This is a genomic window from Winogradskyella ouciana, from assembly GCF_965284585.1.
Taxonomy (GTDB): domain Bacteria; phylum Bacteroidota; class Bacteroidia; order Flavobacteriales; family Flavobacteriaceae; genus Winogradskyella; species Winogradskyella ouciana.
This window is the reverse complement of record NZ_OZ260095.1, coordinates 2,191,515-2,306,857: the sequence shown is the minus strand read 5'-3', so window position 1 is coordinate 2,306,857 and position 115,343 is coordinate 2,191,515. Positions and strand designations below refer to the sequence as shown.

Sequence of the window (115,343 nt, the reverse complement as noted above, 5' to 3'; positions counted from 1 at the left end):
TAGCTGCTTTTTCAAAATTTTGCAAAATCAAACTTCTTATATCCAAGGCCTGGGAGACAGTTTTCATTGGCATACTATTGGATTCAATAGTTTTATTGCCAAAAAAATTGGTTTTTGTTCCTGTTGCGAGGACGAGATAGTCATAACTTAGGTTTCCTATGTCCGTAACAATTTCATTTCGCTCTGGCACAACCTCTTTAACTTCAGCAAGTCTAAAAAAAGAAGTCTTATGTTTTTTAATGATTTTTCTCAGAGGATATGCAATGGAATCGGGTTCCAATCCCGAACTCGATACCTGATATAACAAAGGCTGAAATGTGTGATAGTTATGTTTATCTATTAATACAACTTGTACATTTTTGTTTGCCAGTTTTTTAGATAAATTAACACCAGCAAAACCACCACCAATGATAACTATTCTTGGTAGGTTTGACTTAGGAATATTCATGAGAAGCAATTAATTTCTCTTACAAAGATAAGGATTAGCAAATCCAAAATTTTATTTTTGAACAATATTGTAACAATACTTTAGTTACGACTACAAATAGATAACTAACCAATTTCATCAATTGAACAAAGAACTCGAACATAGTTTTGTTGAACAGTTGCAAAAGCATCAAAACATTGTACATAAGGTGTGTCGTTTATACACCAACAATAAGGATGCCCATAACGATTTGTTTCAGGAGATAACCATTCAGTTATGGAGGGCATATCCTAAGTTTAGAGGAGATTCTAAATTTAGCACCTGGATGTATCGTGTAGGATTGAACACAGCTATTACCCTGTATAGAAAATCGAAACGAAGGATTAACACCCAAGAGTTTGATAGTGTACAGTTTAAAATAAAAGCAGAAGAGTATGATGATACTGAAGAGCAGCAATTGAAGCTTTTATACAACGCAGTGCATCAATTAAACGATATTGAAAAAGCCCTTGTTTTTCTGTACTTAGAAGATAAGGACTATAGAGAAATAAGTCAGACTTTAGGTATAACTGAAGTTAACGCACGAGTAAAAATGAATCGTGTAAAAAAGAAATTAAGAACAATTTTAAATCCGTAATACTATGGATGAGTTAGAATTATTAAAGAAGGATTGGAACAAGGATAAATCCGATTACAAAAACTATTCGGATACGGACATCTATCCTATGCTGCATAAAAAATCGTCTTCTATTGTAAAGACCTTGTTTTATATAAGCATTGCAGAATTTGCATTTTGGATATTGGTAAATATACTTCCTTATCTACTTTCTGAAAAATACAGAGAACGTTTAGAAACAAGTTATGAAAACCCATTGTTTGTCGGTCTGTCTATTCTTAGTTTGGTTGTTATTGTACTGTTTATTTATTTACTTTTCAAATCATACAAAGCCATTTCCATTACCGATAGTGCAAAAAAATTAATGGAGAGTATTCTTAGAACCAGAAAAGTGATTAAGTACTATGTGATTTTTAATCTGGTGATGATTTTTATCTCTATACCTCTATCTCTTTATTTTGAATTTAATGAAAATATAGAATTTCACGACCAAGTTGAAGCCATGAACTCTACACAAACCATGGTGCTTTACGCTGTTACTATTTTAGTTACTGGTGTATTCTTATTGGTGTTTTGGCTATTCTACAAACTGCTTTATGGTATCTTATTAAAACGCCTCAACAGAAATTATGATGAGCTTAAGAAGCTGGAAGTGTAATTTTGGTTGAGTTGTTGAGTCAAATTCGGAAATTATTCAGAACAAAATAAAACTATTGGCAAGAACAAAGAAAATCAAGGGGCTTACCAATCCCTCAACTCTTTATTAAGTCGTTCTTTTTCCTCTAATTCTTCTTGCGGAATTACTTTTAAAAATGAAGGATGTTGCTCAATGGCATATTCAATTTTTTCAACGATATCAGCAATAGATTCGTTTTCGTAATCAATTTGCAAAGGCTCTTTAATTTCAAAAGTCTGAAATATATTCTTCTTTTTAATTCTTAGTCCTTTTTTATCAAAGGAGCGTCTAAATCCATCAATTACAATGGGCACCACTATGGGTTGGTAATGTTTTATGATATGCGCTGTTCCCTTTCTAATGGGCTTAAATGGTGTTGTTGTCCCTTGTGGAAACGTCACTACCCAACCATCGTCCAAGGCTTTTTTAATGTTGCTGATATCGCTCATCTTTACTTGTCGATTCACATTCTGGCCCTTAGAACGCCACGTACGTTCAATACTAATAGAACCTGTATAGGCAAATATCTTCGGAATCAATCCCGATTTCATGGTTTCCTTAGCAGCAACATAATACATATTTAGCTTCGGATTCCAGAGATAGCCTACATTTTTAATGTTATCGAGACGACCACTTAAGCTCGCATTAAACACATGAAACATGGCAATGACATCAGCAAAATAGGTCTGGTGATTAGAAATAAACAACACATTGGTATCTGGTAGATTCTTTATGATTTCCGAGCCTTCAATCTGTAATTCATTAAAACCTCTAAAGCGTCTATGCGTTAAAAGACCAAGAATTCTAATGAGCCATTTTTTTACCCAAAGTATATGTCCGAAAGGATTTTTTTTGAATAATCCCATAAATTAGTTTCAGTTTTAGTCGACTACAAAAATAACAAATAAGACAAGCTATAGAACTTGTTTTAACAAGTCTTTTATTTCACCAAGCATCATGGCGGTTGCTCCCCAAACAATATGGCCGTTTAATTTAAACGCTGGCACATCCACTTCAACATTAAAAGAAGTTGGCACTCTTGTAGTTATAACATTAGCATCATCTAGAAAACTTTCTACATTCACTTCGATAATATCCTCTACCTCTTCGTCTTGTTTTATAAAATCTAATTTTACTTCAGACACAGCCACATGAGGATACACCATAAAATTACTAGGAGGAATATATAAAGGAGACATGGGTTTAAGCACCTGTACAGCAGAAACAGGCACACCTACTTCTTCTTCCGTTTCGCGTAGCGCTGTATCCATTATATCCCTATCAACTTCTTCATACTTTCCGCCAGGAAACCCAACTTGTGCAGAATGCACGCCTTTATACGTTTTACGCAAAATGAGCACCAAATAGGTTTCGTCCTCTGTATTAGGATAAAACAATGCCATAACACCAGCTGTTTTAGCGTTTTTGTGCTTGGCTTTCATTTTCTCAGCTAGTTCCAAACGGTATGGTGGAGACATTTTTGCGTGCGATTGTTCGCCCAAAAGTTGAAGATGTTTTATTTTTACTACGGATTTTAAAAACGTATCAAAGCGCATTTATGAGATTTCGATTGGTTGTAATTATAACTTTATTTTTTTTGAATTGTGAAGATAAACAAACTTCAAAACAAACAAACACCTCTAAACAAAAAGATACTATAGTCGAAAAACACAAAGAAATCCCTAAAAAGAAAACTGAACCAGAATTCCCAAAACTTACCGACAACAATGCTATGGAGTTCTTTTTAGAATATGAAAAAGAACACAAAGAAAACAAAGTGCGGATATTTACGGATTTTGGTAACATAGACATATTACTTTACGACAAAACTAAATTTCACAGAGCAAATTTCATTTATCTTACCAAGCGCAATTATTTTGATGGTACACAGTTCTACAGAGTGGTGCCAAATTTTGTGATACAAGGCGGAAGTAGTGATGCTTTAGACTTGTACAAAAAGCGACGCAAAATAGGAAAATACCTTCTACCACCAGACACCAAACGTGGCTATACACATAAGCGTGGTGCGGTTTCCATGCCAAGTAGCGAAATTGAAAATGCTTACAAATTGGCATCTCCATTTCAGTTTTTTATTATCAATCGTATTGGTGGTGCTAGTTATCTCGATAAAGATTACACCGTTTTCGGTGAAGTCATAAACGGTATGGACGTGGTAGACAAAATCAATGCCGTTGAGACCGATGATGGAGATTGGCCAATAGACAATGTATATATCAGAAAAGTGGAAATTATAAAATAATTAAGACTTCCTTTTTTTAGTTTTTAGTAACTTGTTTACCTAATTGTTTGAATCAGCAAAATTTTATTATTTGTCATGCTGAACTCGTTTCAGCATCTAAATTTTCGAACTGAATAAGACTCTGAATTCCTGTCTACCGACAGGCAGGTAATTTAGAATGACAATATTAGCTTTTGAATAACAACCATAAACTAACTACAATGATCACTAAATCAATCAAAATTGCCGCACTTGGTAGTATTATTCTCTTTGCAAGCTGTAAAGACGAACCAAAAACCGAAGACAAATTAATGACTGACAATATACTTCTACAAGAATGGGAAGGCCCTTACCAAGGTGTTCCTGCTTTTGATAAAATGAACGTAGCAGATGTAAAGGAAGCTGTTGAAAAAGGTATGGAAATGCAACTAAAAGAAGTTGAGGCCATTGCCAATAACAAAGAAGAACCAACTTTTGAAAATACCATCGTCGCTATGGAAAGTGCTGGCAAGGAATTGCAAAGGGTCTTTGCGTATTACGGTATAATGAGCAGTAACATGTCTTCTCCTGAGTTTAGGGAAGTACAGGCAGAACTAGCACCAAAATTATCCGAATTTCAATCTAAGATTTCCCAAAACGAAAAGCTTTTCCAACGTATTAAAGCGGTTTATGAGGCATCTCAAAAAAATCCGTTAGAACCTCAAGAGCAACGTGTTGTGGATTTAATCTATAAAAGGTTTGAAATGAACGGAGCAAATCTCAATGCCGAAAAGAAAAAGCGCTATGCCGAAATCAATAAGGAGCTGTCTAAACTCTATACCAAATTTGCAAATAACGTATTGCACGATGAAGAAAACTATGTCACCTATCTAACCGAAGATCAATTGGGTGGTTTGTCAGAAAGCTTTATAAAATCTGCTGCTAAAATTGCAACTGACAAGGGTAAAGAAGGCATGTATGCCATTACCAACACGCGCTCATCCATGGATCCGTTTCTCACCTACTCTACAGAACGTGAGTTACGTAAGAAGGTATGGGAGAATTATTACTCCAGAGGAGATAATGCTGATGAATATGATAATAATAAAATCATTGCAGAGATTTTAAGACTTCGTAAAGAACGTGTTGGGCTAATGGGTTACGATAATTATGCGGAATGGCGTTTACAAGACCGCATGGCAAAAAATCCAGAAAATGCCATGGATTTAATGTTAAAGGTCTGGCCAGCAGCCACAGCTCGAGTAAAAGAAGAAGTTGCAGATATGCAAGCGGTTGCCAATGAACTGGGTGACAATATTACCATTGAGCCATGGGATTATCGCTATTATGCCGAAAAAGTTAGACAAAAGAAATACGATTTAGATAGTGACGAAGTCAAACAATATTTACAATTAGATAAACTGACAGATGCTATGTTCTTCGTCGCTGGAGAATTATTCAATTATAAATTCACACCTGTTGAAGAAGGTTCCGTTCCTGTATTTCATGAAGATGTAAACGTTTGGGAAGTGACGGACAAAGATTCTGGTAAACATATCGGACTTTGGTATTTAGATCCTTACGCTCGTGAAGGGAAACGTTCTGGTGCTTGGGCAACTACATATAGAAGTTCAACCACTTTTGAAGGTGAGACCAATGTTTTGGCATCTAACAATTCAAACTTTGTAAAACCCGCTCCAGGTGAAGCTGTTCTTGTCTCTTGGGATGATGCAACGACGTTTTTTCATGAATTTGGACACGCATTGCACTTCTTTGCTGCAGATGTTAAGTATCCGACACTACAAGGTGGTGTAAGGGATTATACAGAGTTCCAGTCACAGTTATTGGAGCGTTGGCTATCCACAGATAAGGTGATTAATCAGTTTTTGGTGCATCATGAAACTGGAGAGCCAATTCCTGCGGAGTTGGTTGAAAAAATCAAAAAAGCATCAACTTTTAATCAAGGGTTTGGCACTACGGAGTATTTAGCTTCAGCATTAATCGACATGAAGTTACATTTAGCAGATCCAACAAACATTGACATTGATAAATTTGAACGTGAAACCTTGGACGAGCTCGGTATGCCAAAGGAATTACCGATGCGTCATAGAACACCACATTTTGGTCATGTGTTTTCTGGTGAAGGTTATGCCACAGCTTATTATGGCTATATGTGGGCAGATGTCTTAACGAGTGATGCCTCTGAAGCTTTTAGAGAAGCTGAAGGTGGTTTTTATGATAGTGAAGTCGCAGACCGTTTGGTGAAATATCTATTTGCACCACGTAATGCTATGGATCCTGCAGAAGCCTATAGAAAGTTTAGAGGACGTGATGCCAAGATTGAAGCCTTGATGCGTGATCGTGGGTTTCCTGTACCTAAAAGCTAACAACACTTTTAACACTAACTAATCAAAACTATATAATCATGAAAATTTTAAAGTACATCGCCATTATCATAGCCGTTTTAATCATTGGCTTTTTATTGTTGGGTTTATTAAAACCAGAAGTTTCCTACGACAGTGAAATTGTAGCAGACAAACCCTTGCCAGAAGCTTGGGCTGTCGCTCAAGATGAAGCCAAAATGGCTGAATGGTTACCAGGATTTCAGAAAGTAGAACGTGTTAGCGGCACACCTGGTACTGTAGGAGCCGTATCTGATGTCTATTTTATTACCGATGGAGAGGAGATGGTGATTAGAGAAACCATTACCAAGATTGTACCTAACGAGACCATTGAAATGACCTTCACTTCGGATTTTATGGATATGGATTATAAGCTTAGCATGGCTCCAATGGATGGCAAAACAAAAATCACGTCCAATACCACCACTGTAGGAAATGGCATATTAGCTAAATCCATGATGGCATTGGCAGGAAGTTCCATTAAGGCACAAGAAGAAACCAATCTTGAGAATCTTAAAAAAGCTATTGAACAAAATACTAAGGATTATTTTCCTGTTGAACAAACTATGAAAGAGGATGAAATGACCACTGAAAATGAAGAAACTAATTAACATAGTAATTATAGCGTTGACCATCTACTCGTGTCAATCGCAAACCAAAGACGAAACCACTAAAATTGTTGGAGGGCGATGTGAAGGTTGTGAAGCTCTACTTGAATATGGTGACAAAAAATTGTCTAACATTGATACCTTACCAAAATTCGAAGTCTCTGAGCCAAAGCTAAAAATTACGGGAACGGTTTATCAAAAAGATGGTAAAACACCAGCTTCAAATATTATACTTTACATATACCACACCAATGAAAATGGGATATATGAAACCAAAGGTGATGAAAAAGGTTGGGCAAAGCGCCATGGCTATATTCGTGGTTGGGTAAAAACCAACTCTGATGGCAGTTACACGTTTTACACCTTTAGACCAAGCTCCTACCCTAATACTTCAGCACCTCAACATATACACATGACGGTAAAAGAATCGAATACAAACGCCTATTATGTAGATGACATTATGTTTGAAGATGATAAATTCCTAACGAATGAATTTAAGGAGCGTTTGGGACAACGTGCAGGTTCTGGTGTAGTACTTCCAAAAATGGAGAATGGGATTTTGCACGTAAAACGTGATGTGGTTTTAGGTCGTAATATTCCTGATTATGACTAAGTAAATTAGAGCAACTTTTTAAATACATGAAACTAAATCTCACGTTTATTCTTCTTATACTTTTTTTTGGTTGTAAAAATCAAGAAGACATCAATTTAAGTATTGAGAGTTTACCACCAAAAACCATTGATGCCCAACGTGAAATAGTTTCTGTTCTTACCGGAAACAAAAAATTAAGTACAGATTATACCATAAATAGCAGAACAACTCCAAAGGAACGTTTAATGACCAGACGATATTTATCTGAGGCTTTAAACCAATTGAATTTAAAAACACTAGAACACGATTATAGAGAACCAAACTCAAATGTTTTTATTGACTTATTAGTCAATCCGTTTAAAGGGACTAACTTATATACAATCATTCCTTCGACCATTGAATCTGATGAATACGTGGTATTAGGAGCGCATTACGATACAGCAAGAAATTGTCCTGGCGCCAATGACAATGCATCCGCTATGGCTCTTCTCTATGGAGTTGCCAAAAAATTATTAAATGTTTCGGTAAGACAAAAAAATGTGATGATTGTGTTTTTTGATCAAGAGGAAGAAGATTTAGTTGGTAGTAGAGCTTTTGCCAAATATCTTAAGAAGAATGATTATAAGATTCACTCCGTTCACACGTTTGACCAAATTGGGTGGGATAAAGATTTAGATAAAGCCGTGGAAATTGAGCTGGCAGCTAAGGAACTTGAAGAAATTTATAGAGAGAAAGCCTCAGAGCTTCAAATTCCTATCCACACGACCAAAGTGAACTCCACAGACCATCAATCATTTAGAGAATTGGGATATAACGCTTTGGGAATTACAGAAGAGTTTGCTAATGGTGATACAACACCGTTTAAGGACACTCCAAAAGATACATTTGATACTGTTGATTTTGAGTATTTAGAATCAACGACCAATTTGGTTTTTGAAGTCATAAACCACATCATAACCCATAATTGACATGACTAATAAATCTAGTACTCTTTATACTGTAATTCTCGTATTGTCATTATTTCTATTTTTGATAAAAGGTATTCAATATGCTGTATTGGGAAGTTATATACCTCTTGTTTTAGCCTTAGTAATATGTATGCTCTTTTATCTCAACCGAAAAAAGAAAAAAGCTTTGAATATACTTATTAAGATTTGGGCTCTTCTAATAATTATTTGGTCATTATTAAGGTTATTAATCGGTACTGCAGATCGATTTGGTAAAGAATTAATGGAGAATCATCTACAGGAAAACCTTGGAGTTACAGGCTCACTGATAAGTCTATTATTTTTAGTTGTTGGTTTTTATCTTTTCAATAAGAAAAGAAGACAACAATGGCTCAATTAGTCTTCTTTTTTATACAAACTCGGCAAACTAATTTTAAACTTAACAGCAAGAAGCCTAACGGTAATCACCACTAAGCCAGCTATAATAAACAAATAGTTTCTTTCTTCTAAAAATTGTAGCAGCAAGAAATACGTTAAGCCTCCCAAAATACAAGCTGTTGCATAAATTTCCTTTCTAAATATTACAGGAATCTCATTGCACAACATATCTCGAATGACTCCACCAAAGCAAGCCGTCATAGTTCCTAAAGCAATACATATAATGGGATGTAAACCTGCGACCAATCCCGTTTCGATACCCACTACAGTGTAGAGTGCAATACCAATGGTATCAAATAAAAATAAAGAGGTTCGCAAATATGAAATCCGCTTTCTAAAGATTACAGCAAATACTGCCGAAGCTGTTATCACATAGACAAAGGTCATATTCCGCATCCACGATACTGGCTCTAGACCTATCATTACGTCGCGTAAGGTTCCGCCACCAACAGCAGTAACAAATGCAATAATAAGAACACCAAAGGCATCCATGCGCTTATTCATGGCTACAAGTGCTCCAGAAATGGCAAAAGCTATGGTTCCTAGTATGTCTATTATTTGGAAAAACATGATTATTATTTTAAACTACAACTGTCACACTGAGCGCAGTCGAAGTGCTAATGAAATACTATACTTATTTATCCCAAAGCTATTTTGGGATAAGCGATATTCTTAATTCTGCTAAGATCCCGAAACTGCGTTCGGGATAAGCGATATTCTCAATTTTGAATGCTAAGACCCTTCGACAAGCTCAGGGTAAGTGATTCACAAGCTTTTTCCAAAAGAAAAAGCGGTTCTCTGCTTACATGTTTTGAGTATAGTAGTTATAGTCTTTAAGAATGGTGTCAATAAACTTAACGTCATATAACTTCGTCTCTATACCAAGCGTATCACAGATTTTATTTTTTAATAAAGTCAAAGTCTTAAAATCATTGTTCTTTTTAGAGATTGTAAAGGCTTCTTTTATAATTCTTACATCCTTATCTGTTAGTTGTGTAACATTACTAAACACAGGTACGTAGTCGTCATTGATATCTTCAAGAATTGTGCTTGTTATTCTATGCTTTTTCTTTACACTAATTACAACAGTGCCAGCCGCTGCATCACCAACACGTTGTTTTTTATCAGAGAGAAGAATACTTAAAATTCCTATAGATGAAAAGAACAACCAAATGTCTATGATTCTCAACATCCAACGTACCATAAAATTGTACCATTGCGTTGGTGTACCATCAAAACGAACCACTTTAATTTTCATAATCATTTTCCCGACTGTCTGTCCTCCGAAAATGATATGGCACAACACAGAATAAAAAAATGCAGGCAAGGTAAACAGACCCAAAAAACCACGCTTGGTCCAACCGTCTGCATCAAAAATTTCAGACAAGTTTACCAAGTTCTCCATAATGGTGATATAAGTGATTAAAATAATACCATCAATTAAGAAAGCCACCATGCGCTCACCCAAACCAATTAACTTGTAATCTAGGTTGACATTTTGTGCGGTGTTAATTGCTAATTTGCCCATGGAAATGTATATTCGTTTTTAAATTGAAATGATTTATGCGCGAGGCGTCTTTCGTGAAGCAAAATAAGGAAAAATGGATTGGTTTTGAAAACGCATTGGATAATAATGCTAAAATAAATCCAGACGACTTAGCTTCATACTATATTCAACTTACAAACGATTTATCTTATGCCCAAACCTACTATCCTGGCAGCAAGACGTTATTGTATTTAAATTCCTTGGCATCTCAAGCACATCAGAAAATTTATATTACCAAAAAAGAATCAAAAAACAAGATTATTTCGTTTTGGCGCGATGAGTTTCCACTGTTTTTTTACCAGTACCACAAAACCTTGTTGTATTCATTTTTAATATTCATGTCGGCTGTGATAATAGGCGTCATTTCAACATTAAACGATGATACCTTTATTAGACTTATCTTGGGTGATGCATATGTGAATATGACTATTGAAAATATTGAGAATGGTGAACCCATGGCTGTATATAAAAGTGGTAGTAATATTGGAACCTTCTTAGGAATCACGATTAACAACATAAGAGTAGCCATTTTTGCCTTTGCGCTCGGAGTATTTTTTAGTGTTGGAACGGTTTGGATTCTTTTTAGTAATGGGATTATGTTAGGGTCTTTCATCACTTTCTTCTACAACTATGGTATTCTCGAAAAAACCTCCACAGTTTGGCTGCATGGTACCATTGAGATTTCTGTTATTGTAATTGCAGGTTGTGCTGGTCTGGTAATGGGCAATAGTTTTTTATTTCCAAAAACATTTTCCAGACGAATTGCATTTATGAAAGGAGCCAAGGATGGACTTAAAATTGTAGTAAGTACCATTCCGTTTTTTATAATTGCTGGCTTTATTGAAGGCTTTATAACACGCTATGGTGAACAGATGCCTTGGTTTTTGGCTTATGGCATTATTTTTATTTCGCTTTTTGTCATTATTTATTATTACATCATATATCCTATTTTATTACATAAAGCTTCGACTATTGGGCGCTCTGAAGCTCAATCTAATTTAATCCCCAAACCAGAATTAACGTGAACGAGAAATATATCGAATTAAGAACCCGAAGTACGTTTGGAGATATCATCAATACTTACTTTTTATTTCTAAAACATAATTTTAAAGCCTATACCAATTTGTATTTAAGGTATAACGCTATCAGTATTATCCTAACATTGATTTGCTCTTATCTACTGGTGACTGGCTTTATGGGACTGGTAAGTCGTGATTTTAGATTCGGAATGGGCAATAATGTAGCTACCGACAATTATTTTATTGCTGGTGCCATCATTCTCTTTTTAGTTGTCTTTATCACGTCCTTAATCAACTATAGTTTTTCAAGCGCTTATCTCGCTGAATACGTGAAAAATGATGGTGAGATTGTTTCAAAAAATATTTGGAAAAGCATTTTAAGAAATATAGGTACTATCATACTTTTTATTCTCATTGGAGGACTTTTGTACATCGTATATATAATTATTTCTATGGTAGTATCTTTTATTCCATTATTGGGAATGATTATTCAGTATGGTTTAAGTTTTACGATGACTGCTATTTTTGGGCTAACCTTTATGTCTATCTTTTCAACAAAAAAAGGATTTGGTGAAGCTATTTCAGAAGGTTTTGATTTAACCTTTTCTAATTTTTGGCGTGTAATTTTGTTCGGGTTGGTTATTGGGATATTAAATCTTATGATTACAGCTTTAATTATTTCTGTACCTAGTTTTATTATTGGTATTTATGCCTATTTTTCTGTTGATAGTAATGTTGATATTACTTCAAGTACTTTTGCAACCCTATTATTTACTTTTGGTTTCGCTGCTTTTTTATTGTCTTTTATTTATACTCAAGCCCTGTCGCAAATATCCTATGGTATTCTGTATTACAACCTCTACGAAGTGAAGCACAATGTCTTTCTTCAAAAGAAAATAGATCAAATAGGTGCTAATGAGTAAATCAAAGCTCAAACATATAAGCACATCTATTGTGGCATCATTTTACGCTTCTATTTTGTGGGCTCAAGATAATGTGGTGAAACGCGATTCATCAAATCTAGATGTGACGTACTTTAAAGACAATTTTAAGGATAATTACTCAGGAAACGATTTTAATTATTCCATCAACGATACTGGTGGCATCAATTTAATACAACGTATCCTCAGATCCTTTTTTACATGGCTGGGAGATACGTTTGGGTTTGATATCGATTGGCTGGATTACCAAACCTTGGAATATATTGTGTATGGTTTATTAGGAGTAATAGTACTTTATCTGCTCATTAAATTTCTGTTGCAAAGTCCAATAGCTTCTGTATTTAAAAATGAAGACAAGGCTATAGAAGGTTTTACCTATGTTGAAGAAAACATAGAACAAGTTGATTTTGACAAGCTTATTAAAAAAGCAATAAAGCAAAACAACTTTAGATTAGCTACACGATATATGTATCTAAAAACGCTTAAGGTTTTGGCTAGTAAACAAACTATTGAATGGCACTATGACAAAACCAATTCAGATTATCTTAATGAGATAAAAGATTCTAAATTAAAAAGCTTATTTAAACGTGTGTCTTACATATACGATTACGTTTGGTATGGTGAATTCCCTATAGACGAAGTAAGCTTCAATAAAAATAAAGACGATTTCAATCAACTTATAAAAACGACTAAGCATGGATAAGCGTTCTAAAATAGCGCTCTATATTATTGGTGCTGTCATCGTTTTTATGATGATTGCAGAAGTCACCAAACCCAAACCTCTTAATTGGAGAGACTCTTACTCAGCTTCCGATAAAATTCCGTTGGGTTGTTACATTCTTTTTAATGAATTGGAAACATTTTCTGAAGGTGAGATATTGACCTCAGAACGGACAATTTATGAATACCTAAAACGTGTTGATACTACAACTCCAAAATCATTGGTGTTTATCAACAACTACCTCAGTTTTGATAAAGAGGAGTCGTTGGCATTAATGGATTTTGCTGAAAAAGGCAATACGGTTTTTATGAGTGGAAATTACTTTTATGGCAATACCATAGACTCATTAAACGTAGCTGTAGAAAGGCAATATAGTAATCTATACAAAAAAGAATCTGACCATAAATTTACTAGCCCAAGCTTACAAAAGAACAATCGCTTGTTTAAGGATGTTATAGAAAATAGTCATTTTAGCTCTATAGATACTTTAACCACTACAATTTTAGGCACTGTAACCACTAAAGACGAGGATGATTTTGATGAAACCAATCCAAATTTTATTAAAGTAAATGTTGGTGAAAATGGTGGGCAGTTTATATTGCACACCAACCCTTTTGCTTTTACCAATTACCACCTTATGGCAGATAAAGCAGATTATGCTGCAACCGTTTTATCTTATTTACCAAAACAGCAAATTATCTGGGACAACAATTACAAAAGTGGGCGTAAGGTAATCACCAGCCCTCTCCGTTTTATACTGAACAACCCAGCTCTAAAATGGGCGTTTTATATCAGCTTGTTTGGCCTAATATTGTTTGTGATTTTTAGAGGAAAACGCACCCAACGTATTATACCTGTAATCAACAAACTGGAAAATGCCACAGTGGATTTTACCAGAACCATTGGAGAGTTATACTACCAACATGGAGATTTTTCGAATATCATTGAAAAGAAGATTAATTATTTTCTAGAGTTTGTTAGATCGCATTATTATTTGGACACCAATCAGCTCAATCAAAATTTTATTGAAAAATTAGCCGTTAAATCTAGCAATACAAAAGAAGACGCTAAAGCTTTAGTGGATTACTTAGTCTTTTTAAAATCGAAAACAAATCACAGTGAGCAAGAGCTCATAGAACTGAATAAAAAAATAGAACACTTTACAAAACATAAGTTATAATGGAAGATCAGAACATGCCATCACCAGAACATTTAGATGATACCAACCTCAATGAGGCAAATACCAGTAATGAACCTGTTGAACAGGCTTCAGAAGACTTTAAAAGTAGAATTGACCTCAAGCCTCTGCAAGATAGTGTTGAGCAAATAAAGCAAGAGATTGCAAAATTCATAGTTGGGCAAAATGAAATGATTGAACTGTTGATTATTTCTATACTCACTAATGGCCATTCGTTAATCGAAGGTGTTCCTGGTGTAGCTAAAACTGTAACGGCAAAGCTATTGGCAAAAACCATGGATGTAGATTTTAGCAGAATTCAATTTACACCAGATTTAATGCCGAGTGATATTCTGGGAACTTCAATTTTCAATGTAAAAAATAGTGAGTTCGAGTATAAAAAAGGCCCTATTTTTTCTAACATTGTTTTAATTGACGAGATTAACAGAGCGCCTGCAAAAACACAAGCAGCTTTATTTGAGGTTATGGCAGAACGCCAAATCACTATGGATGGTATTCGCTATGACATGGCACCTCCGTTTTTAGTATTTGCCACACAAAACCCAATTGAGCAAGAAGGTACTTATCGCTTACCAGAAGCGCAATTAGACCGTTTTCTTTTTAAAATTGAAGTGGATTATCCGTCACTTGAGGATGAAGTTCAAATTTTGGTAGATAATCACAAAAGGCAAGACACTATGGATTTTAATACCATAACTTCTGTGTTATCTGCTGATTCCATTAAAAACTATCAAGATTTAATTAAGCATATCGTAGTAGAAGACAACCTTCTTAACTACATCGCTTCTATCGTAAACAATACACGTAATAATGCCAATTTGTATTTAGGTGCTTCACCAAGAGCATCCATTGCCATTTTAAATGCTGCTAAGGCTAATGCTGCCATTAACGGTAGGGATTTTGTAACTCCAGATGATATTAAACGTTGTACCAAAGCTGTTCTTAAACATCGATTGGTGTTAACACCAGAGCGCGAAATGGAAGCCTTTACGGTTGATAAAGTTGTGGATCAAATATTAGAAACTATTGAGATTCCGAGATAGTGAAGCGCTTATTTAAACATACCTATTTAACCTTTCGGTTTTTTATAATCGCTATCGCTTTTGTGGTGCTTTTTATTCTGGCATATCTATATCCAGGATTATTAGAAATTGCATCACTTTTATTCTTTGTGGCTGTTGGGTTAGTTCTTATTGATCTTATATTATTATTCAAACAAAAAGGGATTTCGGCCTCTAGAATTCTTCCGGAAAAATTGAGTAATGGAGACGATAATCCTATTGAAATAACACTTCAGAATAACTATAACTTTAAAACTGATCTATTATTAATCGACGAAATGCCGTTTCAATATCAGAAACGCGATTTTGAAATTAAAACACAGCTCAACAAACACGATAAAAAGAAAATCACCTATAAATTAAGACCGTTAGAACGCGGTGAATATTACTTCGGTAATCTAAATGTGTATGTAAATTCACCCATAGGTTTAGTGACCAGACGTTTTCAGTTCGCCAAAGATGCCATGGTACCAAACTACCCATCCTTTTTACAGTTACGCAAATACATGCTATTGGCATTTTCCAATAAGCTATTTGAGTACGGCCTAAAGAAAATTAGGCGTATAGGGCACACCATGGAGTTTGAGCAGATAAAGGATTATGTAACTGGTGATGACATAAGAAACATTAATTGGAAAGCGACAGCCAAGCGTAATCAGTTAATGGTAAATCAGTTTCAGGATGAACGGTCGCAACCTATATACAGCGTCATAGACAAAGGCAGAGCCATGAAAATGCCTTTTGAAGGTTTGAGTTTATTGGACTATGCCATAAATGCCACTTTGGTTATTAGCAATGTAGCATTAAAAAAGCAAGATAAAGCAGGTATGTTTACCTTTTCGCGCAAAGTTGAAAATAAGGTGGTCGCTGAGCGCAGACCGTCTCAGATGAATAAAATTCTGGAAACCTTATACAACGTCAACACAGATTTTTCAGAATCAGATTTTTCGAGATTATATATAGACATAAAACGAAGTCTTACCCAACGCGGCCTACTTCTACTCTATACCAATTTTGAAACTTTAGATGCATTACATCGTCAGTTACCTTATTTGCAAGCCATTGCTAAAAATCATCTTTTGGTAGTTATCTTTTTTGAAAATACAGAGTTACATAAACTCACAAATCTTGAAGCTCATAACACCTTTGACATTTTTCAAAAGATCATTGCAGAAAAATTTATGTATGAGAAGAAACTGATTGTTAATGAACTCCAGAAGCATGGTATTCAATCTATTTTAACAGCGCCAGAGCATCTAACCATTAATACGATTAACAAGTATTTAGAAATAAAAGCCAGAGGATTAATTTAGAAATAGCTAATGGCTAAATTAACAACTCATCACCTTAAAACTACAATTGAGTAATTACAATTATAGCAAAGAGAATGTTTGTCGGATATTTGAATCATCAATCAAAAAACAAATAACCATTAAACACAATTATTATGAAGAATTTTATTTTATCAATCGCACTAGTATTAGCCACAGCTATTGGATTTTCACAGGAAGAAGACAATGGTATTACAGTCACAGTTACAATAGACAATGTAACTAATGACAACGGAAAAGTATTAATGTCTCTACACACATCTGAAACCTTTATGAAAGGGAAAGGAATCCAAGATGCAGAATCTGCAATTAAGGATGGGAAAATTACAATTACATTTGAGAATGTTCTACCAGGTGATTATGCCATCTTAGCTTTGCACGATGAAAATAGCAATGGAAGAATGGATTTTCAAGACAATGGTATGCCAAAAGAATCCTTCGGTATGTCTAACAACGTTATGCTAATGGGACCGCCACAATATGATGATGCTAAATTTAAAGTTGAAGACAAAGATTTAGAGTTAAATATTAGATTTTAATATGACATATTCCAAGTAAAAAATTAAGGTCGTTAGCAATGTTGCTAACGACCTTTTTTATGATCTGCGATTAATCATTTTTAACAGTACTTTATGATATATTTAATATCTGAAAAATGAGATTTTTCGCACCTTTGAACTTTCGCTAAAATTAAAATTCTTGTGTCAGGATTAGTGAGATAAGCCCTGAATTTTTTTAAGAAAAAGTTCTTGGACACAAGATAATAAAATTGAGGAAAAATCGTAAAAACCTTTGGATTAATTTCTAAGGGTTTTTCTCTTTTAATTAAACAGTTTCACCCAACCAAGCCTTCATCATCCATACTGTTTTTTCTTGCTCGGTGATAAAATCACTCATCATGGCGTTAGTACCTTCGTCATTGGCCTCATCAGAAGATTCTAAAATAGAGCGTTCAATTTTAAGTAGTTCAGTGAGAGAATCCACAATAAGCTCAACTGCCTTATTATCTTGAGAAATGTTTTTCCCTACCGGAACTTTTGCTGCTTTGGTGTAATCATCAAACGTATGCAACGGTGTTGCTCCTAAAGTTAAAATACGTTCTGCAATTTCATCTACCTTTAGATTTGCATCTGTATACAACTCTTCAAACTTTACATGAAGATCGAAGAAAGCTCTTCCTTTAATATTCCAATGTATGCCTCTTAAGTTTTGGTAATACAACTGAAAATTTGCCAACAATTGATTTAACTCATCTGCTAATTCTTTTGTTTTTTCGGTATCTAAACCTATACTATTTAATGTCATAATCTTTTCTATTTTTTGGTAAAACAAATTTAGTTCACAACTAAAGCTTTTAAACTATAGTTTTTATAAATAGTTTTTATATTTTTATAGCCTAAATGAATACTTATGACAATCACACAACTTAAATATGCATTAGCCATAGCAGAACATAAAAATTTTACAAAAGCAGCAGAAAAATGTTTTGTTACTCAACCCACATTAAGCACACAGATCCAAAAACTTGAAGATGAATTAGATGTAACCATTTTTGACAGAGGTAAAAAACCCATTGAGCTCACAGATGTTGGTAGGAAAATTGTATTTCAGGCTCGGAACATTGTTAATGAAGCGGAACGTATTCAAGATATTGTAGATCAACAAAAAGGGTTTATTGGTGGTGAGTTTAGATTGGGTATTATCCCAACTGTAATGCCAACCCTTTTACCAATGTTCTTAAATAATTTCATTAAAAAATACCCGAAAGTAAAATTAAAAATAGAAGAGCTTACCACTGAAGAAATCATAACTCGTATCAGCGATGGTCACTTAGACGCTGCTATTGCCGCGACACCTTTAGAGAGCGACAATATAAAAGAGCGTCCTTTGTATTACGAGCCCTTTGTTGCTTATGTACCTACCAACCATAGACTACGTGACAAGAAAACCCTCGAAGTTTCTGATCTTGAAATTGACGATATGTTGCTATTAGAGGATGGACACTGTTTTAGAGATGGTGTCATTAACTTATGTAAAGCCTTTAAAAATCAGATAGATGATCATTTTCAGTTAGAAAGCGGCAGTATTGAAACACTTATAAAACTTTCTAACGAAGGCATGGGCATGACGCTCCTTCCCTACTTACACACTTTAGATATTAAAGAAAAATTGAATCCAAACCTTAGACACTTTGCCGAGCCTTCTCCAGCAAGAGAAGTAAGTTTAATATATCATAAAAGTGAACTTAAGATGCAAATTATTGATGCATTACACAGTTCAATTTCTGGTATTATTCGTGGAGCTATAGCTTTTAGTAATGTTGAGATTGTTAGTCCTTTGGCTAAATCAAACTAAAAATCAAAAAGCCTAAAAACAAAGTTTTTAGGCTTTAATTAAGGATTGAATAAGTGCTATTAATCTACCTTATTTTAAAATAACTTTTTGGGTAGACACGTGTTTACCGTTGGTCATTCTTACTACATAAACTCCTGATGACACATTGGTAACGTCTAACTTATTATCACCAGATACAAGTGTTCCTTGTTTAACAATGCCTCCAACTACGTTGTACATTACATAGTCTAGTTCTGGTGTTGCCGAGTTTAATTTAATATGAAGTTCTCCGCTAGAAACAGGGTTAGGGTAAATAGAAGGTGCAGTACTATCATCCAACTCAACCTCATCTACACCCAAAGTACTATTGTTAATACTTACTTCCCACAGTCCTCTTCCATAAGTACCAGCAATCAATTTATCAACCGTATAATTAATTTCCAAGTCATTGATAATAACATTAGGCAAATCTTGTCCCAATGGTAACCAATTATCCGTACTAACTTTGTAATACACACCCAACTCTGTACCTAAGAACAAAATTTCTTCACTTTGGTTTTGTTTTAGCACAACTTGTTTGGCTAAGATATTTGGTAAACCTGCCGAAATATTAGTCCAAGTTAAACCACCATCCGTTGACTTAAAAACTTTTGAACCATCTACATAACCTCTTACAGTAGTATATACCGTGTTAGGATTTGTTTGATTGAAACTTACAGAATTCATTCTTGCTAAAGCTTCAGGCTCCGTAAGTGCTGACCATGAAGTCCCATCATTAGTTGATTTTCTACCTCCATTAGCACCTATAACAAACAAATTGTTACCAAAGGTCTCAATATACTCTATTTGTCCTGCACCAGAATTAAGGTTGGACCACGTGTCTCCTTTATTTGTGGTTTTATAAACTTCCGCAAAACCACCATACAATGTAGTTGGTGTGGTTGAATTCATCTTTAAAGTCCAAACAAAAGGCGCTCCGGTTGAAGGTGTGTTAACATCTACATCTCCATCGTAATTATTTGCAAACCCCGAATCTGTTCTTATAAGCGCCCCATTTTGAGCACCTAGATACCTAATGCTAGGATTAGTGTAATCGATTGCTGTACTGGTTCCATCACCAGCTAAAGCAGCTACCCATTTAAGTGTACCATCCTTCATCTCCAAACTATAACCATCATTATCTTGGTTACCCATAATTTTGTGGTCTTCGCTCTGTGGCGAAATAGCTACTGAATACAATTGTGTTATCAATACGCTATTAGAAATATAATCTACCTGAGGTTTTTCCTCTGATTTGGTTGGGTAAGTAACATATATTAAACCTCCATCATTTACAGCCCAAAACGAGTAACCCGAATCTAGATAACCCATCTCGTGTATATCAGCATGGCCATAAGAGCCTGCTGAGCTATTATCTACCCATGCATTATTTAATGTAGTGTACCATACCGATCCATTGTCTTCTGAGTTTATAGCATCAACGCCTCCGCTAATTATTAATCCATCTTTAACAACTAAGGCCATATTATACGCACCTTGTGGGTTATAATTAGTAGTTGGGTCACCTAAAGTGGTCAATGATGGTGACATAGCACCAGGATTATAAGTAGAGATTTGCCCAGACTTTGCTTGTACATAAAAAATACCAGTGGCAGCATCAGCAGTAACTGAATGACGTTCAAAACTATTACCTTCAGGTTTTATAACTGACCAAGTGGTACCATTATCTGAAGAAAACATTAATCCTCCCCAACTATCGGCACACATAATATTAGTGCCGTGACTATGGAATTTCCCTATCTGCGCATCATTGTAAGGATGCGTATAAACATTGGTCCAGGTAGCACCTCCATCTGTTGTTTTTTTAATATGTTGGTTAGTACCTACTACAACGGTATTGTCGTTAATTACGATTAAATTGGAAGTAGATTCCCTATCTGCAAGGCTAAAGGTTAATCCTGTTGACTGATAAGTTTCACCAAAGTCCGTTGACTTTAAAACACCAATGGATTTAATATGGTCTGCATCGTAATCTCCAGTTGAGACGTATATTGTACCAGGATTGTTTGCATCACTAGAAGCACTTCGCATATCCGTTACTCCAATACCAGCAATAAAGTCTAGTTTTGGCGCCCAAGTATCACCATTGTCTGTTGATTTCCATATACCACCATTAGGTGCACTAACAAAAAGAACATTGTCAGAAGCAGGTACTTTTGTAAACCTCATAAAGTTAGTCAAACGTCCCATTTGCGGAAAGTTAGGGTAACCATTGGCATCTGGTACGGTTTGTGGCCCAACATTCATCCATTGTTGTTGACTCTGACTCGATCTCGCCTCCATGTTTTGAAGGTTTAAAGAGCCATCAGCATTTATTAGACCTGCATTATAATAACCTAATAGCTCATTAGGAAAATTACCATCAGCGTCAACTCTATCTTTCCAATAATATGCCCAGCGCTCAAATTGCTTTTCTGCCTTAATATCGGCTTTTGTAAAGTCAGTAGTGCTTTTCTTTAATGTAATCTCGTTTCTTACTTCATTGACTATATCGAAGTAATTGCTCCCTTCTTTAGTGGAAGCTTTTTTGTAGTCCAAAGTTTGTGCAAAAACTACTGAACTGCATAGACATAAAATTAAAATGTAAAATTTTTTCATAGTGAAATTGGTTTAAGTTATAAATAGCTATTACAAATATCTTTAACCAACTGAGAAAAAGGCATATAAACTATTACGCAATAACTACGCAGTCTATAAAACAATAGGTGATTTTAACATTTTGAACCTGTAGAAAAGAAATATGACAAAAAAACTAAGAAAAGTGTTTAAATGTATCTAACAAATACTCAACAAGGCTAAGTCCTTTATCTTTAATTTTAAGTTTTTTACCGATACGGTATCGCTTGCTTTCTATTGATCTTAGGGAAGTATTTAAAAATGCTGCGATCTCCTTGTTCTTGAAACCAGTAAACAAATAATAACAAATGATTATCTCTGATTCATTTAATTGAGGATGCCTTTTAGATAGCTCATTGAAAAAATCTACATTGAGTTCATTTATAAGATTGAGGTGATCCGTACCATTACCGACAAGCGTAGAAGAATGCAAATGTATATTTCTGTATAAAGTCTTAATTTGTTCTTTTTGTTCTTTGGCATCGTTGATGTTAGAAATTCTTTTTATTTCCTTTTTAGATTCCTCAATAAACTTTTCAAACCCTTGTACCTTAACTTTTAACTTCTCATGGTTCTTCTTCAAATAACTATATTCATTGAGTTTATCCATAAAATCATTGATAGCACTTTTTAGCTTTTTGTGCCTTATAGCAAAAAAAGTTACCGCTGATAAAAGCAACAACAGCAATAATATCCACAAGGTTTTATTTATCTGCTTCTTTTTTGACTCGGTTTCTAATTTTTCCTCAGTATTTACCAATACCTTATTAGAGTTATAATTTGCAACAATCGTCTCTTTCAACAACCCTTTTTGAAACCTATTTAATGAATCGATATAAGCATTTGCTTTCTCTGTGTCTCCTATACTTGTATAAGCCTCTATGTATGTTTTAAAATATGTTTCCACATCAGAATTGTCCATTATATTACGTGCTGCAGCGGCACGCTGCAAATAATAAAATGTTGAATCCTGTGCATTGTTCTTTAAATGAATCTCGGCCAGATTACAATTGAGCGTAACAGTATGGATGTTATATAACCAATCTGTTAACGTGGTATCATTTTTTAAGGTCTTTATTTCGTTAAAGTATTTATGCGCGTTACCCAAATCATCTAAATACATGTAATTTGATGATAATAGAAACAGTGCATATAATTGATAAAATGCATCATCGTCAATCGCCTTATAGTAATCTAAATCATTTATTATCAATTGATTACTTGCTTCATAATTTTTATTATAGAATTCAGCATAGGCGTACATCTGCTTTACATCGGCAAGCCCGTGTTTATCGTCAATTAATTCAAAATAATGGTTTGATTTTTTAAGATAATCAAATGCAGACGAATCTTTTTTAATGATGAATACATTGTAAAACAACTCTAAATTTGCTCTACCTGCGATTTCATATTTCTCTTCTAGTTCTGCATATTTTAAAGTGAGTAAAAGATTTTGGTAAATATCAGATTGATTATCTAATCTATTATCCAATGTGGCTTTGACATCGTAGTATTCGGCTAAATGACCTTCTACATAATCTTCAACTGGTTTAGGTATGGAGTCTAGATATCGCAGACTCGCTTTGGGATTGGTCTGAATATTGTATTCTGCAGAGTCAATATATCTTAAATACAGTTCACTAGAATCCTTTTGAGCAAAACACAAAAAAGAATGCGAAAGCGCAATCAGAAATAAAATAAAAGTTTTGGTTACCGTAATCCTGAAATTCATCATATAAAAATATGAACTACGAAACTAAACATTTTAAAGAAAAGTAAACGAATTCGTACATTAAAAAAGTTAAGTCTAATAAATGTTTAAAATAAAAAAGCGACTCGTAAGTCGCTTCTTTTTTATGCTTTTAAATATATTAGACATTGATTTAATTCTGGGTTTTGATTGATTAGGGACTGAATAAAAATTCTTAATTCCTCGAGTTCGTGAGGCAGTAAACGTTTTACTGCTTTTTGCACTTCCTTACAGAATAATGTCACATCAAAACTAACCTTGCTGAGTACGGTTTTAGTGTACTCGTACATTGCTCTCGCCATAGGTAATTTTAAGTTTTAGGTTCTACAAAAGTAATTTTTCTCTATAGGCTATTGTTTCAATTAACGACTTCAAGTTATAAAAAATTTGAAAGAATTTAATAAGTTTAACAGCTTATTATGTTAAAAGTATAATTACGACGTTGAGTACAAATAATTATAAAAGAGAATTCTTACATTTTAAGTCATTGATTTACAAAAGCTTAATGCTAAAACCTATTATCACCATCTAACAAATCGCCTAAACCGCCAAGAATACTACCTTCACCTTTAGACTTTCCTCCGCCTTTTGCTGCAGACGCTAAAACACGTCCTGCCAATCTACTAAATGGTAAGGATTGTATATAAACTTTTCCTGGTCCGCGTAGTCTAGCAAAAAATAAACCTTCACCTCCAAAGATGGAGTTTTTAATGCCTCCTACAAATTCAACATCGTAGTCCACACCTTGCGTGAAACCAACAAGACAACCAGTATCTACACGTAAGGTTTCACCTGCTTGCAAAGTCTTTTCTGCCATCGTACCGCCAGCATGTACAAACGCCATACCATCACCTTCTAACTTTTGCATAATAAAACCTTCACCTCCAAAAAGACCTCTTCCTAATTTTTTTGAAAACTCTATACCAACACTTACACCTTTGGCTGCACAAAGAAAGGCGTCTTTTTGGCAGATAAACTTTCCTCCAAATACATTTAAGTCTATCGGAATTATTTTTCCTGGATATGGAGAGGCAAACGATACATTTCGCTTTCCCGCAAGGTCATTATAAAACGCTGTCATAAACAAACTTTCGCCTGTAAGGATACGTTTACCTGCTCCTAGAATTTTACCTAAAAAGCCTTTATCTTTTTGTGAGCCATCGCCAAAGATGGTGTCCATTTTAATGCCATCGTCCATCATCATAAAACTTCCCGATTCTGCGATAACTGCTTCTTGTGGATCGAGTTCTATTTCTACATATTGCATTTCTTCACCATAAATTCGGTAATCTATTTCGTGGGCATTTCTGTCTGTAAAGTCTGGTAATTTTTCCATGATATTTTTTCGTTTTTAGTTGATTCAATTATATGTTGTGGAAAATTGGTTTTTGTTACATATAAAATTATTGCAAGAATTAATGAGATTGCCACGCTTTGCTCGCAATGACATTAACTTTTAACTTTTTACTTCTAACTTTTCACTTTCAAAGTCCATTCAAAATTAAAAGAAGACACCTCCACTCCATCATTATTAACACCATTTGAATTTAGCCAAACGGTTTGTCCTTCTCCAGTTTCAATCGCTTTTGCAATAGCCTCATCTATTTTATGGCCTTCTTCGCATTTAAAGGTGATTCTTCCTGTTGCTTTTTTGGTAAAAGAAGCATTATTATTGGCCACCAACATAGAAATCTTTTTACCGCTTTCCCTTATTTTTTTCATCACCAATGCACCAGTCGTTAACTCAGCCGCCATACCTTGCACAGCCCAAAACATAGAGTTGAATGGATTTTGATTAATCCAGCGATGTTTTACAAAAACCACGCAAGTTGTATCATCTATATGCTTAGTTCTTACTCCTGTAAAGTAGGCTGCTGGTAGTTTAAATAATAAGTATTTATTAAGTTTAGAAGGTGTTATATTCATGTTGAGGGTTTAAAATTTCCACTAAAATAATTGAAATATCCCAACACTACTAATGTTAAAAAAATGTTAATTTTTAGTACTATGTGTAACATAATACCTTTTTAAAGACATATATTTGTATAAGAAACTATTATATACTTTTAAAAAATGATAGACAACCACCATAAAAATTTAGCGACATTTATTCATTTGTCCACCTTTTCGAGATTTATTATTCCGTTTGGAAATTTTATAGGTCCAATAGTGTTATGGGCAGCGAATAAGGAAAAGTCAGAATTTATAGATCAACATGGTAAGCAGGCCATTAATTTTCAGATTAGTGTTTTGTTGTATGCCATTATTATAGGTACCATAAGTGTTCCGTTTTTCATCTTTAAACTTTTTAGAGGCTTAGATTTTATCGATTTTCATGGATTTCATGATTTTCATATCAACGTAGGTGAACCCTCTCCTCTATTATATATAGGAGGTGGATTAGGTGCCTTAGCTATAATAGCATTTATCATAGAATTAGCACTGATCGTAAGAGCAAGTTTAGCAGCAAGGGATGGAAATAACTATAAGTATCCGCTGACCATTAATTTTTTAAAATAATTTAAACTGATTTATCACGCTAAAATTAATCAAAGTGTTATTTCAGTATTTCATCAATAATCAATCAAAAAATGAACAGTTTAATTGAATTAAAGAACCATATCAAATGACACGAGCGCAATCCGCAATCAATAATTTTAAATGAAACAATATGCTGCGTGCGCGAACTGCATGTGACTTTAATAAAAAATAGAAAACACACATGAAAATAGAAAACACAAAAGCACAAATGCGTAAAGGTGTTCTGGAGTATTGCATCTTATCCATCTTAAAAGATGAAGATGCCTATGTTGCAGAGATTCTGGGCACATTAAAAGACGCAAAAATGCTTGTTGTAGAAGGAACTATTTATCCGCTATTAACAAGATTAAAGAATGCTGGACTGCTCAGTTACCGCTGGGAAGAATCCACATCTGGACCGCCTAGAAAATATTATGGTCTTACGGAAACAGGAAAACTGTTTCTAAACGAATTAAACTCCACTTGGAGCGATTTACAAAATGCAGTTAACCTAGTAACCAGTACAAAAACAACGAAAAAATGAATAAAACAGTCAATATAAATTTAGCAGGTATATTCTTCCATATAGACGAAGATGCATATCTTAAATTACAACGCTATCTTGAGGCTATAAAACGTTCATTTACAGACTCTCAAGGACGTTCGGAAATCATTTCGGACATTGAAGCACGCATCGCAGAACTGTTCTCGGAGCGTATAGAAAACGACAAGCAAGTTGTTGGTATTAAATTAGTAGATGAAGTCATTGCTATTATGGGACAACCAGAAGATTATTTGGTTGATGACGAAATCTTTGAAGACGAACCACGCGCAAAACAATCGTATGACCGAAGACCAACAAAAAAGCTTTTTAGAGACACGGACAACTCATATATAGGAGGTGTTGCCGCAGGTTTAGGTCATTATTTTGCAATCGATTCTATGTGGATGCGATTGATATGGTTATTATTAGCCATAGGATCTGGTGGTACGTTCATCTTTATCTATCTTATCTTCTGGGCCTTAGTGCCAGAAGCAAAGACCACAGCCGAAAAACTGACCATGACTGGTGATCCTGTGAACATCAGTAACATTGAAAAAAAAATTAAGGACGGCATTGATTCGGTTGCAGAAACTGTAAAGAATGCTAATTTAAAAGAGAAAGGGAATACGATATTAGAAGAACTCGACAATGTTACTGAAAGCATTTCGGATACAGTAAAAAATGTGGATTACAAAAAACAAGGTAATCGTATAAAGTCTAGTTCCCAAACGTTTTTTGACACTATAGGAAACATCTTAATGTTCTTCCTTAAAGTTATTGCAAAGTTTATAGGTGTCATCTTAATTATAGTTGGTATTAGCACCTTGATAGCTCTAATTGTTGCCCTATTTTCTATCGGAATTACGGATGCCGTTCACTTTCCAGGAATGGACTTTATAGATGTGGCCAATGCCGCTAATATTCCAATTTGGTTAGTCTCAATGCTTTTATTCTTTGCTATAGGTATACCATTCTTCTTTATATTCTATTTAGGATTAAAGATATTGGTCAACAACCTAAAATCTATTGGTAATGTGGCTAAATTCACCTTATTAGGATTGTGGTTAATGTCCATTATAGGTCTCGTGATAATTGGAATAAAGCAAGCTTCAGAACATGCGTTTGATGCTAAAGTAACGACTAAAACCGAGTTGAATATAAAAGCCGGAGACACTATAAATTTAAGTATGACTGGCTTGGATAATTACAACAGTTATTACTATGACCATAGCAGCGGATTTAAAATTATTGAAGATGATAATGGTCGAAACCTTGTCTCTTCCGATGTTCGGTTTATTGTAAGATCAACAGCAGATTCTGTAGCCTCAATAATCGTAGAAAAAGAAGCCACTGGAAGCAATTATAACACAGCAAAAAAACGCGCAGAAAATATTAATTACAATTATGCATTATCTGGTAATGAACTGAAACTTGATGCTTATTTAACTACAGATGTTAACAATAAGTTCAGTGAACAAGAAGTAAGGTTAATTCTTTATATACCAGAAGGAACCATACTTTATACCGATAAAAATGTAAGACGATATCAACGCTACTCTATTGGGTATAACAATAATATTCTTAGAGATGCTAAAAGTGGCAAATACTTTAAAGTTATAAAGGATGATGTAGAGTGTCTTAATTGTGAGGAGGACGACGTTATAGAAATAGAAGGTGATTCACCATTTTACGAAAACACTCCTGAACCATCTTCGTCCAACGAAGAAAGGTCTGAAGTTAACGTTCAAATCAATGAAGATGGTGTTGATATTATAGTTAATGACAATTGAGGATAAAGATTCAACAGTTCGTCAGTTTTAAATTGAAAACCATAATTAAATCATACAAATTTGTATCATCAATCAATCAAAAAATGAACCAATCAATCAAATCACTTTTGCTGTGCAGTATCGGATTCCTAATGGCTTCCGATATTGCAACAGTTTAGGTGAAACAATCATCATTATCAATCAGAAAAAAATAGAAATCATGAGTACATTAGTAAGAGTAGTAGTAACAAGTATTTTAAGCATATTGTTGCTGTCCTGTGACTTTTCCATGAATTTTGGAGAAGGAGTAGATGGCAATCGAAATGTTGTAACCCAAGAAAGAACCATTTCAAATGACTTCGAGTCCATAAAAGTGAGCCAAGGTTTAGATCTTTACATTACACAAAGTAATGATGTATCACTAAATGTAGAAGCAGATGAAAATCTTCACGATCTTATTATGACCGAGACAGAAAACGGTGTATTGAGAATCTACACTACAGAAAACATAAGAAGAGCGGCTTCTAGAAGAATTAATCTTAATATAGTTGACATTTCAGCCATAAAGGCAACTAGCGGAAGTGACGTCTATTCAACCAACACCATAGATGTTGATGAGTTAGAACTTAACTGTACAAGTGGTGCGGACATAAGGTTAGATGTTAATACAACAACCTTAAATTGCCATTCTACCAGTGGTAGTGATATAAAACTTACCGGAACAACAAAAACGTTAATTGCCGAAGCTACAAGTGGTAGCGATATTGAAGCTTCGGGCTTAAATGCTGAAACCTCAAAAGTAAAAGCCACCAGTGGTGCAGATATTTCAGTTAATACTTCAAAAGAGCTAACGGCAAGAGCAACAAGTGGTGCTGATATCAGATATTCTGGCAGCCCAGAAAAAGTAGATAAATCCGATAGTTCTTCTGGCAGTGTACGAGGAAACTAAACGCTAAAAAAAACACAAAAATAGAATTTTAATATTTTTGTAATTACTTAGCAATCAATCAATTAAAAACCGTTTTAAATTCTATATAGAGTTTGGGGCGGTTTTTGTATATATTTGTTTAATAGCTTTAAAAGTGACATTATCCTTGATTTGTGTCATATTTATAGTTTAATAAACATTATACATGAAAAAATTATTACTTATTCTGATTGCAACAATGGTGACAGCTCCAACCGTTTTTGCACAAGAAAAGATTAAAGGAGACAGAAATGTTACCATTAAACAAACGTACATAGATGATTTTCATACGATTGTAGTCAATGGTGATTTTTCTATTGAAATTGTATATAATAGTAAGCCTTCCGTAAATGTAGAAGCAGATGATAACCTACATGATGTCATACAATTTGATGTTGCAGATGGTGTACTCACTTTTGTAGAAACCATGCGAATTACATCAAAAAAGAAACTCCTTATAACCGTTAATTATGGTGATGCCCTACAGCATATTGAAACAAGAGGTGATGGCGAAATTAGATCATTAACATCTATGGAACTAGGTGATGCATCTTTAACTACATCAGATAATTCTAGAGCCTACTTAAACATTAGAGCCAAGAATTTTGTTTACAAAAGTACTGGTAAATCAAAAACACGATTAAATTTAACGGCAGATTCAACCAAAGTAGAACTTAGCGATAATAGCAAATTAGATGCACTTATTAATAGTAAAGTAGCTGATTTTGATTTATATCTGCGTTCTGATGCTGTTATTGAAGGCTCAGCAAACAGCTCTGTGATAAGACTGGATAACTCAACAAACTTCAATAGCCCAAAATTTGATGTTAAAACCGTAGATGCTACTTTAGAAGATAATAGTGACTTAACCATTTCAGCTTCGGATAGTATTACAATAGCATCTTCTGGTGATAGCGAAATTTATTTGTATGGTAGTCCAACCATTACAATCACCAAGTTTGAAGATACCTCTAAGCTTCAAAAGAAGAAATTATAGACCATAACTAATTACAAATAAGAAAGCCGTAGTTTATCACTTCGGCTTTTTTTATATTCTATAGCAAATTTTTAATTATAGGTTGAAGTAGATACCTCAAAATCAGATTCTTTAGCTGCTAAATAACGTTCTGCATCTAGAGCCGCCATACATCCAGTACCAGCAGCTGTAACAGCTTGTCTATAAACATGGTCCGCAGCATCACCACTTACAAAAACACCTTCAACATTAGTCTTACTTGTACCAGGTACTGCATTAATAATGTAACCTGTTTCATCTAAATCTAAATAATCCTTGAAGATATCAGTGTTTGGCTTATGACCTATTGCAACAAAAAATCCGGTTGCAGGTATATCAAACTTTTCATTTGTTTGGTTATTGAAAACCCTAACTCCAGTAACAACTTGGCCGTCACCTAAAACCTCTTCAGTTTCGGTATTATATAATATCTCAATGTTTTCAGTGTTCTTAACACGGTTAGCCATAATTTTTGAGGCTCTAAACTCATCGCGTCTTACCAACATCGTCACTTTTTTACAAAGTTTAGACAAGTAATGAGCTTCTTCACAAGCACTATCTCCTGCTCCAACAATAACAACTTCTTGATTTCTGTAGAAGAAACCGTCACAGACAGCACATGCTGAGACTCCGCCACCCAGCTGTAAATATTTCTGCTCAGAAGGTAATCCTAAATATTTGGCAGAAGCACCTGTAGAGATAATAACAGTTGAGGCATGAATTTCCTTTTCATCATTTACCCAAACTTTATGAACATCGCCAGAAAAATCGACCTTCGTTACCCAACCATGTCGCACATCAGTACCAAAGCGCTCGGCTTGTTTTTGCAGTTCAATCATCATTTCTGGCCCAGTAATACCATCTGGGTATCCTGGAAAGTTCTCAACATCATTAGTCGTCGTTAACTGACCACCAGGTTGCTCACCTTGGTATAACACAGGAGCCATATTCGCTCTAGACGCATAAATGGCTGCTGTATAGCCTGCAGGTCCAGAACCTATTATCAAACATTTTATTTTTTCAATTGTATCAGACATATCTTGTATTTTATTACAGGACAAAAGTAGGATTTTTGATTAAATCCTTACATAGAAGTTATCAACACTAACAATGGTGTTATAAATATTATAAATCGCTTCACTTTGTCCTTTAAATTTCGTAATTTTTAAGTGTTAAATAGCAAAATCTAACAAATCATGACATCTAAATTCCTAATCTTTAGCCTCGCTCTGGCTCTTGCATTCTCTTGCAAGGAAGCTCCAGAAAATGACAACTCTACGGAAGTAGAAACAGAACAACAAGACAAACTTAATAGCCTTAAGGGCACATGGGAACTTACAGGCTTTTATAACTACAAAGACAATGTGGTTGTAGATTCTTTTGAGATGAATCCAGAATTTAGGCAACTAAAAATGTATTCTGATACTAAGGTAATGTGGTGCAAACACAGACCTGCAGATTCTTCGGAATGGTTTGGTTATGGCACTTACGATTACGATGGCGAACGACTGACAGAAGTCCTGGATTTTGGTTCAGCGGTTATGGATCAGGTAATTGCAGAGAAAAAGGAATTTATTTTTGAATTGGATTTACAGACGAATAAATTTCAACAAATCGAACTGGACGAAGATGGCAATAGGATATACTCTGAAAATTATGTGAGGGTGGAATGACTACAAAGAAAAGACCTCGGGTTTTAAGCCGAGGTCTTTTTTTTGTCAATAAACTAGATTGTTTTCTTTTTTAATCTACCGTGTCTTCTACATCGTCAACGACATCTTCTACATCATCTGCTACATCGTTTTTCGTTTCTCTACAACTTGTTAACGCTGTTGACATTGTAAATAATAATACAAATGCTAAAATTAATTTTTTCATAATGAATGGTTTTTAGTGTTAAAGTGGAATTTTATTCTTTTAAATATAATTAATTACTTTTTAAGTAAGCCTTTAAATAATGAGGCTATAAAAAGTACTAAGAATATGAAGAAGATTACCTTAGCTATTCCTGCTGCCGCACCTGCTATTCCTCCAAATCCTAATATCGCTGCAATTAATGCAATTACTACAAATGTGATTGTCCAACGTAACATAATTTTATGATTTTAATGTTTAAAATTCAAAACTTGACTATCAAATTTCTTACTATAAAGTTAACTTAATCAATAGCTTATGATTAACTTATTCAAATTAAAAACTATCTTAAATCATATAAAAAAAGAAGGGCACTTATGACAAATGCCCTCCTTCGATCTAACCTACTAACTAAATTATTAATGGATATCTTCTAACGCATTAATTTTTGTTAGACCTTCATTAATAATATTTTTTTGTGATTGCAATATGGATTTAGTGCTCAGAGGCAGACTTGTTTCCTTTAATATCTCTTCATATTCATTTACTGCTGCTTTTTCGCCTCTTATTGCTTCTTCTAACATGGATTCTTCATCATCACTAGAAAATAGACTTTTTAAATCCATCCATGCTCTATGCACTGTCCCTGTTAGACTTCCCCCTTTATCCACATCTTGGTTAAAACTTCTAATCTCTCTCTTTAGTTCATGACCAAAGTTATAACGTTCTTGTGCTTTGTTTTCAAAGTAAGCTTTTAAAGAAGGGTTATCAACATTCTCGGCGGCCTTTTTAAATCCTTTCTCTGCGTCATAGGTTTTTTCCAACAACGCGTTTAGTTTATTTCCGACTTCTTCTGTGTATGTGCTCATAACTTTTTTTATTTGATTATAGATAATTTACTTTTGGGATGTCTACCATTTATTAGTCTAGGTTTATTAGTCTAGGTGTATCCCTCTTTCTTTTCTACCATAAAATTAAACAACAGCTTTAGTTAATCTTAATGCAAATGCTACAGAAATTGACACTAATGATTTAATTCATAATGTTGGTTTGTAATTGTTTATAAGCTTAAGCATTGAAGTCTCTGTTTCTGTTAATCCATCGATACTTTTACTTTTTTGTTAGGAGAAATAAGGCTTAATTGTTCCATCGAGATAACTTTCGGTAATTTTTGGGTGCACATAATATTTTCTAACAACATTTCTTTTATTTCCCAAAGCTTTTACTGCGTTATCTACAGCTGTTAATACTTTCTTATTTGCTTGGTCTTTGTCTAGTTCGATTCCTAGCTTCATTAAGATTTTAAAACATATTTTACTTGCACCCCAAGTCCTAAAACCCTTAGCCGTAAAGAGCTCACCGGAAATGTCTTGTAAATATTCATTGACCATCGACGAGCTATCCACGCAATGTTTTGCACCATCTTCATCGTAATACTTAAAATAATTCCCATCCAGGAATTTCCTCTCATTAATGTATTAATTTTATAAGTTTTTTATTCTTAATCGTTACGCGGTACGTTTTACCTCGCTTTTTTTTCCGTTGCATATTTTAAATCAAAACTGTCAAAGAATTTTTCAGGCTTGGAATATAATCGCTTAGCGAACCCAATTGATTGTTTTATTTTTCATAGCACATTATCACAGAACTATCTATGATCCTTCATGTAGTTATTGTACTTATTGGCTAAGTCTTTCTTTTGCTTTTCACTAAGAACTTTACCTGATAATTGAAAGAACGCGTGTTCCTCATCGTCTAAATGGTGCTCAACTTTTTCTTTCAAATTTTTGGCGATTTTTAACCATGCAGAAGAATCCATTTCGGTATCTTCTAGCTGTTCAATCAACTCGTCTATTTCATGATGCTCTGCAATACCGTGTCTAGCATGCTCTTGCATCATATCTGTTGGGATAAGAGGTTTGTAAAAATGTCGTTCTTCAGCATTTGCATGTATTGTTAATTCTTTTCTAAGTGCTTTAAAAAGTTCTTTTCTTTTAGCAGTGTCTCCGGAAGTATCCACCAATTTATCCAATAGATTTCTTTGAATATCATGATCTCTTCTTATCGCTTCGTAAATTGTCATAGTTTGTATAGTTATATTTTGTTGCTTATAAAATTAATAGGACTCTAAACCGAAGATGTGCTCATTTAAATTAAAATGTATCCCTTTTAGATGCAAATAGTAGTAAATTAGTTATATTAGCCGAACTTTGTCATAAATTTTTTAATCATAAAATTATGCTTATTTGCATCCCTGATATTAGTGGTTTTACAAAATTTATGAGTGAGACAGACTATGAGCTAAATTCCAAGGTCGTACCGTCGTTATTAAACGAAATTATCTATTCTAATGAGATCGGACTAAAGGTGTCCGAAATTGAAGGTGATGCTGTGCTTTTTTTTAAAAGAGGTGAGTTGCCTCCATTAAAAGATTTAATAGCCCAATGTGAATTCTTTTATACCCAATTTTACAAACAGTTAAGGGCATTACATGATGATTTCAAAGATGTTAAAGATGGTAAAAAAATATCTCAAACCTTAGGTCTTAAAATAGTACTCCATTTTGCAAAAGGTGTAGATTCAGTACAGATAGGAAAACACATTAAACTTGTGGGAGAAGATGTAATTGTAGCTCACCGCTTGCTAAAAAATAAAATAGATTGTGAAGAATATATATTGCTTTCTAACGAATTACTAAAACAATATACCTTTAATGAAGCCGATACAAACACATTTTTGGATCAGCTGAAAAAAGGCAAAGATTATTATGAACATATAGGAGAAATCGAGTATTCCTACATTGATTTTAAACCTTTAATATAGAGCTAACTTATTTATGAAAGAAGTATTAATCAGTGCTAAAGACACTCGAGAGATTATTGAGCAACTCCAACAAAGTATAGGTGGAGAAATTATTGATTCTTGGGGAAAGTCTAGGTTAGATGTTAATAATAATACCGCAAAAGGAAACATAAGAGTAGTTACTTTTGATTGGGGAGTTAATGTTATGATATTTAACATTATATTTCATGAAGATGTTACGTTAAAGATAGAAGCTACTGAGTTTAATCCGGTTCGTTTCATCTACAATTTAAACGGTGAATTTTACCATAGGTTTGGTATTAATAGCCGTGAAGAATTAGTAGAACAATTCCAAACATTGATAACTACGAATAAAACAGATGGATTTGATTACTTTAAGTTTAAGAAAGATACCGAACTAGATATAAATTTCATTCAGATCATAAGAAAAGATTTTCTTAAAAAAAGAACTACAAAAGTATCTTCTCTAAATAGTAAGCTGCAAAATGTTTTTGTTGACACCGACCACGAAAATAGATTTTCGCATTACGGAGCTTTAAATCTTAAAATGGCAGACCATGTCAAAAAACTGCATAACGTGAAGCAAAAAGGCATGGTGAAAATCTTAAAAATGGAAGCTCAAATTTACCAAATATTATCGTTACATATTCAACATTACAATAGACAGTCACAAGGCGTACCTTTGCCGACGTCTCTGGTAAAAAGTGAGTTAAAGAAAATAAGAAAGCTTGGTAACAAAATTCTTAAGGAGCCTTCACTAGACTATAATCTAGACGACCTCTCGGCAGAATGTGGGTTGTCACAAGCAAAACTTCAAGATGGTTTTAAATTTCTTTTCTCCAGAACTGTTACCGAATATATAAGACATGTAAGGTTAGAATCTGCAAGAGAATTAATGAGAACAACAGATTTAAATATATCACAAATTGTGTACACCATAGGCTTTACCAGTAGAAGCTATTTTTCTAAAATATTTAAAGAAAAATACGGAGTTACACCCAACCAATTTAGGAAACAAATGGTGAGTAAGATTACAGTTGGCGCTGTATAAAATTACTTAAATATCCACTTGCGTATTAAAGCTATAAGCCCATATTTTCCGGTAAGTTTTAAAGCTGAACTTACCCAGTTTAATGGCTTTAGGTCTTCTTTATACTCATTTTTCATAAGTTTAAGTTCTTCCCAAGCAATATCGCGCTCTAACCTTAAGCGTTTAAGGTTGTTCTCAATATCTTTAAATGATGAATATACTTTCATATCAATCGAAAAATTTTAAACTAAATGTTTTAATAATAAACCTGTTGATCTTTGCCCGGAGACTATAGATTATAAGTGCCACCGCCAAAAATATGATCCCAACAGATAGGTAACCCAATACCAAACTCTCGAAAACATTACCCAACTCAATAGCCAGTGCCACGGCCAAGAAAATAATACCTATAAAAGCTATGCCACCAATTAACAATATCTTGGCGAGCAAACTCATTGTCAGTGTGAGTTGTTGGAAGACCTTTAACTTAAAATATTGGTGAGACGTTTTTAAGTAACGCTCACCAATTTCTGACGCTTTATCGGTTGTATTATTAATATCGTTAAATACACTCATTGACTAGGCTGTTTTTGCTGTCTTTGTTGATTTACTGTTTTTCTGAAGATTTTTATTTCTTTCCTTTAAGTCTTTCAACTTTGCTTCTAAGGTAGTAATGACATCTTCCGCCTTGTAACTTGCGTTAGACACTATAGATTCAACTTGACTATCTAAATTACCCTTTTGTGTTGAAATAGAATTTCCAATAGAATCTTTTAATTCTGTAGCCTTTTCTGCAAGTTGATTTCTTCTCGCCTCAGCCTCTTCGGCGATTCGTCGTCTTGTTTCACTTCCTTTATCTGGCGCAAACAAGATTCCTAATGCTGCACCTGCTGCTGCACCTACTAAAATTCCTAAAACTGTATTTCCGTTATTACTCATATTATTTTGTGTTTAATTGTTATTGTTATTTGTCGTTGACGCTAATATATAATCAATATACGGCCAACCTTAACTCTTTTGATATGGATTTTTGCTATTATGCCAAATACTTTTAGCGTTAAACATTTTTGTATTAGAATTAAGATAAAATCTCCAATAAATTTAAATTTGAACTAACAAACAAAACTATGAGCGACACCATAAATACATATAATCCTTACAACGGGGAACACATTAAAACCTACAAGCTAGATTCGAAAGTTCTTTTGGATAAAAAATTAGAGTTGGCAAATGCCACCTTTAAATCTTGGAAATTGCTCGAAATAAGTGAGCGTGCTAAACTGTTACAAAAACTTGCTGATGAGTTGCTAGCAGATAAAGACTCGCTGAGCAAGCTCATAACTTTAGAAATGGGCAAACCCATAACAGAAAGCAAGGCCGAGATTGAGAAATGTGCTTTTTTGATTCAATTCTATGCACATAACGCAGACCAATTTTTAGCTGATGCCATCATAGAAACAGACGCACATGAAAGTTATATCAGTTACGATCCGCTAGGTTGTATTTTGGCGGTTATGCCTTGGAATTACCCTTTTTGGCAAGTGTTTAGATTTGCCATCCCAACACTCATAGCTGGTAATGTGGCTTTATTAAAACACGCCTCTAATGTCACTGGGTGCGCGACAGCGATTGAAAAGCTATTCAATAAGTCAGGTTTTCCAGAGGGTTGCTTTCAAACTTTATTGGCCGACCACGATACCATAGAAGAGATTATTGGCAATGACATTGTAAAAGCAGTAACTTTAACCGGAAGTGAAAAGGCTGGTAAAAGTATTGCCCGGACCGCTGGTAAACATCTTAAAAAAACAGTATTAGAGCTAGGTGGCAACAATGCTTGTATAATTTTAAAGGATGCCGATTTAGATAAGCATCTAGATACCATTGTTAAAGCTAGAATGCAGAATTCAGGTCAAAGTTGCATTGCTGCAAAACGTTTTTTGGTAGAAGAAGAAATCTATGATGAATTCCTTGAGCAGTTCACCAAAAAAGTGAAAGCGCTAAATTATGATGACCCTCTTAAGGAAGATACCAATATGTCCTGCTTGGCAAGACCAGATTTAGCTGATATTTTAGAAGAGCAAGTTTCTAAATCTGTTGAAAAGGGAGCTAAAGTACATTATGGTAACACAAGAGATGATGCCTATTATCAACCAACCATATTGACAAATGTTACTGAAGACATGCCAGTGTTTAAAGAAGAGACCTTTGGGCCAGTTGCACCTATTATTAAAGTTAAGAATTTAGATGAGGCCATTGCAATGGCATCTAATTCTAGATTTGGTCTTGGGACTATGATATTTACCAAGGATTATAAAAAGGCTTCTAAAAAGGTTTTAGCTATTGAAGATGGAGCATACTTTATCAACGAAATGGTAAAATCAGATCCAAGGTTACCTTTTGGTGGAACAAAAGCTTCTGGATACGGGAGGGAATTATCTAAAGAAGGTATTTTGGAATTTGTAAATAAAAAGACGATATTTATTAATAAGTAAAAATATAAATTATGAAATTTGTAAAAGAAGAAGACGAAGAAAGAGATGATTATATTCTGCAGAAAGATGCGAAAACCAAATTTGGAGCAACTTTTATCATCATAACATTAATTATACTGATAATAGCCGTAGCAATTTCAGGTATATTTTTTGAATGGTATTGACCACTTGGAAAGAACCATGGGAGCTTGATGATAAGCGCAGATTTTGCTGGTTCCTTATTGATGAAATAGATATGGCACTTTAAGTGCCATATTACCGATTAACCGAAATGTTAGATTTTAGCTCTGAAGTTACAGTTAAAACTATAGCAAAGAAGAAATAGCTAACACATGTATCAGGGCTTCATTTCAACAAAATGAATCAAGTAAGAGTAAAAATTCTATATATTCCGAAAATTACATGAGAATTTAATAAAAATTGAATTCTTTACGTAGTTTTGGCGTAATTATTCTAAGACGACAGTTTCTTAGTTTATCATATATTCTTTTTAGACTTTGAAATGAAATCCAATTTCCGTGATTATTTAATTTTTTGACCTTTTGAAAGGACATCCAGATATTTTCACCATTTCCAACATTATAGATTCCTGCAGAAAAAGGAAATCTATTTAATTTAATACTAGAGTTTAGTATGGTTAACTGATGGTTAAAATATAAATTTATTTTGCCCTTGTCAAAAAAGTGACCTATCAACTCAGGTTTAACAATGATAGAACTGCCACAGAGATAATTGAATTTTTTCGTCATTACTAAAAAATTTCGCCAATTGAAATCTATATAACCTTTTTCTAAATACCACCCAGACAAATCATTTTCTCTATTATTTATAAAAGCCGCAACCCTATTACTTATAAAATCGTCCGAATCTACCAACATAACATAATCTGTGTTGAATTTTTTATCAGCATACCCAACACCAAGCTTAATTTTATCTCCTTTATCAATTCTTTGACTAATTAAGTATTCCTTTCGACTGATTTTCTCTTTGGCAGGAGGTGAAAAAATCGGATGAATAAAATGTAAGCTTTTATGTTTAAACTCAATTTTGGGAATTTCATGACAAATTATTACAACTTTAAAATTAGAATCTGTCTGGTTACATACCGACCTTAAAGTTCTTTCAAACATTTGACAAAATTGTGCCCAATTTGTAGCAACCGACTTACTTTTAACAGGTATAACAAACGTTAGCATAGATAACAGTTAACAACTCTAATATAAAAAAAATTATTAATTACAAGTGTTACAGATCTACGCTCAGCAAAAGTTTTATAAGCAAAAAATCCAACCATTTTAATGATTGGATTTTATTTGTCGGGGTGGCAGGATTCGAACCTGCGACCTCCGCGTCCCAAACGCGGCGCGATAACCGGGCTACGCTACACCCCGAAATGGTTATCTTATCTTTTCAAAACGCATCCATAGTAATTGCAAAATCACAGCTACAATAGAAAACGGGTGCAAATATAATTTATTTCTTAAATGTAAAAGACCTTTTTATCATAAAAAAATACATTTATTTAAATCTTTAAATTGGAAATAAAAAAGAGTAATTTCGCCTTAGGCCCTTTATATTATTCCTTATCCTTTATGGCAAAAGTCTTTCAAATTCTAATCTTCTCTTTATTATTTACATTTAGTTCTTTTGCGCAAAACTTCAATGGGAAAATTTTAGATAAGACTAACGGTATTGCGTTAGAAAACACCTTAATAATTAACCTAAAGACTTTAGATACTACATTTTCTGATGGTAATGGGAATTTCAAAATTAAAGAAAGTGGTAGGTTTAAAGTAAAACGCATTGGTTACAATGAGGAAATTGTTGGCATAGAGCTTTCAACTTTCAAAATCATTGAATTGACTTCTGACCCTTCGCAATTAAATGAAGTTATTATAACAGCAAATCATTTACCTAAATCTTTAAAAAAGTCCACCGCATCCATTGAAGTGATTAATCAATCTCAAATACAACGATACAATAATGCCGATTTTTCTCCAATATTAAATTCTACACCAGGTATTTTTATGCAAAGTGGAGCGCTCAACACTAATCGCATCACCATAAGAGGTATTGGAGCAAGAAATCTGTTTGGTACATCAAAAATCAGAGCTTACTTTAAGGACATTCCTTTAACAAATGGAAGTGGCGAAACGACAATTGAGGATTTTGAATTGGGCTCATTATCTGAAATTGAAATTATAAAAGGAGCGACATCCAGCAGTTTTGGTGCCGGATTGGGAGGAACCATTCTACTCAAACCCAAATATAATTTTGGTAATTCAACAAAGGTATCATCCGAGTTTACCGTTGGTTCATTCGGGCTTATTAAAGAACTAACAAACCTCAACATTGGTCTAAATAAGAATGCCATTAATTTCACGCATAGTATTACAGCGAGTGATGGTTATCGTGATAACAATGACTACAACCGAAATACGTTCACATTATCATCAAAACATATTCTCAATGCTAAAAACGACATTTCAGTTCTAGCAAGTTTTGTTAATCTCAAGGCTTTTATTCCAAGTTCTTTGAATGAGTCGGATTTTAAAAACAGTCCCAGTTCAGCTGCTTTTACCTGGGGAAGGTCAAAAGGTTTTGAAGATTCAGATCGAGGGATTATCGGCATAACGTGGACCAATCAACTCAACGAAAATTTCCAGCAAGTGACTAGCATTTTTACTTCTTTTAGAAGCAATTATGAGCCAAGACCTTTCAATATTTTAAGTGAAAATAGTTTTGCCTTAGGGTTAAGGTCTAGGTTGTTGGGCAGCACTGCGCTTTTTAAAAAGAAACTGAATTTCACCATTGGTGGAGAATATTTTAAGGATAATTACAACTACAAAACTTTTGATAATTTATATGAGGATTTTGAAGAGGGAACTGGAAGCATACAAGGAAACGAGCTTTCAGATTTCAAAGAAAAAAGAAGCTATTACAATTTGTTTTTTGAAAGTGATTATGAACTTTCTTCACGCACAACATTCACATTTGGCATCAACCTCAACAAAACGTCTTATGATTTAGAAGACAGGTTTGAAGTTTCAAACAATAATCCCGATCAATCAGGCGAATTTAAATTTAAATCTATTGTTTCACCAAAATTTGGTCTATCACATGCTTTGACCGATTATATGCATTTATTTTCAAGCATAAGTCAAGGGTTTTCATCGATTTCATTAAGCGAAACCCTTTTACCGAACGGACAAATCAACCAAAACCTAAAACCCGAAACCGGCTGGAACTACGAAATAGGCAGCAGAGGACTCCTGGCAAAAGGAAAATTGCAATACGGTATTTCTGTTTATAGGCTAAACATTAGCAATTTAGTAGTGTCGAGAAGAACTGCACAAGACGAGTTTATAGGCATCAATGCTGGTAAAACAAGGCACGATGGTTTAGAGTTAAAGTTAGATTACAGTGTAGTGAGTTCAGATAAGCTTAAAATCAATACCTATTCAAATTACACTCTCAACAATTTTAAGTTTGATGAATTTGTTGATGAAGACTCCAATTTTTCTGGCAATGATCTTACAGGAGTACCAAGTCAAGTATTTAACCTTGGTATCGATTACAGTTTCAACTTTGGGCTATACGGCAATTTTAATTACAGGTATGTTGGCGAAATTCCTATAACTGACAGTAATAGTTTATATAGCGATGCTTATGGTATTACTTATGCTAAAATCGGTTATGAGAAAGCTTTTGGAGACCATTTCAGCTTAAACTTTTCCTTTGGAGTTAATAACCTATTTGATACAACATATGCATCACAAATATTGGTCAACGCCACAGGATTCAACGGTGCTGCACCACGCTATTATTACCCAGAAAATCCCATAAATTATTATGCTGCCATTCGATTAAATTATGTTTTTTAAGTATCTTGTCCTAAAAGAAAAACCATGAAATTCCTTTATTCAAAATTTGCAGTAATCTTACTAATGACATTAAGCTTTACGGCATGTGCACAAGACAAAAATCCTGTCAATAATCAAAATACCCATGAAGTCGTAGTCCCAGAATTAAATATTCCTTGGGGATTCACTTTTTTACCAGATGGGGCTATGTTAATCACCGAAAAAAGTGGTGAACTCATTCACTTTAATGATGGTGAAAAGACGACTATTTCTGGCTTACCAGAAATATATGTTCGTGGACAAGGTGGACTTATGGATGTTATTCTTCATCCAGATTTTGAGAACAATAAATACATTTACATTTCCTATGCGTCGTCTGAAGGCGAAGGAGATGGCGGCAATACAGCAATAGCCAGAGCGAAACTAAACGGTAATACGCTTACGGATCTAGAAGTGTTATACAAAGCGACTCCAAATACAAGAAGAGGTCAACACTTTGGCTCTCGATTGGTATTCGATAAAGACGGTTATTTATTTTTCACCATCGGAGAGCGTGGAGATAGAGACACCAACCCTCAGGACATTACGCGCGATGGTGGCAAAACATATCGTATTAACGACGATGGAAGCATCCCAGAAGACAACCCTTTTGTAAACGATGCTGATGCCAAAAAAGCCATTTATTCTTACGGTCATAGAAACCAGCAAGGCATGACGCTTCATCCTGATACAAAAGAAATTTGGACACACGAACATGGTCCAAGAGGTGGTGATGAAATAAATATTGTAGAACCTGGCAAAAACTACGGATGGCCAGTTATTAGCTACGGTGTTAATTACAGCGGAACAAAATTCACTGACCTTACAGAAAAAGAAGGCATGGAACAACCGCTTCACTATTGGGTGCCTTCAATAGCACCGAGTGGTATGGCATTTATAGATAGTGACAAATACGGAGATTGGGAAGGCAATCTATTGGTAGGCTCGTTAAAATTTAATTATTTGGATATGTGTACCATAAAAAATGGCAAGGTTGTAAAGGAAGAACGTTTGCTCAATGATATCGGAAGGGTTCGTTCTGTTGAACAAGGACCAGATGGTTATATCTACGTTGGAGTAGAAAATTTAGGAATTGTAAAACTGATTAGAAAATGATAAAAATATTTAAACTCTTAATTCTTGTATTACTGGTAACTTCATGTAATTCAGAAAAGAAGAAAACAACCAAAGTAGACTATCCGGAAAAGACATCCTTGGCTCAAAAAGATACAAAATTAACATCCAGTATGGAACGCGGAAAATCAGTTTATAACGATATGTGCATCACTTGCCATATGGCAAATGGTAAAGGAGTACCTAAAGCATTTCCGCCATTGGCCAATGCCGATTTTTTAAAGGACAACCAAGAGGAAAGCATAAGAGGTATTAAAAATGGCATGTCTGGGGAAATGGTTGTTAATGGCGTTACCTATAACAGTGCCATGGCGCCTTTAGGACTTTCCAACGAGGAAGTGGCAGATGTTATGAATTATATTAACAATAGTTGGGGAAATGATTATGGCGAATTTATTACTGCCGAAGATGTTGCAAAAACCATCAATAAATAACACTATTTGGTTAAATTTGCACAACTAATATAATCTACAAATCACAATGCTTATAATCGGAATTGCAGGAGGAACAGGATGTGGCAAAACTACCGTTGTTAACACACTTCTTAACGAACTCCCTGAAGGTCAGGTAGGTGTTATTTCACAAGATTCTTACTATAAAGACACTTCTCACCTCAGTTATGAGGAACGTGTAAAGATCAATTTTGACCATCCACGTTCTATCGATTTCGATCTGTTGGCGAAGCACCTAAAAGAGTTAAAGGAAGGGAAATCCATAGACCAACCTGTATATTCTTTTGTCAAGCATAATCGTACAGGAGATACTATTTCTACAAAGCCTAGAAAGGTAATGATCGTTGAAGGAATTTTAATTCTTACCAATCCAGAAATCAGAGAATTGTTCGATATAAAAATATTTGTCCACGCAGATTCAGACGAGCGCTTAATCCGAAGATTAAAGAGAGATATTACGGAACGTGGACGTGATATAGACGAGGTTCTTACAAGGTATCAAAACACTCTAAAACCTATGCACCAGCAGTTTATTGAACCTATGAAGGAGTATGCCGATATTATTATTCCTAACAACAAATACAACACAGTAGCCGTAGATATCGTTAGAACCATAATTAACGAGCGTTTATAATGGGAATCTTTGATAACAAATATTTAAAACCTTTTAAAAACATTTACCTACTAGTTTTTATAGTATTTGCTATCTGGATGTTATTTTTTGATGCACATTCCTTATTATTTCATTACGAGCTCAACTCAGATATGAAAGAATTGGAATATCAAAAAGAGCATTATAAAAATGAAATGAAGAAAGACAACAAAGCCATTAAAGAGCTTAGTACTGAAGAAGGCATAGAACGTGCTGCACGTGAGAATTATTATATGAAGAAACCCAATGAGGATATTTTCATTATTGAATACGAAGATAGTATAGCCAAAGAAAAACAAGATGAGTAAACCTTTATTTGATGAGTTTGAAGGAGTATCTTCAAAAGCTTGGAAACAAAAAATTCAGTTCGATTTGAAAGGTGCGGATTATAACGATACCCTGATTTGGAACACCAGTGAAGGTATTGATGTAAAACCGTTTTACCATTCCGATGAATTTGAAACCTGGCCAGAAATATCAGCCAGTAAAGCCACAGCTTGGAAAATTTGTCAAGCCATTGAGGTACAAAATGAAAACGATGCCAATATCGCTGCAAGAGACGCTATAGAATGTGGTGCAGAAAGCATCTTGTTTATTGTGCATTCTGAAAACATTTCAGTTACCGATTTACTTTCAAACATCGATTTAATAACTATTGATGTTCATCTGAAATGTAATTTCCTATCAGAAGAGTTTACTAGTAAAATCAATAAAGCCACACTGAGCGAAGCTGAAGCGCCAAACAATATAACAACAATACACACAGACATCATTGGTAACCTAGCTAAAACAGGTAATTGGTACAGCAACCTCAAGGAGGACCATTCAAAATTTGAATGCATAGTAAAGCAAACCAATGAACTCAGCATTGACTTAAGCCTTTACCAAAACGCAGGCGCAACAATTATACAGCAATTAGCTTATGGTTTGGCACATGCCAACGAGTATCTTAACCATTTAGATAACGTCATTGCGAGCGAAGCGAAGCAATCTCTCAAAGTAACGTTCAACGTCTCAGTCGGCTCAAATTATTTCTTCGAAATCGCTAAACTCAGAGCCTTACGACAATTATGGGCAACTCTAGCTTCAGAATATGATCTGAATACCGATTGCAAAATCATAGCAACACCAAGCAAACGCAACAAAACCATTTACGATTACAACGTGAATATGCTTCGCACCACAACCGAATGCATGAGTGCCGTTTTGGGAGGAGCAAATACTATATGCAACTTACCTTACGATGCCTTGTACCATAAACCCAACGAATTTGGTGAGCGCATATCTCGAAATCAACTCTTGGTTTTAAAAAACGAAAGCTATTTTGATAAGGTAAATAATCCGGCAGACGGAGCATATTATATTGAAAGTTTAACCGAACAACTAGCAGAAAAAGCCTTAGATGTTTTTAAGGATATTGAATCTAACGGAGGCTTTTTAAGTCAATTAAAAGAAGGGACAATTCAACGAAAAATTAAAGAAAGTGCAGCTAAAGAACAAGCAGATTTTGATGCAGAAAAATTAGTGCTTTTAGGCACGAATAAACACCCAAATCCTGCTGATAAAATGAAAAATGAGCTAGAAATCAATCCTTTTTTGAATATTGAAAAGCGCAAAACATTGATTGAACCAATAATTGAGAAAAGATTATCTGAAAAATTGGAAACCAAAAGATTAAAAGAAGAACAAAACTAAGTATAGACAAAATCTATAGTTTGTTTTACATTCAAAAACGTACAAAATGTCAAGAAAAAATCTTCAACATATAAAACTTAATTCAAAACCTTCGGGTTATGAGCCACACGATGATAAAAAAGAATATCTCACAGCTGAAGATATTAATTTAAAATCGACCTATTCAAAAGTTGATATTGAAGACTTAGAACATTTGGATTTTGTAGCAGGTATTGCACCTAATCTTCGAGGTCCTTACTCGACAATGTACGTACGCAGACCATGGACAATTAGGCAATATGCTGGTTTTTCAACAGCAGAGGAAAGCAATGCCTTTTACAGACGTAATTTAGCTGCTGGACAAAAAGGACTTTCCGTAGCCTTTGATCTTGCAACGCACAGAGGTTACGACTCAGACCACGAACGCGTTGTTGGTGATGTTGGTAAAGCTGGTGTTGCCATTGATTCGGTTGAGGATATGAAAATTCTTTTCGACCAGATTCCACTGGATAAAATGTCGGTTTCTATGACCATGAACGGAGCGGTTCTACCCATTATGGCGTTTTATATCGTGGCTGCAGAAGAACAAGGTGTAAAACCTGAGCAATTGGCAGGCACCATTCAGAATGATATTTTAAAAGAGTTTATGGTGCGTAACACATACATTTACCCACCTACCCCATCCATGAAAATCATTTCTGACATCTTTGAATACACGAGTCAGAATATGCCAAAATTCAATAGCATCAGTATTTCAGGCTATCACATGCAAGAAGCTGGTGCCACTTGCGATATAGAATTGGCATACACTTTGGCCGATGGCTTGGAATACATTAGAAAAGGACTGGAAGCCGGAATGGATATTGACACCTTCGCTCCTCGCCTATCTTTCTTCTGGGCCATTGGGATGAATCACTTTATGGAAATCGCCAAAATGCGTGCAGCTCGTATGCTTTGGGCAAAATTGGTGAAACAGTTCAACCCTAAAAATCCAAAATCTTTAGCATTAAGAACCCATTGCCAAACCTCTGGCTGGAGTTTAACGGAGCAAGATCCTTTTAATAACGTGGCCAGAACCTGTATTGAAGCTGCTGCTGCGGCTTTCGGTGGAACACAGAGTTTGCACACCAACGCCTTGGATGAAGCGATTGCCTTACCAACAGACTTTTCAGCTCGTATAGCAAGGAATACGCAAATCTACTTACAACAAGAAACCCATATCACAAAAACGGTTGACCCTTGGGCTGGCAGTTATTATGTCGAAAAATTAACCCATGATATTGCACACAAAGCCTGGGATTTAATTCAGGAAGTTGAGGAATTAGGTGGTATGACCAAAGCCATTGAAGCTGGCATTCCGAAATTAAGAATTGAAGAAGCTGCAGCACGTAAACAAGCACGTATCGATTCTGGTCAAGATATTATAGTTGGAGTGAACAAATATCGTTTAGACCAAGAAGATCCAATACAAACTTTAGAAGTGGACAACCAAACCGTTCGCAACCAACAAATAGAACGCTTAAATCGTATCAAATCCACTCGAAATAACGAAGATGTCCAGAAAGCTTTGGCAAAATTGACCGAAGCCGCTAAGACAGGTCAAGATAATTTACTAGCTTTAGCAGTAGATGCGGCCAGAAAAAGAGCAACTTTAGGTGAAATCAGTGATGCTTTGGAAGCCGAATTTGGACGTTACAAGGCACAAATAAAATCATTTAGCGGAGTGTACAGCAAAGAAATAAAAGACGACAGCAGTTTTAAACGTGCAAGGGAGTTAGCCGATCAGTTCGCAGAACAAGATGGTCGCAGACCTCGTATTATGATTGCCAAAATGGGGCAAGATGGGCATGATAGAGGTGCAAAAGTCGTCGCTACAGGCTATGCGGATGTTGGTTTTGATGTTGACATTGGACCTTTATTTCAAACACCAAAGGAAGCGGCCAAACAAGCCGTTGAAAATGACGTACATATTTTGGGTGTATCCTCTTTAGCCGCTGGACATAAAACTTTAGTACCTCAGGTTATAGAAGAACTAAAAGCTTACGGAAGAGACGATATTATGGTGATTGTTGGTGGTGTGATTCCAAAACAAGATTACCAATATTTGTTTGATGCTGGTGCAGTAGCCGTTTTTGGACCTGGCACTAAAATCAGTGATGCAGCGATTCAGATTTTAGAGATTTTGATTGACTAGTAACCCTAAATGAGCGGTAACAAACTGTTAACAACTTCAATTTCCTAAACTCGTAAATAATCGTATTTTTAAACCCTTAATAAACCAAATCATTTAATGGGTAAAATCATTGCAATTGCTAATCAAAAAGGCGGTGTTGGTAAAACAACAACCTCTGTAAATTTAGCGGCTTCTCTGGGCGCACTAGAGAAGAAAGTCCTACTTATAGATGCAGATCCTCAAGCCAATGCCAGTTCTGGCTTAGGTATTGACGTTGATGCTGTAGAAATTGGCTCCTATCAAGTATTAGAGCATACCAAATCAGCAAAGGAAGCCATTGTGGCTTCTAATGCACCAAATGTGGATGTGATTCCGGCACATATAGACCTTGTCGCGATTGAGATTGAACTCGTTGATAAGGACGACCGTGAATACATGCTGAAGAAAGCCATTTCAGAATTAAAATCTGAATACGATTATATATTAATTGACTGTGCTCCTTCATTAGGATTGTTAACCTTGAATGCCTTAACGGCTTCAGATGCGGTGATTATTCCTATTCAGTGCGAGTATTTTGCGCTCGAAGGTTTAGGCAAACTGTTAAATACTATTAAAAGTGTACAGAAAATACATAATGAAGCGTTAGACATAGAAGGTCTTTTGCTTACGATGTTCGATTCGCGTTTACGCTTATCTAACCAAGTGGTTGAAGAAGTGCAAAAACACTTTAGCGATATGGTATTTGATACCATTATTCAGCGTAACGTACGTTTAGGTGAAGCTCCAAGCTATGGCGAAAGCATTATCAATTATGACGTAAGCAGTAAAGGAGCGGCAAATTATTTAAGCTTAGCCAAAGAGCTTATAAAGAAAAATGAATTATAATGGCGAAGGCAACGAAAAAACAAGCATTGGGAAGAGGTCTTTCAGCATTGTTGAAAGATCCTGAAAATGACATAAAATCTGCGGAAGACAAAAATGCAGACAAGGTGGTTGGTAATATTGTTGAGCTCGATATTGAAAGTATTGAGGTAAATCCGTTTCAACCAAGAACCAACTTTAATGAAGAGTCTTTACGTGAATTGGCATCATCCATTAGAGAACTTGGTGTTATTCAACCTATAACGGTTAGAAAGCTAGCGTTTAACAAGTACCAGTTGGTTTCTGGTGAGCGTCGTTTTAGAGCGTCGAAATTAATTGGACTCGAGACCATACCTGCATACATAAGAATCGCCAATGACCAAGAGTCTTTGGAGATGGCTTTGGTGGAGAACATTCAACGTCAGGATTTAGACCCAATAGAAATCGCGTTGTCGTATCAACGTTTAATTGATGAAATTAACCTTACACAAGAGCAAATGAGCGAGCGCGTTGGTAAAAAGCGTTCTACCATTGCAAATTATTTACGACTACTTAAGCTAGACCCAATCATACAAACCGGAATGCGAGATGGTTTTATCTCCATGGGACACGGTAGAGCCATGGTAAATATTGAAAGTCAAATAGACCAACTCGAGGTATACGAAAAGGTCATTTCCAATAAACTTTCCGTTAGAGCTACAGAACAATTGGTTAAAAACCTAAACTCTGAAGACGATAAAAAATCAACTGTTGAAACTACCGAGACTCCGAAGTACATCAAAAAAGGAGCTAAGGATTTTTCAGAATATTTTGGCCATAAAATCGATGTGAAAGTGTCTAAAAATGGTGGTGGAAAGATTGTGATTCCGTTTCATTCTGAAGAAGATTTCAACAGAATTCAAAAATTAGTGAAGCGTGATAAATAAGTCACCATATTTTCTGATTCTCTGTTTGTTTTCGGCAATGATTTCCTTTGCCCAGGAAAAAGACAAGGACAGCACGAGCATTGTGGTGGACAAGGATTTAGTCGTTATCGAAGAACAATCTTTTGAAAAGTCAGAGATTGATCCCTTAAGGCCATCTAAAGCAGCATTTTACTCTGCCATATTACCTGGTGCTGGTCAATTTTACAACAAAAAATATTGGAAAATCCCAATAGTTTGGGGAGCGATTGGTACAGGTGTTTATTTCTACATTAGAAACGACAAACAGTTTGACCGTTACCGAGATGCCTACAAAAGACGATTGGCTGGCTTTACGGACGATGAGTTTTCTGATGCCGATGGTAATCCATTGATTTCTAACGACGGTTTAATTCGTGCTCAGCAACAATTTAGAAGAAATAAAGAAGTGTCGCTTTTGGTAACCATAGGACTATACGCCTTAAATATTATTGATGCCAATGTTGATGCGCATCTACTACAGTTTAATGTTGATGAAAATTTGAGTTTAAGTCCGCATTATCAATACAACCAATGGGAGAATTCTTCAGATTTAGGACTGACACTCAATTTCAAATTCTAAGCGCATGAATATAGCTTTACTCGGTTATGGCAGAATGGGAAAAAGTATAGAAGCGATAGCTTTAGAACGCCATCATTCTATTACACTCAAAATTTCCGATGCTAACGATGAGTTTGATTTTACCAACACCGATGTTGCCATAGATTTTAGTATTCCGACTGCTGCAGTTTCCAATATAAAGAAAGCTTTGGATGCTGGAGTTCCAGTAATTTCTGGTACTACTGGATGGTTGGAACAGTACCATGAGGTTACAGATTATTGCAATGCTAAAAACGGAACATTTTTATACGCCTCAAACTTTAGTTTGGGAGTCAATATCTTTTTTGAAATCAATAAAAAGCTGAGCGAACTCATGGCAACGGTAGATGGTTATTCGGTTAACATGGAAGAAATTCACCATACCAAAAAATTGGACGCACCAAGCGGAACGGCCATCACGTTAGCAGAGCAAATTATTGAGAATACTGATTATAAAAAATGGACATTAGACCAGCCAAATTCTGATGAAATCCATATTGATGCCAAACGTATTCCTGAAGTACCTGGCACACATGAGGTGACTTATGATTCTGAAATCGATTCCATAAGCATTAAGCATACAGCACACAGCAGACAAGGTTTTGCATTGGGAGCTGTTGTTGCGGCAGAATGGATTAAGGATAAAAAAGGTGTATATACCATGCGAGATGTGTTGAAAATTAATGTCTAATGTAGATTGAGTAATGAAGAATGACCTAAAAGATCGCACAAAGACATTTGCGCACCAAATTATAAAGCTGGTTTCCCGATTACCAAACGATTATTTATCAAATCATATTAAAAAACAATTAATCAGATGTGCAACATCAGTAGCTGCTAATTACAGAGCGACATGCATTGCACAATCGAAGCGAAGTTTTATTTCCAAAATTAGTATTGTCATCGAAGAGATAGATGAAAGTCATTTTTGGTTAGAGTTTATTATTGATGAAAATCTTTTACCTTCAGAGAGTTGTAAATCTTTGTTAAATGAAGCAGATGAACTTACAAGGATTTTTATATCATCAAGAAAAACTGCAAATTTGAACCTAAGAAATTAATCAATTGTCATTAGACAATTATCATTTAAAAAATTATGAGCTGGACACAGTGGTTTATCTTTTTACTGATATTACAAATTATACATGGCTTAGGCACATGGAAACTCTATATTAAAGCTGGGCGACAAGCTTGGGAAGCCTTCGTACCGGTTTACAACGCAGTTGTGCTGATGAAAATTATTTCTCGCCCTTGGTGGTGGGTGATTTTAATGTTTTTACCTATTGTAAATCTTATAATGATTCCTGCTGCTTGGGTAGAAACCGCAAGAGCGTTCGGAAAGACCACCAAACTAGATGCTTTAATCTGTATTGTTACACTTGGGTTCCATCTGTACTACCTCAATTATATGGAAGATGTTACCTATATTGAAAATAGGGAGCTTAAACCCAAGACCACAACTGGTGAGTGGATTACCTCTATCCTATTCGCCATTGTTGCAGCGACCATTGTGCACACGTATTTCTTTCAGCCTTTTGTTATTCCGTCGTCGTCCTTAGAAAAGTCTTTATTAGTAGGTGATTTTTTAATAGTAAGTAAAATTCATTATGGACCCAGAGTACCAATGACCACTGTAGGTGCTCCTATGGTACATGATACTATTCCTGTCCTAGGTGTAAAATCGTACCTATACAATGACAATTTTGAAAAGCGTAATTCGTCTTGGAAAAACAAACTACAGCTACCTTATTTTAGGTTGCCAGGTTTTGAAGATGTAGAACGCAATGATATTGTCGTCTTTAATCAACCAGCAGACACATTGCTGAATATGAACGATTTTAATCCAGACCGTAATTACTACAAGCCTATTGACAAAAAAACCAATTTAGTAAAACGCTGTGTTGGGCTGCCTGGTGACACTTTGGAATTGAGGAATGGTTACGTGTACATTAATGGAAAGCAAAATAAACTGCCACCACGCTCACATTTACAGTTTTCTTATCGTCTCACCTTAAAAAAACCAATCAGTACACAAGGTGAGGAACGGCTATTTTATAATATGCTAGACAAAGCAGATATTGATGATGGTTTTAGATTTAATCCAAATGATGGCACGTTTTATTTAGCTGCTGTATCAGATGAAGCCGTAAACAAGCTCAGAGTACAACCTAATGTTGCCAGTGTAGAGCGCATTACCAGAGATGAAGGTGCTATAGAAGATATTTTCCCAAGAGATCCTAATTTCAAATGGAATATTGATCATTTTGGTCCACTATGGATTCCTAAGGCTGGTGCCACCATACAATTAAATACTGAAAACATTACGCTTTACAAACGCGCTATTGGCGAATATGAAGGCAATAAGGTGGTGACCAGAGGCAATCAGATATTTATTAATGACCAACCAGCGACGTCGTATACGTTTAAACAAGATTATTATTGGATGATGGGAGACAACCGTCATAACTCTATAGACAGTAGATATTGGGGGTTTGTACCCTACAATCATATTTTTGGTAAGCCTGTATTTATTTGGATGAGTATAGACGGCATTAACGATGGTCTTAAAAATTGGAAGTTCCGTTGGGATCGTATTTTCACAACTGTTAGTGGTAGTGGTGAGCGTACCTCTTACTTAATACCATTTTTAGTCGTTATGTTCGGTATTTATGGTTTTACTAAATGGAGAAAGAAAAGAAAAGCTAAATCTTAAGGTTTTTCTAACGCAATTATGGATTGTCTCATACATCCAACGTACTTTCCTAACATAGCGCATTTTGTTGCTATGGTTAACTCAAATTCAGTATGTTTTGAGGTTTGTGATAATTACCAAAAGCAGTCCTTTAGAAATCGTACTGAGATCTATGGTGCAAACGGAAAACTGGCTTTAACCGTTCCTGTTAGTTACACACAAAAGAACAGACAACTTTATAAGGATGTTAAAATTGCAAACGACGACAACTGGCAACAACTACATTTAAAGTCCTTACAGTCGGCTTATAGCATGTCGCCTTTTTTTGAGTTTTATATTGACGATCTAATGCCTTTATTCGAAAAGCGATTCGACTATATTTTAGACCTAAATTTATACTGTTTTGAAGTGCTTTTGCGGAGTTTGCAAATGGATTTGGTAACTTCCAAGACAAAGTCTTTTGAAAAAGAGCCAGATGGCAAAATGGATTTTAGACCACTTGTAATGCGAAATCATAAGGTCGATAACTTAGAAACTTATACACAAGTATTTACTGAAAAACATGGATTTATTCCAAATCTCAGTATTTTGGATTTACTTTTCAACGAAGGGCCAAATACAGAGTTATACTTAAAACCACAGAAACTGTAGGCTATGTTTAGATTCATAATCCATTACGGCTTACATTTCGGATTGCCATTGGTCATTGCCTTGGTTTTCTTCAAGAAAAACTGGCTCAAGGCTTATATTATTATGCTTGCCGCTTTTATCATCGATTTAGATCATTTGTTGGCAAGTCCTATATTCGATTCCAGCCGTTGCAGCATCAATTTTCACCCACTCCACTCCTACTGTGCGATTGCGGTTTACTTCATATTCTTAATCCCTAAGCCAACACGTATTTTTGCTATAGGTTTATTGGCACATATAATTTCAGATAGTGTGGATTGTTTTTTAATCTAGTGCAATTGTCGCTTTAATGGGATAATGATCCGAAAGCTTGTTGTCAAAAGTCTTAAACCCATTGACCGTAAAATTTTTATCCACTAGAATAAAATCAATTCTGAGCGGAAAGAATTTAAAGTCGTAGGTGTTTCCAAAGCCGTTACCAGCTTCTTCAAACGTATCCACTAAATCATCTCCTTTAATCTCTCTGTAGATATAAGAGTAAGCTGTATTGTTGAAATCACCCATTACAATAGTTTTGTAAGGGCATTTAGATTTATGTTTCAAGAACAGTTCTACTTGGTTTTGCTGTGCCTTAAATGTTTTACTTACTTGCTTAAAAAGTTGACCTGAAGTTTCCTTTTTTAGTTTTTCAACATCAGTGCTTACTCCTGAAGACTGTAAATGGACATTATAAATCCTTAGAGTATCCTTAGCCTTGACAATATCAGCAAAAATCACATTATTACTCGTGTTGGAAAATTCCAAAGAACCTGAGTTAATAATAGGGAATTTAGAAAACAATGCCTGACCACGTTTTACGGTATTATTGAACGTTGTGTTATAGCCATAATAACCATTGAGCTCAATAGGATCTTTAGTTCTATACTCTTGTAAACAAAGTATATCTGGCTGTTCTTTTTTGATGAGTTCCGTAATATCAGCTTTTACGGTCTTATTAGGTAACCATTCGAAAATATTAAAAAGCCTTACGTTATAAGACATCACAGAAATATTGTTCTCGTTTTCAACTTTTTTTGAGGACGAGAACTTATACATTGAACTGAGATAACTCCAACCCAAAATCAACACCACCAATGATAATAGCATCTGCTTTTTTACCTGAAGCACCCAATAGATAAAAAACAGAATGTTCAATAATATCAACAAAGGTACACCAAGACTCAATACAGATAGCGTTGCAAAACTTTTAGGAGGCAGATAAGGCAAGAGGTAGGATATCAATAATAAGAAGGCTGCCAACGAATTGACAAGAAACATAATCTTATTAAAGAATTTTAATTTTTTCATACCAATTTTCAACTATCCCATTTTCGGAATTTTGAGATTAGAAGGTGCTTATTTTTTTCCAGCCTTAAAGAGAAATTCCTTCTCTTCAGCTGTAAGGCTCTCATAACCACTCTTGCTGATTTTATCGAGAATTAAATCTACCTTCTTCTGATCATTAAACGTTTGAAACTCTTCTTTAGTCTTACCAGCATAAGTCCCTTTTGGTTTATTTCTGTGTACGGTCTTTAAATTAGATTTGGGTTTAAACCAACCTGCTACAGTATCCATGGCACGTTCAAAACCAGAACCTATGTCTTTACCTTCTTTTAATTTTATTGCATAAAAATAGCCTAGCAAAGCGCCACCAAGATGGGCTACATTTCCTCCTTGGTTCCAGCCAAACAATCCTAAAATATCCATAGCAACCAAGGCTATAGCAATATACTTGAGTTTTATATTAAAAAAAACAAGTCTAACTTCTGTCTCAGGCATATAAGCTCCCAAAAATATCAGTAAAGCACTTATACCAGCCGAAGCACCTACCAATGGTGGAGCATTTATGATAAATCCTTTAGGTAAAACATTATAAACAAAAAGAAACGCCAATCCACCAACAATGATTCCCAATAGGTAGATGTTCAATGCCATTTTAGGACGAAACAGGTTCAGTAACATTCTTGATATAAAATACAGTACCAAAAGGTTCAAAAGAATATGAAAGAACCCATAATGAGCAAAGCCATAAGTAATAATAGACCATGGCTTATACAAAAAATTAGAAAAGCTTGATGGCAAACTTAAATAGGATAAGGGATTGCCTGTCCTAGCAAATACTTTAATCAATTGCCCAATGATGAAAACGACTATATTAATTGCAATAATCTTTTCAAAAGCATTGAATCTATTGAACTTATATTTTAAATCTTGAATTGTGCTCATGGTTAATTCCAGCGGTATTTATCTCTTTCATTCTTCTTCCAAAAATACATCAATAAAAACCCTGTCAATGCTCCACCCAAGTGGGCAACATAAGCCGTATTGCTTGGACTAAATATAGAATGACCAGTGATTGCAGAAAATAAATCTAATATTATAATACCTGGTATAAAGTACTTCGCTTTTATAGGAATTGGCAAAAATATCAACATCAATTTAGATTCAGGATATAACATACCGAACGCTACCAACACACCCATTATTGCTCCTGAAGCTCCGACCATTGTGGTAACTATTGCTTGTCTAAAGCTATCAAAATCCTCACCCAAGATAGACGCCCAACGCTGGTCGTACTTTCCTTCCGCTATAAGATTTGCAACCTCAGCTTGGGAAATACCTGCTTCCATTAAGGTTGATAAACCAGTATTATACTGAAAATATAAAAATGCAAGTTGAATCACCGCTGCTCCTAAACCAGACAAAAGATAGAAAATCAAGAATTTTTTCATGCCAAATACCTGCTCTACTGCTGTACCAAACATCCATAAGGCAAACATATTAAATAAAATGTGCATAAAATTACCATGCATAAACATGTGCGTAATAATTTGCCAAGGTTCAAAAAGCGGATTTTTTGGAAAAAATAAGGCAAACCATTCATAGAACATTTCCCTATTACCTACAAGATAGGTTCCAAGAAACATTATGATATTAATAATTAGTAAATGCTTAACAGCATCGGTTATTTGGGCTCTCATATACTACATAAATTTTTTTTCAATATCATCTACTTTCATAGTGATAAATGTTGGTCTATTGGTTGGTGACACGTTCGGTTCCTTACAGGCAAATAAGCTATTGACCAAATGCTCTTGTTCTGTACCATTTAAGGATTGACCGTTTTTAATCGCCAAACTCTTTGCCATGGATTTTGCCAATAAATCCGTAGCACTAAAATTAGCGTCTGGCACATCATTTTGCACATCACTTATCAACTGTTCTAAAATGATAGATACTTCACTCTCTGGCACTCCTACAGGCACTCCTGTAATGGTAATTTCTTCCTCAGACAAACCAGAAAACACAAAACCTGTATGTTCTAAATCCGTTTTTAAATCCTTTATAATCTTGCTTTCACCTGGTGTAAAATGCAATTGCAATGGAAATAATAATTGCTGACTTGTAGCTTCTTTTATCGTAATGTGCCTTAGAAAATTTTCGTACAATACGCGCTGGTGCGCTCTGTTCTGATCAATAATTAACATTCCCGACTTTAAGGTCGTTACAATATATTTTTGCTGTAGTTGAAATGTGGTTTTAGCAGTTTCAACAGAAGCATCACTAAAGATTGATTCGGTTTTAGAATCGCTTTCAAAAGCAACTTCGGCAAAATCTTCCTGTTTATTGTTTCCTTTGGATTCTAAGCCAACATAGAGACTCTCCCAAGATGCTGCAGGTGCTTTTTTAAATTGCCTGTGCTGTGAAGGCTGCTTAGTATTGGCTTCATCCGCAAAGGGATTAAAACTTCTATCCACCTCAATCGTTGGCGCAGATGCTGTCTTGTTTTTATAATTGTAAGGCGTCGTTAAATTGCTCTGATGTTCAAAATCCAAAACCGGAGCAATATTGAATTGCCCTAAACTATGCTTTACCGCTGAACGCAAAATGGCGTACAATGTATGTTCATCATCAAACTTTATCTCCGTTTTTGTCGGGTGGATGTTTATATCAATCGTCTTGGGATCTACCGTTAAATTCAAAAAATAACTTGGATGATAGCCGTCTTTAAGTAAACCTTCAAAGGCTGCTCCAATAGCATGATTGAGATATGGACTCTTAATAAACCGATGATTGACAAAAAAGAACTGCTCTGACCTGGTCTTTTTGGAATATTCGGGTTTACCAACAAATCCTGAGATTTTCAACACTTCCGTTTCCTCTTCAACTGGCACTAATTTCTCGTTGGTTTTGTTACCAAAAATATGAACTACGCGTTGTCTGTAATTTTCACTGGGAAGGTGAAACAATTCACTTCCGTTATGATAAAATGCAAACGCAATGTTAGGATGAGCCAATGCCACACGATGAAACTCATCAGTGATGTGTCGTAATTCTACAGTATCTGACTTTAAAAAATTTCGTCTTGCCGGAATATTGAAAAACAGATTTTTAACAGCAACCGAAGTTCCGGTTGGAGTTACGGACACCTCTTGGGATTTCACTTGACTCCCTTCTATTTCTATGGCTGTACCCAATTCGTCTTCAGCGCGTTTGGTCTTAAGTTCTACATGTGCAATAGCTGCAATACTTGCCAAGGCTTCACCTCTAAAACCTTTGGTATTTAATTGAAATAAATCTTCAGCAGATTTTATTTTAGATGTGGCATGGCGTTCAAAGCTCAAACGCGCATCTGTAACACTCATACCTTTACCGTTGTCAATAACCTGAACGAGCGTTTTGCCCGCATCTTTTATAATGAGCTTTATTTCTGTAGCATCAGCATCAATAGCATTTTCCAGAAGTTCTTTAACTACAGAAGCTGGTCGTTGCACCACCTCACCAGCTGCAATTTGGTTGGCAACATGGTCTGGTAAAAGTTGAATGATATCTGTCATTAGCGATTTAGAGAGAAAATAGAAAGGTCAAAATCTATAATGAAAAGAAAAATTAAAACGAATATGGCTATAAGCACTAAAATGGTTTTATTAAATCCTGAATTATTTCTAGTTCGGTTACTTATTCTCGACTCGTGCCATTGACCAGAAAAGTCATTTTTATTATAGGTGTCTGCATAAGCATCAAACTTTGTTGAATACTTAGAAGAATCTGCATCTTCTTTACCTTTATAATATCGAGGTGTATAATTAAACCTTTTATTTCTTGGTAGCTTCTTGATTAACGTGAATTTAATTGGACCCATAATACTGTTATTTAATATATCCATTTAGGACATAAATTAAAATAAAAAGCGCTGCCAAAATAAGAATTAAGGCTGGTAATGAGGTAAAGCGGTTACCACGTCTTCTTGTGTTTCCTCTTATTTCATCCCACTTCGCTTCCAAGTCGTCTCTCGACTCTTTTTCTTTAGAATCCTGAAAACGAGGCTTATAATTAAAGCGTTTATTTTTTCTTTGATTAAACAAATTGCCTTGTAAATTAATACTTTGATTACCTCAAAAGTACTTAAAATACTAGGAAAAATAGCCTAAGGATTCCTTAAAATTATCAACAAAAAGGATGCCATGATGAAGTTGGGAAGTACAAAGTGTAAAGTATGTAGTAAAAGTATTTCAGGCTAAATCCTTACACTTTTACCATAATTAACTACTTAGTATTTTTTCTTAAGTAGGCCATTTTAATCGCTGCAATTGCCGCTTCGGTACCCTTGTTACCGTGTTTTCCACCAGAACGATCAATAGATTGCTGCATATTGTTATCTGTCAACACGCAAAAGATAACAGGAATATCACCTGTAAGATTCAAGTCCTTAATGCCTTGGGTAACACCTTCGCAAACAAAATCGAAATGTTTGGTTTCACCTTGGATAACGCAACCAATCACAATGATGGCATCTAACATACCAGAATCCGCATAGAAACTTTTAGACATTCTGGCAGCACCATAGGTCAACTCAAAAGTGCCAGGCACGTTCCAACGCACTATATTTTCTTTTACGGCACCACAGTCTAATAGTGCATCGAAGGCACCTTGCCATAAGCCTTCAGTGATTTTTTCATTCCATTCTGAAACAACAATCCCAAACCGAAAGTCTTTCGCGTTTGGGATTGTGGCTTTATCGTAGTTCGATAAGTTATGATTTGCAGTAGCCATGTTTATAAGCTTGCTTCTACTTTTCCTATTAAGACATCGACCTGAGTCGCTTCTGTAGAACTGCTAAATTCTGACTTAATTCTGTTAAGGTAATCTAAAGCTTTAGAATTCTCACCTAAATCTATTGCCACACGAGCGGCTTTCAATAGATACATAGGTGTTGTAAATTCATTAATGTTAGCTTTAAAAGCTTTTTCGTAATACTCTAAAGCTTCTGGTAATTGCTCTAACTGAACAAAAGCATCACCAATGCCTCCTTTAGCAATTGGACCTAACATTTTATCATCGCTAGAAAAGTTACCTAGGTACGTTACTGCGTTTTGATAATCCTTAAGGTTTAAATACGCCATACCAGCATAGTAATTTGCTAAGTTTGCCGCAGGTGTTCCACCGTATTGGTCAATAATATCCAACATACCATACTTACCTTCACCACCGTTTAAGGCCATTGTATAAAGTGAATCTGAAGCTACACCGTTAGTCGCTTCTTCAAAATACTTCTTAGCTTGGTACATGTCGTTCATAGCTTCTTTTTGTTGTGGCTCGGCAATAAACTTGTTATAACCCAAATAACCCAAAACAACCAAAGCTATGGCTGCAATTACACCAATAATATAATTTTGATTTCTTACAAACCACTCTTCGGTTTTAGAAGCACCTTCATCTAAAGTATTAAATACCTCAGCCGTTGCCGAGTTTTCCTCAGCAATTTCTTCCTTCTCCTTTTTGGTTTTTGGTTTGTAACCTCTTTTCTTATACGTAGCCATATATCTTCTCTATTAATGCGTGCGCAAAAATAAAATTTTTATTGGGATTTAAAAGCCTATTTATTTGTTATTTTTGAATAATAATTACGATTATTTCATTCTTCAAAACCTCAATAAACGCAAGGAAGTACGCCTACTTTTATGATTCTAAACTCACTATCCTTAGTCAATTACAAAAATTTTGAAAGTCAAGTTTTCGATTTCGATGCCAAAATCAATTGTTTTGTAGGTGCCAATGGTATAGGAAAAACAAATACCTTGGACGCTATTTATCACTTAGCTTTCGGGAAAAGTTATTTTAATCCTATTGCGCTTCAGAATATAAAACATGGCACAGAATTTTTTGTTGTGGATGGTAGTTTTACCAAGAACGAACGTACCGAAAAAATCATCGTATCCCTTAAACGCGGACAAAAGAAAATTATAAAACGAAACGGTAAAGCCTACGATAAATTCAGTGATCATATTGGGTTTATTCCTTTGGTTATTATTTCACCTGCCGATCGTGATTTAATTATTGAGGGTAGTGATACGCGAAGAAAATTCATAGATAGTGTCATTTCACAAAGTGATAAAAACTACTTAACTGCAGTTATTGCCTATAACAAAGTGTTGTCTCAACGTAATGCGCTGTTAAAATACTTTGCGTTGAATAATACGTTTAACGCAGATACGCTTGCCATTTACAATGAGCAGCTTAACACTTATAGTAAAGAAATTTTCAAAAAGCGAGATGAATTTTTGAACGTCTTCATCCCAATTTTTAAGGAGCGTTACGAGGCCATAAGCCAAAGCAAAGAAGCTATAGACTTAAAGTACAAAAGCGATTTGTTTGATGGTGAATTGATAAATTTATTAGAATCTAACCTCAACAAGGACAAAGCCTTGCAATATACCAGTGTTGGAACACATAAAGATGATTTGGTCTTTTTGATTGATGATTTCCCGATTAAGAAATTCGGTAGTCAAGGACAGCAGAAATCATTTTTAATTGCCTTAAAGTTGGCGCAATTCGATTTTATTAAACAGCAAAGTGGAGTATCACCTATCTTGTTATTGGATGATATTTTTGATAAATTAGATGAAAACCGAGTGGCACAAATCATAAGTTTGGTAGATGACGACCACTTTGGCCAGATTTTTATAAGTGATACGCATGCGGATAGAACAGAAGCTGTGGTAAAGCAGATACACCAATCTTATAAACTATTTAAGTTATGAAGAAATTAATTTGGCTACTTAGTCTTGTTTTATTAGGGTGTTCAGAAAATCCTGAAACCTATATTCAACATCTTGAAGGCTATTGGGAAATAGAGGAAGTGACTTTAGCTGATGGTACTAAAAGACAATATACATTTAATGAAACCATTGATTATATTAGTTTGAATGACAGTTTATCTGGATTCAGAAAAAAACTAAAACCAGGGATTAATGATACGTATTATACTTCGGATGATGCCGAGTCCCTTAAAATTAAGATTGAAAACGGTGACTTAAATTTGTATTACAGTACACCCTATACTGAATGGACGGAGACGGTTTTAGAGGCTTCACCTGAGCGTCTTAAGATTAAAAATGCGGATAATAATGTATATTTATACAAACGCTATACTCCTATAAAATTAGATATTGAATAATTAAAAAGTTTACCGTTTCACGGCAACTAAAAGATGGCAAAGCGCAACAACGATAATCAACCCATAGAAGATATTCTAAAAGAGTTTGTAAAGACTAACAATTTACAATCTGGATTGGACAAAGTCAACGTGCGCGAAGCTTGGGTCAATCTCATGGGAAATGGAGTTAACAACTACACAACTGCCATTGAGTTAAAACATGAAACGCTTTATGTGCAATTAAGTTCTAGTGTATTACGCGAAGAATTGAGCTATGGCAATGAGAAAATTGTTAAAATGCTCAATGAAGCCATTGGAAAAGATGTCATAAAAAAATTAGTGCTTCGTTAGACTAAAACGCTAAAGTTTTCAAAAATTAAAAACGAATATAAGGCGCTCATTGTATCTTTACAAAAAGGACGCTAATGAGATTCCTAGTACTTTTATTCTCTATTATTTTTCTTCAATCTATGGTTTTATTCAATTTTAAATCCGATAGCGATATCAGCAACTGGAAAATTCTTGATGATGTGGTTATGGGTGGACGTTCCAACGGAAATTTTAAATTAAACAAGGACGGTCATGGTGAATTTTATGGTACAATTTCTCTTGAAAACAATGGTGGATTTTCTTCCTTGAGGTACTATTTCCCTAATACTAAAACCGAGGATTATTCACAGTTAAAAATTAAACTAAAAGGTGATGGCAAAACCTATCAATTTAGAGTAAAGCGTGAGCAATCTGATCGTTACTCGTATATATATGAATTCAATACTACTACCGACTGGCAGACTGTAACGATTCCGTTTTCAAAAATGTATGCTTCTTTTCGCGGGAATCGCTTAGATATTCCTAATTATGATGGTGTGCAAATGGAAGAAATCGCATTTTTAATTGGCAATAAAAAAGAGGAGCAATTTAAACTGCTTATCGACTCCATAATCTTAGAATAATATTTGGTATTTTTAAGTCCTAATTAATAATAGGTCTTAATGAAATACACCAAACTCCTACTCTCTTTCCTTTTAACCATTGGAATTTTTTTCGTTTTAAACACAAAATTGGGTGATATCCCTCCTTTAGGGAAATTTTTAAATCCACAATCAGGGATTTGGCAAAATGAAACTGATGAAGCCATTTCTGGTGAAATTTCCATTCCTGGTTTGGAAGAGAACGTAACTGTACATTATGATGAACAATTAATTCCACATGTGTTTGCACAAAATGAATCGGACTTATACAAAGCCCAAGGCTATTTAACCGCAAAGCATCGGTTGTGGCAGTTAGAATTTCAGACCTTTGCCGCTGCAGGACGCTTATCTGAAATCATTGGTGAAGGCGCCCTCAATTACGACCGAACGGAACGCAGACGAGGAATGGGTTACGGAGCAGACCAAGCCATTGCCTATATGGAACAGCACGATACCCAAACCTTAGGGTTTATCCAAGATTATGCTGATGGTGTTAATGCCTATATCGACCAATTAAGCCCTGAGAACTATCCTGTTGAATATAAATTACTGGATTACACACCTGAAAAATGGACTCCTAAAAAAACAGCACTGCTATTAATGTACATGACCAAAATGCTGGCTGGCGGAGATGAAGATTTGGAATATACCAATGCCTTACGTCTTTTTGGGAAAGAGAATTTTGATTTGCTGTTTCCAGATTTCTTTGATGTCAATGATCCCATAATTCCAAAGGAAACCGACTGGAGTTTTATCGATGTGCCACAAACACCACATCCGAATGCAGATGTGGTTTTAGATTCCATTTCAGAAACCATTGAGAAACCCAATCCAGATAACGGAAGTAACAATTGGGCTGTGTCTGGTGAAAAATCGGCTACTGGCCACCCGATTCTTGCCAACGACCCTCACTTAGGTCTTAATCTGCCCGCTATTTGGTTTGTAATGCAATTGAGTGCACCAAACCATAATGCTATGGGAGCGACCATTCCTGGTGCTTTGGGAGTCATTTCTGGCTTTAACCAGCATATCGCTTGGGGAGAAACCAATGCCACACGAGATGTGATTGATTGGTATAAAATTGAATTCAACAAAGACCGAACGCAATACAAATACGATGGTCAATGGAAAGACCTCACCATAAGAGTTGAGGACATTAAAATAAAAGGAAAGGAAAGTTTTAAAGATTCAGTGCTTTACACACATCATGGCCCTGTGGTCTATGACCAAAACTTTATGTCTGATGAAGAGTTAGTCGGCTATGCCATGAAATGGATTGGACACGAAGGCGGCAATAACCAAAAGACATTTTTAGAACTCAACAAGGCCAAAAACTATGATGATTATGTTGATGCATTACAATACTGGAATGCGCCAGCACAGAATTTTGTTTTCGCATCCACCGAAGGCGATATTGCACTCTGGATTCAAGGGAAATTCCCCAATAAATGGGAAGGCCAAGGAAAATTTTTAATGGATGGCAGTAATCCAGATAACGACTGGCAAGGTTACATTCCACAAGAGTTTAATGCCAAGGTTAAAAACCCTGAACGTGGATTTGTCAGTTCTGCCAACCAACATCCTGTGGATGACAACTATCCTTTTTTTGTCTATAACGATGGTTACGAAACCTATCGTAACCGTGTGATTAATGATTTTTTTAAATCCAAGGCTAAGTTTAGCGTACAGGACTTTAAAGACTTGCACAACAACAACTATAATCTCAAAGCCGCAGAATTAGTGCTATACATGCTAGAGCACATGGATACATCTTCACTAACGGCAGAAGAAAAAGCCATCTACGACGAAATAAAAGCTTGGGAATTTAATAACGATATTGACGAAGTTGGCCCAAGTATCTGGAGACAATGGTATGGTAAACTTTACAACATGGTTTGGGACGAATTTGAAGTAGAAGACACAGCGCTCGAAAAACCATTTGCTTACCAAACCATTTATCTTTTAAAAAATCATGGCGAGCATGAGTTTATGGACATCGTTGAAACTGATGCCAAAGAAACTGCTAAGGACTTATTTTTATTGGCTTTTAAAAAAGCGGCAGAACGTTTATTGGAAATAAAAAACAACGAAGGAGACTATACTTGGGCAAATTATAAAGGCACTTACGCTGGGCATTTGTTGCGAGGCTTGCCAGCCTTTTCACGTTTTGATATTCCAATTGGTGGCGACCGAAACATTGTAAATGCCACCTCAGAGAACCATGGACCATCTTGGCGCATGATTGTTGAAATGACCACACCACCAACTGCCATTGGTATTTATCCTGGTGGACAATCTGGGAATCCTGGCAGTAAATACTATGATAATTTTATAGATGATTGGGCTGAGGGAAAATACCATAGCCTCAATTTTTTACAATCTAGTACAAGCACAGATGCTATTATTAGTACTCAAACTTTAACACCAGCAACGCATGAATAAGAATATACTCAACTTTTTAGCCACTTTCGTTTTAGCACTACTGTTATACTTGGTTTTACCATGGTGGTCAGTAATGACTGCCGCTTTAGCAAGCTCATTATTTATTCCTCTTAAAAAAGCAGCTGTGTTTTTTGTACCCTTTTTAGCTATTCTTATATTTTGGACATTCTATAGTTTTATGTTGAGTAGTGGTAACGACTACACTTTAGCCAAGCGCATAGCAGAGCTTTTGTATTTAGGTGGCAACCCTTATGTGTTGATGTTGGTTACGGGTATAATAGGTGGTTTGGCTGCTGGTATTGCGGCTGTTTTTGGGAAGCAGTTGAGTTTGGTTTTAAGTAAAAGCCAAGAGCAAAAGCCTTTGTAAATAATATGGGTAAGACAACCCTAATTGTGTTGTTATCCCGACGAATAACCCGATAAACCCTTATATTTGTTTTGATATAACAAGTTGGCAAACATTATGAAAAGAATAGAGATATTTATATTAGGCACTTTCCTATTAATGGCTGGATTCTGCGTAGGCCAAGTAAAAAATGATTCATTAACTTTTAATGACTTTAACAACAGACTTTTGAATTTATAGAATATGTGAAGTCAAGCGATAACTTTGATGACTTTAGCAACTAGTACGAAAATGAAACAACCGAGAAAGTTTTGAAAACATTATCGAGGTTAAAGAAGATTAGTAAAAACTATCCAGACGGTGTGGAGATTACAGTCATTGCATATGGTAAGATTCCAATGAAAAACAAGCCATTAGAAATTATTTACAATCTAAAGGACATTAAGTCAAATAATGAATTTGGAGTGCTTTTAAATTATCGTGATGATGGTAACTTGTTAATTGATCAAATAGACTCTATAAAATTGACAGAATTGCTTAAACATACTTTAAGAAATCCACTGCCAATGCCACCAAAAAATAAAAACAAATAACATTTGCCAACAAAGAACTGAGTTAAAAACCAAGTAATTCTAAGCTATATTCCTCAATCAAACTTTCACCTAAAAAAGAACACCCACGCTTTCACGTGGGTGCTCCACTAACAAAAAAACTCAAAAAACATCATGATTTCTCATGATATCGATTAACTGTAATCAGCAGTTAATCTTCTTTGCTAGCAACCAATCAACCTAACTTAATTTGCTTCCCCACAAACTAAGTGTTGACTATCCTAAAACCTATAGCTTACCGTTCCCTTAATAAAGAAAGGTGTGCCAGGTGTAAAATGTATTTCTTCCACAGATTGTGCTTCGTTTTGTAAGCGTGACTCTGTAGCAAATTGAGTTTCGTTCCAATCCACATCAAATAGATTTTCTACAGCTAATCCTAATGTGACATTGTTTAATTGGTAATTAATATTAAAGTCCGTGACAAAGTAACCTTCGGCTACAATAGAATTGTCTTCATTGGCTGGTCGGTCATCTAAATATCTAAATCGTAATCCACCAGAAAAACCATCTAAATCGTTAACTGATAGTCCACCAGCAAGTGTAAAATCTGGTGCTAATGGGATATAGTCCTCACCATCTGGTGCGTTTATACTTCTGGCATTGGTCAATGTAGCATCGGTGTCTAAAAACAACCAATCATTCACTTGATAGCGTAAGCCTAAGTCCACTCCATAACGTCGTGTTTTACCACTAGGCTCAACTATACCTGCATCACCTACATAGACAAACTCTTGTTCTAAAAACAAGTACCATAAAGCAGAGTTCACCACCAATTTTGAAAATGGTTTCCAAACAAAGCCTAAATCCGTACCATAAGAACGTGGTAAGATATCTTCACCTTCATTGGCTACCACTACTCTAGCATCGTTGGAGTGAAATCCTAAACCAGATTTTAAGTACAACTGTAAGTTGTCTTTAGCATCGTAGTAGAAATTCAATTTTGGACTTAAAATCGTTTTATTTTCCGATTGTGTCTCGTAGTTGGTCTGCAATTGATCGTTGTACAGAAACTTAAAATAATCCAAGCGTAAGGCTGGTGCTATTTTAAACTTCCCGAAATCAAATTCAGCATTTACAAAAGCATCTATATTGGTTTGGTTGATGTCTCCAAGTTGTATGTTTTCTAAAGTTTCAGTTCTGTTTAAGGTTCTCGACAATTCTACATCATCAACAATATCGTGTCTCACACCTAAACCCGTAGTTAAATTAAATTCTGTACTGCCTAAAAACGTTGTATAATTTAAAGCGGTGTTTGCACCAAAAATGTTTCGGTCTTCCTTTTGTCTAATTTGATCACCATTTACAGGATCTTCCAAGAAAAAGGTAAAGTTAGAATACAGTTCAAACGCATAGTGCGAGTAAAAGGCGTTGGCACTCAGCTTTGTGTTTTCAGAAATGTACTTATCAAAAGTGACATTTAAATTAGTTCGCTGTGTTTCGCCACCTTCAGTATCATCTATAGCTCCAAAACGTGTAATGTTTCCATTATCGACTTCGCGCTGTGGAATCTGACCAGAAGCATCCCAACGGCTTGTAAAATGCGATGCCGTTAAGGTCAACTTATCGTTCTCTGGCGAATACATCACATATTTACCGAAGAGATTTAAACGATTGAAATTCTGTGGAGATTCAAACGGACCATCTGTAGCAATGTATTCCATAGCGACGTAGGCATTTTTGTTCTTTACATTTTCCATAAGGTCGAACAATCCAACAGTACGCAACGTATTAAACTGACCGGCTGAAAATGAAATACTACTTTCCTTTAAGTAATCCTTAGTTTTAAAGTTAACATAACCAGCAGTATTAAAATCGCCTTCTGAAGCATAGTAAGCCCCTTTACCGAAATCAATTTTATTAACTGTTTCTGGGATAACGAAGTGCAAATCACTATAGCCTTGTCCGTGTGCATGAGAAACCATATTCACAGGCATTCCGTCTACTGAGATGGAAACATCTGTACCATGATCTACATCAAAACCACGAAGAAAAATCTGTTCGGCCTTACCTCCACCAGCATGCTGGCCAATGAATAAACCTGGTACTTTTCTAAGCACTTCTTGAGATGAATTAACAGGAGTTATATTCAAGTCTAACCTCGAAATTGTACTCACCGTATTTAATTCTTCTCGTATTACCATTTCATCTAATTGAAATATTTTTTCCTCTAGTATAATCTTTACCTCATCCGTGGATTCAACTTTAACGACTTTAGTTTTATAGCCTAAAAGTCCTATTCTTAAGGAATCACCTACTTTGGTTTCCGCTATCACAAACACACCGTTTTCTGAGGTATGTGCATGACTTTGAGAATTTTGATTATATACGTAAGCCGCCTCTAATGGCTGATTGAGCTCATTTAAAACCAAGCCCTTAACATTTTGGGCTTGTACTATAACTGAAAAACAACCAAATAATAGCAGCGCTAAAATTTGTTTCTTCATAATTATAGTTGTTTGATTTTTGGTGCCATTGTAGGTCCAAGTTCATAGAGACTGGCAACCAACTCACTTTTTAATTCCTTTACTTTTTCTGTTTTGCCTACCGCTTTATAGATTTCGGCGATATGGTATAGTACTCCAGGTTCATAAGTTTGGCCTTCGACATATTCTTCAACAATAGCATTGGCTTTTTCTACATCACCTTTTTTGAAATAGCTCCAAGCCAGTAAATCATAAGATTGTGGTGTTGGTCTATTTTCTACTTCTTTTTTAGCAATTGCTAAAGCTTCCTCTGGCAATAGCATATCTTCAGCGTATAGCGTAACATTATATTTATTGTACATATCCCCGTACATTTCATTTCTTACAGCTTCTTTATAATTATTGATAGCTTCAGATTTTAACTCACTGTCATTCATAAAGTCAGCAATTTCCGCTTTCAGCAAATCATAATCTGGTGCGTGATAGTAGGTTGAAATATGATCTAATATTTTTAAGGCTTCATCCGGATTATTCTCATGTGAATATAAAATCCATGCAATTCCTTTTTTGGCATAAGCATCGTTAGGATCTAACTCCAGTGCCTTTAGGTAATGGTTATACGATTTTTTAATCTCACCTGCATGACCATAAAAATCAGCAAGATTAGTATAAGACCATTGTTTAATATCTTTAAGGTTTGAAGCTTCTGCAATAGCAGCAGCTTTTTCCATTTGTTCTATGGCACCATCTAAATTGCCTTTATGGTCTTCCCATTTGGCCGATCTAATAAGGTAGTCGAAATCAGATTTGTTCTTTATCTCTTTGAGATAAGATTCCGCATGCATATAGTTACCAAGTTCTAAGTGCACATCAAATAGCATTTTCTTGGTACTATTTAATTTTTCGCCATTCTCTTTTGCTTTTTCTAGCAGTTCTAAAGCTTCTTTGAAACGGTGCTGAGAAATGTAATTTGAAGCTAAGGCTCTATATTGCGATGCATATATGCCGTTTGTTTGCTCTATACTTTTAATAAGGTCTTTTTCTGCTTTAATCAGATAATCTATATTACCTGTAGCATTAAATATCTGTGTGTATTCTCCGGCACGTTTCACTAAGTATGGAAACTCATCCGGATTTGATTTTAACTTATCTGTCCAGAATTGTGCATTGGACATTAATTTTTCTTTATCTATTGTAGTTGACAGGTATGCTTTGTATTCTTCAGACTCAGTAACTTTATTAGAATTACAACTGAACGTCATTACTATTAAAATAAAGGGAAGTATTCTTTTTAGTATCATGATTATTGAATTTTTGAGTTTTGATTTAATATTAAAAAAATTCTGAAGTAGAAATTTTGTCCTACTTCAGAATTTCTATTTAGTATCTTACCAAGGAGATGCTAGGTAAGGGAACGATGATAAAAATGCTTTATCATTAGCGTCAACATTATCGTCTGATAATCCTGGGTTTTCAGTGAAATCTTCACCACCAAAGATTAACAATAGCTCTACTGTTATAACGTCATCAGCTAAAGCTCTACCCGTTAAAACATTAGTTCCATCAAAAAACGTTGTTGTACCGTCTAAAGAAACATTTAAAACATCAGTGGCTAATAACCCTGTAAATGCAGCTGCATCTAATCCTAATGCATTTTGGTCACCTGGATTTGCATAAGCTGGACTTAATCCGGTTAAATTAGCTTCAAACATTGCTTGAAATGAAGCATTTTGTTGTGATGGCACAGTAGTGTTAAAAGCATCTTTCATACCACTCGATACGAATACTGTATTAACAGCTGGTCTTGCCATTTGATCTTGTTGAACATAAGTCCCTGAGAAATCAGGTTCTGATGGAGGATTCATGTTACTATCGTCATCATTATTACAATTGTAAGCTGTCATTGACACTAAAATTGCAATAGCGAATAATTTTATTTTATTGAATTTCATAATTTTTAAATTTTAAATTTTTGAGTTTATTGTTTTCTTTTAGTTTCTACCCATGTGTTGATTGTCCCAGATCCACCAATTAAAGTTTTAGGAACTTCAACAACTACAGAAAGAACATTTGTACCAGCAAATGTGTCTGAACCTGGATCGTTGAAACTAGTTGCGTTACCAGCAATAATTTCACCATATTGAGCAAAATCCATAAAGAAAGGATCATCTCTTGGGCCAGCAAAAGCCATGATTCCACCAGAACTTGCTACGATAGCTGATTGTCCATAAGGTGTAATATCAACTACTGCTGTATTACTAGAGTTAGTCATAATAGTACTACTTAATCCTGCTTGAGTAGGTGAAACCGGACCGAATATATACATCTTACCATCTCGTGGAATAGCTTGTATTACTAAGTCTTCAACATTATCACCAGAAGTGTCTATGTTAAACTCAATCATTACATTTTCATCAAACGAAGCAGCTGCTGTACTACCTGGAGCTAAAAGTCCTTGTACATTAGCAACAAACGCTATGTTTGAAGAATTTGAGCCTTGAAAGGCATAAAAGTCTGTGATATCACTTGTACCACCTGAAACAGCGGGAGCATCAATGTGATCGGCTGCGATTGCAACGAATGTAGCAATACCTAATATTGCCGTTGCGATTAAAATTTTTGTTTTTTTCATAATTTTGAGATTTTGTTAATTATTTGTGTCTCTGCTCTACTTACGAAAAAATGAAAGGTGCGGTTTTGTTAATATTTTGTTAACGTGAAAATGAGGTGGGTTTTACACAATCTTGTGGATATAAGATTAACTTAGATTATATTTGGAGATACACTTTTTTAATTTTGATTATGAACCCATCAACTAGTGGTTGGATTGAAAAATTTTATTCCCAAATTTCAAAAGGCAATATTCCCTTTAAGAATTATGAAAGGCTGTACAATGGCCTAAAAGAAAACGGGTTCATTTATGGTGTTAATGTTGAAATAGTCAATACCATAGAAAAAACCCATACCTATTCTGAAGATGAACTTGCCAAAATAAATCTTTTAACTGCGCTCTATCATATATATCATTTTCAGAAGGCGAAATTTAGCAGCAATGAATTTATCACTGTGCTTCTTAATTTTTATAAAGAACTTGAAGTTTCAGATCTATCCATATGGGATAAATTGGTCATTGGGAAAAGTGAAAGCTCACTATTAGAGCGATTGATACACGACCGTATTCAAATTGATGACAACCTTCTGACTCGAAATTTCAACAAATCTATAACCAACGCTCTATTGTATGTAGATGTCCTAACTTTTGAAACGCACCTTAAAAATGACATCAACATAAAAAATTATGCGGCAAACTTAGAAAGTAAAATAGTTGGTACACTTTATCAGTCATTGAATTCTAAGAGCAAGATAACGGATCACGACAAAGAAGTCATAGAGATCATTGAAACCTCAACCTCTTATGTTGATGATGATGAAATGGATATTGAAGACCTCATCTATGATATTGAATACAACATTAACCTTCACGAAAAAAAATATCTCATAGACCTTATGTGCTTATCCATATGGGATGATGAGATACTCGAAAAATCGGAATTTAGGTTTCTTCAGAGTTTGGCAAAACGATTGGGCCTAGAAAGCAATGAAATACAAAAATCTCTTATCGATGTAGATGACTTTCATAAAAAGCATAAAAAAGAAATTCTGTTATTTCAGCAAACAAACCCAATTTCAAATTTTTATGAAAACTCATCACAATTAGTTACCAAACTACTGAAAAGAAATAGCAAACGATTGGTAAAGGAATTGAATCAAAGTAAAGATTTATTGGCACTTATTACTAAATCCACCCATACCGACCTTACCAAAGAGGAACAAAAACAAATGCAGTCCCAATTATTGGATCTCCTAAAAACTATTCCGAGTTTAGCCATCTTTATGCTACCAGGAGGTGCCATTCTATTGCCTCTATTTGCTAAGCTTATTCCAAATATGCTGCCTTCGGCTTTTGATGATAATAGAATTGAGAAATAATTATTCTAACCAGTTTTTAAAATCTTTTACACGCTCTCTGGCTACAATGATTTCTTGTTCTTTGTAATGGTTCAATTTAATCTGAAGTCTTGAGTTGGTGTAACTAATAATATCTTTGATGGCATTAATATTTACATAAAACTTACGGCTTACCCTGTAAAACACATGTGGCTCTAGCTCGTCTTCCAACTGATCTAAAGTAAGATCCAAAAGGTAATTTCTGCCTTCATTGGTGAATACATAAGTACCTTTATTTTCGCTGTAAATACATTCTATATCATCAATATTGATAAGCTTTAGGTGCTGCCCAACTTTAACAGAAAATCGCTTTTTATATTCACGTTCAATCGGGTTGACCAATAGTTTTTTAATATCATTAAAATCTAAAGTCACGGATTGCTTTTGCGGAGTCCTTCTCTTAAATTTTTCAACAGCTTTTTTTAAATCGTCTTCATCTATTGGTTTTAATAAATAGTCAATACTATTTAACTTAAAAGCCTGAAGCGCATATTCATCATAGGCTGTGGTGAATATTACTGCCGAATTAATATCTATAGCTTCAAAAATCTCAAAAGACAACCCATCACTAAGCTGAATATCCAAAAAAATTAAATCTGGGTGCTCATTATTCTGAAACCACTCAATGGATTCCTCTACGGAATGTAACATGGTTTCCGCTTCAACATCCAATGATTTTAGCATACGCTGTAAACGTCTTGCCGATGGTTTTTCGTCTTCAATAATTATAATATTCATTTTTTGAGATTTAATTTTTTAGCTTCTTTATTAATAATCCTACTTCCGATGAAAGCCGTTATAAATGTTGCTAAGGCTACCATCCACCAAAAGTCTTTCATATTATCTACAAAACGTGTCCCTACCTCTGCCCAAAAGGCACAGTATAGGCCTACAACCGACCAACTCATAAAATAGAAATGATAGGCAAACCAGTTTTTTCCTCTTTTAAGCGTTGGAATCATGCCTCCTAAGATGCTCACTAAACTTACGATAGCAAAAAAATGAAATAGGCTAAAACTTCCAAAATTCATAATGAAGAAAGCACTAATATTCAATAACAACATAGATAGCACATAAATATAACCTGTACGCTTATGAAAAATGGTTCCCTTAATGTTTACCAAAACTATAGTACCAGTTATCATTGCTATTACAGCGGTTATAAAATGAAACCAACCGATATTACTATGTATAATGTCGTTAAGGTAATTCATTCCCACATTTTCTTTTCCGTTTCCTCTTTTGGTGCAAATTTTCTCAACTTTTTATCCTCCCAGTTTTTGTTGAATAGTGTCCAGTCCTTAAATACCTTAAAGCCATGGATTACAATAAAAACCGTCCAAGCCACTATAATAGATAAATTAAGACTTATGATATTATTCTTATAAGAGCCTTCAACTATGTATAGGTTATAGCTCAGTAAGGCTACAAACACAATGTATGCAGCAAGATGGATGTAAAACAGCTTTAGCAGTCTTACTTTTTTCTTGGCTTGTAGAATGCGTTGTTCCTTATCTTCTGGTATTTCCATGGTTTTATTTATTAACTGATTACTGAAAACTGCAGACCGCAAACTGAACCTACTCCCAATTCCGTTCCTCCTTATCCATAAACTCTTTCATTTTTCGTTTTTCCCAGTCCTTGCCGAAAAAGAAATCGGGACCAAAAACACCAATAAAATGAAAGAACAATCCAATACCCCAAAATACAGCTGTGGCATAAGGTCCAAAACCTCTAAATCCTTGATCTGAGTTGAGGCCAATCAACAATATCAAAAAAATATTGACAACAAGATAAACCGCAAAATGCCAGTAAAATCCAACTAATGCATCTACTTTCTTCTTGGCGCGCAGATACGCTTCTTCTTTTCTAAAATCCGAAACCTTTTCTTTTTCCTCATATGGTTCTAAACTGTACTTTTCCATCACTTTGATTTTTTATTCTTTAGAATTATTAGATAATTCCTTGTTCATTAATTCTTCTATTTTTCGTTCTTCCCATTTTAATCCAAATTTCAGGGATATAAAATGCATAATCAGAACAATTCCCCAGATAAACCAGGTTATAAACACATCCAAACTCAACAGCTCACCAATAAAAGATTCCCATGTATCAAGGTTATCAGAAACCTTGAAACCCGTAATCATTAAGTTTACTACAATGTAAATTCCTAAGTGCGTATAAAATGCCTTTTCCTTTTCGACCTTATTCTTGGCCTTTATATATTTTAAATCTGAATTTTTTGAGTCCATCTTATCTTTCATTTTTAATATTCCTGTTGATCTATGTTTTTACTCCTTCCCTTCGGAAAGGCTGGGATAATCCTAACTCCATCGGCTTCTTTCATCTTCCTTACGCATATACTCTTCAATTTTGCGTTCTTCCCATCTGGCACCCAAAGCACCATCATCTACATAAACCCTATACGCTTGAAACAATAAACTAATGCCCCAGCCTATCATCGGAAACCAAAACCATTGAATGGTATGTCTGGAAAATTGATACCAAATAAATACTAAAAACGGAATCACCAAGCAATAGGAAATTAAGCTATAGTAAAATGCCTTTAGCTCTTCCACACGCTTGCGTGCTCTAACATAATCGTCGTTTAGACGTTCTTGTGATTTTTGTGTTGTTCTCATGATTGATACTTGTTTTGTGAGCATAGGAATTGCAACTGCAAAATCCTTTTCTCTTTGATTGATGTAAACTTTTCGTTCAGACAGTAGTTTGTAGCGTTGTTTTATATTGTCCAATCCTACTCCACTACTCTTCTTTACAATTTGTTTGGGCTGAAGGTTGTTCATCACCACCAAGTGATTACCATCTTCATAGATTTTTATGTGCAACGGTTTGCTCGTCGTCACCATATTGTGCTTTACCGCATTCTCTAAAAGTAGCTGTAATGATAATGGAACAACTTTACTTTCAGGATTTGACGCCTTCTCCGGAATTTCAAAAATGATGCTATCCTCAAAGCGCATTTTTATAAGCGACATATAGGTTTTGGCAAAATCCAATTCCTCATCTACGGTGACCAATTCCTTGTTTTTTTGCTCCAGAACATAGCGATAGACTTTAGAAAGCGACGTTGTAAAACGCTGTGCGTTATCTGGGTTTTCTTCAATTAAACTGGTCAGTACATTTAAGCTATTAAATAGAAAATGCGGATCTAATTGGTTTTTAAGAGCATCGAACTTGGCACTTGCAGCACCAGCAATAACTTTTTGTTCCTTAATTTTATTTTTCTGGTAACGGTTGTAAAAATAAACCACATAAAAGGTGGAAATGATACTCAATGTAATCCACAGACCGAAAGAATAACCTTTCCAAGATTCATTTTCTATAAAGACTTGAAACGGCATTTTATAAATCAATACCTCTATTAAAACTCTTAGAAAGAAAATACAGATAAGCGTAATAACTGTAGCACCAGCAATACCATAGATTATACGTTTCGCAACCTCATAATCTCGAAACTCACGTTTCTTCATATAATCAAAATACTGGGTATTGGTATAACTTATAACATACGTATAGAGCTGATAGAAGAAAAAATCAATCAAAAAATCATTGATCGTATTGTAGTTAAAACCTCTGGACAATAGGTTTCCAATTACAAAAATACCGCATCCAATGAAGAATGTAACTGTTAGAAATTTAATTGACTTTGACATAATTACTTTTTATTCTTTACAAGATTCCACAACCTGCTCTGCACGCTCCTTTCCCCAATTTGGATGAAACTCCGTCTCAGGCTTAAAGGTATCAAAAAGTTCAATTGATGTTTCAATATCCTTGCAATATGGTGCAGTATCTTTACCAAAATATTTGGCACTTCCCATATCCCATTCCGCTTTACAAAAAGCTGCTCTCGGATTTTCAGGTTCTAGTTGTAAGGCTTTAGCATACAGTTCTCCTATTTTTTGGCCATATTTCATACCGTAGGTCATGCCATCAAAGGCTACCCAATTGGTTAAAACCTGTGCTTGCATTATCAATAGTTCTGCATTGTCCTCACTTTTGGTCATGGCCAAATCCAAATGTTCTTGTGCCTTGTCTAATTGTGCTTTTAAAACCGCTTCGTCTTTTTCGTTCCAGCTTTTTAGACTATTGATCTGTGCGATGTAATAGTTGGGCAACCATTCTTTATCTTCTGCTTTGGCTATACGCTCAAACATATTCTCGGCTTCGTCCCATTTATCGGCTTCCCAAAGTTCAAAGGCTTTGGTCATCCCTTTTTCAAAGTTAGTTTGTGCTTCTGTATGAGAACTCACAAGACTAACTATTAATATTACCGCGACTTTTACTATTATGTTCATAAGGTTATGTTTTTGATTTGATACAAATATCTACAGTATCTAAACATTTATAAAACAAGACTTACCGAATTGTAAAAAATTAATGACGAATTGTAATTTTTCAAAATTATTCCAAAAAATCAGTAACTTACTGAGGCCTTTCTATACATATTACTGTAACCACAATATTTAAAACCAACCAAAAATGAATAGCCGTATTCTTACCATTGCCCTTGCACTTTTTACAATAGTATCGTTTTCGCAAACCGATAAACGCCTTAAAGGCATCGAAAAACAATTTAATTCTGTTTTAGAAAGCACCAAAGCTGCAGGCTTTGCAGTTGCCATTGTAGAAGGAGATAAAATCATTTATGCCAAAGGTTTTGGTTATAGTGATTACGAAAACAAAGTACCTGTAAACGCTAACACCTTATTTGCCATTGGATCTTCTACCAAAGCATTTACTTCTGCATTATTAGGATTGCTACGTGAAGATGAAAAGCTGTCTTTTGATGACAACCCAAGAAAACATATCCCTGAATTAGAGTTTTATAATAATGATATGAATAACAACATTATCATAAAGGATTTAATGCGCCACAGTACTGGTTTACCTCGACACGATGGCTCTTGGTATTTTTTCCCAACACACAATAAGGATAGTTTATTAGCCAGAATAAAATACCAAGAACCCTTTACAGGTATACGCCAACAATGGTATTACAATAACTTTGGGTTTTTAGCGCAAGGTGTTATTACCGAAAAAATTACAGGAAAGTCGTGGGAAGAGAATATTGAAGAACACTTTTTTAAACCATTAGGTATGGATCGCTCTAACACCATCATTGATGGCATGAAAACCAGTACCAATGTAGCTTTTGGTTACACCCTGGATGTGGACAGAAACATTGAAAAAACGGACTACTACGATATTGCTGGCATGTCTCCAGCAGGAAGCATAAACAGTAGTGTTAATGATATGAGTAAATGGTTAATCACATGGATTAACGACGGCAAATACGGAGAAGCACAAATCATCCCAGAAAATTATATCAAAGAAGCTATGAGCTCCCAGATGGTAGTTTCTGGTGGTACTCCATCCAAAGACTTGCCAAATGTACAGTTTGCAAATTACGGTTATGGCTGGTTTTTACACTCTTACAAAGGCCATTATGTGGTAGAACATGGTGGCAATATTGATGGCTTTTCTGCCAATGTTGCATTTTACCCATCCGATAAATTAGGGATTGTGGTTTTAGCCAACCAAAACGGTTCTGCAGTGCCAAATTTAATAAGAAATATAGTAGCAGACCACATGCTAAAAGTAGATAAAACCGAATGGGCAAAAAAGCACAAAGAAGACACCGAAAAAGCCCTTAAAGCCATGGAGGAAGCAGAGGAAGACACCGAAGTATCTAACGTAAAAAACACCAGACCATCGCATACTTTATTAGATTATACAGGTACTTACGAGCATAAAGGTTACGGCAAGTTTGATATTATTGTAGAAAATGACTCGCTCTTTTCCGAGCTAAACGGAGAACGCATATACTTAAACCATTTCCATTACGACACCTTTGAGCTGTTAGACGTTAAAGACGGAAAAATAGATACCACAGGTATTGGCAAATCTGTAAAAATGACATTTAGCGCTAATGACGCTGGTGACATAGATTATGGTAAAATAGCTATAGAGCCAATGACAGATGCTATAGCTTTTAAGCGCACACCAAATTCTATAGATGTAGATACCGAAACCTTAGAACAATATGTTGGTAAGTACGACCTAATGGGCACGGAAATAAAAGCCTACATTAAAGACGAAAATGTACTTTACGTATTTGTACCCAACCAACCCGAATACGCACTCATCCCAACAGCTGTACATAAATTTAATTTTAAAACTTTAGAAGGCTTTAAAGTAGAGTTTATAGAAACCGATGGTAAAATAGACCAGGTAAAGTTTATACAACCCAATGGTACTTTTGTAGCCAAAAGGAAGATTGAGGAGTGATTTCTATAAGATTACGTAGTTCTACGTATATAAATGTAGAAACTTTTTTTAGTTTTATTGACTGATAAACACAAATAAAAAGTACTCATATCCCGAAAATGTATTGGGATATGACAACTTTTTGTTTGGATATAACGAGTTGGCAACAAGCTAAAAAAACATCGAACTTCAAACAAAAATACAAATTCATTTTATATATCGAGATTTATCGATATGTTTGCAGTATGAATTTGAAAACGGCAACAGAAATTGGTAAATGTTTATCGAACCAAATCAGATTTCAGATATTGGAATGGTTGAAAGAACCAGAAAAACATTTCCCACCACACGAGACATTAAAACATTTTAATGATGGAGTTTGCGTTACTTATATTCAAGAAAAAGCTGGATTATCACAATCGACTATTTCAACATATTTGACTAATATGGAGAAATGTGGACTTTTAATATCAACAAGACACGGAAAATGGTCTTATTTAAAAAGAAACGAAAAGATTATTAAACAATTTACTGACTTTTTAACTTAAAAAAATTTGTTAGAACATATCGACATTTCGCAATATAACAAACTATGAGATTATTAATTGACATTTTAGGTTGGTCAGGTTCAGGATTAATAATCCTTGCCTATGCCCTAACCCTCATTGAAAATAAAAAGTATTTAGATCATAGCAAGTATTTAAACTTACTTGGAGGTCTTTTAATAGCCATAAACTGTTATTACTATAATGCAATTCCACCATTTGTAACTAATTTACTTTGGAGTGTCATTGCAACTTTAACAATATATAAGTCAAGAAATAAAAAAGAGAAATGCAACAAGACTAAATGTTTAACTTAAAATTAAAACAATGAAAATTTTAATAATTGGAGGAAACGGAACGATAGGAAAAACTGTTGTTTCTCATTTTAAAGAAAAGAACGAAATTTTAATCGCTGGACGAACCAATGGAGACGTGACTGTTGATATTGCTGATAGTAGTTCAATAAAGTCAATGTTTGAAAAGATTGGAAAAGTGGACGCTATAACTTGTATCGCTGGAGAAGCAAAATGGGACGATTTCAATAAACTTTCTGAAGACGATTATTATATCGGACTGAAAAGCAAACTAATGGGACAAGTTAATCTTGTACGCATTGGACAGAATTATTTAAATTCAAATGGTTCCATAACTCTATCCACAGGAATTTTAGCAGATGACCCAGTTGTAAAAACAACGAGTGCTGCTATGGTAAATGGCGGAATTCATAGTTTTGTTCAAGCTGTTGCGCTTGAAATTGAAAACGGAATTAGAGTAAATGTTGTTTCTTCTGGAATGGTTGAAGATGCTTATGAAAAATACAAAGACTATTTCCCAGGACACAATCCGATACCAATGAAAAAAGTAATTAACGGATATGTAAGAAGTGTAAACGGAAAAGGAAATGGAGAAATAATTAGAATTTACGACTAAAATAAAGCCAGTTGCCAACAACGTGTAAGCGCAATAACTACTGAATTCCCTATCGGAAATTCATCCGTTTTAACTAACTTAGTTGCGTCAGTGGAAAAATACTAACACATTTTCCCGTTACTGACGCTTACACAAACTCGTTGTAGCCAATTAGAAAAATGAAATCACGAATGGCAATTGGAATAGGAATTATAATAGCAATATTCACTTTGATTTATTTTACAAAGTCGAATACCAAAACTGCACCTTCGGAATTGACAAAAACGGAATACAGAGCAAAAGGAACAATTTTCTATCACGAAGATGATTTCTGCCAAATAGAAATTGTACCAAAAGAGAACTTATCGGATTTACTAAAACAAGCGGATAACATAGCTGATTTTACTGCCGAAAAAGGATATTCGGATATCTATGTTAGAGAAGAAAACAAAGTGAGTTTAAAGAGTCGAAAAATTGAGAAAACGGAACTTGAAAAACTGTTGACTGAACTCGGAAATGAAAAACATACGGAAGTTATAACTGGATATGGAAGTGATTACCGAGTGAAAAGTGAAAACACAATCGGATATGGAAAAGAATATTCAGCAGTTTATTTCGATTTTGAGAATGATAAAGTCAAGAACATATGGATTACGAATCTATTCGGACTGAATCACGACAAAGTTGTTGACGTGCTTTCCAAAATTGGAGAAAAATGGAATTTAGTTTTGATGGACTGGAATCGTTCGGAACTGATAGACTTGTCGAATAAAAAGATGATTAATAAATATATAAAATAATAGATACAAACTTAGGATGGCTATAATTCATTGCGGTTGAATGATACTCATGTACTATTCCATAATGAAACCAAAGTCAAAAACGTGAAAAACAAAAAAGACCATCCTCACAGATGGTCTTTATAAATATTATAAAATGCTTTGCTTAAAACATCTCTCTACCAGAGAAATGAAAAGCACCTTCAATAGCTGCATTGTCATCACTATCACTTCCGTGAACAGCGTTTTCGCCAATAGAAGCCGCATATAATTTACGGATAGTACCTTCTGCTGCATCAGCAGGATTGGTAGCACCAATTAAGGTTCTAAAATCTTCAACAGCGTTGTCTTTTTCTAAAATCGCTGCAACGATAGGTCCACGAGTCATATATTCTACCAATTCACCAAAAAATGGACGTTCTTTGTGAATGCCATAAAATTCTTCAGCATCAGCTGTAGTCATTTGGGTTAACTTCATTGCTACGATTCTAAATCCTGAAGCTGTAATTTTTTCTAATATTGCGCCAATGTGTCCTTTTTCAACAGCATCTGGCTTTAACATTGTAAATGTTCTGTTAGTTGCCATGTATTATTTTTTTATTGAGGTGCAAAAGTAATGTATTTCTTTAATTTATCAAGAGGTTCAAATATTAAATTAATGTCAGGCTGAGCATTACTGAGGAGCAAATAAATTTTGCTTCGAAAGTACCCAAGTGAAGCTTGTCGAAGCCCTTCAACATTAAGTATTCTATTTCATTGACACTTCGACTGCGCTCAGTGTGTCATAATTGTAATGACAGGATTCTTAATTTCATATTAAAACATTTAACCAAACCTCTAAAAATCGTAAATTCGCAACTTATGATAAACACCCAGATTCCAGAAATAAAGTCGCTATTGAGCACACCAAGGCACATCGTTATTGTGCCACATAAAAATCCAGATGGAGATGCCATGGGCTCTACCCTAGGCTTATACCATTATTTAAAACTATATAATCACACAGCAACGGTGATTGCACCTAATGATTATCCAGAGTTTTTAAAATGGTTGCCAGGAGACGATACTGTTATGATTTTTGAAAACCAAACAGAGGAAAGCCGAACACTAATCGATAATGCCGATCTTATTTTTACACTAGATTTTAATTCTTTGAGTAGAGTTGGCGCCATGTCAGAAGCTTTGGAAAATTCAAGCGCAACAAAAATTATGATAGACCATCATCAGCAACCCGATGATTATGCTGCATACACCTATTCTGATGTGAGCATGTCCTCTACTTGCGAGATGGTTTATAATTTTATTGAAATGCTTGACGATGCAGATAAAATCAATGCCACCATCGCAACCTGTCTATATGTTGGTATTATGACCGATACAGGTTCGTTTCGTTTTCCGTCAACAACGAGCAGAACGCATGAGGTGGTTGGATGCTTGATAGAAAAAGGTGCTAACAATGCCCAGATACATAATAATGTGTTCGACACCAACAGTTACAGTCGCTTACAGTTGTTGGGTAGAGCCATGCAGAATTTAAAGGTGATTCCTGAATTTAACACAGCATACATTACGCTGTCACAAGCTGAATTGGATGAATTCAACTTTAAAAAAGGTGATACTGAAGGTTTTGTTAATTATGGACTTTCTTTAAAAGGCATTGTGTTTGCCGCCATTTTTATAGAAAACCATCAAGACGACATTATTAAAATATCCTTACGCAGTAAAGGATCGTTCTCTGTGAATCAATTTTCCAGAGCCCATTTTAATGGTGGAGGCCACGATAATGCCGCTGGTGGACGTAGCGATTTAAGCCTACAAGAAACAATTGATAAATTTATTAGTATATTACCGCAGTATAAAGATGAATTGTCCCAAGCGCTCAAGGCGCATTAAACTTTTCAGTATGAAAAACCTACATATCATAATCATAGTAATGTTACTGTGTTTCGGTTGTAAATCTCCCGAAGCCAGAATGCCAGAATCGGTACAGTCTGGTTCTTTTCTTAAAGAATCCGCTGAACGCAACAAAAAACTGAACGAGAAGGAGAAAAACCTTATTCAGTCCATTATAAAAAACAATCCAGATAAAAATTATATCGCTTCCGAAAGTGGATTTTGGTATTACTACAATACCAAAGTAGAAGGTGATACTATTCAACCTGAGTTTGGTGACATTGTAGATTTCGACTATAATATTTCAGACATCAACGGTAATGAAATCTACGATGTAGAAAACAGAACCTATGTGATGGACAAGCAAGAATTGTTTACTGGTCTGCGCGAAGGTTTAAAACTTATGAAACCAGAAGAAAGCGTAACCTTTATTTTTCCATCTCAAAAAGCCTATGGTTACTATGGAGATGATAAAAAAATAGGAACCAATATTCCTTTAATTTGTGAAGTAACTTTAAATACAATAACCCAAGAAAATGATTAAAAAAGCACTTACAGCACTAGTTGTATTAGTGGTATTGGCAAATATCTCTTGCCAAGAAAAATACCCAGATTTAGAAGACGGACTTTATGCCGAAATTATAACCTCAAAAGGGACTATGGTGGCAAAATTACACTATGACAAGGTACCTGTTACTGTTGCTAATTTTGTAGCACTTGCTGAGGGCAACCATCCTATGGCAGAGGAAAAGTACAAAGGGAAACCCTTTTATGACAGCCTTACGTTTCATAGGGTTATGGATAAATTTATGATTCAAGGTGGTGATCCAACAGCTACTGGTAGTGGAACACCTGGATATCGATTTGCTGCTGATTTTCATAAAGACCTTAAACATGATAAGCCAGGTATTTTATCAATGGCTAATGCTGGTGGTATTAACACTAACGGAAGTCAATTTTTTATTACTGAAGCACCATATCCAAGAGGAAATTTCTATGATGACAATGGGAACCTTAAGCCTTGTGACCAAAGAGGTGTAAGCTGTCATTCGGTTTTTGGCGAATTGGTTAAAGGCCTAGAAGTACAAGACTCCATTTCTAATGTAGAAGTTGTAAATCCTAGAGCACGTAATCACAAACCTGTTGAGGATGTGATAATTGAAGAGGTAAATATTATAAGAAAAGGTAAAGATGCAAAGTTCTTTGATGCTCCAAAGGTATTTGAGGAAAAAATGCCAAAAGTTGAAGAAGAGTTCGCTACAATTAGAAATGAAGCAGAAAAGAAAGCTGAAGAACTAGCAAAACAAGCCAAAGCTGATTGGCTAAAGAAAAATGAAGCCTTAGATGGTCGTCGTATAGATTCTCCAACAGGAATGGCCATGATTTTCACACATGAAGGTGATGGCGTTAAACCAAATCCATCTCAACAGGTAAAAATAAATTGCGCTGGTTATTTTGAAGATGGCACTTTATTCTGGACCACGTGGAAAGCCGTTGCAGAGAAAAACGGAAAGTACGATGAACGACAAGAAAAACAAGGTGGTTATGCTCCGTTTACGATGCCTTATAACGAAACAGCAAGTTTAGTAGCTGGTTTTAGAGAAGCTATGTTAAATATGAAGATTGGTGATAGAGCCAGAGTTTTCATTCCTTATTATTTAGGTTATGGAGAAGCTGGAAGAGCACCAGTTATTCCACCAAAAACCAATTTAGTTTTTGATATTGAATTAGTCAGTATAGCTGAGTAAAAATTCTATAAATGAATAAACAAAAAAGGCAGCTGAATCAGCTGCCTTTTTTGTTTGTTCTCTACTGTCATGCTAAATTTGTTTCAGCATCTAAAGTATTAATATGCTTTCACAAATAAATTCAGAATGACAAAATGATCACACTTTAGTCCTTCTGCGGAATATTCTTCAGAATCTCCAACACAAATTCCCAATACTTCTGAGCCGATGATATCTGTGCACGTTCATCTGGTGAGTGCGCACCTTTAATATTCGGACCAAAACTAATCATATCCATATCAGGATAATTCTGACCAAGAATACCGCATTCCAATCCTGCGTGGCAAGCGGCTACATGAGGTTTTTCACCATTGTTTAGTCGTTCGTAGATTGGTACCATTACTTTTAGGATATCTGAATCCATATTAGGTTGCCAACCAGGATACTCACCTGAGAATTCAACATCGCAACCAGCTAATTCAAACGTAGCACGTAGCGTATTTGCTAAATCCATTTTTGAGGATTCCACAGAACTACGGGTTAAGCAGCCTACTTTAATTTCGCCATCCTTTACAATCACTTTTGCTATATTATTAGAGGTTTCTACCAAATCTGTAATATCAGCACTCATACGATACACACCATTGTGCGCAGCATATATAGCGTAGACAATTTGCGCTTGCGCTTCAAATGGCATTGTTTTTTCTGGTAGCTCTGTTTTAGAAAGGACAACTTCTAAGTCTGGCTCCATAGTTTTAAGCTCTTTTTTAATGGTTTCAGCTAACGCTGTTAGCAAACTTGTGAGTATAGCTTCCTTATCTGCTTCAAAAACTACAGTTACCACACTTTCTCTGGGTATGGCATTGCGCAAACTTCCGCCATCTATTTCAGATATTTTCACGTCTTCGATAACAGCATATAACAAACGGTTCATAATTTTGTTGGCATTACCCAAACCTTCATGGATTTGCATACCTGAGTGACCACCTTGGAGACCTTTTACCTCAATCTTGTAGGCCATCATGCCTTCTTTAGTAACAGGCTCTTCATTATATGTACCTGTTGCCGTGATATCTATTCCACCAGCACAACCTACTCCAATCTCATCATCTTCTTCGGTATCTAAATTTAAAAGAATATCTCCTTTCAATATGCCACCTTTTAATCCCATTGCACCTGTCATACCTGTTTCTTCATCAATGGTAAATAAAGCTTCTAAGTCCGGATGTTCAATGTCATCACTCTCCAAAATCGCCATAATCGTTGCCACTCCAAGACCGTTGTCCGCACCCAGCGTCGTACCTTTTGCTTTTACCCAATCTCCTTCCACAAACATCTCAATGCCTTGGCTATCAAAATCGAACTCAGTATCGTTGTTTTTTTGATGCACCATGTCTAAATGCGATTGCATAACAATAGGCTTTCTATCTTCCATGCCTTTGGTTGCCGGTTTTCTGATGATGACGTTACCCACTTCATCTTCTATAGTTTCTAAACCTAAGTTTTCACCAAAGTCTTTCATAAATTTAATCACACGCTCCTCTTTTTTTGATGGTCGTGGAACAGCGTTTAAATCTGCGAATTTATTCCAAAGTTGTTTTGGCTCTATGTTTCTTATTTCGTTATTCATATTTATTTTTTATGCATGCAAAATTACAAAATACAGACCATTCTCACTTGTCATTCTTCTTTGAAATTTCGGAGGTTCCAAATCCTAAAATTTAAATTTTTAAGGATTGATTATTTCAAATGTTCATTTTGTCTTGACACACTACTGAGTTTAAAACACTGTTTTAAATGAAAGTATATTGCGTAGCAAAACCAAAAAGTCAAAACGATTTATTAGGAAATTGCAAAGCACCATTCGCTAATACATCCAAAATCTTATAATCAATTAACTTTAAATTTTCAATCCTAGATTTAGTTTTACAACATTAGGCTTGCTCATTATTTCTGAAAATCGTTGCTTCCGACCTTGTCGGAATCTCAAGTTAGATTAAAATATAGATATATTCTAATGTTATAACGAGGCATTCATTATTTTGTTTAAAATTACTTAGCGCCTTAGCGTCTTTGCGAGAACAGTTCAATCCAAACTTTTCCCTATTTTTGATTCATGCTGAAAAACAAAAAACTAGGACTCGTTATTTTTCTTGGAATTCAAATTATATTGATTTCAATCTTAAAAAACTATCCAGAGTTTGTAGAGCGGTTTTATAGCAACGGACTTTACGTATATATCGCCAAGTTGATGCGTTATGTCTTTGGCTGGATTCCGTTTTCGGTAGGTGATATTTTCTATACTTTGGCAGTCATCTATGCCATTAGATGGTTGGTGTTAAACAGAAAGCGAGTAGTGAAAGACACCAAAAACTGGTTGTTGGATATTGGTGCCGTTTTATCAATTGCATATTTTGCTTTTCATATACTTTGGGCTTTCAACTATTACAGGCAGCCTCTATATAAATTCTTAAATCTTGAAGCAGACTATACCACCGAGCAGTTAGTCTCCTTTACCAAACGTCTTATTGACAAATCGAATACAATCCATAGTCAATTAGCCATAAACGATTCCACAAAAGTAGAAATGCCTTTTTCTAAACGTGAAGCTTTCGATAAAGTTCTGAATGGTTATGAAAAACTTTCAGAAGAATATCCTCATTTATATTATGAACCTAAAAGCATTAAAAAATCCATTTACAGTACCGCGTTAACGTACATGGGTTTTTCGGGTTATCTCAACCCATTCACCAATGAGGCACAAGTCAATGGCTTAGTGCCAACTTACAAATTCCCAACAACCTCTTGTCATGAAGCAGCGCATCAGTTGGGTTTTGCTGCAGAAAATGAAGCCAATTTTATTGGAAGTTTGGCAGCCATACACAATGATGATATTCATTTTAAATATTCAGGATATACTTTTGCTTTACGCTATTGTCTTGTGGAAATTTTTAGAAGAGACAAAGACCTATATTATGAAATTTTATCTACTGTAAATAAGGGTATTTTAAAAAACTATCAAGAGGTTGAAAGCTTCTGGAAGTCTTACGAAAACCCTCTTGAGCCTTTATTTGCAGATACCTACGATAGTTTTCTCAAAGCTAACAATCAATCTGCTGGCATGAGAAGTTATAGTTATGTTGTTGCCTTGCTGGTTAATTATTATGGTGATAAAGCCTTGTAAACGTTAAAATATTCTATTTCAGCCCTAGTTTTTGTGAATATTCCTATATTTAGTCCTCTAATTTAACTCATCAACTTTATGATAAAAGTACACTTACGGCTGCTCATTTTTATGTGCAGTTTTTCATTATTTGCACAAGACTACTTCCCTACCAACAGTGGAGTAAAAGCAACTAATTCTAACTACACTGCATTAACCAATGCAACCATTCATGTTTCACCAACAGAAGTCATTGAAAATGGCACGCTATTAATAAAAGATGGCAAGGTGGTTAGTGTTGGTAAATCGGTTAACCTTCCTAAGAATACAACTAAAATAGACCTCACAGGAAAAACCATTTACCCTTCGTTTATTGATATTTACACCTCCTTTGGCGCTAAAAAACCAGAACGTGGTGGTAATGGCCCAAGATATGCCGCAAGTCGAAGCGGTTTTTACTGGAACGACCACGTGATGCCAGAGCAAGATGTGATGGCTAGTTTCAAGTATGATTCAAAAAAAGCATCAGAACTTCACAAACTTGGCTTTGGTGTTGTAAATACACACATGCCAGATGGTATTGTTAGAGGTACAGGTGCTCTGATTGCACTGAACAATGATGCCGACAACTCTGTACGTGTCGTTGATGGCGAAACCTCGCAACATTTTTCATTTAGTAAAAGTGTAACATCGCGTCAGGCTTATCCTTCTTCTATAATGGGAAGTATGGCATTATTACGTCAAATGTACAATGATGCTAAATGGTATGCCGATGGAAATATTGACACTAAAGATTTATCTTTAGAAGCACTTAACGGCAACAAAAACTTATTGCAAATTTTTGAAGCTGGCAGTAGAGCTAATGTCTTGCGTGCTGATAAAGTTGGAGATGCCTTCAACATTCAATACACCATTCTTGGAGGTGGTGATGAGTATGAACGTCTAGATGAGGTAAAAGGTACCAATGCCACATTAATCCTGCCAATTGATTTTAGAGCAGCGTACGATGTGGAGAATGCTTTTTTAGCATCCACATTATCATTGAGCGATATGCGCGCTTGGAACCAAGAACCTCACAATCCGAGATTATTAGCGGAAAATGGAATTCCGTTCGCCTTAACAACACACGGTCTTAAAAAGAAAAATGCATTTAAGGCTAATCTTATGAAAGCCATTGAAAGTGGACTTTCAAAGCAAAAAGCATTAGAAGCCCTAACAACAGTCCCTGCTAATTTATTAGGAAAATCTGATGTACTCGGAACATTAAAAGAAGGAAGCTATGCCAACTTCTTAATCACGTCTGGTGATATTTTTGATAAAAAGACTAAACTTTTTGAAAACTGGGTTCAAGGTAATGCACACGTTATTGAAAACATGAATGTAAAGGATATCGATGGTGATTATAATTTTAAATTGGCTGGAGATGATTATAAGCTATCCATTTCAGGAAGCACAAGTAAACCGAAAGCCAAATTAGAAAGCGGAGATAAAAGCCTTGGAACTAAAATGAGCTATACTGATGAATGGGTTAACTTAACCTTTAAAACCGCAGATAGCACAAAAAAGGAATTTGTCAGAGTTGTGGCAAATGCTTCAAACGGAAATAGTTTAAACGGTAAAGCTATAATGCCTAATGGCAATGAGTTATCGTTTTACGCCAATAGAGCGGATAAAGAAGCTGAAGAAAAAAGCAAGGATAACAAAGAAATGGACTCTAAGTCTGAAGATGCTTTTATGAGTCCAATCACATATCCTAACCTTGCTTTCGGATTTACCGAAAAACCTAAATCAGAAACCTTACTCTTTAAAAATGCAACGGTTTGGACCAATGAAGAAGATGGTATCTTAGAGAATACTGACATCTTAATTAAGAATGGTAAAATTTCAAAAATTGGAAAAAATCTTTCAGACAGTGGTGCCACAGTTATAGACGCAACCGGTAAGCATATCACTGCTGGTATTATAGACGAGCATTCACACATCGCTGCGGCTTCGATCAACGAAGGTGGACAGAACTCATCTGCCGAAGTGACTATAGAGGATGTTTTAGACGATGAAGACATTGACATTTACAGAAATCTTGCTGGTGGAGTTACCTCTATCCAGATTTTACATGGTTCAGCAAACCCTATCGGAGGACGTTCTGCCATCATTAAACTGAAATGGGGAGAAGCTGCTGACGATTTAGTATATGACAACTCACCTAAGTTTATCAAATTTGCTTTAGGCGAAAATGTAAAGCAGTCGCGTTCTAGTAGAAATGAGCGTTTTCCTCAATCTCGAATGGGAGTTGAGCAAGTGTTTATGGATTATTTCTCTAGAGCAAAAGCTTATGATGAGGCAAAGAAAAGCGGAAAACCATATCGCAAGGATGCCGAAATGGAAGTTTTGGCAGAAATCTTAAACAAAGAGCGATTCATTTCTTGTCATTCTTATGTACAGAGCGAAATCAATATGTTGATGAAAGTTGCTGAAAAGTTCGACTTTAATATCAATACCTTCACACATATTCTTGAAGGCTATAAAGTTGCCGACAAAATGAAGGATCACGGAGTTGGTGGTTCTACCTTTAGTGATTGGTGGGCTTATAAATACGAAGTTAATGATGCCATTCCTTATAATGCTGCCATAATGCACAATGCAGGAGTTACGGTGGCTATTAATAGTGATGATGCTGAAATGTCTAGACGACTAAACCAAGAAGCAGCTAAGTCAGTTAAATATGGTGATATTAGTGAAGAGGAAGCGTTAAAGTTTGTAACGATAAATCCTGCTAAACTTTTACATTTAGATGATCGCGTAGGAAGCTTAAAAGTTGGAAAAGATGCAGATGTCGTTCTGTGGTCTGACCACCCTTTATCAGTTTACGCTAAAGCTGAGAAAACCATTATTGAAGGTGTGACTTATTTTGATATAGAAAAAGATAAGCAAATGCGTGAAGCAGTTAAGAAAGAAAAAAATGAACTGATCAATCTTATGCTTCAAGATAAAAATAAAGGCTTAAAAACTCAGCCTGTAAAGAAGAAAGAAAAGGAATTGTTGCATTGCGACTCCATGGATAACGAACACATAGCACATAATCACAACTAAAAATAATAAACATGAAAAGATTAAATAAAATAAACGTCATATTGTTTTTGTTGTGCATTACATTAGGTTTTTCACAACAGACACCAGCACCAAAGCAATCAAACACAATCGCTATTGTTGGTGCAACTGCACATATAGGTAATGGTGAGGTCATTGATAATAGCATCATTATCATGGAAGAAGGAAAACTAAAGACCGTTGCAGATGCAACTACTTCTAAAATTGATATGACTGCAATGGAAGTCATTGATGCCAAAGGCAAACATGTATATCCAGGTTTTATAGTTTCTAACGGAACTTTAGGGTTGGTAGAAGTTGATGCTGTAAAAGCTTCTAACGACCTTTCTGAAATGGGAACTTACAATCCACATGTAAGAAGTATTATAGCTTACAATGCCGAATCTAAAGTTGTGGAATCCATGCGACCAAATGGTGTGCTCTTGGGACAGGTGGTGCCAAGAGGAGGTAGAATTGCAGGTACGTCGTCAATAGTACAATATGATGCCTGGAATTGGGAAGATGCTGCTATAAAAATGGATGATGGAATTCACATCAACTGGCCAAGTAGTTTTAGTCGTGGCCGTTGGTGGCTTGGTGAAGATCCAGGTTTAAAACCAAACAAAGATTATGCAAAACAAGTGAAGGAGCTTAACGATTACTTTAACGAGTCTAAAAGTTATGACAAGGGTTCTAAAAACGAACGCCATTTACCTTACGAAGCAATGGCTGGTCTATTTGATGGCTCAAAGCACTTGTACATAAATGCTGATGATGAAAAAGGTATTACAGACGCTGTAAATTTTGCAAAATCACAAGGTGTTTCCAATATCACAATTATTGGTGGTTATCAAGCTGCGAATATAGCAGACTTCTTAAAGCAAAATAATGTTTCAGTAATGTTACAACGTGTACATACAAGACCACAGCTTGAAGATGATGATTATGATTACACCTTTAAACAAGCAAAGGAATTAGTTGATGCTGGTGTTTTAGTGGCTTTGGAAACCAGCGGACAAATGGAACGCATGAATTCAAGAAACCTACCTTTTTATGCTGGCACCACTGTCGCTTATGGATTAACAAAAGAACAGGCTTTACAGTTAATCACCCAAAATGCTGCAAAGATTATGGGTATCGATGATATGTATGGCACCTTAGAAGTTAATAAAAGTGCGACATTATTTATCAGTGAAGGTGACGCCTTGGATATGCGAACAAACAAACTGACACATGCTTTTATTGATGGCAGAAATGTTAGTTTAGAAACACATCAAACCGAACTTTATAAACGGTATTCCGAAAAATATGGTAATTAATTTTAAATTAAAGAAGCGAGCCCTTTGGCTCGCTTTTTATTTCTTGTCATTCTGAACTTGTTTCAGAATCTATAACTAAAATTGAGAATCTGAAACGAGTTCATATTATTCAACAACATTAGCACCTTCAGGCATCATAAACATAGAATCCTCTGGTGTATCTTTAGACAATACCACATCTTTAAATTCAACTGTATTTCGTTTTTCTGTTGGTTGATTGTTTTCGTATTTATACCAATCTATACTTTTAGGTACAAGTAAACCATTTATAGTTTGCCAGTTGTTGTATCGGATAAATTTAAATTCTTTGCTCTTTCCATCCTTACCAAAAGTAACCGTATAGGATAACCATTGCATTTTTCCTGTTTCATCGTCGTAATAGATAATGTATTGGTCATCTGGCGAGACACCAATTCCGGCTTCATAAGAAATTAAAATTCCAGGATAGGTTTTGCCTTCAAATGTTAATGGCTCGGCTTCCTCATAAATGACACCATCATCGCCAACAATAAAAGGCATGGCATAGAAATACATCATTAATCCCTTATAAAATCTTGCGTTACCCTTATACTCATTTTCTTCTTTTTCATTGACCCAAAGATTCTCACCATCGTAACCCATACTATAAGTTGGAGTATCAATCAATTCTGCTCTTGTTTTTAAGTTCGTTGTTGTGACTTCTTTTCCGTTTGGTTTTTCCATAGTAAAGGACAAAGTCTGCATTTTGTTCCATTGGTCAATGCCACCATGCGCTTCAAAAACTTTGGTTATCGCTTCAGGATAGATACTTGTGGTAATGTCTTCTTTAGAAACCTCATCGACAACTGTAGATTCAGGTTTTGTTTCGTTTTTACAAGCTGAAATTAAAATTGCTAAAAGCAATACGAATGATAATTTTTTCATGTTTTGGTTTTTGGTTTTCATGTTTGACGTTACACATCGTGTAAAATTACATTACTTTTGTTTTAATATGATAAAAGCAATAACAAGTCCACAAAATCCATTTATAAAACAGCTTGTACAGCTAAAGGACAAGTCTAGAGAGCGCAAAAAAACCAACCAATTCTTAATAGAAGGAAAACGCGAACTTTCCCTAGCCATTAAAGGTGGCTACAAAATTGAAACCTTATTGTTTTTCCCTGATTTATTTTCTGAAAGCGAAGCAAAATCAATGTCATCTTATGGTATAGAGATTATTGAAATTTCTAAAGAGGTCTTTCAGAAATTAGCCCATCGCGATTCAACTGAAGGCGTTATTGCAGTTGTCAATTCAAAATCACATCAGCTTGAAAATTTAGAGTTTTCATCAAAAAATCCATTAATTCTCGTTGCCGAAGCACCAGAAAAACCAGGCAACGTTGGTGCGCTTTTGAGAACTGCAGATGCAGCCAATGTGGATGCTGTGATTATTGCCAATCCAAAATCCGATTTATATAATCCTAATATCATACGCTCAAGTGTTGGTTGTGTGTTTACCACTGAAATTGCAGTGGCAAGCACAGAAGAGGCAATAGCTTTTTTACAAAAGTATAATTTCAATATTTTCTCCGCCATTTTACAGGAATCCAAACCTTATCACACCCAAGATTACACGTTACCCACCGCTATAGTTGTAGGTACAGAAGCAACGGGACTAACACAAGAATGGCGTGATGCAGCCAAACAGAATATTAGCATACCTATGCAAGGAGTCATAGATTCTATGAATGTATCTGTTGCTGCAGGAATTCTTATTTTTGAGGCTAAAAGACAGCGAAAGTTTCTCTGAAAATTTCGCAAATAACAAAAACTAAAAAGCAAATCCCAATACGAGACGTCACTGCGAGGCACGAAGCAGTCTCATAAAATAATCGAAAAGTAATAAACAGATTACCGCGCTACGGTCGCAATGACAACTAATTAACGATATGACAGCACAAACCCTTTTCTATATCATAATAGCGATTATCATCATCAACTTCATCAAGGACAAAATCCTCGATGCCATAAACGCCAAACATTATAACGACCCAATTCCTGAAGAGTTAAGCGATGTTTACGATGAAGAGGAATACAGAAAATCACAAGCTTACAAAGCCACCAATTACCAATTTGGGATATGGTCTTCCCTATTTTCGTTAATATTAACTTTAGCATTTCTTTTTTTAGATGGTTTTGAATATGTGGATAATATTGCCAGAAGCTACTCTGACAACCCAATTGTAATTGCCTTGATATTCTTTGGAATCATTATGATAGCAAGTGACATCATCACAACACCTTTTGCCTATTACAAAACCTTTGTGATTGAAGAAAAATTTGGATTTAATAAGACCACTAAAAAAACCTTCATCTTAGATAAACTTAAAGGTTTATTGATGATGGTTATTTTAGGCGGAGGTATTATCGCCTTAATCGTTTGGTTTTATCAGGCGACCGGTGATTCATTCTGGTTGTATGCTTGGGGAATTGTAACTGCCTTTACGGTGTTTATGAATATGTTTTATTCGCGATTGATAGTGCCTTTGTTTAATAAACAAACACCATTGGAAGACGGAGATTTACGCAATAAAATTTCTGAGTACGCGAAGTCCGTAGGTTACAATCTCGAAAAAATATTCATCATTGACGGCTCTAAACGTAGCACTAAGGCCAATGCCTATTTTTCTGGTTTTGGAAGTGAAAAACGTATTACGCTATACGACACCTTAGTCAACGATTTAGAGGACGAAGAAATCGTTGCTGTATTGGCGCACGAAGTTGGGCATTATAAACGCAACCATATCATTATTAATTTAATCACCTCAATTCTACTTACAGGATTGACACTCTATATTTTATCGATTTTTATTTCCAATCCGTTATTATCCAATGCCATTGGTGTTGACACTCCGAGCTTTCATGTAGGTTTGATTGCTTTTGGATTGCTCTACTCACCTATTTCAGAAGTTACAGGTTTAATAATGAATTACGTCTCACGTGTGTTTGAATACCAAGCCGATGATTATGCCAAAACCACCTATAAAGCTGAACCATTGATTACGTCTTTAAAAAAATTATCAAAGAATAGTCTTAGTAATTTAACTCCGCATAAAGCTTACGTGTTTATGCACTATTCTCATCCAAAATTATTGGATCGTATTAAAAATCTTAAAAAAGAATAATATGGATACAGACATTTGGTTCTATTTGATAGTAGGCTTGATGGGATTGCTTTTACCTTGGCTAAAAAAAATCGAACAATTTCAGCTAATAAATGTTCCAATTGTAGCCATTCTTGTAGGCGTAACCTGTTATCTACTACCGATAAACCTACCCATACCAAATCCCATAAAATATAATGACGAAATATTAAAACTAACTGAAATTACGGTAATTATCAGTATAATGGGTGCTGGTCTAAAATTGAATCATAAATTTTCACTTAAAAACTACCGAATCCCTTTATTATTAGTATGTATTACGATGATTGGTTGTATTGCTTCAGTTGCACTCCTTGGTTGGTGGATTGGGCTTGTACCTGCTTCTGCATTACTTTTGGCAGCTGTATTTGCACCCACCGACCCGGTTTTAGCTAGTGATATACAAGTTGAAATTGAAGAAACTACAGAAGAAGAACATCCTGTGCAGTATTATCTCACAGTAGAAGCAGGTATTAACGATGGTATGGCCTTTCCGTTTACTTGGCTCGCTATTTTATTGGCACTAAATGGAATGTCCTCTATGGACTGGGTCAGTGATTGGTTTATCGTCGATGTACTATATAGAATCATTGTAGGTATTATTATCGGATATGTTACTGGTCGTGTAATTGCATGGTTGTTCTTTGAATTACCAGACAGAGTAAAAATCGCACCCAAGCGACTTGGATTTTTAGCCGTAGCCATTACGTTTTTTATTTACGGTGTAACTGAAGCCGCACACGCATATGGTTTTATTGCTGTTTTCGTTTCTGCTGTTACTATTAGACAATTTGAAAAACAGCATCAATTCCATAAGGAAATGCATGATGTAGTTGCTCAAGTAGAGTTATTTTTAATAACGATAATTTTAGTTTTTTTAGGTGGTTATATTGCAACCTATTGGTTTAAAGAGCTCACATTACCTTTAATTTTGATTTGCTTAGGTTTCATATTTGTAATCAGGCCCGTTTTTGGAATATTACCCACCTTAAAATCTAAAATGTCTTGGAAAGAGCGTTGGGCTGTGTCGTTTCTAGGAATAAAGGGTATCGGATCTTTTTTCTATCTCGCATTTGCATTGAGTAAAGCTGATTTTTTGCATGAAGAAACTCTTTGGAGTACTATTGCCTTTTTAGTACTTGTATCCATTATAGTACATCGGTTGGTTGGGGTCATAATTAAAAAAAAATTGCTTTAATCTTCTAGATTAATTTGTTCCAATATAAACCAATTAGATTCATTTAGAAGTAACAATAGGTGGCACTAATAAATAGCATTCTAGATGAAGAATATCATTCTCAGACGGATGCCTATAGTTAGTTAAATGGCTTAATCAGGCATCACTTTTAGCACCTTCATTTTATCAGAACTTTCTATAACGATAAATTGCAATTCGTTTTTAGTAAGCTCAATCGGAATAGACTCAGATTCCTGTGAATTATGCTGTTCAGAGTAAGTTTCCCTTCCAAGAATATCATAAACTTTAATAGTCACAATTTCATTCATACCCTTTACATATAATTGGCCATCAAAGTAATTGGCAGCAATAGAAGCAGATCTAACTGTACTATCACCCAAAGTTGCATTACATTCAGGAAAAGAGAGGTAACCATTAAATGTAATATTGTCAGAACCTTCTGTGCCGCTTACAATGCCGCTGCCATAACCTTCATCAGAAGAATAACCAGAACCACTAATATATACACCAACAAAATTAAACGTATCGGTTGATGTTAATCCAATATCTGCCCAATCAAAACTAATCAGGTAAGAAATTTGTGAGTTAGAGTTTAAAGTAGAGTTAATCGCTGTGACAAAGTTTAACCCATTGTCTCCCACAGGACCATTAACTGGTATAGACCATAAACCGGCAAAATCAACATTAACAGCCACAGCATAGGATGCTTCAAAACCTGGTGGAAAAGTAATAACACTTCCAAAGCCCGAAACATTACTGTTCGTTATTGCAGTTCTGTGGGCATCTGCACTGTCATCAACACTTAGGTCAATACTATTACGCCCTGGTGCTCCAGTATCAATATAAAAAACCAAAATATCATTCATTTCATTGCCGGAAGTTGACATATGGAATTCCACAATACTATTTGGGTCACTGGTCAAAAAATGCCCTTCACCAACAGCACCGCCAAACCCATTATTTCCGTTGGCGTAACATGGTGGTGGCGGAACTTGGGAGTCAACCTGTGCATTTTGCGAAAACATACATACTGATGAGAATATCATCAAAGAAGTAATAATTTTTTTCATACTATAGTATTTAAACTAAAGATACATTAATTATAAATTAGATTCAAAATTATACTTTACAAAAACCATTGCTCATTAAAAACCAATTCACTACTTTAGTTCTATGACTGAAGCAGCCATAGAGAAAGAAAATAAAGCCATTGCCAAAGCTTACAAAGAGTTGCTCAAAGTAAGCTACCAGACCTTGACTCCAAAGGACAAAAAAATGATTCGTCATGCCTTTGAGGTGGCTGTTGATGCGCATAAAGATCAGCGACGCAAATCTGGTGAAGCTTATATTTTTCATCCTATAGCTGTAGCCAAAATCGTAGCCCAAGAGATTGGTTTAGATGCCACATCTATTGCTGCGGCTTTGCTTCATGATGTTGTTGAGGACAATCCTGACTATACACTCGCAGATATAGAACAATTGTTTGGCGAAACAGTAGCGAGAATTGTAGATGGTCTTACCAAAATTTCATCGCTCGATACAGAAATGGACGTTTCATTGCAAGCCGAGAACTTCCGTAAAATGCTGCTCACCCTTAATGATGATGTAAGGGTTATTATCATTAAGATCGCTGACCGTTTGCACAATATGCAAACCATGGATTCCATGCGCGCTGATAAGCAAGTAAAGATTGCTTCAGAAACTTTATACATATATGCGCCACTTGCACACAGAATCGGACTATATAACATTAAAACCGAACTCGAAGATCTTGGTCTTAAATACACTGAACCAGAAGTGTACAATGATATTGCTGAAAAAATGCAAGAGAGCAAAGAGGAACAAGATGCTTATATTAAATCATTCTCTGAGGTCATTGAAAAGTCCCTAAATAAAGAAGGACTCAACTACGAAATTAAAGGACGGCCAAAATCCATCTTCAGTATTAGAAGAAAGATGGTAAAACAAGGCGTATCTTTTGATGAAGTCTATGATAAGTTTGCGGTTAGAATCATTTATAAGTCAGATTTAGAAAACGAAAAATTTCTCGCTTGGAAGATATATTCAGTGGTCACAGATCATTTTACACCAAACCCTATTCGACTTCGCGATTGGATTTCATCTCCCAAATCTACAGGTTATGAAGCTTTACACATTACTGTTGTTGGCCCTAAAAGTCGTTGGGTAGAAGTTCAGATTCGTAGTGAAAGAATGAATGAAATTGCTGAAAAAGGCTATGCAGCACATTATAAATACAAAAATAATAATGATAAAGAAGATAATCTAGACTTATGGATTAACAGACTACAAGAAGCCTTAGAGAACAATGAGGCTGACGCTGTAGATTTTGTTGAGCAGTTTAAGCTCAATCTGTACTCTAAAGAGATTTTTGTTTTCTCACCAAAAGGAGATTTAAAATCTCTCCCAAAAGGTGCTACTCCTCTCGACTTTGCTTTTAGCATTCACACTGAAGTTGGCATGAAGACACGTGGAGCAAAAGTCAATGGTAAACTAGTACCACTTAGCCAAGAATTACAAAGTGGTGACCGTGTTGAGATCCTAACGTCCGAAAACGCTAAACCAAATGCCAACTGGTTAGATTATGCCACCACAGCTAGAGCACGAAGCAAAATAAAATCGGCATTAAATGCGCATACCAAAGAGATTGCAGAAGAAGGCAAAGAGATTCTTAGACGTAAGTTGAAACAGCTCAAAATCACCTTGAATGAAAAATCGATAAACGAGCTTGTCAACTATTTTAAATTAAAGACCTCTTTAGATTTATTTTATCGTGTTGGTATCGGCACAATAGATAATACAAAGCTAAAAGCCTTTGCTTCCTCTCGTAGCAATGCTTTTATGAGCTACATTAAAAATAAAATCCGAAAACCAGATGTCCCAAAAGATATTGATAAAGACGAGATTACTTCTAAATACGACATGCTGGTTTTTGGCAAAGAAGAAGAGCGTCTTAATTATACGTTGGCCAACTGTTGCAATCCAATTCCTGGCGATAAAGTATTTGGTTTTGTAACTATAAATGATGGTATAAAAGTACACAAGAAGAACTGCCCAAATGCGGTGAGTTTACAATCTAATTATGCCTATAGAATAATGCCTGCAAAATGGATAGATTCTACACAGCGCACCTATACATCGCACATAAAACTTTCGGGAATAGACAATCTTGGTTTGGTTAACGATATTACGAAGCTAATCTCAGAAAATCTTCATGTGAACATGAAAAGCATCAGTTTCTCTAGTGATGATGGTATTTTTAACGGTGATATAACCGTTGAAGTAAAAAACCAGACCATGTTAAAAAACCTTATTGACAAGCTCAAAAAAATCAACGGGATTGACAAGGTGACTAGAGTTTAAAATCTAGAATCCGAAAAAATTCGTCACTTCGAGTGAAATTAAAAGAAGTGAAATTTTGCACTTCGACAAGCTCAATAGAACTATTGAGAATTTTCTTGAAAACTTGTTCATTTCTTTCGTTTTTAATGCCTAATTAAATCATTCTTATCCTATAATTTTTGTGTAAATTTGCTCTTTATTATGAATGCAACAACAGAAGAAAGTAATCAGGAAATTGTAAAGCGCGTCTTTACACAATTCCTTGAAGACAAAGGTCATAGAAAAACGCCAGAACGTTACGCTATCCTTCAAGAAATATACGATAGTGAAGAACATTTTGACATAGAGTCGCTCTACATTAAAATGAAAAACAAAAACTATCGTGTCAGTAGAGCTACGCTTTACAATACTATAGAATTGCTATTGGAATGTGCCTTGGTGCGCAAACATCAGTTTGGACAAAATCAAGCGCATTACGAAAAATCGTATTTCGATAAGCAGCACGACCATGTCATACTAACAGATACTGGTGAAGTTATAGAATTCTGTGACCCACGCATTCAATCCATTAAAAAAACCATTGAAGAGGTTTTTGACATCAACATAACTAATCATTCACTATACTTTTACGGTAACCGTAAAAAAGACGACTAACTAATTTTTTATAATGGCAGTAGATTTACTACTTGGATTACAATGGGGAGATGAAGGCAAAGGAAAAATTGTCGATGTATTTACCTCAAAATACGATATTATTGCACGCTTTCAAGGTGGGCCAAACGCAGGACACACTTTGGTTTTTAACGGCAGAAAGCATGTTTTGCATACTATTCCTTCGGGAATTTTTCATGACGACACGGTAAACCTGGTGGGTAACGGAGTGGTGATCGACCCTGTGATTTTTAAAAAGGAATTAGATAAACTCGATGAACAAAATGTCGATTATAAAAAATCCCTATGCATCTCACGTAAAGCACATATCATTTTACCTACACATCGCTTATTGGATGCTGCGAGTGAAGCTTCAAAAGGGAAAGCAAAAATAGGTTCTACACTAAAAGGCATTGGCCCAACATACATGGACAAAACCGGTAGAAACGGTATTAGAGTTGGTGATATTGAATTAGCCGATTGGAAGGACAAATACAGAGCTTTGGCAAACAAGCACGAAGCGATGATAGACTTCTATAATGTGGATATTCAGTACGATTTAAAAGAATTGGAAACTGATTTCTTCGAGGCCATTGAAACATTGAAATCTTTAAAATTTATTGATTCAGAAGAGTTTATTCATCAAGCGCAATCTTCTGGTAAATCAATTTTGGCAGAAGGTGCTCAAGGTTCGCTTTTGGATATTGATTTTGGTACTTATCCTTTTGTGACTTCCTCAAATACTACCGCAGCAGGTGCATGTACTGGTTTAGGTGTAGCACCGAATCAAATTGGTGATGTCTTCGGAATTTTTAAAGCCTATACGACGCGTGTTGGTTCAGGACCATTTCCAACGGAATTGTTCGATGAAGATGGTGAGACCATGGCACGTGTTGGTCATGAGTTTGGTGCAACCACAGGTCGTCCGAGACGTTGTGGCTGGTTAGATTTGGTAGCATTACGTTATGCTTGTCAAGTGAACGGAGTCACCCAATTAATCATGATGAAAGGTGATGTACTTTCAGGTTTTAAAAACTTAAAGGTTTGTACGGCCTATAAATACAAAGGAGAAACGATTCATCATTTACCTTATAACATTGAAGCTGAAAACGTAACGCCAATCTATACGGAAGTTAAAGGCTGGTCAGAGGATTTAACGGGTATGACCGAAGCGTTGCAATTACCAAAGGAATTCAACGACTATGTAGAGTTTTTGGAAAACGAACTGAATATTCCAATTACCATTGTGTCGGTTGGTCCTGATCGTAAGCAGACTATCATCAGGAAAACGGTATAGTTTTTGAATTTTTTGGATTCTGTTAAAAAAACTGTTAACCCATACTAAAGCAATTCCAATAAGTGTTACATTGTAAAAATCATATGGCTTTGAATAGTTTTAAGAATCTACTTTTTGCAATTCTTTTTTTTGTTTCGGTGTTTAGTTTTGCTCAAGAAAAACAAACGATTACCATAGAATATGCTGGTATTGCAGTTTCAGATCCCGAAATTGAGGATGGTGCTCTCGTTTTTCTACGTGACGAATCGCAACAGGTACATTTTGTTCATAAAGGTGTGAATATGTGGTGCGATAAGGCCATTTATTACGAAGACCAAGATTATATTGAAGCCTTTAGCAATGTACAAATGAAGCAAGGTGACTCCATCAATATGGTCGCTAAATATTTAGAATACAGTGGTAAAACACAATTAGCTTTTGCACAAGGCGATGTGGTATTAACCGAACCGCAATCTGTATTAACAACAGATAAACTCCACTACGACAGAACACGTCAACTAGCCTATTACGACACTAAAGGTAAAGTTGTTAGAGATTCCTCAGGAACGATTACAAGCCAAATTGGTCGTTACTACATGAATGCCAAGAAGTATCAATTTACACAAGATGTGGTTTTGGTGAATCCAGACTATACTTTAAATACGGAGCGACTCGATTATTTCCCAGAGAATGGACATGCGCACTTATTTGGACCTTCAACCATCGTGGGTGAAAAGAGTAAAATATATTCTGAACGTGGTTTCTATGACACCAAAACCAATATCGGACACTTTCAACGCAATGCCAAAATTGATTACGAAAACAGAACAGTAATCGGTGACAGCCTATATTTTGACAGAAATAAAAGTTTTGCTTCCGCCACCAACAACATAAAAATTACCGACACCATAAATAACAGTGTCGTTAAAGGTCATTATGCTGAAGTTTGGCGTGATAAAGATTCCATTTTCATCACAAAACGTGCTTTGGCAATAACCGTACAAGAACGAGATTCAGTGTACCTCCATGCTGATACCTTAATGGTTACTGGCAAAGAAGAAAATCGTATTACAAGAGCCTATTATAATGCTAGGCTTTATAAAAGTGATTTGGCTGGTAAAGCGGATTCTATTCATGTTAACCATAAAACAGGGTTAACACAATTGATTAATCTCAGTCGTTTCAGTTCAACTGATGCTTTTGCCACAAAACGTAAACCTGCACTTTGGAATTTAGGCAACCAAATGACAGGTGATACTATTCATTTGATATCTAATGTTGAAACCGAAAAACTAGATTCCCTAAAGGTTTTCAACAACGCGTTTTTAGTGAGCAAGGACACTATTAGTGAAGATGGTTACAACCAGATTAAAGGTCAACGGCTTATCGGTTTGTTTAGGGACAACGAACTCTACAACGTAGACATTATTAAAAATGCCGAAACCATTCGTTATATGCGTAATGAAACCAATGAGTTAATTGGTATTCAAAAATCTAAATCCGGAAGTATAAATATTCAGATCATAGACCAAGCCATTGAAGAAGTTATTTTTAAAAATCAAATAGATGGGAATATTTTCCCTGAAGCTGACTTCCCAAGAAGTGGGAGGCGGCTCAGAGGTTTTGATTGGCGAGGAGAAGAACGGCCAATGTCAATCGAAGATTTATTCAAGGATGATCCGCCATTGGTATTGCCAAAAATTCAAGGTCTAGAGGATTATGTTCCTCCAGAGGATTTTATTGATGATAGTGCTGCGGAACGTATAGAGGAAGCAGGTAAAGACACACCGAACAAACCCAACAAAGCAGCGAGGAACTTGCCTAAGAAAACAACCGTAATGCCCTTAAAACCAAAGGTAAAACAGGTAGAAGAATCAAAAGAAGAGAAAGAAAAAGAAGGTCAATAATTGCAAGACGATTTTTTTAAATATCAAGCACAGACCACACCACATCCTTTGGCTATGGAAGTTAGCCATGCAAAGGGTTCCTATATCTATGACAAAAACGGAAAAGCCTATCTCGATTTTGTGGCTGGAGTTTCGGCATGTGCCTTAGGCCATTCCCACCCAAAAGTCGTAAATGCTGTAAAAGCACAATTAGACAAATATCTGCATGTAATGGTTTATGGGGAATATATCCAAGAGCCTGCACTACAACTGTCTAAGCTTTTAGCAAAGCATTTACCAGAACCTCTCGAAACCACCTACTTGGTCAATTCTGGTACAGAAGCAATTGAAGGCAGTATAAAATTAGCAAGACGTTATACTGGTAGAAGCGAAATCATCGCAGCAAAAAATGCCTACCACGGCAACACTATGGGTTCATTGAGTCTCATGGATTTTGAAGAACGTAAAACACCTTTTCTTCCACTTATTCCAGACATAAAACACATAGAATTTAATTCCGAAAGCGACCTACAGCATATCACAGAACATACAGCAGCAGTTATTCTGGAAACCATACAAGGCGGAGCTGGTTTTATTGAACCTAGGAACGATTACTTAAAGAAAGTACAAGACCGTTGCAACAAAGTTGGAGCTGTTTTTATCCTCGATGAAATTCAACCAGGAATTGGCAGAACAGGTAAACTCTTTGGTTTTGAGCATTACAACTGCCAACCAGATGTCATTGTCACAGGTAAAGGTTTGGGAGGTGGTTTGCCAATTGGAGCTTTTACAACTTCAAAAGAAATGATGTTAACCTTAAGTGATAATCCAAAGTTGGGTCATATTACTACTTTCGGAGGCAATCCTGTTATCGCAGCTGCAGCATTGGCAACCTTAAAAGAAATTACGGACTCAAACCTTATGGAAGAGGCTGTTAAAAAAGAGCAATTAATCAGAAAACACCTTCAACACAAACACATAAAAGAAATAAGAGGCAAAGGATTAATGCTGGCAGCGCTTTTAGAAAATTCAGAGATAACAAATGAAGTTATTTTACGTGCTCAAGACCAAGGATTGATTTTATTTTGGCTACTTTTTGAACCCAAAGCCATCAGAATTACACCTCCTCTAACAATTTCTAATGAAGAAATCATTAAAGGTTGTAAGGTGATAACTTCTATTTTGGATTCGCTTTAATTTTATTTCCACTAATCCAATAGACTGATTTACAAATACCAAAGAGCACTTTACATAAAGTATTATTTCAATGTTAATTAATTTGTTAAAAACATTACTTCAAAAATCGATGAAGTGCAAACGATAACTGTAATTTTATTTCAGTGAATCATTAAACCGCTTATGAATTACAGTCACGAGGACGAAAACTTTCCGCTTACCAGATTTGAATCCATGTTAAAAACAAATGACATTTTGTTTTTTGATTCAAGTGAATTTGAAAACATCATTCACCACTATCTCGAAAATGGTAAAATTGCTTTGGCTAAACGCGCTATTAAGCTTGGTCTAGAACAGCACCCAACTTCAATCAACTTAAGATTATTTCAGGTTGAAATTTTAGTGATTGAAAATAAATTCTCGGAAGCTGATGATATTTTAGATATGCTCCATGTACTAGAGCCCACAAACGAAGAGATATTTATTCAAAAAGCTAATGTGTTATCTAAACAAGATGAGCACAAAAAAGCTATAGACACATTGCTTATTGCTATAGATATGTCAACCACTCCATCTGATGATGCAGACCTTTATGCTTTAGTTGGAATGGAATATTTATTCTTAGACCAGTTTGAAAATGCCATCATTTACTTTAAAAAGTGCTTAGAAACTGACACTTCCGATTATTCTGCACTTCATAATGTAGTGTATTGCTATGATTTTTTAGACCAAAACGAAGAAGCCATAACATATCTCAATAAGTTCTTGGATAGTCATCCATATTGTGAAGTGGCCTGGCATCAATTGGGACGCCAATACTTCACTATAAAAGACTATGCAAAAGCCAATGCTGCTTTTGATTTTGCTATAATTTCCGATGATACTTTTGTAGGAGCCTATCTAGAAAAAGGTAAGGTTTTAGAAAAACTAAAGCATTACGAAGACGCTATTGAAAACTATAAAATCACATTAGCATTAGATGAGCCAACCTCATTTGCATTATTGAGAATTGGTTATTGCTATGAGAAATTAGGACAAGAAGATATGGCATTACAGTTCTTTAAAAAAACTGTTGAAGAAGATGCTTTATTAGACAAAGGTTGGATAGCGATTACAAAGTTTTATATGAAGCGCTTAAACTATCAAAAAGCTTTGCATTATATCAACAAAGCTGTAAATATTGATGGAGAAAATGTGCTGTACTGGAAACTTTTTGCAACCATAAACAAACGACTGAACTTTCTCGAAGAAGCTGAACTTGGTTACAAACGTACTTTAGAGCTTGGCAATTACGAACTGGAAACCTGGCTCGAACGATCAGATATTCTTATTGCATTAGGCGAATACGAAGCGGCAATCTACAATTTAATACAAGGTGCGGAATTCTATCCAGAAAATGCTGAGATTGAATATAGACTTGGAGGTTTGTATTTTACCGTACACCAAACCGAAGAAGGACGTTTTCATTTAAAAAACGCCGTAACCCTAAATGCTGAATATAACTTTATTATTTCTGAGCTTTTTCCAAAGTTGAATGACAGACCTATGGTAAAGGCTATAATTTCAGAATCTAAAAAGGCTTCTAACTAATACACTTCTGCCTTAAATTTAAATCAGAATTCGTATAAAAAATCCATACCTTAGCGTTTCTTATATTTTAAGAAATGCAAAGACGTTTTATAGACTATTTAATAGTATCATTTAAGGGCATTGCAATGGGAGCCGCAGATGCTGTTCCTGGAGTTTCTGGTGGTACCATCGCTTTTATTTCAGGGATTTACGAAGAGTTAATTACAACCATTAGCAATATAAAACCGTCCTTGATAACGGTTTGGAAAAACGAAGGTTTTAAAGCATTTTGGAAAGCAGCCAATGGCAGCTTCCTTTTAGCTTTGTTAACAGGAATTGTTGTCAGCTTCGTAAGTTTTATGCGTCTTGCCAAATACCTTTTAGAGCATCATCCTGTACTGATATGGTCATTCTTCTTTGGGCTTATCGTTGCTAGTATTTATTATGTCGCCAAACAAATTACAAGATGGAGAATATTGACATTAGTCGCCATTTTAGTTGGTGCGCTCATAGCTTTCTACATCACCACCTTACCTTCAATGGGAGCTACAGACAATAGTTTATTTCTGTTTTTCGCAGGAGCTATTGCCATTTGTGCGATGATACTTCCAGGGATTTCCGGATCTTTTATCTTGGTGATTCTTGGTGCTTACAAGACTCTAAGTGATGCTATTCACGACTTTGATTTTAAACGAATAGCAATTTTTGCCTTAGGAGCTGTCGTTGGTCTATTATCATTCACTAGGATTTTAAAATGGCTTTTTAAGAATTACCACAATGCAACATTGGCCTTGTTGTCGGGTTTTATTGTTGGGTCGCTGAACAAAGTATGGCCATGGAAGCGCGTACTCTCTTGGAGAACAGATTCAGAAGGTCTTAAGGTTCCTTTTAAGGAAGAAAGTGTGTGGCCAACGGATTTTAGCGGAGAACCACAGGTTTTATATGCCATTATCCTAATGGTTGCTGGGTTTTTTACCATTTTGATCTTAGAGCGTCTCGGTTCAAAAAACCAAATCTAAATGCAGAGTACCAGAACATTTCCCGATAAAGTTTTTTTGGTCATTAAAGGTTTGGCTATGGGAGCTGCAAACAAAGTTCCTGGCGTTTCTGGTGGTGTGGTTGCATTTGTTGCTGGGTTTTACGAAGAGTTTATCTATTCACTTCAACGCGTTAACAAAACCGCTTTCAAATTATTTTTTAATGGTAGGTTTAAAAGCTTTTTCCGTTACATCAACGGTAAATTTCTAGGTTTACTTTTCCTAGGAATGGTAGTCAGTTATTTTAGTGTTTCCAAAATTCTCGATTACTTCATTGACAATTATGAGCTTTATGTTTGGAGTACGTTCTTCGGGATGATTCTGGGATCTATTTACTATATCAGTAAGGATTTTAAGGCTTGGAACAGAACAACAATTACAGCATTGATTCTTGGTGCCGTAGTAGGTATTGGTATCAGTTTTTTAAATCCTGCTAAGGAAAATGATAACCTTTGGTTTGTGTTTTTCTGCGGCATTATAAGTGTTTCCGGTATGACGCTTCCTGGATTTTCCGGTTCTTTCATTCTCATTTTATTAGGCAATTATGTTTTGCTTCTTGTGGATTCCGTTAATGCGCTTTACGATACCGTTGCTGATGTTTTTACGGGAAATTTTGAGTTTCTAAAAAATGAAGTTAGAATGCGAATGCTAAAGGTACTTGGTGTGTTTACATTAGGTTCGGTTACTGGGCTGGTTACCTTTTCACACCTCCTAAATTATATTTTAAAACATTATAAAAACATAACCTTAGCGACTATAGTTGGTTTTATTGTAGGTTCACTAGGCGTGGTTTGGCCATGGAAAGAAACCATTTACAAAACCTATGAAAATGGTAGTTATATTTTGGATTCCACTGGGAAACAAGTCGTTAAAAATTACCAGCGTTTTTTCCCTGAAGCCTCCACGGAAACTTATATCGCAATTGCTTATATTGCCCTAGGAATCCTAATTGTTTTGGGATTAGAATGGTATGGACAACGCACAAGAAAAATCAAAATATAAATTCGGACTCGTAGGTCGTGATATTTCCTATTCATTTTCAAGAGGTTATTTTGCCGATAAATTTGAGAATGAAGGTTTACCACATACCTATGTTAATTTCGATTTGCAATCTATTGAAGAACTTGATGACATCATCAAAAACACTCCCAATTTAAAAGGCCTTAATATCACTATTCCATATAAAGAAGAAGTAACCCCAATGTTGGATGAGCTCAACAAGCGTGCTCGTAAAATTGGAGCTGTGAATACGATTAGAATTACACGCTATCAAAAATTAATTGGTTATAATACAGATTATTACGGTTTCAAAAATTCATTGCAACCGCATTTAAAAAAACATCATAAACGCGCTTTAATTCTCGGTACAGGTGGAGCATCAAAAGCAATTGCTTATGCGCTTAAAAAGCTTAAAATTCAATATGATTACGTATCGCGTTCAGAAAAAGAAGGCGTAAAATTTTTGTATTCAGACTTAACCGATGACATTATTGCTTCATATACTATAATTATTAATTGTACACCTATTGGCACATTTCCTAACGTTAATGAATGTCCGGATATTCCATACGAAGCCATAACCGAAATGCATATTCTCTACGATCTTATCTATAATCCTGAGCAAACTAAATTTTTGAGTTGTGGCGATATTAAAGGCGCAACAACGATTAATGGATTGGAAATGTTAAAACTACAAGCCGAAAAATCTTGGGAAATTTGGAATAAGTAGTGTTTAGTGTTTGTGGAAATAAAAGCTTTTTATCAATTCTAGAAGTAACTGCGTTAACGTACCCACTTCTAAACAAATAAACTTTTCATAAAGAAAAATCTAAACGATTCAACGATTCAACCTCACCACGCATTTCCTTTGTAGTTCAAGGAGTTGTTAGTATCTTTAACCTCCTATAAAATATTGACACATGTCTGAGAATGATAACCTGCTAAAAGCAGATGGAAAAAACGAAGTAGAAAAAGAAGTATCTACTCCAAAAGAAGAAACCACTCCCGAGGTTGAAAACAAAACAGAAGTCACTCCTGAAAGTGAGGCTGAAACCAAAGCCGAAACTGAGAGTGAATCTACTAAAGAAACAACTTCAGAAAAAACAGCTGAAGCCGAGACAGAAGTTGAATCTGAGACTGAAACTGAATCTGAGACTGAAACTTCTAAAAACGATCAACATGTCGATGAGATCGAAGCTGAAAATGCCGAGGATGCTGAAGACGAATCTAATGTAGAGCGTCATGAGGTAGAAGAAAAAGACTATCACGCCATGTCGATGCAAGATTTGGCTACGGAATTGAATCGCCTTTTAAAGCATCATAAAATTCAGACCATATCTAAACAGGTCAATCAAATCAAATCAGAATTCAATGCTAAATTCAGTGAACTTCTTGATCAGAAAAAAGAAGAATTTATTGAAGAGGGCGGCAATGAAATAGACTTCTATTACACCAACGATACCAAAAAACTGTTCAATCAGCTATATAAAGATTATAAGCAATCCATAAGTTCATATTACAAGGAACGTGAGCAAAACCTTAAGCAAAATCTCGAAAACAGATTAGCAATTATCGAAGAGATAAAAGGTTTACTTTCCGTTGAGGAAAATATGGGCACGACCTATAAAACCTTTAAGGAATTACAGGAAAAATGGCGAAATGCTGGCCCAATTCCAAGAGATAAATACAATAATGCTTGGAACACATACCATCATCATGTAGAGCGTTTTTATGACTTCTTGCATCTCAATAACGATTTGCGAGATATGGACTTTAAGCATAACTACGAGCAAAAACTAAAGATTATTGAGCAAGCCGAAGAATTGGCTAAAGATGATAACGTTAATCGTTCGTTTAGAGAGTTACAAGTGCTTCACAAACTCTGGAAAGAAGAATTAGGACCAGTAGCCAAAGAACATAGGGAAGAAATTTGGGAGCGCTTTAGTAAAGCGACCAAAACCATACACGACAAGCGTCAGGCTTACTATGCAGATTTAGATAAAGCATACGAGAAAAATCTTGAAAAGAAAGAAAACATCATTTCTCAAATACAAGCAATAGCAGAAGATAAAGCGAGTTCCCATGGTGCATGGCAAAAGAAAATAAAAGAAATTGAAGCACTACGAGAAGCCTTTTTTAATGCAGGTAAAGTGCCGCTTAAGGTCAATGAGGCTACTTGGGCAAAATTTAAGGATGCTGTAAGGACTTTCAATCGCGGAAAGAACAAATTCTATAAAGAGCTAAAGAAAGACCAATACGAGAATCTAAAAAAGAAGAAGGATCTTATAAAAATTGCTGAAGACAATAAGGATAGCGAAGATTTTAAGACCGTCACTCCTTTGATGAAGAAAATTCAAGCCGATTGGAAAAAAATAGGCCATGTACCAAGGCGCGATAGTGATAAAATATGGAAACAGTTTAAAGCCGCTTGTAATCACTATTTTGATAGGATGCATGCTGAACGTAAAGCGGAAAATCAACATCTCTATGATGCCTTTGACAAGAAAGTAAAGTTATTGGATGAGTTAAAAGCTATGGAACTTAGTGGCGACAATAAAGCAGATGTTGAAACCTTAAAAACTAAAATTGCCGACTGGAAAGCTATTGGGCATGTACCACAAAACAAACGCTATATTGATGGTAAATTTTACAAAGCCATTGATGAAGCCTTTGATAAGTTAAAAATGGACAAGTCTAAATTAGAAATGGTAAAGTTTGAGAGTAAACTCGAAAACTTAGCCAGCAATGATAACGACACAAGGCTATTGGACAATGAGCAAAACTTTATCCGTAAAAAAATTAGCGAGGTAAAGTCTGAAATCAATCAATTAGAAAACAATTTACAGTTTTTTTCTAATGTAGAATCGGACAACCCTTTAGTAAAGGATGTACACAAAAATATAGATAGACATAAAAAAGAACTGGATACTTGGAAGGCTAAGTTGTCTAAATTAAAAGGGATGTATTCTTAAAAATCAAAATCCATCTGTTATTCACAGATGGATTTTGCCCTAACTAAACTAAATTAATCTTAATTACAACCGCTTAAATAATAATTAAGATCTCCTACTAAGATTATAAAAACGTTGTGCTTTTATATATTCTATTTACGTGAGAAAATTCTGTTTGGATGTTTGGTTTTTGATTTTTAGAAAATTTTAACATTTACACATACTGTTAGGCTGAGCGCTGTTGAAGCCACAATATTGTCAATTCTTCTTTAGCACTTCAACTGCACTCAGTGTGACCTATAGCTTAAATAGACTTCGCCTCTTCCCAAAAGACATCCATCTCAGAAAGCGTCATATCTTTAAGTGGTTTGTTGAGTTCCTTGGATTTACTTTCAAGATATTGAAAGCGTTTTATGAATTTTTTATTGGTACGCTCAAGGGCATTTTCGGGATTTACCTTAAGGAAACGTGCGTAATTAATCATAGAGAACAACACATCTCCAAATTCACTTTCAATGGCGTCTTGGTTGCCTTTAGTGATTTCAGATTTTAGCTCTGCTAACTCCTCCTCTACTTTTTCAAAAACTTGTTCTGGTTGTTCCCAGTCAAATCCTACTCCAGTGACTTTATCTTGTATGCGATTGGCTTTTACCATAGCTGGTAAACTTTTAGGCACACCTTCTAAAACACTTTTTTTGCCTTCTTTGAGTTTTAGTTGCTCCCAGTTGCGTTTTACGTCGTCTTCATTATCAACTTTCACGTCTCCGTAAATGTGAGGATGGCGTTCCACCAACTTATCACAAATGCTATGGCAAACATCTGCAATATCAAAAGCATTGGTTTCACTTCCTATTTTAGAATAGAAAACAATATGCAATAACACATCACCTAATTCCCCTTTTACCTCATCCAAATCCTTATCGAGAATGGCATCACCAAGTTCGTAAACTTCTTCAATGGTAAGATGACGAAGCGATTCCATCGTTTGCTTTTTATCCCATGGACATTGCTCTCGCAACTCGTCCATAATAATCAACAAACGCTCAAAGGCTTTGAGTTGGGTGGTTTTATCGGACATATTTATTCTTCTTCGTCAGAAGAGTTTACATCATCTTCAGCATCAAGTGTACCAAGAAGATTGTTCTTTTGTAGTAAGTTATACCACTGAATCACTTTTTTGATATCTGAAGCATAGACACGGTCTTCATCATAATCTGGCAATACATCAAAGAAATATTCTTCTAAAACCAGCTTACCATCTTTATGACTAATTGATGTTGGCCCACCATTTTCCTTGTCCTTTATTTTCTTGAGAACTTCTCTTAAAGGTACTTCTTCAGTTAGGGTATAAATAGCTATTTCACTTAAAATACTGATATTGCTATGAGCTCCAACAGTAATTCGTTTTTTGTCTATTAACGATTGAACAACGGCACCTGTTCTGGTTTGTGTTACAATTTCGAAAAGTCCTGGCTTCCCAGAAATTGATAAAATTTTATCTAAACTCATATATATCTTTTATTAACGCTTTCTGCTCATTGCAGGAAAACGCATTTTGTAATCTATCTTAATTTTTCCTTTTGAAATGTTGGTCAACTTTCCTTTTATCAAACGTTTTTTAAAGGATGATAATTTATCTGTGAATAAAACACCTTCAATATGGTCATACTCATGCTGAATAACTCTGGCTATTAACCCATCGTACTCTTCAACATGGGTTTCAAAATTTTCATCTTGGTATTGAATTTTGATTTTTGGTTGTCTAAAGACATCTTCCCTTACTTCAGGAATACTCAAACACCCTTCATTAAAAGCCCATTCATCACCTTCTTCTTCTAAAATTTGAGCATTAATAAATGTTTTTTTGAAGTCTTTCATTTGTGCTCTTTCATCATCAGTAAGATCTTCATCTTCCGAAAAAGGTTCTGTATCCACTAAAAACAAACGAATAGGCAAACCAACCTGTGGGGCAGCCAAACCTACTCCATAAGCTCCATACATGGTTTCGTACATATTCTCTATTAGCTCAGTTAGTTTTGGGTAATCCTTATCGATTTCTTTTGCCTTCTTCTTTAGCACAGGATCTCCGTAGGCTACAATTGGTAAAATCATATTCTGTTTGTTTTCGGGTGCAAAAGTACAATTCTTATTTAAGAATTTGAAGCCAAATAACTCTGTAGAATCAATGTTGCACTAATTTCGTCAATTAATGCTTTATTACGTCGCTGTTTTTTCTTCAACCCACTATCAATCATGGTTTGGAATGCCATTTTAGAAGTAAAACGTTCATCAACGCGTTCCACAGGAATATCTGAAATTGCCTTAGCCAATTTTTCTAAAAATTTCTGAATATACACTTCGCTTTCAGAAGCTGTATTGTCCATTTGTTTTGGTTCGCCAACAACAAATTTTTCAACATTTTCTGTTGCTATATAATCTTTCAAGAACGTAAGTAAATCTTTGGTATCAACAGTTGTGAGACCAGATGCAATAATCTGCATATCGTCCGTAACCGCTAAACCCGTTCGTTTGGTTCCGTAATCTATGGCTAAAATTCTTCCCATGGTTTGCAAAGATAATGTATAAAAAAACGCCTCTTAGCAAAAAGAAGCGTTTTTAATTAGCTATTAATTAAGTCGTTGATTTTATAACCCTCTACAGTTAAATCACGTTAATTATTTATAAGACACAATATTTTAAGTTAGGTCACATTGAAAGAAATTCTTTGTTCTAAAAAAACAAGAAACTCTTAAGCTTCAAATTATGAGATCCCGCTGTAAAAGCGAGATTAATTCAAGTAACTATATTGAATTTTTTACTTCGCAACTATTCAATTTAGAGTTTCATTAAAAAGAAAAC

Annotated in this window: 120 protein-coding genes and 1 tRNA gene (1 of these 121 only partly in view); 73 read left to right on the top strand and 48 right to left on the bottom strand. The window is 35.3% G+C overall.

The window, feature by feature from the left end; all coding sequences use genetic code 11:
- Nucleotides 1-448, bottom strand: the start of a protein-coding gene (locus ACQ65V_RS10240) for an NAD(P)/FAD-dependent oxidoreductase (RefSeq protein WP_273290698.1). It extends 824 nt beyond the left edge of the window; only the first 448 of its 1,272 coding nucleotides appear in the window; it begins with the start codon at nucleotides 446-448; its stop codon lies beyond the left edge, outside the window.
- 121 nt (nucleotides 449-569) lie between these two features.
- Here ACQ65V_RS10240 and ACQ65V_RS10235 point away from each other — a divergent pair, with 121 nt between their 5' ends.
- Together ACQ65V_RS10235 and ACQ65V_RS10230 are read left to right on the top strand one after the other, a co-directional pair.
- Complete coding sequence (locus ACQ65V_RS10235; protein WP_155089764.1) at nucleotides 570-1,064, top strand: RNA polymerase sigma factor; 495 nt, start codon at nucleotides 570-572, stop codon at nucleotides 1,062-1,064.
- 4 nt (nucleotides 1,065-1,068) lie between these two features.
- Nucleotides 1,069-1,701, top strand: coding sequence for a hypothetical protein (locus ACQ65V_RS10230; protein ID WP_430467818.1), 633 nt, complete (start codon nucleotides 1,069-1,071; stop codon nucleotides 1,699-1,701).
- An 83-nt stretch (nucleotides 1,702-1,784) separates the two neighbouring features.
- On the opposite strand, the gene ACQ65V_RS10225 is transcribed toward ACQ65V_RS10230, so the two are convergent.
- Both ACQ65V_RS10225 and ACQ65V_RS10220 read right to left on the bottom strand, forming a co-directional pair.
- The gene (locus ACQ65V_RS10225; protein ID WP_430467817.1) at nucleotides 1,785-2,585 is read right to left on the bottom strand and encodes a lysophospholipid acyltransferase family protein; all 801 of its coding nucleotides are present in this window, start codon (nucleotides 2,583-2,585) and stop codon (nucleotides 1,785-1,787) included.
- A gap of 48 nt (nucleotides 2,586-2,633) precedes the next feature.
- The gene (locus ACQ65V_RS10220) at nucleotides 2,634-3,275 is read right to left on the bottom strand and encodes an NUDIX hydrolase (protein ID WP_430467816.1); all 642 of its coding nucleotides are present in this window, start codon (nucleotides 3,273-3,275) and stop codon (nucleotides 2,634-2,636) included.
- Between the two features lie 2 nt (nucleotides 3,276-3,277).
- Between ACQ65V_RS10220 and ACQ65V_RS10215 the strand changes: the two genes are divergently transcribed.
- From ACQ65V_RS10215 to ACQ65V_RS10190, 6 genes are all read left to right on the top strand, one after another.
- The gene (locus ACQ65V_RS10215; protein ID WP_430467815.1) at nucleotides 3,278-3,979 is read left to right on the top strand and encodes a peptidylprolyl isomerase; all 702 of its coding nucleotides are present in this window, start codon (nucleotides 3,278-3,280) and stop codon (nucleotides 3,977-3,979) included.
- Between the two features lie 200 nt (nucleotides 3,980-4,179).
- Nucleotides 4,180-6,324 (top strand): M3 family metallopeptidase, encoded by a 2,145-nt coding sequence (locus ACQ65V_RS10210; protein WP_430467814.1) that lies wholly within the window; start codon nucleotides 4,180-4,182, stop codon nucleotides 6,322-6,324.
- Nucleotides 6,325-6,362: 38 nt separating this feature from the next.
- Nucleotides 6,363-6,950 (top strand): SRPBCC family protein, encoded by a 588-nt coding sequence (locus tag ACQ65V_RS10205; protein ID WP_430467813.1) that lies wholly within the window; start codon nucleotides 6,363-6,365, stop codon nucleotides 6,948-6,950.
- The gene (locus ACQ65V_RS10200) at nucleotides 6,934-7,560 is read left to right on the top strand and encodes an intradiol ring-cleavage dioxygenase (RefSeq protein WP_430467812.1); all 627 of its coding nucleotides are present in this window, start codon (nucleotides 6,934-6,936) and stop codon (nucleotides 7,558-7,560) included. The genes ACQ65V_RS10205 and ACQ65V_RS10200 overlap by 17 nt, the downstream gene beginning before the upstream one ends.
- A gap of 26 nt (nucleotides 7,561-7,586) precedes the next feature.
- A complete protein-coding gene (locus ACQ65V_RS10195) occupies nucleotides 7,587-8,507 on the top strand; it encodes a M28 family metallopeptidase (protein WP_430467811.1) in 921 nt (306 codons plus the stop codon).
- Nucleotide 8,508: 1 nt separating this feature from the next.
- A complete protein-coding gene (locus ACQ65V_RS10190) occupies nucleotides 8,509-8,886 on the top strand; it encodes a hypothetical protein (protein WP_430467810.1) in 378 nt (125 codons plus the stop codon).
- On the opposite strand, the gene ACQ65V_RS10185 is transcribed toward ACQ65V_RS10190, so the two are convergent.
- A complete protein-coding gene (locus tag ACQ65V_RS10185; RefSeq protein WP_430467809.1) occupies nucleotides 8,883-9,494 on the bottom strand; it encodes a trimeric intracellular cation channel family protein in 612 nt (203 codons plus the stop codon). The genes ACQ65V_RS10190 and ACQ65V_RS10185 overlap by 4 nt on opposite strands.
- Nucleotides 9,495-9,726: 232 nt before the next feature.
- Nucleotides 9,727-10,452 carry an RDD family protein gene (locus ACQ65V_RS10180; RefSeq protein ID WP_155089754.1) on the bottom strand — a complete coding sequence of 242 codons (726 nt, stop codon included), beginning with the start codon at nucleotides 10,450-10,452 and terminating at the stop codon, nucleotides 9,727-9,729.
- A gap of 35 nt (nucleotides 10,453-10,487) precedes the next feature.
- On the opposite strand from ACQ65V_RS10180, the gene ACQ65V_RS10175 reads away from it, so the two are divergent.
- The 7 genes from ACQ65V_RS10175 (at nucleotide 10,488) to ACQ65V_RS10145 (ending at nucleotide 17,280) form a co-directional block, all read left to right on the top strand.
- Nucleotides 10,488-11,495, top strand: a complete 1,008-nt coding sequence (locus ACQ65V_RS10175; protein WP_430467808.1) for a stage II sporulation protein M — start codon at nucleotides 10,488-10,490, stop codon at nucleotides 11,493-11,495.
- Nucleotides 11,492-12,412, top strand: a complete 921-nt coding sequence (locus tag ACQ65V_RS10170) for a hypothetical protein (RefSeq protein ID WP_273290718.1) — start codon at nucleotides 11,492-11,494, stop codon at nucleotides 12,410-12,412. The genes ACQ65V_RS10175 and ACQ65V_RS10170 overlap by 4 nt, the downstream gene beginning before the upstream one ends.
- The gene (locus ACQ65V_RS10165; RefSeq protein ID WP_430467807.1) at nucleotides 12,405-13,133 is read left to right on the top strand and encodes a hypothetical protein; all 729 of its coding nucleotides are present in this window, start codon (nucleotides 12,405-12,407) and stop codon (nucleotides 13,131-13,133) included. The genes ACQ65V_RS10170 and ACQ65V_RS10165 overlap by 8 nt, the downstream gene beginning before the upstream one ends.
- Nucleotides 13,126-14,331: a DUF4350 domain-containing protein gene (locus ACQ65V_RS10160; RefSeq protein ID WP_430467806.1), complete on the top strand. Its 1,206-nt coding sequence runs from the start codon at nucleotides 13,126-13,128 to the stop codon at nucleotides 14,329-14,331. The genes ACQ65V_RS10165 and ACQ65V_RS10160 overlap by 8 nt, the downstream gene beginning before the upstream one ends.
- Complete coding sequence (locus ACQ65V_RS10155) at nucleotides 14,331-15,392, top strand: AAA family ATPase (protein ID WP_430467805.1); 1,062 nt, start codon at nucleotides 14,331-14,333, stop codon at nucleotides 15,390-15,392. The genes ACQ65V_RS10160 and ACQ65V_RS10155 overlap by 1 nt, the downstream gene beginning before the upstream one ends.
- Nucleotides 15,392-16,723: a DUF58 domain-containing protein gene (locus ACQ65V_RS10150; protein ID WP_430467804.1), complete on the top strand. Its 1,332-nt coding sequence runs from the start codon at nucleotides 15,392-15,394 to the stop codon at nucleotides 16,721-16,723. Before ACQ65V_RS10155 ends, ACQ65V_RS10150 begins: the two co-directional genes overlap by 1 nt.
- Before the next feature lie 134 nt (nucleotides 16,724-16,857).
- Nucleotides 16,858-17,280 carry a DUF2141 domain-containing protein gene (locus ACQ65V_RS10145; RefSeq protein WP_430467803.1) on the top strand — a complete coding sequence of 141 codons (423 nt, stop codon included), beginning with the start codon at nucleotides 16,858-16,860 and terminating at the stop codon, nucleotides 17,278-17,280.
- Nucleotides 17,281-17,566: 286 nt separating this feature from the next.
- On the opposite strand, the gene ACQ65V_RS10140 is transcribed toward ACQ65V_RS10145, so the two are convergent.
- Nucleotides 17,567-18,046 carry a Dps family protein gene (locus ACQ65V_RS10140; protein WP_155089747.1) on the bottom strand — a complete coding sequence of 160 codons (480 nt, stop codon included), beginning with the start codon at nucleotides 18,044-18,046 and terminating at the stop codon, nucleotides 17,567-17,569.
- A 105-nt stretch (nucleotides 18,047-18,151) separates the two neighbouring features.
- On the opposite strand from ACQ65V_RS10140, the gene ACQ65V_RS10135 reads away from it, so the two are divergent.
- Nucleotides 18,152-19,096 carry a LysR substrate-binding domain-containing protein gene (locus tag ACQ65V_RS10135; RefSeq protein WP_273290732.1) on the top strand — a complete coding sequence of 315 codons (945 nt, stop codon included), beginning with the start codon at nucleotides 18,152-18,154 and terminating at the stop codon, nucleotides 19,094-19,096.
- A gap of 69 nt (nucleotides 19,097-19,165) precedes the next feature.
- Here ACQ65V_RS10135 and ACQ65V_RS10130 read toward each other — a convergent pair whose 3' ends face one another.
- From ACQ65V_RS10130 to ACQ65V_RS10110, 5 genes are all read right to left on the bottom strand, one after another.
- A complete protein-coding gene (locus ACQ65V_RS10130; RefSeq protein WP_430467802.1) occupies nucleotides 19,166-21,733 on the bottom strand; it encodes a T9SS type A sorting domain-containing protein in 2,568 nt (855 codons plus the stop codon).
- 154 nt (nucleotides 21,734-21,887) lie between these two features.
- Nucleotides 21,888-23,486 carry a helix-turn-helix transcriptional regulator gene (locus ACQ65V_RS10125; RefSeq protein WP_430467801.1) on the bottom strand — a complete coding sequence of 533 codons (1,599 nt, stop codon included), beginning with the start codon at nucleotides 23,484-23,486 and terminating at the stop codon, nucleotides 21,888-21,890.
- A gap of 119 nt (nucleotides 23,487-23,605) precedes the next feature.
- Entirely contained in the window at nucleotides 23,606-23,803 is a 198-nt protein-coding gene (locus ACQ65V_RS10120; RefSeq protein WP_155089745.1) for a hypothetical protein, read from the bottom strand.
- Between the two features lie 206 nt (nucleotides 23,804-24,009).
- Nucleotides 24,010-24,837, bottom strand: coding sequence for a TIGR00266 family protein (locus ACQ65V_RS10115; protein WP_430467800.1), 828 nt, complete (start codon nucleotides 24,835-24,837; stop codon nucleotides 24,010-24,012).
- Between the two features lie 134 nt (nucleotides 24,838-24,971).
- On the bottom strand, nucleotides 24,972-25,427 hold the full coding sequence (locus ACQ65V_RS10110) for a DUF4442 domain-containing protein (protein ID WP_430467799.1): 456 nt from the start codon (nucleotides 25,425-25,427) through the stop codon (nucleotides 24,972-24,974).
- A 147-nt stretch (nucleotides 25,428-25,574) separates the two neighbouring features.
- On the opposite strand from ACQ65V_RS10110, the gene ACQ65V_RS10105 reads away from it, so the two are divergent.
- The 5 genes from ACQ65V_RS10105 to ACQ65V_RS10085 all read left to right on the top strand — a co-directional run bounded on the left by ACQ65V_RS10105 (nucleotide 25,575) and on the right by ACQ65V_RS10085 (nucleotide 30,298).
- Nucleotides 25,575-26,021 (top strand): DUF4870 domain-containing protein, encoded by a 447-nt coding sequence (locus ACQ65V_RS10105; protein ID WP_155089742.1) that lies wholly within the window; start codon nucleotides 25,575-25,577, stop codon nucleotides 26,019-26,021.
- Nucleotides 26,022-26,223: 202 nt separating this feature from the next.
- Nucleotides 26,224-26,565 carry a PadR family transcriptional regulator gene (locus tag ACQ65V_RS10100; protein WP_155089741.1) on the top strand — a complete coding sequence of 114 codons (342 nt, stop codon included), beginning with the start codon at nucleotides 26,224-26,226 and terminating at the stop codon, nucleotides 26,563-26,565.
- On the top strand, nucleotides 26,562-28,355 hold the full coding sequence (locus tag ACQ65V_RS10095) for a PspC domain-containing protein (RefSeq protein ID WP_430467798.1): 1,794 nt from the start codon (nucleotides 26,562-26,564) through the stop codon (nucleotides 28,353-28,355). Before ACQ65V_RS10100 ends, ACQ65V_RS10095 begins: the two co-directional genes overlap by 4 nt.
- Before the next feature lie 199 nt (nucleotides 28,356-28,554).
- Nucleotides 28,555-29,283, top strand: a complete 729-nt coding sequence (locus ACQ65V_RS10090) for a head GIN domain-containing protein (protein WP_430467797.1) — start codon at nucleotides 28,555-28,557, stop codon at nucleotides 29,281-29,283.
- Between the two features lie 184 nt (nucleotides 29,284-29,467).
- Entirely contained in the window at nucleotides 29,468-30,298 is an 831-nt protein-coding gene (locus tag ACQ65V_RS10085) for a GIN domain-containing protein (RefSeq protein WP_430467796.1), read from the top strand.
- A gap of 71 nt (nucleotides 30,299-30,369) precedes the next feature.
- Here the strand turns inward: ACQ65V_RS10085 and trxB are convergent, their stop codons facing one another.
- The gene (trxB, locus tag ACQ65V_RS10080) at nucleotides 30,370-31,353 is read right to left on the bottom strand and encodes a thioredoxin-disulfide reductase (RefSeq protein ID WP_273290753.1); all 984 of its coding nucleotides are present in this window, start codon (nucleotides 31,351-31,353) and stop codon (nucleotides 30,370-30,372) included.
- A gap of 159 nt (nucleotides 31,354-31,512) precedes the next feature.
- Between trxB and ACQ65V_RS10075 the strand changes: the two genes are divergently transcribed.
- The gene (locus tag ACQ65V_RS10075; protein WP_155089734.1) at nucleotides 31,513-31,989 is read left to right on the top strand and encodes a hypothetical protein; all 477 of its coding nucleotides are present in this window, start codon (nucleotides 31,513-31,515) and stop codon (nucleotides 31,987-31,989) included.
- A gap of 258 nt (nucleotides 31,990-32,247) precedes the next feature.
- Here the strand turns inward: ACQ65V_RS10075 and ACQ65V_RS10070 are convergent, their stop codons facing one another.
- The 4 genes from ACQ65V_RS10070 to ACQ65V_RS10055 all read right to left on the bottom strand — a co-directional run bounded on the left by ACQ65V_RS10070 (nucleotide 32,248) and on the right by ACQ65V_RS10055 (nucleotide 34,253).
- Entirely contained in the window at nucleotides 32,248-32,409 is a 162-nt protein-coding gene (locus ACQ65V_RS10070) for a DUF1328 domain-containing protein (RefSeq protein ID WP_430467795.1), read from the bottom strand.
- 180 nt (nucleotides 32,410-32,589) lie between these two features.
- Nucleotides 32,590-33,039 (bottom strand): ferritin-like domain-containing protein, encoded by a 450-nt coding sequence (locus ACQ65V_RS10065; protein ID WP_155089732.1) that lies wholly within the window; start codon nucleotides 33,037-33,039, stop codon nucleotides 32,590-32,592.
- A 252-nt stretch (nucleotides 33,040-33,291) separates the two neighbouring features.
- The gene (locus ACQ65V_RS10060; RefSeq protein WP_430468626.1) at nucleotides 33,292-33,561 is read right to left on the bottom strand and encodes a hypothetical protein; all 270 of its coding nucleotides are present in this window, start codon (nucleotides 33,559-33,561) and stop codon (nucleotides 33,292-33,294) included.
- 257 nt (nucleotides 33,562-33,818) lie between these two features.
- Nucleotides 33,819-34,253 carry a hemerythrin domain-containing protein gene (locus tag ACQ65V_RS10055; protein WP_430467794.1) on the bottom strand — a complete coding sequence of 145 codons (435 nt, stop codon included), beginning with the start codon at nucleotides 34,251-34,253 and terminating at the stop codon, nucleotides 33,819-33,821.
- A 155-nt stretch (nucleotides 34,254-34,408) separates the two neighbouring features.
- Between ACQ65V_RS10055 and ACQ65V_RS10050 the strand changes: the two genes are divergently transcribed.
- Nucleotides 34,409-34,993 carry a DUF2652 domain-containing protein gene (locus tag ACQ65V_RS10050; RefSeq protein ID WP_430467793.1) on the top strand — a complete coding sequence of 195 codons (585 nt, stop codon included), beginning with the start codon at nucleotides 34,409-34,411 and terminating at the stop codon, nucleotides 34,991-34,993.
- A 13-nt stretch (nucleotides 34,994-35,006) separates the two neighbouring features.
- Complete coding sequence (locus ACQ65V_RS10045; protein ID WP_430467792.1) at nucleotides 35,007-36,044, top strand: helix-turn-helix domain-containing protein; 1,038 nt, start codon at nucleotides 35,007-35,009, stop codon at nucleotides 36,042-36,044.
- A gap of 2 nt (nucleotides 36,045-36,046) precedes the next feature.
- On the opposite strand, the gene ACQ65V_RS10040 is transcribed toward ACQ65V_RS10045, so the two are convergent.
- The 3 genes from ACQ65V_RS10040 to ACQ65V_RS10030 are packed head-to-tail and all read right to left on the bottom strand — an operon-like array spanning nucleotide 36,047 to nucleotide 36,962.
- Nucleotides 36,047-36,250, bottom strand: coding sequence for a DUF6327 family protein (locus tag ACQ65V_RS10040; protein ID WP_155089728.1), 204 nt, complete (start codon nucleotides 36,248-36,250; stop codon nucleotides 36,047-36,049).
- A 1-nt stretch (nucleotide 36,251) separates the two neighbouring features.
- Nucleotides 36,252-36,599, bottom strand: coding sequence for a hypothetical protein (locus ACQ65V_RS10035; RefSeq protein ID WP_412561270.1), 348 nt, complete (start codon nucleotides 36,597-36,599; stop codon nucleotides 36,252-36,254).
- 3 nt (nucleotides 36,600-36,602) lie between these two features.
- Nucleotides 36,603-36,962: a YtxH domain-containing protein gene (locus ACQ65V_RS10030; protein ID WP_412561271.1), complete on the bottom strand. Its 360-nt coding sequence runs from the start codon at nucleotides 36,960-36,962 to the stop codon at nucleotides 36,603-36,605.
- 188 nt (nucleotides 36,963-37,150) lie between these two features.
- On the opposite strand from ACQ65V_RS10030, the gene ACQ65V_RS10025 reads away from it, so the two are divergent.
- Entirely contained in the window at nucleotides 37,151-38,515 is a 1,365-nt protein-coding gene (locus tag ACQ65V_RS10025; protein WP_430467791.1) for an NAD-dependent succinate-semialdehyde dehydrogenase, read from the top strand.
- Nucleotides 38,516-38,526: 11 nt separating this feature from the next.
- Nucleotides 38,527-38,679 carry a hypothetical protein gene (locus ACQ65V_RS10020; RefSeq protein ID WP_202913894.1) on the top strand — a complete coding sequence of 51 codons (153 nt, stop codon included), beginning with the start codon at nucleotides 38,527-38,529 and terminating at the stop codon, nucleotides 38,677-38,679.
- 246 nt (nucleotides 38,680-38,925) lie between these two features.
- Here ACQ65V_RS10020 and ACQ65V_RS10015 read toward each other — a convergent pair whose 3' ends face one another.
- A complete protein-coding gene (locus ACQ65V_RS10015) occupies nucleotides 38,926-39,645 on the bottom strand; it encodes a glycosyltransferase family A protein (protein ID WP_430467790.1) in 720 nt (239 codons plus the stop codon).
- Nucleotides 39,646-39,831: 186 nt separating this feature from the next.
- Nucleotides 39,832-39,906: transfer RNA gene (locus ACQ65V_RS10010), tRNA-Pro, on the bottom strand.
- A gap of 144 nt (nucleotides 39,907-40,050) precedes the next feature.
- Between ACQ65V_RS10010 and ACQ65V_RS10005 the strand changes: the two genes are divergently transcribed.
- The 15 genes from ACQ65V_RS10005 (at nucleotide 40,051) to ACQ65V_RS09935 (ending at nucleotide 54,560) form a co-directional block, all read left to right on the top strand.
- Nucleotides 40,051-42,399, top strand: a complete 2,349-nt coding sequence (locus ACQ65V_RS10005) for a TonB-dependent receptor domain-containing protein (protein WP_430467789.1) — start codon at nucleotides 40,051-40,053, stop codon at nucleotides 42,397-42,399.
- A gap of 24 nt (nucleotides 42,400-42,423) precedes the next feature.
- Complete coding sequence (locus ACQ65V_RS10000) at nucleotides 42,424-43,533, top strand: PQQ-dependent sugar dehydrogenase (protein WP_430467788.1); 1,110 nt, start codon at nucleotides 42,424-42,426, stop codon at nucleotides 43,531-43,533.
- Nucleotides 43,530-43,985 (top strand): c-type cytochrome, encoded by a 456-nt coding sequence (locus ACQ65V_RS09995; protein ID WP_430467787.1) that lies wholly within the window; start codon nucleotides 43,530-43,532, stop codon nucleotides 43,983-43,985. The genes ACQ65V_RS10000 and ACQ65V_RS09995 overlap by 4 nt, the downstream gene beginning before the upstream one ends.
- Nucleotides 43,986-44,031: 46 nt before the next feature.
- The gene (gene udk / locus ACQ65V_RS09990) at nucleotides 44,032-44,637 is read left to right on the top strand and encodes a uridine kinase (RefSeq protein WP_430467786.1); all 606 of its coding nucleotides are present in this window, start codon (nucleotides 44,032-44,034) and stop codon (nucleotides 44,635-44,637) included.
- Nucleotides 44,637-44,963 carry an FtsB family cell division protein gene (locus tag ACQ65V_RS09985; RefSeq protein WP_155089721.1) on the top strand — a complete coding sequence of 109 codons (327 nt, stop codon included), beginning with the start codon at nucleotides 44,637-44,639 and terminating at the stop codon, nucleotides 44,961-44,963. Before udk ends, ACQ65V_RS09985 begins: the two co-directional genes overlap by 1 nt.
- Nucleotides 44,956-46,350, top strand: a complete 1,395-nt coding sequence (locus ACQ65V_RS09980) for a methylmalonyl-CoA mutase subunit beta (protein ID WP_430467785.1) — start codon at nucleotides 44,956-44,958, stop codon at nucleotides 46,348-46,350. The genes ACQ65V_RS09985 and ACQ65V_RS09980 overlap by 8 nt, the downstream gene beginning before the upstream one ends.
- Nucleotides 46,351-46,396: 46 nt before the next feature.
- A complete protein-coding gene (gene scpA, locus ACQ65V_RS09975) occupies nucleotides 46,397-48,523 on the top strand; it encodes a methylmalonyl-CoA mutase (RefSeq protein ID WP_430467784.1) in 2,127 nt (708 codons plus the stop codon).
- 96 nt (nucleotides 48,524-48,619) lie between these two features.
- A complete protein-coding gene (locus ACQ65V_RS09970) occupies nucleotides 48,620-49,387 on the top strand; it encodes a ParA family protein (protein WP_155089718.1) in 768 nt (255 codons plus the stop codon).
- The gene (locus ACQ65V_RS09965) at nucleotides 49,387-50,289 is read left to right on the top strand and encodes a ParB/RepB/Spo0J family partition protein (RefSeq protein WP_273290785.1); all 903 of its coding nucleotides are present in this window, start codon (nucleotides 49,387-49,389) and stop codon (nucleotides 50,287-50,289) included. The genes ACQ65V_RS09970 and ACQ65V_RS09965 overlap by 1 nt, the downstream gene beginning before the upstream one ends.
- Nucleotides 50,279-50,887 carry a DUF5683 domain-containing protein gene (locus ACQ65V_RS09960; protein WP_162306973.1) on the top strand — a complete coding sequence of 203 codons (609 nt, stop codon included), beginning with the start codon at nucleotides 50,279-50,281 and terminating at the stop codon, nucleotides 50,885-50,887. Before ACQ65V_RS09965 ends, ACQ65V_RS09960 begins: the two co-directional genes overlap by 11 nt.
- A gap of 4 nt (nucleotides 50,888-50,891) precedes the next feature.
- Entirely contained in the window at nucleotides 50,892-51,596 is a 705-nt protein-coding gene (gene dapB / locus ACQ65V_RS09955) for a 4-hydroxy-tetrahydrodipicolinate reductase (RefSeq protein ID WP_430467783.1), read from the top strand.
- Between the two features lie 13 nt (nucleotides 51,597-51,609).
- On the top strand, nucleotides 51,610-51,966 hold the full coding sequence (locus tag ACQ65V_RS09950; protein WP_412561280.1) for a four helix bundle protein: 357 nt from the start codon (nucleotides 51,610-51,612) through the stop codon (nucleotides 51,964-51,966).
- A 35-nt stretch (nucleotides 51,967-52,001) separates the two neighbouring features.
- Complete coding sequence (gene lepB, locus ACQ65V_RS09945; RefSeq protein ID WP_430467782.1) at nucleotides 52,002-53,618, top strand: signal peptidase I; 1,617 nt, start codon at nucleotides 52,002-52,004, stop codon at nucleotides 53,616-53,618.
- Nucleotides 53,619-53,636: 18 nt separating this feature from the next.
- The gene (locus ACQ65V_RS09940) at nucleotides 53,637-54,248 is read left to right on the top strand and encodes a WbqC family protein (protein ID WP_430467781.1); all 612 of its coding nucleotides are present in this window, start codon (nucleotides 53,637-53,639) and stop codon (nucleotides 54,246-54,248) included.
- 3 nt (nucleotides 54,249-54,251) lie between these two features.
- Nucleotides 54,252-54,560: a DUF6122 family protein gene (locus ACQ65V_RS09935; RefSeq protein WP_430467780.1), complete on the top strand. Its 309-nt coding sequence runs from the start codon at nucleotides 54,252-54,254 to the stop codon at nucleotides 54,558-54,560.
- On the opposite strand, the gene ACQ65V_RS09930 is transcribed toward ACQ65V_RS09935, so the two are convergent.
- The 8 genes from ACQ65V_RS09930 to ACQ65V_RS09895 all read right to left on the bottom strand — a co-directional run bounded on the left by ACQ65V_RS09930 (nucleotide 54,552) and on the right by ACQ65V_RS09895 (nucleotide 61,087).
- On the bottom strand, nucleotides 54,552-55,574 hold the full coding sequence (locus ACQ65V_RS09930) for an endonuclease/exonuclease/phosphatase family protein (protein WP_430467779.1): 1,023 nt from the start codon (nucleotides 55,572-55,574) through the stop codon (nucleotides 54,552-54,554). The two genes, ACQ65V_RS09935 and ACQ65V_RS09930, sit on opposite strands and share 9 nt — an antisense overlap.
- Before the next feature lie 48 nt (nucleotides 55,575-55,622).
- Nucleotides 55,623-56,492: a rhomboid family intramembrane serine protease gene (locus tag ACQ65V_RS09925; protein ID WP_430467778.1), complete on the bottom strand. Its 870-nt coding sequence runs from the start codon at nucleotides 56,490-56,492 to the stop codon at nucleotides 55,623-55,625.
- 2 nt (nucleotides 56,493-56,494) lie between these two features.
- Nucleotides 56,495-57,247, bottom strand: coding sequence for a rhomboid family intramembrane serine protease (locus ACQ65V_RS09920; RefSeq protein ID WP_155089709.1), 753 nt, complete (start codon nucleotides 57,245-57,247; stop codon nucleotides 56,495-56,497).
- A 3-nt stretch (nucleotides 57,248-57,250) separates the two neighbouring features.
- Nucleotides 57,251-59,104: a DNA mismatch repair endonuclease MutL gene (gene mutL, locus ACQ65V_RS09915; RefSeq protein ID WP_430467777.1), complete on the bottom strand. Its 1,854-nt coding sequence runs from the start codon at nucleotides 59,102-59,104 to the stop codon at nucleotides 57,251-57,253.
- Nucleotides 59,104-59,409, bottom strand: a complete 306-nt coding sequence (locus ACQ65V_RS09910; protein ID WP_273290801.1) for a hypothetical protein — start codon at nucleotides 59,407-59,409, stop codon at nucleotides 59,104-59,106. The genes mutL and ACQ65V_RS09910 overlap by 1 nt, the downstream gene beginning before the upstream one ends.
- Nucleotides 59,410-59,416: 7 nt before the next feature.
- Entirely contained in the window at nucleotides 59,417-59,632 is a 216-nt protein-coding gene (locus ACQ65V_RS09905; RefSeq protein ID WP_430467776.1) for a hypothetical protein, read from the bottom strand.
- A 181-nt stretch (nucleotides 59,633-59,813) separates the two neighbouring features.
- Nucleotides 59,814-60,320: a 6,7-dimethyl-8-ribityllumazine synthase gene (ribH, locus tag ACQ65V_RS09900; protein WP_155089706.1), complete on the bottom strand. Its 507-nt coding sequence runs from the start codon at nucleotides 60,318-60,320 to the stop codon at nucleotides 59,814-59,816.
- 2 nt (nucleotides 60,321-60,322) lie between these two features.
- Nucleotides 60,323-61,087 carry a tetratricopeptide repeat protein gene (locus ACQ65V_RS09895; RefSeq protein WP_430467775.1) on the bottom strand — a complete coding sequence of 255 codons (765 nt, stop codon included), beginning with the start codon at nucleotides 61,085-61,087 and terminating at the stop codon, nucleotides 60,323-60,325.
- A gap of 141 nt (nucleotides 61,088-61,228) precedes the next feature.
- On the opposite strand from ACQ65V_RS09895, the gene recF reads away from it, so the two are divergent.
- From recF to ACQ65V_RS09860, 7 genes are all read left to right on the top strand, one after another.
- A complete protein-coding gene (gene recF, locus ACQ65V_RS09890) occupies nucleotides 61,229-62,308 on the top strand; it encodes a DNA replication/repair protein RecF (protein ID WP_430467774.1) in 1,080 nt (359 codons plus the stop codon).
- Nucleotides 62,305-62,724, top strand: a complete 420-nt coding sequence (locus ACQ65V_RS09885; protein WP_155089703.1) for a lipocalin family protein — start codon at nucleotides 62,305-62,307, stop codon at nucleotides 62,722-62,724. Before recF ends, ACQ65V_RS09885 begins: the two co-directional genes overlap by 4 nt.
- 33 nt (nucleotides 62,725-62,757) lie before the next feature.
- Nucleotides 62,758-63,054 (top strand): DUF721 domain-containing protein, encoded by a 297-nt coding sequence (locus tag ACQ65V_RS09880; protein ID WP_155089702.1) that lies wholly within the window; start codon nucleotides 62,758-62,760, stop codon nucleotides 63,052-63,054.
- Nucleotides 63,055-63,128: 74 nt separating this feature from the next.
- Complete coding sequence (locus ACQ65V_RS09875) at nucleotides 63,129-63,656, top strand: CIA30 family protein (RefSeq protein ID WP_235898375.1); 528 nt, start codon at nucleotides 63,129-63,131, stop codon at nucleotides 63,654-63,656.
- A gap of 39 nt (nucleotides 63,657-63,695) precedes the next feature.
- Nucleotides 63,696-66,116 (top strand): penicillin acylase family protein, encoded by a 2,421-nt coding sequence (locus tag ACQ65V_RS09870; protein ID WP_430467773.1) that lies wholly within the window; start codon nucleotides 63,696-63,698, stop codon nucleotides 66,114-66,116.
- On the top strand, nucleotides 66,109-66,483 hold the full coding sequence (locus ACQ65V_RS09865; protein WP_430467772.1) for a hypothetical protein: 375 nt from the start codon (nucleotides 66,109-66,111) through the stop codon (nucleotides 66,481-66,483). Before ACQ65V_RS09870 ends, ACQ65V_RS09865 begins: the two co-directional genes overlap by 8 nt.
- Before the next feature lie 290 nt (nucleotides 66,484-66,773).
- Complete coding sequence (locus ACQ65V_RS09860) at nucleotides 66,774-67,055, top strand: hypothetical protein (protein ID WP_430467771.1); 282 nt, start codon at nucleotides 66,774-66,776, stop codon at nucleotides 67,053-67,055.
- Between the two features lie 239 nt (nucleotides 67,056-67,294).
- Here ACQ65V_RS09860 and ACQ65V_RS09855 read toward each other — a convergent pair whose 3' ends face one another.
- From ACQ65V_RS09855 to ACQ65V_RS09840, 4 genes are all read right to left on the bottom strand, one after another.
- On the bottom strand, nucleotides 67,295-69,517 hold the full coding sequence (locus ACQ65V_RS09855) for a TonB-dependent receptor domain-containing protein (RefSeq protein ID WP_430467770.1): 2,223 nt from the start codon (nucleotides 69,515-69,517) through the stop codon (nucleotides 67,295-67,297).
- A 2-nt stretch (nucleotides 69,518-69,519) separates the two neighbouring features.
- Nucleotides 69,520-70,797, bottom strand: a complete 1,278-nt coding sequence (locus tag ACQ65V_RS09850) for a tetratricopeptide repeat protein (protein ID WP_430467769.1) — start codon at nucleotides 70,795-70,797, stop codon at nucleotides 69,520-69,522.
- 87 nt (nucleotides 70,798-70,884) lie between these two features.
- Nucleotides 70,885-71,448 (bottom strand): DUF4331 family protein, encoded by a 564-nt coding sequence (locus tag ACQ65V_RS09845; protein WP_155089690.1) that lies wholly within the window; start codon nucleotides 71,446-71,448, stop codon nucleotides 70,885-70,887.
- A 26-nt stretch (nucleotides 71,449-71,474) separates the two neighbouring features.
- Complete coding sequence (locus ACQ65V_RS09840; protein ID WP_155089689.1) at nucleotides 71,475-72,128, bottom strand: DUF4331 family protein; 654 nt, start codon at nucleotides 72,126-72,128, stop codon at nucleotides 71,475-71,477.
- Nucleotides 72,129-72,298: 170 nt separating this feature from the next.
- On the opposite strand from ACQ65V_RS09840, the gene ACQ65V_RS09835 reads away from it, so the two are divergent.
- Nucleotides 72,299-73,486, top strand: coding sequence for an LETM1-related biofilm-associated protein (locus tag ACQ65V_RS09835; RefSeq protein WP_430467768.1), 1,188 nt, complete (start codon nucleotides 72,299-72,301; stop codon nucleotides 73,484-73,486).
- Here the strand turns inward: ACQ65V_RS09835 and ACQ65V_RS09830 are convergent, their stop codons facing one another.
- The 7 genes from ACQ65V_RS09830 to ACQ65V_RS09800 are packed head-to-tail and all read right to left on the bottom strand — an operon-like array spanning nucleotide 73,487 to nucleotide 77,826.
- On the bottom strand, nucleotides 73,487-74,242 hold the full coding sequence (locus tag ACQ65V_RS09830; RefSeq protein ID WP_430467767.1) for a LytR/AlgR family response regulator transcription factor: 756 nt from the start codon (nucleotides 74,240-74,242) through the stop codon (nucleotides 73,487-73,489).
- Entirely contained in the window at nucleotides 74,239-74,718 is a 480-nt protein-coding gene (locus tag ACQ65V_RS09825; RefSeq protein ID WP_273293031.1) for a DUF2306 domain-containing protein, read from the bottom strand. Before ACQ65V_RS09825 ends, ACQ65V_RS09830 begins: the two co-directional genes overlap by 4 nt.
- On the bottom strand, nucleotides 74,715-75,035 hold the full coding sequence (locus ACQ65V_RS09820; protein ID WP_430467766.1) for a 2TM domain-containing protein: 321 nt from the start codon (nucleotides 75,033-75,035) through the stop codon (nucleotides 74,715-74,717). The genes ACQ65V_RS09825 and ACQ65V_RS09820 overlap by 4 nt, the downstream gene beginning before the upstream one ends.
- 49 nt (nucleotides 75,036-75,084) lie before the next feature.
- Nucleotides 75,085-75,429: a 2TM domain-containing protein gene (locus ACQ65V_RS09815; RefSeq protein ID WP_273293035.1), complete on the bottom strand. Its 345-nt coding sequence runs from the start codon at nucleotides 75,427-75,429 to the stop codon at nucleotides 75,085-75,087.
- Between the two features lie 12 nt (nucleotides 75,430-75,441).
- Nucleotides 75,442-75,768 (bottom strand): 2TM domain-containing protein, encoded by a 327-nt coding sequence (locus ACQ65V_RS09810; protein ID WP_430467765.1) that lies wholly within the window; start codon nucleotides 75,766-75,768, stop codon nucleotides 75,442-75,444.
- 60 nt (nucleotides 75,769-75,828) lie between these two features.
- Nucleotides 75,829-77,181 (bottom strand): histidine kinase, encoded by a 1,353-nt coding sequence (locus ACQ65V_RS09805; RefSeq protein ID WP_430467764.1) that lies wholly within the window; start codon nucleotides 77,179-77,181, stop codon nucleotides 75,829-75,831.
- Nucleotides 77,182-77,190: 9 nt separating this feature from the next.
- Complete coding sequence (locus ACQ65V_RS09800) at nucleotides 77,191-77,826, bottom strand: tetratricopeptide repeat protein (RefSeq protein ID WP_430467763.1); 636 nt, start codon at nucleotides 77,824-77,826, stop codon at nucleotides 77,191-77,193.
- Nucleotides 77,827-78,010: 184 nt separating this feature from the next.
- Here ACQ65V_RS09800 and ACQ65V_RS09795 point away from each other — a divergent pair, with 184 nt between their 5' ends.
- The 5 genes from ACQ65V_RS09795 to ACQ65V_RS09775 all read left to right on the top strand — a co-directional run bounded on the left by ACQ65V_RS09795 (nucleotide 78,011) and on the right by ACQ65V_RS09775 (nucleotide 82,052).
- Nucleotides 78,011-79,819 carry a serine hydrolase gene (locus ACQ65V_RS09795; RefSeq protein ID WP_430467762.1) on the top strand — a complete coding sequence of 603 codons (1,809 nt, stop codon included), beginning with the start codon at nucleotides 78,011-78,013 and terminating at the stop codon, nucleotides 79,817-79,819.
- 224 nt (nucleotides 79,820-80,043) lie between these two features.
- The gene (locus tag ACQ65V_RS09790) at nucleotides 80,044-80,346 is read left to right on the top strand and encodes an ArsR/SmtB family transcription factor (protein ID WP_430467761.1); all 303 of its coding nucleotides are present in this window, start codon (nucleotides 80,044-80,046) and stop codon (nucleotides 80,344-80,346) included.
- A gap of 44 nt (nucleotides 80,347-80,390) precedes the next feature.
- Nucleotides 80,391-80,660: a CBU_0592 family membrane protein gene (locus ACQ65V_RS09785; protein WP_430467760.1), complete on the top strand. Its 270-nt coding sequence runs from the start codon at nucleotides 80,391-80,393 to the stop codon at nucleotides 80,658-80,660.
- A 10-nt stretch (nucleotides 80,661-80,670) separates the two neighbouring features.
- The gene (locus ACQ65V_RS09780) at nucleotides 80,671-81,273 is read left to right on the top strand and encodes a short chain dehydrogenase (RefSeq protein ID WP_430467759.1); all 603 of its coding nucleotides are present in this window, start codon (nucleotides 80,671-80,673) and stop codon (nucleotides 81,271-81,273) included.
- Between the two features lie 170 nt (nucleotides 81,274-81,443).
- The gene (locus tag ACQ65V_RS09775) at nucleotides 81,444-82,052 is read left to right on the top strand and encodes a hypothetical protein (protein ID WP_430467758.1); all 609 of its coding nucleotides are present in this window, start codon (nucleotides 81,444-81,446) and stop codon (nucleotides 82,050-82,052) included.
- A 145-nt stretch (nucleotides 82,053-82,197) separates the two neighbouring features.
- On the opposite strand, the gene ACQ65V_RS09770 is transcribed toward ACQ65V_RS09775, so the two are convergent.
- A complete protein-coding gene (locus ACQ65V_RS09770) occupies nucleotides 82,198-82,617 on the bottom strand; it encodes a nucleoside-diphosphate kinase (RefSeq protein ID WP_185789413.1) in 420 nt (139 codons plus the stop codon).
- 275 nt (nucleotides 82,618-82,892) lie between these two features.
- Between ACQ65V_RS09770 and ACQ65V_RS09765 the strand changes: the two genes are divergently transcribed.
- Genes ACQ65V_RS09765 through ACQ65V_RS09755 form a run of 3 tightly spaced genes read left to right on the top strand, consistent with a single transcriptional unit; the run spans nucleotide 82,893 to nucleotide 85,672 of the window.
- Nucleotides 82,893-83,924: a DHH family phosphoesterase gene (locus ACQ65V_RS09765; RefSeq protein WP_430467757.1), complete on the top strand. Its 1,032-nt coding sequence runs from the start codon at nucleotides 82,893-82,895 to the stop codon at nucleotides 83,922-83,924.
- 10 nt (nucleotides 83,925-83,934) lie between these two features.
- Nucleotides 83,935-84,468, top strand: a complete 534-nt coding sequence (gldI, locus tag ACQ65V_RS09760) for a gliding motility-associated peptidyl-prolyl isomerase GldI (protein WP_430467756.1) — start codon at nucleotides 83,935-83,937, stop codon at nucleotides 84,466-84,468.
- Nucleotides 84,461-85,672: a peptidylprolyl isomerase gene (locus ACQ65V_RS09755; RefSeq protein WP_273290685.1), complete on the top strand. Its 1,212-nt coding sequence runs from the start codon at nucleotides 84,461-84,463 to the stop codon at nucleotides 85,670-85,672. Before gldI ends, ACQ65V_RS09755 begins: the two co-directional genes overlap by 8 nt.
- 145 nt (nucleotides 85,673-85,817) lie before the next feature.
- On the opposite strand, the gene ACQ65V_RS09750 is transcribed toward ACQ65V_RS09755, so the two are convergent.
- Nucleotides 85,818-87,281: an aminoacyl-histidine dipeptidase gene (locus ACQ65V_RS09750; RefSeq protein ID WP_430467755.1), complete on the bottom strand. Its 1,464-nt coding sequence runs from the start codon at nucleotides 87,279-87,281 to the stop codon at nucleotides 85,818-85,820.
- A gap of 486 nt (nucleotides 87,282-87,767) precedes the next feature.
- Here ACQ65V_RS09750 and ACQ65V_RS09745 point away from each other — a divergent pair, with 486 nt between their 5' ends.
- The 3 genes from ACQ65V_RS09745 (at nucleotide 87,768) to ACQ65V_RS09735 (ending at nucleotide 93,220) form a co-directional block, all read left to right on the top strand.
- Nucleotides 87,768-88,835: a DUF3810 domain-containing protein gene (locus ACQ65V_RS09745; protein WP_430467754.1), complete on the top strand. Its 1,068-nt coding sequence runs from the start codon at nucleotides 87,768-87,770 to the stop codon at nucleotides 88,833-88,835.
- Nucleotides 88,836-88,913: 78 nt separating this feature from the next.
- Nucleotides 88,914-91,904, top strand: a complete 2,991-nt coding sequence (locus ACQ65V_RS09740) for an amidohydrolase family protein (protein WP_430467753.1) — start codon at nucleotides 88,914-88,916, stop codon at nucleotides 91,902-91,904.
- Nucleotides 91,905-91,915: 11 nt separating this feature from the next.
- Nucleotides 91,916-93,220 carry an amidohydrolase family protein gene (locus ACQ65V_RS09735; RefSeq protein ID WP_430467752.1) on the top strand — a complete coding sequence of 435 codons (1,305 nt, stop codon included), beginning with the start codon at nucleotides 91,916-91,918 and terminating at the stop codon, nucleotides 93,218-93,220.
- 105 nt (nucleotides 93,221-93,325) lie between these two features.
- On the opposite strand, the gene ACQ65V_RS09730 is transcribed toward ACQ65V_RS09735, so the two are convergent.
- Entirely contained in the window at nucleotides 93,326-94,123 is a 798-nt protein-coding gene (locus ACQ65V_RS09730) for a DUF6503 family protein (RefSeq protein ID WP_430467751.1), read from the bottom strand.
- 67 nt (nucleotides 94,124-94,190) lie between these two features.
- Here ACQ65V_RS09730 and ACQ65V_RS09725 point away from each other — a divergent pair, with 67 nt between their 5' ends.
- The 3 genes from ACQ65V_RS09725 (at nucleotide 94,191) to ACQ65V_RS09715 (ending at nucleotide 97,579) form a co-directional block, all read left to right on the top strand.
- Nucleotides 94,191-94,988: a TrmH family RNA methyltransferase gene (locus ACQ65V_RS09725; protein WP_430467750.1), complete on the top strand. Its 798-nt coding sequence runs from the start codon at nucleotides 94,191-94,193 to the stop codon at nucleotides 94,986-94,988.
- Nucleotides 94,989-95,127: 139 nt separating this feature from the next.
- Nucleotides 95,128-96,363, top strand: a complete 1,236-nt coding sequence (locus tag ACQ65V_RS09720) for a M48 family metallopeptidase (RefSeq protein WP_430467749.1) — start codon at nucleotides 95,128-95,130, stop codon at nucleotides 96,361-96,363.
- Between the two features lies 1 nt (nucleotide 96,364).
- On the top strand, nucleotides 96,365-97,579 hold the full coding sequence (locus ACQ65V_RS09715) for a cation:proton antiporter (RefSeq protein WP_430467748.1): 1,215 nt from the start codon (nucleotides 96,365-96,367) through the stop codon (nucleotides 97,577-97,579).
- A 131-nt stretch (nucleotides 97,580-97,710) separates the two neighbouring features.
- Here the strand turns inward: ACQ65V_RS09715 and ACQ65V_RS09710 are convergent, their stop codons facing one another.
- Entirely contained in the window at nucleotides 97,711-98,649 is a 939-nt protein-coding gene (locus ACQ65V_RS09710; protein WP_430467747.1) for a hypothetical protein, read from the bottom strand.
- Nucleotides 98,650-98,752: 103 nt separating this feature from the next.
- Here ACQ65V_RS09710 and ACQ65V_RS09705 point away from each other — a divergent pair, with 103 nt between their 5' ends.
- The 10 genes from ACQ65V_RS09705 (at nucleotide 98,753) to ACQ65V_RS09660 (ending at nucleotide 112,505) form a co-directional block, all read left to right on the top strand.
- Nucleotides 98,753-100,960, top strand: coding sequence for a RelA/SpoT family protein (locus ACQ65V_RS09705; protein ID WP_412561320.1), 2,208 nt, complete (start codon nucleotides 98,753-98,755; stop codon nucleotides 100,958-100,960).
- A 180-nt stretch (nucleotides 100,961-101,140) separates the two neighbouring features.
- A complete protein-coding gene (locus ACQ65V_RS09700; protein ID WP_155089666.1) occupies nucleotides 101,141-101,593 on the top strand; it encodes a Fur family transcriptional regulator in 453 nt (150 codons plus the stop codon).
- Nucleotides 101,594-101,606: 13 nt separating this feature from the next.
- A complete protein-coding gene (locus ACQ65V_RS09695; RefSeq protein WP_430467746.1) occupies nucleotides 101,607-102,887 on the top strand; it encodes an adenylosuccinate synthase in 1,281 nt (426 codons plus the stop codon).
- Between the two features lie 83 nt (nucleotides 102,888-102,970).
- Complete coding sequence (locus ACQ65V_RS09690; RefSeq protein ID WP_430467745.1) at nucleotides 102,971-104,773, top strand: OstA-like protein; 1,803 nt, start codon at nucleotides 102,971-102,973, stop codon at nucleotides 104,771-104,773.
- Nucleotides 104,774-105,949: an aspartate aminotransferase family protein gene (locus tag ACQ65V_RS09685; protein ID WP_430467744.1), complete on the top strand. Its 1,176-nt coding sequence runs from the start codon at nucleotides 104,774-104,776 to the stop codon at nucleotides 105,947-105,949. It begins immediately after the preceding gene.
- A 162-nt stretch (nucleotides 105,950-106,111) separates the two neighbouring features.
- Nucleotides 106,112-107,518, top strand: coding sequence for a tetratricopeptide repeat protein (locus tag ACQ65V_RS09680; RefSeq protein WP_430467743.1), 1,407 nt, complete (start codon nucleotides 106,112-106,114; stop codon nucleotides 107,516-107,518).
- 74 nt (nucleotides 107,519-107,592) lie between these two features.
- Entirely contained in the window at nucleotides 107,593-108,516 is a 924-nt protein-coding gene (locus ACQ65V_RS09675) for a DUF368 domain-containing protein (RefSeq protein WP_430467742.1), read from the top strand.
- Nucleotides 108,517-109,536: a DUF368 domain-containing protein gene (locus tag ACQ65V_RS09670; protein ID WP_430467741.1), complete on the top strand. Its 1,020-nt coding sequence runs from the start codon at nucleotides 108,517-108,519 to the stop codon at nucleotides 109,534-109,536.
- On the top strand, nucleotides 109,505-110,263 hold the full coding sequence (locus tag ACQ65V_RS09665; RefSeq protein ID WP_430467740.1) for a shikimate dehydrogenase family protein: 759 nt from the start codon (nucleotides 109,505-109,507) through the stop codon (nucleotides 110,261-110,263). Before ACQ65V_RS09670 ends, ACQ65V_RS09665 begins: the two co-directional genes overlap by 32 nt.
- A 190-nt stretch (nucleotides 110,264-110,453) precedes the next feature.
- Entirely contained in the window at nucleotides 110,454-112,505 is a 2,052-nt protein-coding gene (locus tag ACQ65V_RS09660) for a DUF349 domain-containing protein (protein WP_430467739.1), read from the top strand.
- Between the two features lie 283 nt (nucleotides 112,506-112,788).
- Here ACQ65V_RS09660 and mazG read toward each other — a convergent pair whose 3' ends face one another.
- Genes mazG through ruvX form a run of 4 tightly spaced genes read right to left on the bottom strand, consistent with a single transcriptional unit; the run spans nucleotide 112,789 to nucleotide 115,048 of the window.
- Nucleotides 112,789-113,562, bottom strand: coding sequence for a nucleoside triphosphate pyrophosphohydrolase (gene mazG / locus ACQ65V_RS09655; RefSeq protein ID WP_430467738.1), 774 nt, complete (start codon nucleotides 113,560-113,562; stop codon nucleotides 112,789-112,791).
- Nucleotides 113,563-113,564: 2 nt separating this feature from the next.
- Entirely contained in the window at nucleotides 113,565-113,993 is a 429-nt protein-coding gene (locus tag ACQ65V_RS09650; RefSeq protein ID WP_412561330.1) for a DUF5606 family protein, read from the bottom strand.
- A 12-nt stretch (nucleotides 113,994-114,005) separates the two neighbouring features.
- Entirely contained in the window at nucleotides 114,006-114,596 is a 591-nt protein-coding gene (def, locus tag ACQ65V_RS09645; RefSeq protein WP_430467737.1) for a peptide deformylase, read from the bottom strand.
- Between the two features lie 38 nt (nucleotides 114,597-114,634).
- A complete protein-coding gene (ruvX, locus tag ACQ65V_RS09640; protein WP_430467736.1) occupies nucleotides 114,635-115,048 on the bottom strand; it encodes a Holliday junction resolvase RuvX in 414 nt (137 codons plus the stop codon).
- Nucleotides 115,049-115,343: the final 295 nt, after the last annotated feature.

Bases quoted from the DNA above. Each gene is read 5' to 3' on its own strand.
- ACQ65V_RS10230 (WP_430467818.1), top strand. From the start codon at position 1,069: ATGGATGAGTTAGAATTATTAAAGAAGGATTGGAACAAGGATAAATCC.
- ACQ65V_RS10225 (WP_430467817.1), bottom strand. From the start codon at position 2,585: ATGGGATTATTCAAAAAAAATCCTTTCGGACATATACTTTGGGTAAAA.
- ACQ65V_RS10220 (WP_430467816.1), bottom strand. From the start codon at position 3,275: ATGCGCTTTGATACGTTTTTAAAATCCGTAGTAAAAATAAAACATCTT.
- ACQ65V_RS10215 (WP_430467815.1), top strand. From the start codon at position 3,278: ATGAGATTTCGATTGGTTGTAATTATAACTTTATTTTTTTTGAATTGT.
- ACQ65V_RS10210 (WP_430467814.1), top strand. From the start codon at position 4,180: ATGATCACTAAATCAATCAAAATTGCCGCACTTGGTAGTATTATTCTC.
- ACQ65V_RS10205 (WP_430467813.1), top strand. From the start codon at position 6,363: ATGAAAATTTTAAAGTACATCGCCATTATCATAGCCGTTTTAATCATT.
- ACQ65V_RS10200 (WP_430467812.1), top strand. From the start codon at position 6,934: ATGAAGAAACTAATTAACATAGTAATTATAGCGTTGACCATCTACTCG.
- ACQ65V_RS10195 (WP_430467811.1), top strand. From the start codon at position 7,587: ATGAAACTAAATCTCACGTTTATTCTTCTTATACTTTTTTTTGGTTGT.
- ACQ65V_RS10190 (WP_430467810.1), top strand. From the start codon at position 8,509: ATGACTAATAAATCTAGTACTCTTTATACTGTAATTCTCGTATTGTCA.
- ACQ65V_RS10185 (WP_430467809.1), bottom strand. From the start codon at position 9,494: ATGTTTTTCCAAATAATAGACATACTAGGAACCATAGCTTTTGCCATT.
- ACQ65V_RS10180 (WP_155089754.1), bottom strand. From the start codon at position 10,452: ATGGGCAAATTAGCAATTAACACCGCACAAAATGTCAACCTAGATTAC.
- ACQ65V_RS10175 (WP_430467808.1), top strand. From the start codon at position 10,488: ATGCGCGAGGCGTCTTTCGTGAAGCAAAATAAGGAAAAATGGATTGGT.
- ACQ65V_RS10165 (WP_430467807.1), top strand. From the start codon at position 12,405: ATGAGTAAATCAAAGCTCAAACATATAAGCACATCTATTGTGGCATCA.
- ACQ65V_RS10160 (WP_430467806.1), top strand. From the start codon at position 13,126: ATGGATAAGCGTTCTAAAATAGCGCTCTATATTATTGGTGCTGTCATC.
- ACQ65V_RS10155 (WP_430467805.1), top strand. From the start codon at position 14,331: ATGGAAGATCAGAACATGCCATCACCAGAACATTTAGATGATACCAAC.
- ACQ65V_RS10145 (WP_430467803.1), top strand. From the start codon at position 16,858: ATGAAGAATTTTATTTTATCAATCGCACTAGTATTAGCCACAGCTATT.
- ACQ65V_RS10140 (WP_155089747.1), bottom strand. From the start codon at position 18,046: ATGACATTAAATAGTATAGGTTTAGATACCGAAAAAACAAAAGAATTA.
- ACQ65V_RS10135 (WP_273290732.1), top strand. From the start codon at position 18,152: ATGACAATCACACAACTTAAATATGCATTAGCCATAGCAGAACATAAA.
- ACQ65V_RS10130 (WP_430467802.1), bottom strand. From the start codon at position 21,733: ATGAAAAAATTTTACATTTTAATTTTATGTCTATGCAGTTCAGTAGTT.
- ACQ65V_RS10125 (WP_430467801.1), bottom strand. From the start codon at position 23,486: ATGATGAATTTCAGGATTACGGTAACCAAAACTTTTATTTTATTTCTG.
- ACQ65V_RS10120 (WP_155089745.1), bottom strand. From the start codon at position 23,803: ATGGCGAGAGCAATGTACGAGTACACTAAAACCGTACTCAGCAAGGTT.
- ACQ65V_RS10115 (WP_430467800.1), bottom strand. From the start codon at position 24,837: ATGGAAAAATTACCAGACTTTACAGACAGAAATGCCCACGAAATAGAT.
- ACQ65V_RS10110 (WP_430467799.1), bottom strand. From the start codon at position 25,427: ATGAATATAACACCTTCTAAACTTAATAAATACTTATTATTTAAACTA.
- ACQ65V_RS10105 (WP_155089742.1), top strand. From the start codon at position 25,575: ATGATAGACAACCACCATAAAAATTTAGCGACATTTATTCATTTGTCC.
- ACQ65V_RS10100 (WP_155089741.1), top strand. From the start codon at position 26,224: ATGAAAATAGAAAACACAAAAGCACAAATGCGTAAAGGTGTTCTGGAG.
- ACQ65V_RS10095 (WP_430467798.1), top strand. From the start codon at position 26,562: ATGAATAAAACAGTCAATATAAATTTAGCAGGTATATTCTTCCATATA.
- ACQ65V_RS10090 (WP_430467797.1), top strand. From the start codon at position 28,555: ATGAGTACATTAGTAAGAGTAGTAGTAACAAGTATTTTAAGCATATTG.
- ACQ65V_RS10085 (WP_430467796.1), top strand. From the start codon at position 29,468: ATGAAAAAATTATTACTTATTCTGATTGCAACAATGGTGACAGCTCCA.
- trxB (WP_273290753.1), bottom strand. From the start codon at position 31,353: ATGTCTGATACAATTGAAAAAATAAAATGTTTGATAATAGGTTCTGGA.
- ACQ65V_RS10075 (WP_155089734.1), top strand. From the start codon at position 31,513: ATGACATCTAAATTCCTAATCTTTAGCCTCGCTCTGGCTCTTGCATTC.
- ACQ65V_RS10070 (WP_430467795.1), bottom strand. From the start codon at position 32,409: ATGTTACGTTGGACAATCACATTTGTAGTAATTGCATTAATTGCAGCG.
- ACQ65V_RS10065 (WP_155089732.1), bottom strand. From the start codon at position 33,039: ATGAGCACATACACAGAAGAAGTCGGAAATAAACTAAACGCGTTGTTG.
- ACQ65V_RS10060 (WP_430468626.1), bottom strand. From the start codon at position 33,561: ATGGTCAATGAATATTTACAAGACATTTCCGGTGAGCTCTTTACGGCT.
- ACQ65V_RS10055 (WP_430467794.1), bottom strand. From the start codon at position 34,253: ATGACAATTTACGAAGCGATAAGAAGAGATCATGATATTCAAAGAAAT.
- ACQ65V_RS10050 (WP_430467793.1), top strand. From the start codon at position 34,409: ATGCTTATTTGCATCCCTGATATTAGTGGTTTTACAAAATTTATGAGT.
- ACQ65V_RS10045 (WP_430467792.1), top strand. From the start codon at position 35,007: ATGAAAGAAGTATTAATCAGTGCTAAAGACACTCGAGAGATTATTGAG.
- ACQ65V_RS10040 (WP_155089728.1), bottom strand. From the start codon at position 36,250: ATGAAAGTATATTCATCATTTAAAGATATTGAGAACAACCTTAAACGC.
- ACQ65V_RS10035 (WP_412561270.1), bottom strand. From the start codon at position 36,599: ATGAGTGTATTTAACGATATTAATAATACAACCGATAAAGCGTCAGAA.
- ACQ65V_RS10030 (WP_412561271.1), bottom strand. From the start codon at position 36,962: ATGAGTAATAACGGAAATACAGTTTTAGGAATTTTAGTAGGTGCAGCA.
- ACQ65V_RS10025 (WP_430467791.1), top strand. From the start codon at position 37,151: ATGAGCGACACCATAAATACATATAATCCTTACAACGGGGAACACATT.
- ACQ65V_RS10020 (WP_202913894.1), top strand. From the start codon at position 38,527: ATGAAATTTGTAAAAGAAGAAGACGAAGAAAGAGATGATTATATTCTG.
- ACQ65V_RS10015 (WP_430467790.1), bottom strand. From the start codon at position 39,645: ATGTTTGAAAGAACTTTAAGGTCGGTATGTAACCAGACAGATTCTAAT.
- ACQ65V_RS10000 (WP_430467788.1), top strand. From the start codon at position 42,424: ATGAAATTCCTTTATTCAAAATTTGCAGTAATCTTACTAATGACATTA.
- ACQ65V_RS09995 (WP_430467787.1), top strand. From the start codon at position 43,530: ATGATAAAAATATTTAAACTCTTAATTCTTGTATTACTGGTAACTTCA.
- udk (WP_430467786.1), top strand. From the start codon at position 44,032: ATGCTTATAATCGGAATTGCAGGAGGAACAGGATGTGGCAAAACTACC.
- ACQ65V_RS09985 (WP_155089721.1), top strand. From the start codon at position 44,637: ATGGGAATCTTTGATAACAAATATTTAAAACCTTTTAAAAACATTTAC.
- ACQ65V_RS09980 (WP_430467785.1), top strand. From the start codon at position 44,956: ATGAGTAAACCTTTATTTGATGAGTTTGAAGGAGTATCTTCAAAAGCT.
- scpA (WP_430467784.1), top strand. From the start codon at position 46,397: ATGTCAAGAAAAAATCTTCAACATATAAAACTTAATTCAAAACCTTCG.
- ACQ65V_RS09970 (WP_155089718.1), top strand. From the start codon at position 48,620: ATGGGTAAAATCATTGCAATTGCTAATCAAAAAGGCGGTGTTGGTAAA.
- ACQ65V_RS09965 (WP_273290785.1), top strand. From the start codon at position 49,387: ATGGCGAAGGCAACGAAAAAACAAGCATTGGGAAGAGGTCTTTCAGCA.
- dapB (WP_430467783.1), top strand. From the start codon at position 50,892: ATGAATATAGCTTTACTCGGTTATGGCAGAATGGGAAAAAGTATAGAA.
- ACQ65V_RS09950 (WP_412561280.1), top strand. From the start codon at position 51,610: ATGAAGAATGACCTAAAAGATCGCACAAAGACATTTGCGCACCAAATT.
- lepB (WP_430467782.1), top strand. From the start codon at position 52,002: ATGAGCTGGACACAGTGGTTTATCTTTTTACTGATATTACAAATTATA.
- ACQ65V_RS09940 (WP_430467781.1), top strand. From the start codon at position 53,637: ATGGATTGTCTCATACATCCAACGTACTTTCCTAACATAGCGCATTTT.
- ACQ65V_RS09935 (WP_430467780.1), top strand. From the start codon at position 54,252: ATGTTTAGATTCATAATCCATTACGGCTTACATTTCGGATTGCCATTG.
- ACQ65V_RS09930 (WP_430467779.1), bottom strand. From the start codon at position 55,574: ATGAAAAAATTAAAATTCTTTAATAAGATTATGTTTCTTGTCAATTCG.
- ACQ65V_RS09925 (WP_430467778.1), bottom strand. From the start codon at position 56,492: ATGAGCACAATTCAAGATTTAAAATATAAGTTCAATAGATTCAATGCT.
- ACQ65V_RS09920 (WP_155089709.1), bottom strand. From the start codon at position 57,247: ATGAGAGCCCAAATAACCGATGCTGTTAAGCATTTACTAATTATTAAT.
- mutL (WP_430467777.1), bottom strand. From the start codon at position 59,104: ATGACAGATATCATTCAACTTTTACCAGACCATGTTGCCAACCAAATT.
- ACQ65V_RS09910 (WP_273290801.1), bottom strand. From the start codon at position 59,409: ATGGGTCCAATTAAATTCACGTTAATCAAGAAGCTACCAAGAAATAAA.
- ribH (WP_155089706.1), bottom strand. From the start codon at position 60,320: ATGGCTACTGCAAATCATAACTTATCGAACTACGATAAAGCCACAATC.
- ACQ65V_RS09895 (WP_430467775.1), bottom strand. From the start codon at position 61,087: ATGGCTACGTATAAGAAAAGAGGTTACAAACCAAAAACCAAAAAGGAG.
- recF (WP_430467774.1), top strand. From the start codon at position 61,229: ATGATTCTAAACTCACTATCCTTAGTCAATTACAAAAATTTTGAAAGT.
- ACQ65V_RS09885 (WP_155089703.1), top strand. From the start codon at position 62,305: ATGAAGAAATTAATTTGGCTACTTAGTCTTGTTTTATTAGGGTGTTCA.
- ACQ65V_RS09880 (WP_155089702.1), top strand. From the start codon at position 62,758: ATGGCAAAGCGCAACAACGATAATCAACCCATAGAAGATATTCTAAAA.
- ACQ65V_RS09875 (WP_235898375.1), top strand. From the start codon at position 63,129: ATGAGATTCCTAGTACTTTTATTCTCTATTATTTTTCTTCAATCTATG.
- ACQ65V_RS09870 (WP_430467773.1), top strand. From the start codon at position 63,696: ATGAAATACACCAAACTCCTACTCTCTTTCCTTTTAACCATTGGAATT.
- ACQ65V_RS09865 (WP_430467772.1), top strand. From the start codon at position 66,109: ATGAATAAGAATATACTCAACTTTTTAGCCACTTTCGTTTTAGCACTA.
- ACQ65V_RS09855 (WP_430467770.1), bottom strand. From the start codon at position 69,517: ATGAAGAAACAAATTTTAGCGCTGCTATTATTTGGTTGTTTTTCAGTT.
- ACQ65V_RS09850 (WP_430467769.1), bottom strand. From the start codon at position 70,797: ATGATACTAAAAAGAATACTTCCCTTTATTTTAATAGTAATGACGTTC.
- ACQ65V_RS09845 (WP_155089690.1), bottom strand. From the start codon at position 71,448: ATGAAATTCAATAAAATAAAATTATTCGCTATTGCAATTTTAGTGTCA.
- ACQ65V_RS09840 (WP_155089689.1), bottom strand. From the start codon at position 72,128: ATGAAAAAAACAAAAATTTTAATCGCAACGGCAATATTAGGTATTGCT.
- ACQ65V_RS09835 (WP_430467768.1), top strand. From the start codon at position 72,299: ATGAACCCATCAACTAGTGGTTGGATTGAAAAATTTTATTCCCAAATT.
- ACQ65V_RS09830 (WP_430467767.1), bottom strand. From the start codon at position 74,242: ATGAATATTATAATTATTGAAGACGAAAAACCATCGGCAAGACGTTTA.
- ACQ65V_RS09825 (WP_273293031.1), bottom strand. From the start codon at position 74,718: ATGAATTACCTTAACGACATTATACATAGTAATATCGGTTGGTTTCAT.
- ACQ65V_RS09820 (WP_430467766.1), bottom strand. From the start codon at position 75,035: ATGGAAATACCAGAAGATAAGGAACAACGCATTCTACAAGCCAAGAAA.
- ACQ65V_RS09815 (WP_273293035.1), bottom strand. From the start codon at position 75,429: ATGGAAAAGTACAGTTTAGAACCATATGAGGAAAAAGAAAAGGTTTCG.
- ACQ65V_RS09810 (WP_430467765.1), bottom strand. From the start codon at position 75,768: ATGAAAGATAAGATGGACTCAAAAAATTCAGATTTAAAATATATAAAG.
- ACQ65V_RS09805 (WP_430467764.1), bottom strand. From the start codon at position 77,181: ATGTCAAAGTCAATTAAATTTCTAACAGTTACATTCTTCATTGGATGC.
- ACQ65V_RS09800 (WP_430467763.1), bottom strand. From the start codon at position 77,826: ATGAACATAATAGTAAAAGTCGCGGTAATATTAATAGTTAGTCTTGTG.
- ACQ65V_RS09795 (WP_430467762.1), top strand. From the start codon at position 78,011: ATGAATAGCCGTATTCTTACCATTGCCCTTGCACTTTTTACAATAGTA.
- ACQ65V_RS09790 (WP_430467761.1), top strand. From the start codon at position 80,044: ATGAATTTGAAAACGGCAACAGAAATTGGTAAATGTTTATCGAACCAA.
- ACQ65V_RS09785 (WP_430467760.1), top strand. From the start codon at position 80,391: ATGAGATTATTAATTGACATTTTAGGTTGGTCAGGTTCAGGATTAATA.
- ACQ65V_RS09780 (WP_430467759.1), top strand. From the start codon at position 80,671: ATGAAAATTTTAATAATTGGAGGAAACGGAACGATAGGAAAAACTGTT.
- ACQ65V_RS09775 (WP_430467758.1), top strand. From the start codon at position 81,444: ATGGCAATTGGAATAGGAATTATAATAGCAATATTCACTTTGATTTAT.
- ACQ65V_RS09770 (WP_185789413.1), bottom strand. From the start codon at position 82,617: ATGGCAACTAACAGAACATTTACAATGTTAAAGCCAGATGCTGTTGAA.
- ACQ65V_RS09765 (WP_430467757.1), top strand. From the start codon at position 82,893: ATGATAAACACCCAGATTCCAGAAATAAAGTCGCTATTGAGCACACCA.
- gldI (WP_430467756.1), top strand. From the start codon at position 83,935: ATGAAAAACCTACATATCATAATCATAGTAATGTTACTGTGTTTCGGT.
- ACQ65V_RS09755 (WP_273290685.1), top strand. From the start codon at position 84,461: ATGATTAAAAAAGCACTTACAGCACTAGTTGTATTAGTGGTATTGGCA.
- ACQ65V_RS09750 (WP_430467755.1), bottom strand. From the start codon at position 87,281: ATGAATAACGAAATAAGAAACATAGAGCCAAAACAACTTTGGAATAAA.
- ACQ65V_RS09745 (WP_430467754.1), top strand. From the start codon at position 87,768: ATGCTGAAAAACAAAAAACTAGGACTCGTTATTTTTCTTGGAATTCAA.
- ACQ65V_RS09740 (WP_430467753.1), top strand. From the start codon at position 88,914: ATGATAAAAGTACACTTACGGCTGCTCATTTTTATGTGCAGTTTTTCA.
- ACQ65V_RS09735 (WP_430467752.1), top strand. From the start codon at position 91,916: ATGAAAAGATTAAATAAAATAAACGTCATATTGTTTTTGTTGTGCATT.
- ACQ65V_RS09730 (WP_430467751.1), bottom strand. From the start codon at position 94,123: ATGAAAAAATTATCATTCGTATTGCTTTTAGCAATTTTAATTTCAGCT.
- ACQ65V_RS09725 (WP_430467750.1), top strand. From the start codon at position 94,191: ATGATAAAAGCAATAACAAGTCCACAAAATCCATTTATAAAACAGCTT.
- ACQ65V_RS09720 (WP_430467749.1), top strand. From the start codon at position 95,128: ATGACAGCACAAACCCTTTTCTATATCATAATAGCGATTATCATCATC.
- ACQ65V_RS09715 (WP_430467748.1), top strand. From the start codon at position 96,365: ATGGATACAGACATTTGGTTCTATTTGATAGTAGGCTTGATGGGATTG.
- ACQ65V_RS09710 (WP_430467747.1), bottom strand. From the start codon at position 98,649: ATGAAAAAAATTATTACTTCTTTGATGATATTCTCATCAGTATGTATG.
- ACQ65V_RS09705 (WP_412561320.1), top strand. From the start codon at position 98,753: ATGACTGAAGCAGCCATAGAGAAAGAAAATAAAGCCATTGCCAAAGCT.
- ACQ65V_RS09700 (WP_155089666.1), top strand. From the start codon at position 101,141: ATGAATGCAACAACAGAAGAAAGTAATCAGGAAATTGTAAAGCGCGTC.
- ACQ65V_RS09695 (WP_430467746.1), top strand. From the start codon at position 101,607: ATGGCAGTAGATTTACTACTTGGATTACAATGGGGAGATGAAGGCAAA.
- ACQ65V_RS09690 (WP_430467745.1), top strand. From the start codon at position 102,971: ATGGCTTTGAATAGTTTTAAGAATCTACTTTTTGCAATTCTTTTTTTT.
- ACQ65V_RS09680 (WP_430467743.1), top strand. From the start codon at position 106,112: ATGAATTACAGTCACGAGGACGAAAACTTTCCGCTTACCAGATTTGAA.
- ACQ65V_RS09675 (WP_430467742.1), top strand. From the start codon at position 107,593: ATGCAAAGACGTTTTATAGACTATTTAATAGTATCATTTAAGGGCATT.
- ACQ65V_RS09670 (WP_430467741.1), top strand. From the start codon at position 108,517: ATGCAGAGTACCAGAACATTTCCCGATAAAGTTTTTTTGGTCATTAAA.
- ACQ65V_RS09665 (WP_430467740.1), top strand. From the start codon at position 109,505: ATGGACAACGCACAAGAAAAATCAAAATATAAATTCGGACTCGTAGGT.
- ACQ65V_RS09660 (WP_430467739.1), top strand. From the start codon at position 110,454: ATGTCTGAGAATGATAACCTGCTAAAAGCAGATGGAAAAAACGAAGTA.
- mazG (WP_430467738.1), bottom strand. From the start codon at position 113,562: ATGTCCGATAAAACCACCCAACTCAAAGCCTTTGAGCGTTTGTTGATT.
- ACQ65V_RS09650 (WP_412561330.1), bottom strand. From the start codon at position 113,993: ATGAGTTTAGATAAAATTTTATCAATTTCTGGGAAGCCAGGACTTTTC.
- def (WP_430467737.1), bottom strand. From the start codon at position 114,596: ATGATTTTACCAATTGTAGCCTACGGAGATCCTGTGCTAAAGAAGAAG.
- ruvX (WP_430467736.1), bottom strand. From the start codon at position 115,048: ATGGGAAGAATTTTAGCCATAGATTACGGAACCAAACGAACGGGTTTA.